General features: G+C 71.4%; 100 protein-coding genes and 5 tRNA genes (2 of these 105 cut by a window edge). 62 read left to right on the forward strand and 43 right to left on the reverse strand.

What is annotated here, in order from left to right:
* The 4 genes from ACQEVI_RS13115 to purM form a co-directional block, all read left to right on the forward strand.
* Positions 1–648 carry the final stretch of an ExeM/NucH family extracellular endonuclease gene (locus tag ACQEVI_RS13115; RefSeq protein WP_432899305.1) on the forward strand. Its footprint begins 3,915 nt before the window's first position, so only the last 648 of its 4,563 coding nucleotides appear in the window; its start codon lies off the left edge, out of view; the stop codon is at positions 646–648.
* Between the two features lie 118 nt (positions 649–766).
* Entirely contained in the window at positions 767–1,066 is a 300-nt protein-coding gene (locus ACQEVI_RS13120; protein WP_432899308.1) for a hypothetical protein, read from the forward strand.
* Positions 1,067–1,155: 89 nt separating this feature from the next.
* The gene (purF, locus tag ACQEVI_RS13125; protein WP_116673277.1) at positions 1,156–2,703 is read left to right on the forward strand and encodes an amidophosphoribosyltransferase; all 1,548 of its coding nucleotides are present in this window, start codon (positions 1,156–1,158) and stop codon (positions 2,701–2,703) included.
* 59 nt (positions 2,704–2,762) lie between these two features.
* Complete coding sequence (gene purM, locus ACQEVI_RS13130) at positions 2,763–3,869, forward strand: phosphoribosylformylglycinamidine cyclo-ligase (protein ID WP_357503867.1); 1,107 nt, start codon at positions 2,763–2,765, stop codon at positions 3,867–3,869.
* Positions 3,870–3,932: 63 nt separating this feature from the next.
* On the opposite strand, the gene ACQEVI_RS13135 is transcribed toward purM, so the two are convergent.
* Positions 3,933–4,145 carry a DUF3073 domain-containing protein gene (locus tag ACQEVI_RS13135; protein WP_377136238.1) on the reverse strand — a complete coding sequence of 71 codons (213 nt, stop codon included), beginning with the start codon at positions 4,143–4,145 and terminating at the stop codon, positions 3,933–3,935.
* Between the two features lie 595 nt (positions 4,146–4,740).
* On the opposite strand from ACQEVI_RS13135, the gene ACQEVI_RS13140 reads away from it, so the two are divergent.
* Positions 4,741–4,950 (forward strand): BldC family transcriptional regulator, encoded by a 210-nt coding sequence (locus tag ACQEVI_RS13140; protein ID WP_108495333.1) that lies wholly within the window; start codon positions 4,741–4,743, stop codon positions 4,948–4,950.
* A gap of 64 nt (positions 4,951–5,014) precedes the next feature.
* Here the strand turns inward: ACQEVI_RS13140 and ACQEVI_RS13145 are convergent, their stop codons facing one another.
* The 5 genes from ACQEVI_RS13145 to ACQEVI_RS13165 all read right to left on the reverse strand — a co-directional run bounded on the left by ACQEVI_RS13145 (position 5,015) and on the right by ACQEVI_RS13165 (position 6,499).
* Positions 5,015–5,341: a DUF3618 domain-containing protein gene (locus ACQEVI_RS13145; protein WP_432899313.1), complete on the reverse strand. Its 327-nt coding sequence runs from the start codon at positions 5,339–5,341 to the stop codon at positions 5,015–5,017.
* The gene (locus ACQEVI_RS13150; RefSeq protein ID WP_377136234.1) at positions 5,338–5,790 is read right to left on the reverse strand and encodes a phage holin family protein; all 453 of its coding nucleotides are present in this window, start codon (positions 5,788–5,790) and stop codon (positions 5,338–5,340) included. The genes ACQEVI_RS13145 and ACQEVI_RS13150 overlap by 4 nt, the downstream gene beginning before the upstream one ends.
* A gap of 293 nt (positions 5,791–6,083) precedes the next feature.
* Positions 6,084–6,156 (reverse strand) — tRNA-Phe (locus tag ACQEVI_RS13155).
* A gap of 51 nt (positions 6,157–6,207) precedes the next feature.
* A tRNA-Asp gene (locus tag ACQEVI_RS13160) sits at positions 6,208–6,281 on the reverse strand.
* Between the two features lie 145 nt (positions 6,282–6,426).
* Positions 6,427–6,499, reverse strand: a tRNA-Glu gene (locus ACQEVI_RS13165).
* A 100-nt stretch (positions 6,500–6,599) separates the two neighbouring features.
* On the opposite strand from ACQEVI_RS13165, the gene ACQEVI_RS13170 reads away from it, so the two are divergent.
* The gene (locus tag ACQEVI_RS13170; RefSeq protein WP_357503921.1) at positions 6,600–6,944 is read left to right on the forward strand and encodes a metallopeptidase family protein; all 345 of its coding nucleotides are present in this window, start codon (positions 6,600–6,602) and stop codon (positions 6,942–6,944) included.
* Positions 6,945–7,042: 98 nt separating this feature from the next.
* Here the strand turns inward: ACQEVI_RS13170 and ACQEVI_RS13175 are convergent, their stop codons facing one another.
* Positions 7,043–8,422 (reverse strand): M15 family metallopeptidase, encoded by a 1,380-nt coding sequence (locus ACQEVI_RS13175; protein ID WP_432899316.1) that lies wholly within the window; start codon positions 8,420–8,422, stop codon positions 7,043–7,045.
* Positions 8,423–8,850: 428 nt separating this feature from the next.
* Between ACQEVI_RS13175 and ACQEVI_RS13180 the strand changes: the two genes are divergently transcribed.
* Positions 8,851–9,462, forward strand: coding sequence for an antibiotic biosynthesis monooxygenase (locus ACQEVI_RS13180; protein ID WP_357444624.1), 612 nt, complete (start codon positions 8,851–8,853; stop codon positions 9,460–9,462).
* Positions 9,463–9,489: 27 nt separating this feature from the next.
* Here the strand turns inward: ACQEVI_RS13180 and ACQEVI_RS13185 are convergent, their stop codons facing one another.
* Positions 9,490–10,350: a glycerophosphodiester phosphodiesterase gene (locus tag ACQEVI_RS13185; RefSeq protein ID WP_432899320.1), complete on the reverse strand. Its 861-nt coding sequence runs from the start codon at positions 10,348–10,350 to the stop codon at positions 9,490–9,492.
* A gap of 190 nt (positions 10,351–10,540) precedes the next feature.
* Between ACQEVI_RS13185 and ACQEVI_RS13190 the strand changes: the two genes are divergently transcribed.
* Positions 10,541–11,035, forward strand: a complete 495-nt coding sequence (locus ACQEVI_RS13190) for a hypothetical protein (RefSeq protein WP_432899323.1) — start codon at positions 10,541–10,543, stop codon at positions 11,033–11,035.
* Here ACQEVI_RS13190 and ACQEVI_RS13195 read toward each other — a convergent pair.
* The 5 genes from ACQEVI_RS13195 to ACQEVI_RS13215 all read right to left on the reverse strand — a co-directional run bounded on the left by ACQEVI_RS13195 (position 11,010) and on the right by ACQEVI_RS13215 (position 14,162).
* The gene (locus ACQEVI_RS13195) at positions 11,010–12,470 is read right to left on the reverse strand and encodes an FAD-binding protein (protein ID WP_432899326.1); all 1,461 of its coding nucleotides are present in this window, start codon (positions 12,468–12,470) and stop codon (positions 11,010–11,012) included. The genes ACQEVI_RS13190 and ACQEVI_RS13195 overlap by 26 nt on opposite strands.
* A 79-nt stretch (positions 12,471–12,549) precedes the next feature.
* A complete protein-coding gene (locus tag ACQEVI_RS13200; protein WP_432899329.1) occupies positions 12,550–13,068 on the reverse strand; it encodes a TrmH family RNA methyltransferase in 519 nt (172 codons plus the stop codon).
* Between the two features lie 106 nt (positions 13,069–13,174).
* Complete coding sequence (locus ACQEVI_RS13205) at positions 13,175–13,651, reverse strand: SRPBCC domain-containing protein (RefSeq protein WP_432899331.1); 477 nt, start codon at positions 13,649–13,651, stop codon at positions 13,175–13,177.
* The gene (locus ACQEVI_RS13210; RefSeq protein WP_432899334.1) at positions 13,648–13,977 is read right to left on the reverse strand and encodes an ArsR/SmtB family transcription factor; all 330 of its coding nucleotides are present in this window, start codon (positions 13,975–13,977) and stop codon (positions 13,648–13,650) included. Before ACQEVI_RS13210 ends, ACQEVI_RS13205 begins: the two co-directional genes overlap by 4 nt.
* 109 nt (positions 13,978–14,086) lie before the next feature.
* Positions 14,087–14,162: transfer RNA gene (locus ACQEVI_RS13215), tRNA-Lys, on the reverse strand.
* 222 nt (positions 14,163–14,384) lie between these two features.
* Between ACQEVI_RS13215 and ACQEVI_RS13220 the strand changes: the two genes are divergently transcribed.
* Entirely contained in the window at positions 14,385–14,669 is a 285-nt protein-coding gene (locus ACQEVI_RS13220) for an iron-sulfur cluster biosynthesis family protein (RefSeq protein WP_116677444.1), read from the forward strand.
* Between the two features lie 135 nt (positions 14,670–14,804).
* Here the strand turns inward: ACQEVI_RS13220 and ACQEVI_RS13225 are convergent, their stop codons facing one another.
* A complete protein-coding gene (locus ACQEVI_RS13225) occupies positions 14,805–15,572 on the reverse strand; it encodes a M50 family metallopeptidase (RefSeq protein WP_432899338.1) in 768 nt (255 codons plus the stop codon).
* Between the two features lie 192 nt (positions 15,573–15,764).
* Between ACQEVI_RS13225 and ACQEVI_RS13230 the strand changes: the two genes are divergently transcribed.
* Together ACQEVI_RS13230 and msrB are read left to right on the forward strand one after the other, a co-directional pair.
* Positions 15,765–17,279 (forward strand): DEAD/DEAH box helicase, encoded by a 1,515-nt coding sequence (locus ACQEVI_RS13230; protein ID WP_432899341.1) that lies wholly within the window; start codon positions 15,765–15,767, stop codon positions 17,277–17,279.
* 144 nt (positions 17,280–17,423) lie between these two features.
* Positions 17,424–17,822 (forward strand): peptide-methionine (R)-S-oxide reductase MsrB, encoded by a 399-nt coding sequence (gene msrB, locus ACQEVI_RS13235; RefSeq protein WP_432899344.1) that lies wholly within the window; start codon positions 17,424–17,426, stop codon positions 17,820–17,822.
* 15 nt (positions 17,823–17,837) lie between these two features.
* On the opposite strand, the gene ACQEVI_RS13240 is transcribed toward msrB, so the two are convergent.
* The 11 genes from ACQEVI_RS13240 to acs form a co-directional block, all read right to left on the reverse strand.
* Positions 17,838–18,395, reverse strand: a complete 558-nt coding sequence (locus tag ACQEVI_RS13240; protein WP_432899347.1) for a MarR family winged helix-turn-helix transcriptional regulator — start codon at positions 18,393–18,395, stop codon at positions 17,838–17,840.
* A 230-nt stretch (positions 18,396–18,625) separates the two neighbouring features.
* Positions 18,626–20,242, reverse strand: a complete 1,617-nt coding sequence (locus ACQEVI_RS13245; protein ID WP_432899350.1) for an MDR family MFS transporter — start codon at positions 20,240–20,242, stop codon at positions 18,626–18,628.
* Positions 20,239–20,742, reverse strand: a complete 504-nt coding sequence (locus ACQEVI_RS13250) for a MarR family winged helix-turn-helix transcriptional regulator (RefSeq protein ID WP_432899353.1) — start codon at positions 20,740–20,742, stop codon at positions 20,239–20,241. The genes ACQEVI_RS13245 and ACQEVI_RS13250 overlap by 4 nt, the downstream gene beginning before the upstream one ends.
* 144 nt (positions 20,743–20,886) lie before the next feature.
* Positions 20,887–22,329, reverse strand: a complete 1,443-nt coding sequence (locus ACQEVI_RS13255) for a sugar porter family MFS transporter (protein WP_432899356.1) — start codon at positions 22,327–22,329, stop codon at positions 20,887–20,889.
* Between the two features lie 62 nt (positions 22,330–22,391).
* A complete protein-coding gene (locus ACQEVI_RS13260) occupies positions 22,392–23,396 on the reverse strand; it encodes an anion permease (protein WP_432899359.1) in 1,005 nt (334 codons plus the stop codon).
* A 1-nt stretch (position 23,397) separates the two neighbouring features.
* On the reverse strand, positions 23,398–24,015 hold the full coding sequence (locus ACQEVI_RS13265) for a DUF47 domain-containing protein (protein WP_432899363.1): 618 nt from the start codon (positions 24,013–24,015) through the stop codon (positions 23,398–23,400).
* Positions 24,016–24,349: 334 nt separating this feature from the next.
* Positions 24,350–24,949, reverse strand: coding sequence for a hypothetical protein (locus ACQEVI_RS13270; RefSeq protein WP_432899366.1), 600 nt, complete (start codon positions 24,947–24,949; stop codon positions 24,350–24,352).
* An 82-nt stretch (positions 24,950–25,031) separates the two neighbouring features.
* Entirely contained in the window at positions 25,032–25,985 is a 954-nt protein-coding gene (locus tag ACQEVI_RS13275) for an NUDIX hydrolase (RefSeq protein WP_432905927.1), read from the reverse strand.
* A gap of 77 nt (positions 25,986–26,062) precedes the next feature.
* The gene (locus ACQEVI_RS13280) at positions 26,063–28,318 is read right to left on the reverse strand and encodes an RNA degradosome polyphosphate kinase (protein ID WP_432905929.1); all 2,256 of its coding nucleotides are present in this window, start codon (positions 28,316–28,318) and stop codon (positions 26,063–26,065) included.
* Positions 28,319–28,618: 300 nt separating this feature from the next.
* Positions 28,619–29,605 carry a mycothiol synthase gene (gene mshD, locus ACQEVI_RS13285; protein WP_432899369.1) on the reverse strand — a complete coding sequence of 329 codons (987 nt, stop codon included), beginning with the start codon at positions 29,603–29,605 and terminating at the stop codon, positions 28,619–28,621.
* A 111-nt stretch (positions 29,606–29,716) separates the two neighbouring features.
* Positions 29,717–31,747, reverse strand: a complete 2,031-nt coding sequence (gene acs, locus ACQEVI_RS13290; RefSeq protein ID WP_432899372.1) for an acetate--CoA ligase — start codon at positions 31,745–31,747, stop codon at positions 29,717–29,719.
* A gap of 181 nt (positions 31,748–31,928) precedes the next feature.
* Here acs and ACQEVI_RS13295 point away from each other — a divergent pair, with 181 nt between their 5' ends.
* Entirely contained in the window at positions 31,929–33,020 is a 1,092-nt protein-coding gene (locus tag ACQEVI_RS13295; RefSeq protein ID WP_432899375.1) for an NADH:flavin oxidoreductase/NADH oxidase, read from the forward strand.
* Between the two features lie 687 nt (positions 33,021–33,707).
* Here ACQEVI_RS13295 and ACQEVI_RS13300 read toward each other — a convergent pair.
* Positions 33,708–34,538 carry an HAD family hydrolase gene (locus ACQEVI_RS13300; RefSeq protein ID WP_432899378.1) on the reverse strand — a complete coding sequence of 277 codons (831 nt, stop codon included), beginning with the start codon at positions 34,536–34,538 and terminating at the stop codon, positions 33,708–33,710.
* 253 nt (positions 34,539–34,791) lie between these two features.
* Between ACQEVI_RS13300 and ACQEVI_RS13305 the strand changes: the two genes are divergently transcribed.
* From ACQEVI_RS13305 to ACQEVI_RS13345, 9 genes are all read left to right on the forward strand, one after another.
* Positions 34,792–35,580 (forward strand): pilus assembly protein FlpE, encoded by a 789-nt coding sequence (locus ACQEVI_RS13305; protein ID WP_432899381.1) that lies wholly within the window; start codon positions 34,792–34,794, stop codon positions 35,578–35,580.
* Positions 35,577–36,737 (forward strand): TadA family conjugal transfer-associated ATPase, encoded by a 1,161-nt coding sequence (locus tag ACQEVI_RS13310; RefSeq protein WP_432899384.1) that lies wholly within the window; start codon positions 35,577–35,579, stop codon positions 36,735–36,737. The genes ACQEVI_RS13305 and ACQEVI_RS13310 overlap by 4 nt, the downstream gene beginning before the upstream one ends.
* Before the next feature lie 5 nt (positions 36,738–36,742).
* Complete coding sequence (locus tag ACQEVI_RS13315; protein ID WP_432899387.1) at positions 36,743–37,879, forward strand: type II secretion system F family protein; 1,137 nt, start codon at positions 36,743–36,745, stop codon at positions 37,877–37,879.
* Positions 37,880–38,055: 176 nt separating this feature from the next.
* Positions 38,056–38,277, forward strand: a complete 222-nt coding sequence (locus ACQEVI_RS13320) for a DUF4244 domain-containing protein (protein WP_432899390.1) — start codon at positions 38,056–38,058, stop codon at positions 38,275–38,277.
* 3 nt (positions 38,278–38,280) lie between these two features.
* On the forward strand, positions 38,281–38,625 hold the full coding sequence (locus ACQEVI_RS13325; RefSeq protein WP_432899393.1) for a TadE family type IV pilus minor pilin: 345 nt from the start codon (positions 38,281–38,283) through the stop codon (positions 38,623–38,625).
* The gene (locus ACQEVI_RS13330) at positions 38,622–39,023 is read left to right on the forward strand and encodes an Rv3654c family TadE-like protein (RefSeq protein WP_432899397.1); all 402 of its coding nucleotides are present in this window, start codon (positions 38,622–38,624) and stop codon (positions 39,021–39,023) included. The genes ACQEVI_RS13325 and ACQEVI_RS13330 overlap by 4 nt, the downstream gene beginning before the upstream one ends.
* 54 nt (positions 39,024–39,077) lie before the next feature.
* Complete coding sequence (locus ACQEVI_RS13335) at positions 39,078–40,040, forward strand: ABC transporter ATP-binding protein (RefSeq protein WP_432899400.1); 963 nt, start codon at positions 39,078–39,080, stop codon at positions 40,038–40,040.
* On the forward strand, positions 40,037–40,909 hold the full coding sequence (locus ACQEVI_RS13340) for an ABC transporter permease (RefSeq protein WP_432899403.1): 873 nt from the start codon (positions 40,037–40,039) through the stop codon (positions 40,907–40,909). The genes ACQEVI_RS13335 and ACQEVI_RS13340 overlap by 4 nt, the downstream gene beginning before the upstream one ends.
* 3 nt (positions 40,910–40,912) lie before the next feature.
* Complete coding sequence (locus tag ACQEVI_RS13345) at positions 40,913–41,146, forward strand: helix-turn-helix transcriptional regulator (RefSeq protein WP_357503166.1); 234 nt, start codon at positions 40,913–40,915, stop codon at positions 41,144–41,146.
* 3 nt (positions 41,147–41,149) lie between these two features.
* On the opposite strand, the gene ACQEVI_RS13350 is transcribed toward ACQEVI_RS13345, so the two are convergent.
* Entirely contained in the window at positions 41,150–43,819 is a 2,670-nt protein-coding gene (locus ACQEVI_RS13350) for a DEAD/DEAH box helicase (RefSeq protein ID WP_432899407.1), read from the reverse strand.
* Between the two features lie 175 nt (positions 43,820–43,994).
* Between ACQEVI_RS13350 and ACQEVI_RS13355 the strand changes: the two genes are divergently transcribed.
* On the forward strand, positions 43,995–46,325 hold the full coding sequence (locus ACQEVI_RS13355; protein WP_432899410.1) for a hypothetical protein: 2,331 nt from the start codon (positions 43,995–43,997) through the stop codon (positions 46,323–46,325).
* 96 nt (positions 46,326–46,421) lie between these two features.
* Here the strand turns inward: ACQEVI_RS13355 and ggt are convergent, their stop codons facing one another.
* The gene (ggt, locus tag ACQEVI_RS13360) at positions 46,422–48,248 is read right to left on the reverse strand and encodes a gamma-glutamyltransferase (protein WP_432899413.1); all 1,827 of its coding nucleotides are present in this window, start codon (positions 48,246–48,248) and stop codon (positions 46,422–46,424) included.
* Between the two features lie 123 nt (positions 48,249–48,371).
* Positions 48,372–48,920, reverse strand: a complete 549-nt coding sequence (locus ACQEVI_RS13365; protein WP_432899416.1) for a methylated-DNA--[protein]-cysteine S-methyltransferase — start codon at positions 48,918–48,920, stop codon at positions 48,372–48,374.
* A 150-nt stretch (positions 48,921–49,070) separates the two neighbouring features.
* Here ACQEVI_RS13365 and ACQEVI_RS13370 point away from each other — a divergent pair, with 150 nt between their 5' ends.
* Entirely contained in the window at positions 49,071–50,048 is a 978-nt protein-coding gene (locus ACQEVI_RS13370; RefSeq protein ID WP_432899419.1) for an SGNH/GDSL hydrolase family protein, read from the forward strand.
* Positions 50,049–50,093: 45 nt separating this feature from the next.
* Here the strand turns inward: ACQEVI_RS13370 and ACQEVI_RS13375 are convergent, their stop codons facing one another.
* Complete coding sequence (locus tag ACQEVI_RS13375; RefSeq protein WP_432899422.1) at positions 50,094–50,915, reverse strand: helix-turn-helix domain-containing protein; 822 nt, start codon at positions 50,913–50,915, stop codon at positions 50,094–50,096.
* Between the two features lie 145 nt (positions 50,916–51,060).
* Here ACQEVI_RS13375 and ACQEVI_RS13380 point away from each other — a divergent pair, with 145 nt between their 5' ends.
* Positions 51,061–52,407, forward strand: coding sequence for an MFS transporter (locus ACQEVI_RS13380; RefSeq protein ID WP_432899426.1), 1,347 nt, complete (start codon positions 51,061–51,063; stop codon positions 52,405–52,407).
* Here the strand turns inward: ACQEVI_RS13380 and ACQEVI_RS13385 are convergent.
* The 3 genes from ACQEVI_RS13385 to ACQEVI_RS13395 are packed head-to-tail and all read right to left on the reverse strand — an operon-like array spanning position 52,376 to position 54,584.
* Positions 52,376–52,636, reverse strand: a complete 261-nt coding sequence (locus tag ACQEVI_RS13385) for a DUF6457 domain-containing protein (protein WP_432899429.1) — start codon at positions 52,634–52,636, stop codon at positions 52,376–52,378. The two genes, ACQEVI_RS13380 and ACQEVI_RS13385, sit on opposite strands and share 32 nt — an antisense overlap.
* Positions 52,633–53,286 (reverse strand): molybdenum cofactor guanylyltransferase, encoded by a 654-nt coding sequence (gene mobA, locus ACQEVI_RS13390; RefSeq protein ID WP_432899431.1) that lies wholly within the window; start codon positions 53,284–53,286, stop codon positions 52,633–52,635. The genes ACQEVI_RS13385 and mobA overlap by 4 nt, the downstream gene beginning before the upstream one ends.
* On the reverse strand, positions 53,283–54,584 hold the full coding sequence (locus tag ACQEVI_RS13395) for a molybdopterin molybdotransferase MoeA (protein ID WP_432899434.1): 1,302 nt from the start codon (positions 54,582–54,584) through the stop codon (positions 53,283–53,285). The genes mobA and ACQEVI_RS13395 overlap by 4 nt, the downstream gene beginning before the upstream one ends.
* Before the next feature lie 89 nt (positions 54,585–54,673).
* Here ACQEVI_RS13395 and ACQEVI_RS13400 point away from each other — a divergent pair, with 89 nt between their 5' ends.
* The 4 genes from ACQEVI_RS13400 (at position 54,674) to ACQEVI_RS13415 (ending at position 60,642) form a co-directional block, all read left to right on the forward strand.
* Positions 54,674–55,063: a VOC family protein gene (locus tag ACQEVI_RS13400; protein ID WP_432899437.1), complete on the forward strand. Its 390-nt coding sequence runs from the start codon at positions 54,674–54,676 to the stop codon at positions 55,061–55,063.
* Positions 55,064–55,274: 211 nt separating this feature from the next.
* Entirely contained in the window at positions 55,275–56,657 is a 1,383-nt protein-coding gene (locus ACQEVI_RS13405) for an MFS transporter (RefSeq protein ID WP_432899440.1), read from the forward strand.
* Between the two features lie 2 nt (positions 56,658–56,659).
* Positions 56,660–58,993, forward strand: coding sequence for a molybdopterin oxidoreductase family protein (locus ACQEVI_RS13410; RefSeq protein WP_432899443.1), 2,334 nt, complete (start codon positions 56,660–56,662; stop codon positions 58,991–58,993).
* On the forward strand, positions 58,990–60,642 hold the full coding sequence (locus tag ACQEVI_RS13415; protein ID WP_432899446.1) for an FAD-dependent oxidoreductase: 1,653 nt from the start codon (positions 58,990–58,992) through the stop codon (positions 60,640–60,642). Before ACQEVI_RS13410 ends, ACQEVI_RS13415 begins: the two co-directional genes overlap by 4 nt.
* A gap of 98 nt (positions 60,643–60,740) precedes the next feature.
* On the opposite strand, the gene ACQEVI_RS13420 is transcribed toward ACQEVI_RS13415, so the two are convergent.
* Positions 60,741–61,418, reverse strand: a complete 678-nt coding sequence (locus tag ACQEVI_RS13420; protein ID WP_432899449.1) for a class I SAM-dependent methyltransferase — start codon at positions 61,416–61,418, stop codon at positions 60,741–60,743.
* Positions 61,419–61,504: 86 nt separating this feature from the next.
* Here ACQEVI_RS13420 and ACQEVI_RS13425 point away from each other — a divergent pair, with 86 nt between their 5' ends.
* From ACQEVI_RS13425 to ACQEVI_RS13470, 10 genes are all read left to right on the forward strand, one after another.
* Entirely contained in the window at positions 61,505–62,710 is a 1,206-nt protein-coding gene (locus ACQEVI_RS13425; RefSeq protein WP_432899452.1) for a Fic family protein, read from the forward strand.
* 104 nt (positions 62,711–62,814) lie between these two features.
* Complete coding sequence (gene nirB, locus ACQEVI_RS13430; RefSeq protein WP_432899455.1) at positions 62,815–65,424, forward strand: nitrite reductase large subunit NirB; 2,610 nt, start codon at positions 62,815–62,817, stop codon at positions 65,422–65,424.
* Positions 65,421–65,861: a nitrite reductase small subunit NirD gene (gene nirD / locus ACQEVI_RS13435; protein WP_432899457.1), complete on the forward strand. Its 441-nt coding sequence runs from the start codon at positions 65,421–65,423 to the stop codon at positions 65,859–65,861. The genes nirB and nirD overlap by 4 nt, the downstream gene beginning before the upstream one ends.
* Before the next feature lie 23 nt (positions 65,862–65,884).
* Positions 65,885–66,664, forward strand: a complete 780-nt coding sequence (cobA, locus tag ACQEVI_RS13440; protein WP_432899460.1) for a uroporphyrinogen-III C-methyltransferase — start codon at positions 65,885–65,887, stop codon at positions 66,662–66,664.
* Positions 66,665–66,716: 52 nt separating this feature from the next.
* Positions 66,717–67,808: a uroporphyrinogen-III synthase gene (locus tag ACQEVI_RS13445; protein ID WP_432905931.1), complete on the forward strand. Its 1,092-nt coding sequence runs from the start codon at positions 66,717–66,719 to the stop codon at positions 67,806–67,808.
* 100 nt (positions 67,809–67,908) lie between these two features.
* A complete protein-coding gene (locus ACQEVI_RS13450; protein WP_432899463.1) occupies positions 67,909–69,681 on the forward strand; it encodes an RNA polymerase sigma factor in 1,773 nt (590 codons plus the stop codon).
* A 104-nt stretch (positions 69,682–69,785) separates the two neighbouring features.
* On the forward strand, positions 69,786–70,364 hold the full coding sequence (locus ACQEVI_RS13455) for a sigma-70 family RNA polymerase sigma factor (protein WP_432899465.1): 579 nt from the start codon (positions 69,786–69,788) through the stop codon (positions 70,362–70,364).
* Entirely contained in the window at positions 70,361–72,118 is a 1,758-nt protein-coding gene (locus tag ACQEVI_RS13460; protein ID WP_432899468.1) for a hypothetical protein, read from the forward strand. Before ACQEVI_RS13455 ends, ACQEVI_RS13460 begins: the two co-directional genes overlap by 4 nt.
* 150 nt (positions 72,119–72,268) lie before the next feature.
* Positions 72,269–72,820: a sigma-70 family RNA polymerase sigma factor gene (locus tag ACQEVI_RS13465; protein ID WP_377224406.1), complete on the forward strand. Its 552-nt coding sequence runs from the start codon at positions 72,269–72,271 to the stop codon at positions 72,818–72,820.
* Positions 72,817–73,815, forward strand: coding sequence for a hypothetical protein (locus ACQEVI_RS13470; RefSeq protein WP_432899471.1), 999 nt, complete (start codon positions 72,817–72,819; stop codon positions 73,813–73,815). Before ACQEVI_RS13465 ends, ACQEVI_RS13470 begins: the two co-directional genes overlap by 4 nt.
* 63 nt (positions 73,816–73,878) lie before the next feature.
* On the opposite strand, the gene ACQEVI_RS13475 is transcribed toward ACQEVI_RS13470, so the two are convergent.
* The gene (locus ACQEVI_RS13475; protein WP_432899474.1) at positions 73,879–75,162 is read right to left on the reverse strand and encodes an oxygenase MpaB family protein; all 1,284 of its coding nucleotides are present in this window, start codon (positions 75,160–75,162) and stop codon (positions 73,879–73,881) included.
* Between the two features lie 169 nt (positions 75,163–75,331).
* Here ACQEVI_RS13475 and ACQEVI_RS13480 point away from each other — a divergent pair, with 169 nt between their 5' ends.
* From ACQEVI_RS13480 to ACQEVI_RS13505, 6 genes are all read left to right on the forward strand, one after another.
* The gene (locus ACQEVI_RS13480; protein ID WP_432899477.1) at positions 75,332–75,916 is read left to right on the forward strand and encodes a sigma-70 family RNA polymerase sigma factor; all 585 of its coding nucleotides are present in this window, start codon (positions 75,332–75,334) and stop codon (positions 75,914–75,916) included.
* Positions 75,913–77,652: a hypothetical protein gene (locus tag ACQEVI_RS13485; RefSeq protein WP_432899480.1), complete on the forward strand. Its 1,740-nt coding sequence runs from the start codon at positions 75,913–75,915 to the stop codon at positions 77,650–77,652. Before ACQEVI_RS13480 ends, ACQEVI_RS13485 begins: the two co-directional genes overlap by 4 nt.
* Before the next feature lie 95 nt (positions 77,653–77,747).
* Complete coding sequence (locus ACQEVI_RS13490; RefSeq protein WP_432899482.1) at positions 77,748–79,097, forward strand: M18 family aminopeptidase; 1,350 nt, start codon at positions 77,748–77,750, stop codon at positions 79,095–79,097.
* Between the two features lie 401 nt (positions 79,098–79,498).
* On the forward strand, positions 79,499–81,016 hold the full coding sequence (locus ACQEVI_RS13495) for a helix-turn-helix domain-containing protein (protein WP_432899485.1): 1,518 nt from the start codon (positions 79,499–79,501) through the stop codon (positions 81,014–81,016).
* Positions 81,013–81,765, forward strand: a complete 753-nt coding sequence (locus ACQEVI_RS13500; protein ID WP_432899488.1) for an HAD family hydrolase — start codon at positions 81,013–81,015, stop codon at positions 81,763–81,765. Before ACQEVI_RS13495 ends, ACQEVI_RS13500 begins: the two co-directional genes overlap by 4 nt.
* A 162-nt stretch (positions 81,766–81,927) precedes the next feature.
* On the forward strand, positions 81,928–84,237 hold the full coding sequence (locus ACQEVI_RS13505; protein ID WP_432899491.1) for a sodium-translocating pyrophosphatase: 2,310 nt from the start codon (positions 81,928–81,930) through the stop codon (positions 84,235–84,237).
* A 98-nt stretch (positions 84,238–84,335) separates the two neighbouring features.
* Here ACQEVI_RS13505 and ACQEVI_RS13510 read toward each other — a convergent pair whose 3' ends face one another.
* Positions 84,336–84,914, reverse strand: coding sequence for a DinB family protein (locus ACQEVI_RS13510; RefSeq protein WP_432899494.1), 579 nt, complete (start codon positions 84,912–84,914; stop codon positions 84,336–84,338).
* Between the two features lie 154 nt (positions 84,915–85,068).
* Between ACQEVI_RS13510 and ACQEVI_RS13515 the strand changes: the two genes are divergently transcribed.
* The 8 genes from ACQEVI_RS13515 (at position 85,069) to ACQEVI_RS13550 (ending at position 96,927) form a co-directional block, all read left to right on the forward strand.
* Positions 85,069–87,729 carry a M14 family zinc carboxypeptidase gene (locus ACQEVI_RS13515; RefSeq protein WP_432899497.1) on the forward strand — a complete coding sequence of 887 codons (2,661 nt, stop codon included), beginning with the start codon at positions 85,069–85,071 and terminating at the stop codon, positions 87,727–87,729.
* A gap of 191 nt (positions 87,730–87,920) precedes the next feature.
* On the forward strand, positions 87,921–89,531 hold the full coding sequence (locus ACQEVI_RS13520) for a M20/M25/M40 family metallo-hydrolase (RefSeq protein WP_432899500.1): 1,611 nt from the start codon (positions 87,921–87,923) through the stop codon (positions 89,529–89,531).
* A gap of 67 nt (positions 89,532–89,598) precedes the next feature.
* Positions 89,599–89,931, forward strand: a complete 333-nt coding sequence (locus tag ACQEVI_RS13525; RefSeq protein ID WP_432899503.1) for a CD225/dispanin family protein — start codon at positions 89,599–89,601, stop codon at positions 89,929–89,931.
* A gap of 79 nt (positions 89,932–90,010) precedes the next feature.
* The gene (locus ACQEVI_RS13530) at positions 90,011–91,297 is read left to right on the forward strand and encodes a hypothetical protein (RefSeq protein ID WP_432899506.1); all 1,287 of its coding nucleotides are present in this window, start codon (positions 90,011–90,013) and stop codon (positions 91,295–91,297) included.
* A gap of 46 nt (positions 91,298–91,343) precedes the next feature.
* Positions 91,344–92,927 (forward strand): DUF7059 domain-containing protein, encoded by a 1,584-nt coding sequence (locus ACQEVI_RS13535; protein ID WP_432899508.1) that lies wholly within the window; start codon positions 91,344–91,346, stop codon positions 92,925–92,927.
* A 143-nt stretch (positions 92,928–93,070) separates the two neighbouring features.
* Positions 93,071–94,012: a LysR family transcriptional regulator gene (locus ACQEVI_RS13540; protein ID WP_432899511.1), complete on the forward strand. Its 942-nt coding sequence runs from the start codon at positions 93,071–93,073 to the stop codon at positions 94,010–94,012.
* 142 nt (positions 94,013–94,154) lie between these two features.
* Complete coding sequence (locus tag ACQEVI_RS13545) at positions 94,155–95,279, forward strand: S1 family peptidase (RefSeq protein ID WP_432899513.1); 1,125 nt, start codon at positions 94,155–94,157, stop codon at positions 95,277–95,279.
* 190 nt (positions 95,280–95,469) lie between these two features.
* Positions 95,470–96,927 (forward strand): S1 family peptidase, encoded by a 1,458-nt coding sequence (locus ACQEVI_RS13550; protein ID WP_432899516.1) that lies wholly within the window; start codon positions 95,470–95,472, stop codon positions 96,925–96,927.
* A 113-nt stretch (positions 96,928–97,040) separates the two neighbouring features.
* Here the strand turns inward: ACQEVI_RS13550 and ACQEVI_RS13555 are convergent, their stop codons facing one another.
* A complete protein-coding gene (locus tag ACQEVI_RS13555; RefSeq protein WP_432899519.1) occupies positions 97,041–97,970 on the reverse strand; it encodes a phosphatase PAP2 family protein in 930 nt (309 codons plus the stop codon).
* 241 nt (positions 97,971–98,211) lie between these two features.
* Here ACQEVI_RS13555 and topA point away from each other — a divergent pair, with 241 nt between their 5' ends.
* From topA to ACQEVI_RS13590, 7 genes are all read left to right on the forward strand, one after another.
* The gene (topA, locus tag ACQEVI_RS13560; protein WP_432899522.1) at positions 98,212–101,028 is read left to right on the forward strand and encodes a type I DNA topoisomerase; all 2,817 of its coding nucleotides are present in this window, start codon (positions 98,212–98,214) and stop codon (positions 101,026–101,028) included.
* Positions 101,029–101,119: 91 nt separating this feature from the next.
* The gene (gene tmk, locus ACQEVI_RS13565; RefSeq protein WP_432899525.1) at positions 101,120–101,848 is read left to right on the forward strand and encodes a dTMP kinase; all 729 of its coding nucleotides are present in this window, start codon (positions 101,120–101,122) and stop codon (positions 101,846–101,848) included.
* Positions 101,845–102,981 (forward strand): DNA polymerase III subunit delta', encoded by a 1,137-nt coding sequence (locus tag ACQEVI_RS13570; protein ID WP_432899528.1) that lies wholly within the window; start codon positions 101,845–101,847, stop codon positions 102,979–102,981. Before tmk ends, ACQEVI_RS13570 begins: the two co-directional genes overlap by 4 nt.
* 155 nt (positions 102,982–103,136) lie before the next feature.
* Positions 103,137–104,807, forward strand: a complete 1,671-nt coding sequence (locus ACQEVI_RS13575) for an enoyl-CoA hydratase-related protein (RefSeq protein WP_432899531.1) — start codon at positions 103,137–103,139, stop codon at positions 104,805–104,807.
* Between the two features lie 212 nt (positions 104,808–105,019).
* On the forward strand, positions 105,020–105,685 hold the full coding sequence (locus tag ACQEVI_RS13580) for a hypothetical protein (RefSeq protein WP_432899533.1): 666 nt from the start codon (positions 105,020–105,022) through the stop codon (positions 105,683–105,685).
* 63 nt (positions 105,686–105,748) lie between these two features.
* A complete protein-coding gene (locus ACQEVI_RS13585) occupies positions 105,749–107,290 on the forward strand; it encodes an alpha/beta hydrolase (RefSeq protein ID WP_432899536.1) in 1,542 nt (513 codons plus the stop codon).
* 124 nt (positions 107,291–107,414) lie between these two features.
* Positions 107,415–107,487, forward strand: a tRNA-Thr gene (locus ACQEVI_RS13590).
* A gap of 80 nt (positions 107,488–107,567) precedes the next feature.
* Here the strand turns inward: ACQEVI_RS13590 and ACQEVI_RS13595 are convergent.
* Together ACQEVI_RS13595 and ACQEVI_RS13600 are read right to left on the reverse strand one after the other, a co-directional pair.
* A complete protein-coding gene (locus ACQEVI_RS13595; RefSeq protein ID WP_432899539.1) occupies positions 107,568–107,954 on the reverse strand; it encodes a DoxX family protein in 387 nt (128 codons plus the stop codon).
* A 73-nt stretch (positions 107,955–108,027) separates the two neighbouring features.
* Positions 108,028–108,873, reverse strand: a complete 846-nt coding sequence (locus tag ACQEVI_RS13600; RefSeq protein WP_432899542.1) for an SDR family NAD(P)-dependent oxidoreductase — start codon at positions 108,871–108,873, stop codon at positions 108,028–108,030.
* Between the two features lie 113 nt (positions 108,874–108,986).
* Between ACQEVI_RS13600 and ACQEVI_RS13605 the strand changes: the two genes are divergently transcribed.
* Positions 108,987–109,592 carry a TetR/AcrR family transcriptional regulator gene (locus tag ACQEVI_RS13605; RefSeq protein WP_432899545.1) on the forward strand — a complete coding sequence of 202 codons (606 nt, stop codon included), beginning with the start codon at positions 108,987–108,989 and terminating at the stop codon, positions 109,590–109,592.
* Here ACQEVI_RS13605 and ACQEVI_RS13610 read toward each other — a convergent pair.
* Positions 109,589–110,047 carry a DUF2809 domain-containing protein gene (locus ACQEVI_RS13610; protein ID WP_432899548.1) on the reverse strand — a complete coding sequence of 153 codons (459 nt, stop codon included), beginning with the start codon at positions 110,045–110,047 and terminating at the stop codon, positions 109,589–109,591. The genes ACQEVI_RS13605 and ACQEVI_RS13610 overlap by 4 nt on opposite strands.
* Before the next feature lie 86 nt (positions 110,048–110,133).
* On the opposite strand from ACQEVI_RS13610, the gene def reads away from it, so the two are divergent.
* Positions 110,134–110,823, forward strand: coding sequence for a peptide deformylase (gene def / locus ACQEVI_RS13615; RefSeq protein ID WP_432899551.1), 690 nt, complete (start codon positions 110,134–110,136; stop codon positions 110,821–110,823).
* A 3-nt stretch (positions 110,824–110,826) separates the two neighbouring features.
* Here the strand turns inward: def and ACQEVI_RS13620 are convergent, their stop codons facing one another.
* The 3 genes from ACQEVI_RS13620 to ACQEVI_RS13630 form a co-directional block, all read right to left on the reverse strand.
* Positions 110,827–111,405, reverse strand: a complete 579-nt coding sequence (locus ACQEVI_RS13620; protein WP_432899554.1) for an alpha/beta hydrolase family protein — start codon at positions 111,403–111,405, stop codon at positions 110,827–110,829.
* Positions 111,406–111,499: 94 nt separating this feature from the next.
* A complete protein-coding gene (locus ACQEVI_RS13625; RefSeq protein WP_432899557.1) occupies positions 111,500–112,348 on the reverse strand; it encodes a hypothetical protein in 849 nt (282 codons plus the stop codon).
* A 49-nt stretch (positions 112,349–112,397) separates the two neighbouring features.
* A complete protein-coding gene (locus ACQEVI_RS13630; protein WP_432899560.1) occupies positions 112,398–113,018 on the reverse strand; it encodes a hypothetical protein in 621 nt (206 codons plus the stop codon).
* A 297-nt stretch (positions 113,019–113,315) separates the two neighbouring features.
* Here ACQEVI_RS13630 and ACQEVI_RS13635 point away from each other — a divergent pair, with 297 nt between their 5' ends.
* Positions 113,316–114,385 carry the start of an ATP-dependent Clp protease ATP-binding subunit gene (locus ACQEVI_RS13635; RefSeq protein WP_432899563.1) on the forward strand. Its footprint extends 1,492 nt past the window's final position, so the window shows 1,070 of its 2,562 coding nt (coding positions 1–1,070); its start codon is at positions 113,316–113,318; its stop codon lies off the right edge, out of view.

The following is a 114,385-nucleotide window of genomic DNA, read 5'->3' on the forward strand; positions in this document are numbered from 1 at the left end:
GGCGTGCCCGTCGACCCCGCCGCGGAGTACCGCATCGCGACGTTCTCGTTCCTGATGTCCGGCGGCGACAACTTCCGGGTCTTCACCGAGGGGTCGGAGAGCCGCGACTCGGGCCTGGTCGACCGCGACGCCTGGATCTCGTACCTGGAGAGCTCCTCGCCGATCACGCCGAGCTTCGCCCGCACCCGCACGGTCACCCCGGCGCTGCCGGGCACGGTCAAGGCCGGTGCCTCGACCGACGTCAGCCTGTCCGGCCTGGACCTGACCTCGCTCGGCTCCCCGCAGAACACCGCCGTCGAGACCTTCCTGGTCCCGTCGGGCGGAGCGGCGGCCGACGGCGTCTCCCTCGGCACCAGCCCGGTCACCGGCGGCGCGACGTCGGCCTCGGTCACCGTCCCGGCAGGCACCGCACCCGGGGCGTACCAGCTCCTGGTGCAGGCGTCGCCGTCCGGCACCACCGCCCGCCTGCCGCTGACCGTCGAGGCAGCGGATCCGGTGGAGCCGGATGCGCCCGCCTGGCGGCCGTTCAAGCTCTACTGGTGGGGCGACCTGGTGACCTACAAGGGCCTGGTCTACGAGGCGACCCGCCCGACGATCCTCCAGATCCCGGGCGTCGGAAAGCGCAGCCCCTGGCAGCTGGTGAACTGACCCGGACAGTCGGGTGCGACCACCCGCTGGTCGAGCTGGTCGAGACTCAGGTCTCGACCAGCTCGACCAGCGGGTACCGCTTTTTCGGGGCGGCCTCGCGGACGCGTACCCTGGTTTCGTGAGTGAAACCCAGGCACCGAGCGACTCCGCCGACGACGTGGAGGTGCGCGACGTCATCGACCCGGCCAGCGTGCGCAGGGCTCCGCGGTACAAGGCGTTCTTCTGGACCGGCGCACTGATCGGGATAGTTCTCGGGCTGGGCCTGTCTCTCTACCTGGTGAACTCGCCCTCCGGTGCCGCCATGATGAAGCCCGGCGTGTACGTCACGGTGCTGACGGCCTTCGTCACGATGGTGACCACGCTGCTGGCCGGCCTGTTCGCCGTGCTCGCCGACCGCCGGAGCCTGCGCGGTCGCTGACGCGGCGGGCCGCTGATCCGGCGTTCGCTGACGCGGAGGTCACAGGTCGTGCTGACGACTTCGATCCGACCGCATGGGATACTCGGGGCATGCCTCTGCGCGGAGATGGCCGACTCAACCACGACCTCATGCCCGGCGAGAAGGGCCCCCAGGACGCATGCGGCGTCTTCGGGGTCTGGGCACCCGGCGAGGAGGTCGCCAAGCTCGCGTACTTCGGTCTGTACGCCCTGCAGCACCGCGGACAGGAGTCCGCGGGCATCGCCACCAGCAACGGTGAGCAGATCCTCGTCTACAAGGACATGGGACTCGTCTCCCAGGTCTTCGACGAGACAGCCCTGAACGCCCTGACCGGCCACATCGCCGTCGGGCACTGCCGATACTCCACCACTGGTGGCGTGACCTGGGAGAACGCCCAGCCCACGCTCGGCGCGACGGCGTCCGGCACGGTGGCCCTCGGCCACAACGGCAACCTGACCAACTCGGCGGACCTCGTCAACCTCGTGGCCGAGCGCTACGGCGCGCAGCGCCGGGGCGAGCTCGCCCGCGGCAACACGACCGACACCGCGCTCATCACGGCACTGTTCGCCGGCGACGCGGACCGCACCCTGGAGGCAACGGCGCTCGAGGTGCTGCCGCGTCTGCGCGGTGCCTTCTCCCTTGTCTTCATGGACGAGAACACCCTGTACGCGGCACGCGACCCGCAGGGTGTGCGCCCGCTCGTCCTCGGTCGCCTCGACCGCGGCTGGGTGGTCGCCAGCGAGACCCCTGCCCTGGACATCGTGGGTGCGTCCTACGTGCGCGATGTCGAGCCGGGCGAGCTGATCTGCATCGACGCCGACGGCATGCGCTCCGAGCGCTTCGCCGAGGTCGAGCGGGCCGCGTGCGTCTTCGAGTACGTCTACCTGGCTCGTCCCGACAACACCATCAACGGCCGTTCGGTGCACGCCGCGCGCGTCGAGATGGGACGCCAGCTGGCGCGCGAGCACCCCGTCGAGGCCGACCTCGTCATCCCGACACCGGAGTCCGGCACGCCTGCCGCCGTCGGCTACGCGGCCGAGTCCGGCATCCCGTTCGGGCAGGGCCTCACGAAGAACGCCTACGTGGGCCGTACGTTCATCCAGCCGTCCGACACGCTGCGGCAGCTCGGCATCCGCCTGAAGCTCAACCCGCTGCGCGAGGTCATCAAGGGCAAACGCCTCGTGGTGGTCGACGACTCGATCGTTCGCGGCAACACCCAGCGCGCCCTGATCCGCATGCTGCGCGAGGCGGGCGCCGCCGAGGTGCACGTCCGCATCTCGTCGCCGCCGGTGAAGTGGCCGTGCTTCTACGGCATCGACTTCGCGTCGCGTGCAGAGCTCATCGCCAACGGGCTGGCCGTCGACGAGATCGGACAGTCGCTCGGTGCCGACAGCCTCGGCTACATCACCACCGAGGGCATGATCGCCGCGACGGAGCAGCCCAGCTCGCAGCTCTGCGCCGCATGCTTCACCGGCAAGTACCCGATCGAGCTGCCCCCGGACGACCAGCTGGGCAAGCACCTCCTCGAGCAGGCGGAGCTGCCGCTCGGTCCGCCCGAGGACGGGCTCAAGCAGCTCGCCGTGAGCCGGGGTGGCTCGACCGCGCTCGAACACCCGTGACCACACCGCTTCACCAGCAACACCGCTTCACCCGCCCCGACCACCCTCATGGAGCACCAGTGACATCCGAAGGCCTGACGTACGCCGCCGCAGGCGTCGACACCGAGGCGGGCGACAAGGCCGTCGAGCTGATGAAGGACGCCGTGCGCCGCACGCAGGGTCCGGCCGTGCTCGGCGGCGTGGGTGGCTTCGCCGGCCTCTATGACCTGTCGGCGTTCAAGGGCTACCGTGCGCCGCTGCTGGCGACGTCCACCGACGGCGTCGGCACCAAGGTCGCGATCGCACAGGCGATGGACAAGCACGACACCATCGGGTTCGACCTGGTGGGCATGGTCGTGGACGACATCGTCGTGATCGGTGCCAAGCCGTTGTTCATGACGGACTACATCGCGACGGGCAAGGTGGTGCCGGAGCGGATCGCGGACATCGTCCGCGGCATCGCGCAGGCCTGCGAGGTGGCCGACACCGCGCTGGTCGGTGGCGAGACCGCCGAGCACCCCGGCCTCCTGAAGCCCGACGAGTACGACGTCGCAGGGGCCGCCACAGGCATCGTGGAGGCCGACAAGGTCCTCGGCCCGGACCGCGTCCAGCCCGGCGACGTGCTGATCGGTATGGCGTCCAGCGGTCTGCACTCCAACGGTTACTCGCTGGTACGCGCGGTGATCAAGCACGCGGGCTGGTCCCTCGACCGGCATGTGGACGACCTCGGCCGAGCACTGGGCGAAGAGCTTCTGGAGCCGACGCGCGTCTACGCGACGGACTGCCTGGCCCTTGCCGCGGACGAGGCGGCACAGGTCCACGCTTTCACGCACGTGACCGGCGGCGGCCTCGCCGCGAACCTCGCGCGCGTGCTGCCCGCAGGGCTGGTCGCCACGGTAGACCGCGCGTCCTGGGACGTCCCGGCGGTGTTCCGCATGGTGCGCGACCTCGGCGGTGTGCCGAACCGCGACCTGGAGAACACGCTCAACCTCGGCGTGGGCATGGTGGCGGTAGTGGGCGCTGACGGCGCCGCCGCGGCCCTCTCCCGCCTGTCCACGTTGGGCGTGCCCGCGTGGACGCTCGGGAGCGTCGAGACCCTGGATGCCTCTGCGGCGCAGGAAGACCTGGTCGCAGGGACAAAGGGTGTGTCCGGCGGCGCTGTCAGGCTCGTGAACGACTACCGCTGATGATGCGGAGCCAGGACCTGATCAAGAGCTGAGCGCGGTGCCGGCGCTAAGGCGCCGGCACCTTTAACGCGTGTTGCCGTCCTGCTCTACCCAGTCGGAGTACCTATTGTCGTACTCCTCGTCCTCCGGGGCGTCCCACCGCGACTGTGTCGCAACATCCGTGCGGGAGCTTCCGCTGAGCTCCTGCTCGAGGGCGTGATAATTGGTGTCCGGGCTGTAGTACTTCAGCTCGCGAGCAACCTTGGTCTGCTTAGCCTTCTGACGGCCGCGGCCCATGGCTCCGACCCCCCTCAACGTAGGAGCGGGGCGGCACCGTGCATGGACGTGCGGCCCCGTAGCGTTTCGTCTGTCCAGGTTCCAACGTTACATGCTGGTACGGCGTTTCTTCCAGTCCGTGGACGTGATTCGTCCGATCGCCTGATGTGACATTCGGATCACCCGGTCGCTCGCGTCCCGCTCGGGCGCGGCCCATCTCTTGGTGGGAGCATGGCCAACGCTAGACCTACTCATTATGAAGGTTGCCAGTTGGTCAGCACCCGTGGCGCGTGCCGACAGATTCCCGCTCGCGGGCCCGGGGAGCCTTTCCCTGATGCTTTGCCCAGTCCTGGTTGACGCACGGATGTCGACGGGCCCCACCCCCGCGAGCGACCGTATGTGGCGGCGACGCGCGGTCGGATAGTGCCATTGGCGTGTCGCACGTGTCCGAGACTCGCCCGAAACGGGCGCGCGTGGCGAGGCCTGGAGAAAGTGAGGAAATAAACCGCTCCCCCAAGTCGCCTAAATCCCGTTTGCTGCTAACAATGGTGCAAGAGCGGGTGTCGTCAACCGCCTGGTACGGCCAGGCCGACACCGTTCCGGAGGAGGTGCGGGGATGTCCATCCACGGAGAATCCGAGGTCCTGCTCACGCCCGCCGAGGTAGCGAGCTTGTTCCGTGTTGACCCCAAGACAGTAACGCGTTGGGCAAAAGCGGGAAAGCTCTCGTCGATCCGGACACTTGGCGGTCACCGCCGCTACAAGGAGTCCGAGGTACGGGCGCTGCTCGGTGCGGCAGCGGACAGCTCGGGCGACTCTGACAACTAGTCAGGCGTCGTTGACGGATTGGTCGGCAAGCAGAACGAAGGCGCGCCGGGTGCTGCCCCCCAGCTCAGCCCCGCGCGCGCCTGAGTACAGCGGTCACGGCAACTGCCGTACCGAGGACCATCAGACCTAGCGTGGCTCCTATCAGGAGCTTGGCGTTGCGGGCCCGGCGCGGATCTTGCGCCGGGCCGTTCTTGTTGCCGAACGCGCCGGTGGCCATCGCGCCGGCGTCACTGGCGGCCTGCTTGGCGTCGCGCGCGATGCGGGAGGCCTGATAGCCGGGGCTCAGGCGGGTGGTCAGCTCGTCGATGGCCGCAGCCAGCTCCGCACGGGTGCGGAGAACCTCGGCCTCGAGCTCACGGCTGCTGGGCGGCGGTGTTGTCGGAGTGCTCATCGGTGCATCCCCTCCTTGATCGACGCGATGTCGTCCTTCACCCGCTGGACGCTCTCCGGCGGGGTGGTGCCCTTCTTCAGGAGCTGCACGCCCGCCAGTGCCAGGACGGCCGTGACGAGCAGCATGAAGCCGCCTATGGCGAGCGCGGACAGCCAGAGCGGCCATACGGTCCCCAGGCCGTACACGGCGGCCAGGAGCAGCACGCCCACGGTGTACACGAGGATCAGCAGCGCGAAGACCAGCAGTCCGATACCGATGCCGGACTTCTTCGCCTTCTCGGCCAGCTCCGCCTTGGCGAGCGCGATCTCCGCGCGTACGAGCCGGGACGCCTGGTCCGAGATCTGTTCGACGAGCTTCCCCAGAGATGCGGGCCGCTCGGGTTCCGGCGTACCTGTCGGGGCGCCGCTTGCTGCCCCCGTGTGGCTGTCGATCTTCACGTTCTCGATCATCTGCCCTCCCGTGCCGCCGTTTCGTAACTGCGCCGCTGAAGACAACTCAACAGGTCAAGTGCGCATGGGGCAATTCCTGGCGCGGCGTGGCTCCAAGGAAAAGGGATGAAGGAAACCGTGCGCGAATGGACATTCGCTGAAAGGAATTGCCTTGGAACTGACTGAAGGCGATCACCGCTTCTGCGGAGCGCCGGTCAGCCCGACGGCCAGGTCAGGCGTGGAAACGCCGATGGGCCGCACTTCCGAAGAAGTGCGGCCCATCGAGATCGCTGGATCCTGCGATCCCTTGGCTGTGGCTCCGACCGGCGTCGATCCGGTGACCTTTCGATTTTCAGTCGAACGCTCTACCAACTGAGCTACAGAGCCCTAGCGCGAACGCCCGGATAGTCGAGACCGACAACCCGGGCGCCTCTCGCGCGACCCTGACGGGACTTGAACCCGCGACCTCCGCCGTGACAGGGCGGCGCGCTAACCAACTGCGCTACAGGGCCTTGGATGCTTACCCGCACCCGGGGGGCTCTTTCCGAACCGTGAGAACCCTAACCCATCCCGGGCCCGAACCTGAAATCAGATTCGGACTCCGACCGGATGACCTGCCTCACAACACTCGAAACCTGGCTCTGACGAGCCCCTTCGTACCCCCAACGGGATTCGAACCCGTGCTACCGCCGTGAAAGGGCGGGGTCCTAGGCCGCTAGACGATGGGGGCTGGGACCTGGCAAGTCTACAGTCGGTCGGCGGTCTCGCTGCACCGTCCACCAAATGGTCGCCGACCGGCTCCGGTCAGGGATGATGGGTGCGTGGTGGAGATGACGCGAGAGGACTTCGAGGCAGCGGTCAGCGAGGGGCTGGACCTCGTTCCGCCGGATCTCGCGGCGCAGATGGACAACGTGGTGGTGCTCGTCGAGGACGACGCGCCCGCTGACGATCCGGACCTGCTGGGGCTCTACGAGGGAGTGCCGCTCACGGAGCGCGATCACATGTGGGCCGCCGGCGCGCTCCCCGACCGCATCACCATCTTCCGCAACCCGACGCTCGCGTTCTGCGAGACGCGTGAGGACGTCGTCGAGGAGGTGGCGGTGACGGTGGTCCACGAGATCGCCCACCACTTCGGGATCGACGACGAACGGCTCCACGAGCTCGGCTGGGCATGACGGAGCCGGCCCTGACGGAGCCCGGCTTCGACAAGAGCTGAGCTTCGCGGGGCCCGCTTCGTCGCACGGGTCAGTGCGGACGGGTCGGCGCGCACCCGTCAGTACGAGGTGCCGTACTCCCAGTGCCAGGCTTCCGGCTTGCTGCCGCCCGCCTGGGCCCAGGCGGGGTGCGTCCAGCCGTACTTCCCGGCGTTGGCGACCATCCAGGCGTGTTCCGCGGTACCGAACGACTCGATGCCGCCGGACAGGTCGACCGCCTGCCCCCAACCGTGGTTGGAGGTGCCGGGCACGGCCGCGAGGCCGCCCTTCGACGCCGCTACCGACAGCTGCTCCGCGTAGGAGCGGTACCCGTCGGTCACGTCCAGGTTCCGGCCGAACTCCGCGCGGAAGGCGTCGTTCAGGTTCTCCAGCTCGACCGCTGCGTCGCACCGCAGCAGCTGGTTCGGCGCCCAGTCCAGGTCGCAGAGCACGCTCGACGGGATCTGCCCGTTGCCGTAGCTCCGCGCGACCTCGGCCATCTCCTTGGCCTCGGCGACCCGGGCGGCGGCTGCCGCCCGCGCCTTGACGGCGGCGCGTTCGGCGGCGCGGTCCGCCCGGGCCTCGCGCCGCTCCTCGGCAGCCTTCTTCGCGGCGGCGATCTCCTCCGGCGTCGGGCCCGCCTTGACGGACACGACCGCGTCTCCGTCGGCCTTCGTGATGAGCCGCTGGAGCGAAGCCGTCACCTTCTCGATGCGGGTGGCCGACGGTGCCGCCGTGTCGGCGGACGTCCCGGTGCTGGCGTCCGCCTGCTGCGCCCTGGCGGTCAGGTCGACCGAGGCCGCGAGCGGGGTCTCGAGGACGGGGCTGCCGGTCGTCCCCTGCTCGCCGAGCGGTGCGACCCCTGTGACGGTGCCGGCCAGATTGGTCGGTTCGGTGGCTGCGGGGCTCGGGGACGCCTCCGCCGCCTCACCAGCGGAGGCATCCGCCGCACGTTCGGCGAGCGAGGCCCGCTCGCCGTCCCGGGAGGCGGCAGAACTCTGCCGGGTGCCGGCGGTGCCGGTACCTGAACCGTCACCGACCTGCTCCAGCATGGACCGCAGCTGCTGAGCGGCCGCCCGGAGCTGCTTGCGCTCCTTGCGGTCGAGGTCGCCCTCGCGGGTCACGTAGTCGGCGTCGGTCAGGACGGCGGTCGCCTTCTCGGAGGCGGACCGTATCGCCGGGTCGGTGACGATCGCACTGCCGACGACGACAGGGCGGGCCTGTGCGGCACGCTCAGCGGCTGCCGCGCTGCCCGGGGAGCCGACGGCGCTGCCGTCGTTCCCCGTGAGGCTGACCGCCGCTGTCGTGGTCAGGGCGACCGAGGTGAGTGCGGCGGCTATCGCGAAGGACGAGCGGCGCACCATGGGATGGCCCGAGGCCACCGCGACTGCGGCATGTGCTCCGCTGGTGCCCGGGCGTCGCGTACGACGGGGAACGAGTGCGTGGTCGCCGTGCGTCAAGGACGATCCTGACACCCGGGGACAGGGACAAGGCGCGCCGTGCGGGGCGCGACGGGGTTCGGCGTCTGGGGCACGCTGAGCTTCCGTTCTGCGGCTGGGCACGCTGGCACCGTGAGGGGCTGATCCCTCTGGCGGACGGTGACGGGTGCGCCTGCTGCTGTCTGGCCACGGCGCGCGACGGGTCGCGGAGGTCATGGCGGTCGCCGCGTGGAACCGGGCCGGGAGGCCCAGGGGGTTGGTTCCATGCGGCGACATTCAATGCTGGACGACCGTCCAAGAGTTATGGAACCCCCTTCGCGGAGGCGTGCCTCACAAAAACTGGGGGCAGATGGTGGCGTGAACGTGAAGGGCCGACAACCTGGGGTGTGCGCGCTCACATCCAAGGGCGCAGGGTTGAAGGGCGCAGAGCCGTGCGTGACACTTCGAGCATGGCCCATCACGACCAGGCCGCGAACGGATCCGTGCCCACCCCCGCCGGACAACCCGTCACCGTGTCCATCCACCGCATCGTCAACCCCGACCACATCCCCGAGGTCACCCGCTGGGTGCAGTCGGGCGTCAACCTCGCCAACCGGTGGGACGGCTTTCTCGGCTCGGGCTGGATCCGTGCCGCCGAGGGTTCCCGCGACTGGCACATGCTCTACCGCTTCGCCGACGCCGACCGGCTCGCCGCCTGGGAGCAGTCGGCCGAGCGCCGGGACTGGCTGGCGCAGGGCACCGGCCTCGTCGAGGAGCTGCGCTACCAGCAGCGGACGGGCATCGAGGGCTGGTTCGAGGACCCGACACGCACCGACGAGCCGGCCGACGTCGCAGCCGTCGTCGTGCCGCCCCGGTGGAAGCAGGCGACGAGCATCTGGCTCGGGTTCTTCCCGGTGAACCTGCTCTTCACCGCCCTGTTCACCTACCTGGTGCCCGGGTGGGACGACGTCGCGCTGGTGCTCAAGGTGCTGATCTCGACCCTGATCCTGACGCCGATCATGGCGTACTGGGTGCTCCCGTGGGTGACCCGCAGCCTGCACGGCTGGCTGCACCGGACGTAGTCCGCACGCCGCCGCATCGGACAGGCGTCAGGCGGTACCCGCCACGACCCGCTGCGCCGGGACACGGCGCCGCCGCAACCGGATCCCGCCTCGGCCCGGCAGCGGGGGCGCAGCCTGCTGGTCGTTCCGGCCCCCCAGCCGACCGGCGAGCCAGCCGGCGAACCGTTCCGGCCGGTCGGTGATGACGGCGTCGACGCCCGCGCCGTCGTCGGTGTCGACGAGAGCGGTCCACGCGGCGGGGTCGTTCGCCGTCCAGGACATGACCCGCAGGCCGGCCGCGTGCAGGCGGGACACCAGGCGCGGGCTGCCCGCGACCGTCGCGACCGACGGGTTGCAGGCGACCACACGAAGGCGCTCGCAGAGGCGCAGCAGCCCGGGCGGGTCGAACGAGACGAGCAGGCCGCCCGGCAGGTGCGGCGCGACGTCGCGCACCGTGGCCACGGTGCCCGGCCAGAAGCTCTGGACGAGGACGCGGTGGTCGAACCCGGCGTCGGCGATCGTGGCGGTGACCCGCTCGACCTGCTCCGTGGTCCACGAGCCCTTGAGCTCCAGCAGCAGGTCGGTGTCCGGGTGCCGTGCGAGCACGCCCAGCACGTCGGCGAGCGTGGGCACGCGCTGTCCCCTGAACGCGGGGGAGAAGCGTGCGCCGGCGTCGAGCCCGAGCACCTCGTGCGAGGTCAGGGCGGAGACCTTGCCCGTGCCGTCGGTGGTGGCGTCGACGGTCTCGTCGTGGATCACGGCGCCCACGCCGTCGGCGGTGGGCTGCAGATCGATCTCGACGGCGTCCGCGCCCGCGCGGCACGCGGCCTCGACCGCGGCGAGCGTGTTCTGCGGCGCTACCGCGGAGTACCCACGGTGGGCGATGACTGCGGGACTGGCGACGGCCATGCTGACCTCCGGGTCTGCGGTTCGCTCACCACGCTAGGCCGCCCTCGCGCGCCTTCCCAGTGGGAGACGGGCGAGTTCCGGGAGTGTTCCGGGACCGTTCACCGCCCGGCCCTGAGGCCGCCGTGTCGGCCACCCGGGCGAAACCCGCCGGATGCGCGAATTCCCAGCGCCTGGTGGTTTCATGTCCGCCATGGTCCGACCTGTCATCACCGCCCCGGCCGGCTCGCGGGCCCGCGGGGCCCTCGTCGCAGCTGCCACGCTCGTCCTGCTCGCCGGCTGCTCGCCCGACGGCGGCGCCGACGCCGGGGCGAGCGCGTCGCCGTCGGGCAGCGCGAGCGCACCGTCGTCCGCACGGCCCGACCCGGACGCGCCGCTGGACGCGAACCAGGCGTGCGCCGCGATGTACGTGGACGACGACAAGACGCTCGAGGAGCGCATCGGCACTGCCCTTGTCGGCGCGAGCGACGGGCTCGACGGCCAGGCCGCCGACCAGATGCACGCGACAGCGGTGGAGCTCGGCCGGCTCGAGACGCGTGTGCCCGAGGACTTCAGGGGCCCGGTCGAGAAGATCCGGGTGCCGTTCCTGCAGCTGCAGGAATCGCTCGACCTGGCTCAGGACGAGCAGGTGGAGCTCGACGTCGCCTCGACGGTCGAGGGCCTCAAGGAGTACCGGGAGCTCTGCTGACGTCCTCACTGATGTTCTCGAAGATGCCCTGACCGGGCGTGAGCACCCCGCGGGGGTCGTACCGCTCCTTGGCGCTGCGCACGGCGGGCCAGCGCTCCCCGTAGTGGGTGCGCCAGTCGGCAGGGGTCAGGTGCAGGGCGTTGACCGGGTAGTTGGTGCCGCCGACGGCGCGGACCTTGGCGTACAGCACGTCGTTCTCGGCGATGAGGCGCTCCGCCTCGGCGTCGTCGGGCGGGCTCACCGCGCGGAGCAGCGCGAGCAGGAAGAACACCGGGCCCTCGGGGACCATCACCTGCGGGCGGGTGATCAGCGACCGGGTGGTCGGGTAGAGCAGGGCGACGCCGCCCGCGTCGGCGGGGGTGAGGGTGGTCAGGAGCTCCGTGACCACGTCGTCCGCCGCCGCGTCCGGGACGAGCACGTTGAGCCACGGCCCGGGCAGCCGGAGCGCCTCGATCTGCTCGACGGTCTCGTAGATCCGGTTCAGCCACTCGAAGTACGGCAGGTCGGCGACGTCGACACCCGAGGGGGTGAGGCCGGCGAGCAGGGCGTCGTCGTCGGGCGGCTCGCTGGTGAACCAGGCCCCGCCCTCCAGGACGAAGGCGAAGCCGTCGTCGTCTGTCGGGACGAGCTGACCCTCCAGGTAGTCGAAGCGGCCGTCGGCCAGAGCTGTGCGCTGGGCGGCCGTCAGGTCGGTGACCTGTGGATACGTCAGCGTGTAGACGCGGGCCGTGGCCGGGGCCGGCACGAGCCGGACGGTCGCGCGCACGATGACGGCGAACTGGCCGAGCCCGCCGAGCACCGCCTCGAACAGGTCGCGCTCGTGATCGGCCGAGCACGTGACGAGCCGGCCGTCGCCCGTGGCCACCTCGAGCTCGAACACGTTGTCCACGAGCAGCCCGAAGTGCTGCGAGGCGCCACCGATCCCGCCGACGCACAGCGTGCCGCCGACCGAGAGGCCGAGGTAGTCCGTGGTGACCGGCGGCGTGACGCCGACGGCGAGGGCCGCGCGGACCAGGTCGAGCCACTGCACACCGGCGTCTACCACCGCCCGGTCGGGCGCGATCTCGTGGATGGTGGCGAGCGTGCGGGAGTCGATAACGATGCCGCAGTCGGCTTGCGCCTGGCCGAACGTCGAGTGGCCCTGCCCGCGCATCGCGACCGTGAGGCCGTGCTCGTTCGCGAAGCGCACCACGGCTACGACGTCGCTGACCGAGCCCGGCCGGAGGACCGCACGCGGGCGGCGGTGGACCAGGTGTCCGTAGTCGGTGGCTGCCTCCGTGAGGGAGGCCTCGTCCGTGACGAGCTCGCCGTCGAGGGCGGGACTCGGGACCGCCCCCGAGCTCTCCGGGAAGCTGGTGAGCCACTGCGACGTCATCGGATCGAACGCGACGACGGCAGTGCCTGCCAGAGTTGTGCGGCGGTCGAGCTGTGTCATGTGAGCCCCTCAGCTTCGGGTGGGCGACCACGGTACCGGTCGCGGAGCGCACGGTGGTGCGCATTCCGTGGACGACCTGTCACGACAGGCCCGCGAGCCGGTAGGCGACGAGGCTGCCCGCGACCGCTACGTTCAGGCTCGCACCCCATCCGGTCATCGGGATCTCGACACACTCGTCGACGTTCGCGAGCACGTCGTCCGGCACACCCTGGTGCTCGTGCCCGAGCAGGAGGACCGTGGGGCTCCGGGCCGGTTCGAGGCGCGGCAGGGGCGTCGCGCCCTCGGCCAGCTCGACGGCGACGAGCCGGAAGCTGTCGTCCCGCTGCTCGTCGAGCCAGCGTTCCTTCGACGGCGCCACCCAGTGGATGCAGGGTCGCCGCCCGCGCAGCGTGTCGCCCCTGGCCAGCGCTTCCTTGTAGTGCGGCGTGCGCGGGACGGCCAGGCAGGCGCCGACGGCGTCGCACGTGCGCAGCAGGGTCCCGAGGTTCGCTTCGTACGCGACCCAGAGCGGCGCGACGACGAGGTGACCCCAGCAGCCGTGCTGCCTGGTCCGTCGTTGTCGGCGGAGCTCGGTCGGCTTCGACTTGGACCCGCTCACCTGATGGTGGCGGTGTCTCCCGGACGAATGAACATGAGGGGGTGCCTTTCAGCGGCGGCACCGGTCCATCGACGGCGGCGAGGAGTTCGCCGCGGGATCGCTGACGCTACACCGCGGGAGCGGCGCTGACCAGGCGCGCGAGCTGGGACGTGGTCGAGCCCCAGCCCTCCGCGAAGCCCAGTTCGGCGTGCCGGGCGCGGTCCGCGGGGTCGCCGTGGCGCACGATGACCCGGTAGTCGGTGCCGTCCGGGTGGTCCCGCAGCACGACCTCCGCCGTCATCGGGACCGGCGCCGGGCTCGTCGGGCGCCACTCGCTGTTGATCGCGTTGGTGAAGACGATGCGCTCGTACTCGTCCACAACGAGGAAGCAGGCGTCCAGGTGCGGGACGAACGCCTCGCCGTCGTCGCTCATCTGCGTGACGAAGCCGCCCCCGGCGCGGACGTCGAGGCGCTCGACGCGGCACCGGGTAGGGGCAGGGATCCACCACTGGGCCAGCTTGGCCGGCTGGGTCCAGGCGTCCCACACCTGCTTGCGGGGCGCGCGGATGATGCGGTCGATGCTGAGGTCGAGCTCGGGGTTCATGCGTTCTCCTCGGTGACGAACTGCTCCAGGCGGTCGGTGCGGCCTGTCCAGATGTCGCGCTGCTCGGCGAGCCAGTCCTCGACGAGCGCGAACTGCTCCTTGTTGAGCTCGCAGGTGCGCACCCGGCCCGACTTCGCGGTGCGGATCAGGCCGTTCGACTCGAGCACCCGCACGTGCTTCATGAACGACGGCAACGTCATCGGGGCGTCCTTGGCGAGATCGCCGACGCTTGCCGGCCCGCGGCCGAGGCGCCGGACCACCGCGCGCCTGGTCGGGTCCGCGAGGGCCACGAAGACGCCGTCGAGCACTGCTGAATGCTGAGCCATGTGGCTAAGTATTGGCGCGGAAAACACTTAGCGCAAGGGTTAAGTGTTTTGTCGGGGGCAGGTGCCTGCTGTGGCGTGCGGGGAGGGGAAGGACTGGTCGAGGTCGCGATGGTGGGCCCCCCGGGGATCGAACCCGGAACCCGCGGATTAAAAGTCCGCTGCTCTGCCAGTTGAGCTAGAGGCCCGCGTGCCCGGCATCCGGGCGGCGCGAGTAGAAAGCCTACCGGTCAGGTGCGGTGAGGTCGTAGACGCCGCCGAGCGGGGCACCGTACGTCTTCGAGTGGCGTCTGTCACGCGCTGTCTCACTCACCGGGAGATTTCGCCCTAAATGCGTCTCACGCTTGCGGTGGCGGTGCGGGCTTGGTTCGGTGGACGGGACCGCGGAGAACCAATCTGAGGAGCTCAACGTGCTCACCGTGACCGACAATGCCCGTACGGCCGTCCAGGACCTCGCTCAGCAGGCTGGTGTGCCGGTCGAAGGCGGACTGCGCATCGCGCAGGCGTCCGGCCAGCCCGGCAACTTCGAGCTCGCCCTGGTTCCGGCCCCGCAGCCCGACGACCAGGTCGTCGACGCCTCCGGCGCCACCAACGTGTTCGTCGAGGCGGAAGCCGCTCCTGCGCTGGACACACTGACCCTGGACACCGACCCAGGTGCTGAGGGCCCGGGATTTGTGCTCACGCCCACGGCGTGACCCCTGGCGCCCCTGACCGGGCGCCAGACCAAGCAAGTTGAAGTCCGCTCGTACCGAGCGATGGGGCCCAGAACTCACGTGAGTTCTGGGCCCCATCGCTCGGTACGAGCGGACCTTCTTGCGGTCGGCGGCTCGTCAGAGCGCGACCCCGAGGATCCACGCGCCGCCGAGCGCCAGCGCACCCAGGGTGACGAGCAGGAACATCGCCACCCAGAACAGCCCGCCGACGCCGGTCAGGCGAGCGAGCATGTCGGCGTCCGACGTCCGGGCCTGACCGCGGGAGCGCTGGATCTGGAGCTCGAACACGGGGCGCACCGCGCCCAGCAGGAGGAACCAGGTCACCGCGTAGGCGACGGCGCTCTGCACCTCGGGCTCCAGGAACCAGGTCACGAACACGAGCGCGGTGCCGCTGACGAGGATCGACCAGAGCCCGAACCAGTTGCGGATCTGCAGGAGCAGCAGCGCGAGGAGCGCCACGAGCAGCCACAGCAGCCCGACGGCGTAGCCGAGCTTGAGGAGCCACGCGGCCCCGAGACCGATGAGGCCGGGCCCCACGTAGCCGGCGAACGCGGTGATGACCATGCCCGGGCCGCGGGGCCTGCCACGCGACACGGTCAGGCCCGAGGTGTCCGAGTGCAGCCGGATGCCTTCGAGCTTGCGGCCCGTGACCAGGGCGCCGAGGCCGTGCGACGCCTCGTGGGCGATGGTGATGACGTGCCGCGTCACGTGCCACAAGGGCCGGTACAGGACGACGATCAGAGCGACCGCGCACATGCCGAGCACCATCAGGTTCGACGGCGGGTCCACCGGGGTGACCGCGTTGGTCCAGATGGTGCCGAGCACGTCACCGATGGCGGCGAACGGTGCGGCCGAGCTGGTCGCTGCGGGAATCATGCGCCACATAGAACCACACGGAACGTGACGTTCGCCGCAGCCATCGGTCACGAGGACGTGAGATAGTTGGTGGTCGTGGGCGGCTTCAGCTGCCCGACGTCGTGGCCCCGGCCCGGGTTAGCACCCCGCCGCCCGGTGTGAGAGCACGGCGGACAACCGGCGCGATCCGCGCCGCCACCGAGCCCGAGAGGCCCATCTCCTTTGACTACGTTTGCCGACCTCGGTCTGCCCGCGCCCGTCCTGCGCGTTCTGACAGACCGCGGCATCACTTCGCCGTTCCCCATCCAGACGGCATCCCTGCCGGACTCCCTCGCCGGCCGCGACGTGCTCGGCCGCGGCCGCACAGGCTCCGGCAAGACCCTGGCGTTCGCACTTCCGGTCGTGACGCGTCTCGCGACGTCCGGCGCTCGTTCGGCGGCTGCGGGACAGTCACGTCGCGCGTCGGGCCGCCCCCGCGCACTGATCCTGGCCCCCACGCGTGAGCTCGCGAACCAGATCGACGAGTCGATCGCGCCGCTGGCGCAGGCCCTGGGTCTGAAGACCACCACGATCTTCGGCGGCGTGGCGCAGTCGCGCCAGGTCACCGCGCTCAACGCCGGCGTCGACATCGTCATCGCCTGCCCCGGCCGGCTCGAGGACCTGCTCGGCCAGCGGCACCTCACGCTCGAGGACGTCGAGATCACCGTGCTCGACGAGGCCGACCACATGGCCGACCTCGGGTTCCTGCCCGGTGTGAAGCGCATCCTGGACCGGACGTCCGCGAAGACCCAGCGCCTGCTGTTCTCGGCCACGCTGGACAACGGCGTCGACGTGCTCGTCAAGCGCTACCTGAACCAGCCGGTCACCCACTCCGTGGACGACGCCGCCGCGCCGCCCCCGCAGATGACGCACCACATCCTCGCCGTGTCCGACAAGGACGCGAAGAAGAACGTGGTGCACCAGCTCGCGCAGGGCACCGGCCGCCGCGTCCTCTTCATGCGGACGAAGCACCAGGCCAAGAAGCTCGCCAAGCAGCTCACCGCCGCGGGCGTGCCCGCCGTCGACCTGCACGGCAACCTCGGTCAGGGCGCGCGTGAGCGCAACCTCGCCGCGTTCTCGTCCGGCGAGGTCCGGGTGCTCGTCGCGACGGACATCGCCGCGCGTGGCATCCACGTGGACGACGTCGAGCTCGTGGTGCACGTGGACCCGCCCGCCGAGCACAAGGCGTACCTCCACCGCTCAGGGCGGACGGCGCGTGCCGGCTCCGGCGGCGACGTCGTGACCATCATGCTGCCCGAGGAGCGCGGCGACGTGCGTGACCTGACCCGCAAGGCGAAGATCACCGCCCGCCCGCAGGACGTCCGTCCTGGCGACGCGACGGTGACCAGCCTGGTCGGCGAGGTCGCGCCGTACGTCGAGTACGTGCCGCCGGCCCCGCAGCCGGTCCGCCAGAGCCAGCCGCGCAAGCAGGGCGGACGCTCACGCTCCGGCGCACAGGGCACCGGTCAGACCGGCGGCCAGGGTGCCGGGCAGGGCGGCGGCCGGCAGGGCCAGCCGCGCAGCCAGGGTGCCGGCCAGTCGACCGGGCAGCGGAGTGCGGGTCGTCCGGCGTCGGGCGGCGGACGGACCGCGGCCGACCACTTCCCGCGGACGGGTGCTGCGGGTGCTCCCCGCAGTCGTCGGCGTGGCGGTCGCGGCCGCGGCGCGGGCAACCCGAACGCCTCGGCCGCGAGCTGACAGCTCGTAGCGCCGGCTCCTAGCGCCGGCTCATAGCATCATCGAGAGCCCCCGGACCCGTCAGGGCCGGGGGCTCTCGCGTGCTCCGGCCCGGACGGGAACACCGCGGGCCGCAGCAAGGTTGGAACCCGCGGAGGTGTCTACATGACGTACAAGGTCTCGAAGTCCGACGAGGAGTGGCGCAAGGAGCTCTCGTCAGAGGAGTACGCGGTGCTGCGGAGGGCGGGCACGGAACGGGCGTGGACGGGCGAGCTGCTCGACGAGAAGCGCACGGGTGTCTACCGGTGTCGCGCGTGTGACGCCGAGCTGTTCCGCTCGGACACCAAGTTCGACTCGCACTGCGGCTGGCCGTCGTTCTACAGCCCCCTCGCGGGGGACTCGGTCGAGCTGATCGAGGACCGTTCGCTCGGCATGGTCCGCACCGAGGTGCGCTGTGCCACGTGCGGCTCCCACCTGGGGCACGTCTTCGACGACGCGCCGCAGACGCCGACCGGCGACCGGTTCTGCATGAACTCGGTGAGCCTCACGTTCGAGGAGAGCTGACCACCGGCGGACCGGTCAGTGGCTCTGCTTCCACGCGACGATGTCCGCCGAGTAGCGGTTGAGGAGCCTGGCCAGCTGGCTGACCTCTTCGGTCTCCCAGGTGGCCAGCGCCCCCTCCAGCATCGCCACCCGGCTGGAGCGCGCCCGGTCCAGCCGGGCGGCGCCGTCGGGCGTGAGGGTGATGCGCTGTCCGCGGCTGTCGTCCGGGTCGACGGTGCGTTCGACGAGGCCGAGCTCGGCCAGGCGGCTGAGCTGCCGCGACACGGTGGCACGACCGACACCGAAGAAGGTGGCGAGGTCCGAGCCCCGGGCGCCTGGTCGTTCGGCGACGTGTGCAAGGAGCGGGTACGCGCTGGCATCCAGCTCGGGATGGACCCTGCGCGCGATCGACGTGCCGGAGGACTGCGCGCGGCGGATCAGCAGCCGGATCTCCCGCTCCAGACCCTCGAACGGTCCCAGGTCGGTCCCGTCGTCAGCGACCGCGTCGTCGACGATCGCGCCGTCGGCACCGTTGCCGTCGGCGACCTGGTCCTCGGGAGTGTCCGGGCTGGACCTGTCTGTACTCGGGAACATGCGCCAATGATGACGCGTCCGGTCCCTGGAGCACAGTCCACGGGCCCGAAATCCCCCGACGAGTCCTCCGTCGGTCGAGCTTGTCGAGACCTGGGTCTCGACAAGCTCGACCGACGGAGGAAGCTCGACCGACGGAGGAAGCTCGACCGACGGAGGAAGCTCGACCGACGGAGGAAGCTCGACCGACGGAGGAAGCTCGACCGACGGAGGAAGCTCGACCGACGGGGGAGTCAGCTCGCGGCCGGTTCGAGGTCCTTCAGCTGGTCGATGCCCGAGCGGTGGCCCAGCGGGACCTCCTTGATGAGGGAGACGCAGAGCAGCGCGATCAGAGCCAGTGGCACGGCGGCGAGGAAGATGTCCGCGATACCGTTCGCGTAGGCCTTCTCGACGACCTCCACCAGGATGTGCGGCAGGGTCGCCAGGTCGGGCAGGGTGCCGCCCCCGGAGGCGAGCGCTGACGGGTCGATGCCCTGCCTCGCCAGCTCCGGGGCGATCTCGGTGATGCCGTCCTGCAGGCTGGTCTTCACGCTGTGCCCCAGGATCGCGCCGAGCGCCGAGACGCCGATGGCGCCGCCGAGCGAACGGAAGAACGTCACGGTGGACGTACCCGAGCCCGAGTCCTTGATGTGCAGCGTGTTCTGCGTGGCCAGCACCATGTTCTGCATGAGCAGGCCGACACCCGAGCCGAGGACGAACAGGTAGATCGAGACCAGCACGAACGACGTGTGGTAGTCGAGCGTCGACAGGAGCAGCAGGCCGACCGTCAGGAGTACGCCGCCGGTCACCATGTACGGCTTGTACCTGCCCGTCTTGGAGATCAGCTGCCCGCCGACCGTCGACGACAGGAACAGGCCGACGACCATCGGGATCGTGTACAGGCCCGACTCGGTGGGCGTCATGCCGCGCGAGAGCTGCATGTACTGGCTGAGGAACACCGACGAGCCGAACATCGCGACACCCACGGCGACCGAGCCGATGACGGCGAGGACCAGCGTGCGGTTCTTGAACAGGTACATCGGGATGAGCGGGTTCTTGACCCGCAGCTCCACGAGCACGGCGATCGCCAGGACCAGCAGGGAACCGCCGACCATGGCCGCCGTCTGCCAGGACATCCAGTCGAACTCGGTGCCCGCGAAGGTGATCCACAGGAGCAGCGTGGCGATGCCGATCGAGATCAGCGTGGCGCCGATGACGTCGATCCGGGCGGAGCCGCGCGGCCGCTTCGGGAGCTTGAGCGTCATCTGGAGCACGATGATCGAGGCCACCGCGAACGGCAGACCCACGAAGAAGTTCCAGCGCCAGCTGATGGCGTCGGTGAGGAAACCACCGAGGATCGGGCCGCCGACCATACCGATACCCATGATCGAGCCCATGAGGCCCATGTACCGGCCGCGCTGACGCGGGCTGATGATGTCCGCGATGAGCACGGCGGACAGGGACTGCAGGCCGCCGGCGCCGATGCCCTGGAAGGCGCGGAAGGTGATGAGCTGGCCGGTGTCCTGCGCGAACCCGGCGGCGGCCGCGGAGAGCACGGAGATGATCAGCGCTATCTGGATCAGCGTCTTGCGGTTCGTGAGGTCGGCGAGCTTGCCCCAGATCGGGGTGGAGATCGTCGAGGTCAGCAGGGTGGCGGTGACCACCCAGGTGAACGCCGACTGGTTGCCCTCGAGGTCGGTGATGATCTTCGGCAGCGACGAGGAGACCACCGACATCGCCAGGACCGAGACGAACATGCCCAGCAGGATCCCGGACAGAGCCCGGAGGACCTCGCTGTGCGTCATGGCGGGTGGTTCGCCCTGGAGGTGGTCGGGCTCGACCACGGTGGACTGGGTGGTGGGGCTGGTCATGCACACTCCTGCTGGTTCTGGGGTGATCTCCGGTGCGCCGTGTCCGCACTGATGGTGTCGACGAGGCGGTGCAGCGTGCGGGTGGCCTCGGCGAGGTCCTCGGGCGACCAGGCGGCGAACGCCCGGTCGATCAGGTTCGTGTACTGCTGGGCGGCCTCGGCCGCCAGGGCTCGTCCGGCGTCGGTCAGCTCCACCGTGCGGACCCGGCGGTCCTCGGTGTCGACCGTTCGGACGACGTATCCGGCGTCGGCCAGCGTGCTGACCTGACGGCTCGCTACGGAGAGGTCGACGCGCAGGTGCGCCGCGAGATCGGTCAGGGAGGTCGGGCCGCACTTGGCGAGCAGGTGCAGCACGGCGACGCCGGACCGGGGCCAGTCGAGCTCGTGAGCGATCCGTGCCGCCGCTTCCCGCTGGGCGCGCGAAAGACTCTGGAGCGCGGAGATCAGGGTGACGGCCGGAACTTCGGTGCCGGACGGCGTCCGGCCGGGTGGGGAAGTCATCGGTGCCTCACAATTGATTGCTTAGAGCAACTATATGAAGAATGGTTGCCCAGCGCAAGTGTTCTGCGGGCATAGTTCGAACGGCGCCGCCCCCACGGTGGTGGGGACGGCGCCGTCGTCGGCAGACCGGACGGTGCGCCCGGGTCAGGCCTTGGTGCGGCCCTGCTCGACCATGTCCTCGAGCTCCATGCCCTTGGTCTCGGGCACCTTGGTGAGCACGAAGAAGAAGCTCAGCGCCGCGAAGGCCGCGTACATGAGGTACGGCACGCTGGCGCCGAAGGCGGCGAGCATCGGCGGGAACGTCAGGGTGATGGCGAAGTTGGCGATCCACTGCATGGCCGCTGCGACGCCCAGGGCGGCGGCCCGGATGCGGTTCGGGAACATCTCGCCGAGCAGCACCCACACGAGCGGGCCCCACGAGGCGCCGAAGAAGACGACGAACGCGTTGGCGCAGATCAGCGCGATGACTCCCCAGGGGCCGCTGAGCGAGATGTCGTCGCCCGATCCGGTCGCCTGGGTGAACGCGATGGCCATGAGGCCCAGCGACACCGCCATGCCGGCCGACCCGCTGAGCAGCAGCGGGCGGCGGCCCACCTTGTCGATGAGGGCGATGGCGATGAACGTGACCGCGACGTTGGTGACCGACGTGATGGTGGAGACCAGGAAGGCCTGGCTCTCGTCGAACCCGACGGCCTGCCACAGCGTGCTCGAGTAGTAGAAGATCACGTTGATGCCGACGAACTGCTGGAACACCGACAGCAGGATGCCCACCCAGACGATCGGCTTGAGGCCCAGGGCGCTGCCTCGGAGCGAGGCCTGGTTGGTGTTGGCCTCGTCGACCGCGATGCTGTGGTGGATCTGGGCGAGGCGGTCGTCGACGTCCTCGTCGGGGCCCAGCACGCTGGCCAGGACGGCTCGCGCGTCGTCGTCGCGCCCCTTGGCGGCGAGGTAGCGCGGCGACTCCGGGATGCGCAGCGCGAGGATGCCGTAGACGGCGGCCGGGACGACCGCCACGATGAACATCCACCGCCAGGCCTCCCAGCCCAGCCACAGCACGTTGGCGGCGCCGCCTGCCGACTCGGCGAGGATCTGGTCCGAGAGCAGCGCGGCGAAGATACCGACGGTGATCGCGAGCTGCTGCAGCGAGCCCAGCCGGCCGCGCATGGCCGCGGGCGCGATCTCCGCGATGTACGCGGGCGCGATCACGGACGCGATGCCGATGCCCACGCCGGCCATGAAGCGCCAGACGGCCAGGTCCCACGCGGAGAACGCGATGGCCGACAGGATCGACGACACGAAGAACAGGATCGCGCCGATCACCATGACGTTGGTGCGGCCCCAGCGGTCGGCCAGCCGTCCACCGGCCCACGCGCCGAGCGCGCAGCCGAGCAGGGCGACGGCGACCACGATCCCGGTGACCGACGGGTCGAGGGCGAACTGGCCCTCGATGGCGTTGACCGCTCCGTTGATCACGGAGCTGTCGAAGCCGAACAAGAAGCCGCCCACCGCTGCTGCGAAGGCGAGGGCCGTTGCTTTGCGATGGGCTGATCTGGCGCCGGCGGTCGGGGCCGGGGAGGTGGTGCTCATACGATCGATGCTAGATCTCACATGGTGCAAGTCGCGCGGGGAGCGTTCCAGCTCGGATCAGGTCAGGTCAGGAACGGGAAGAGCGCCCACGTCGCGAGCGCTGCCACGAGGGCTGCGGCCGGGATGGTGAGGACCCACGCGACGGCGATGTTCTTGGCGACGCCCCAGCGCACGGCGGAGAGCCTGCGGGTGGCGCCGACGCCCATGATCGCCGAGGTGATCGTGTGCGTGGTCGAGACGGGGGCGTGCAGCGCGAACGCGTTGACGTAGAGGACGAGCGCCGAGACCGACTCGGCGACGAAGCCGCGGGCGGGGTCGAGCTCGATGATCCTGCGGCCGAGCGTGCGCATGATCCGCCAGCCGCCCGAGTAGGTGCCCGCGGAGATGGCGGCCGCCGCGGAGAGCTTGACCCACAGGGGGATGCCCTGGTCCACGTTGGCCCAGCCCACGGTCAGCAGGGCCAGGTAGATGACCCCCATCGTCTTCTGCGCGTCCTGCAGGCCGTGGCCGAGGGCCATCGCGGCGGCCGACGCCGTCTGCGCGATCCGGAAGCGGCGGTTCGTCCTGGCCGGTGCCGCGTAGCGGAAGATCCACATGACCGCGACCATCACCGCGAAGGCGAGGCCGAAGCCCACCAGCGGGGAGATGACCATGGGCAGGACCACCTTGTCCACGATCGCGGACCAGTAGACGCTCATGCCGCCCGCGATGCCCGCGCCGACAAGTCCGCCGATGAGGGCGTGCGTGGATGACGACGGCAGCCCGAACCACCACGTGATCAGGTTCCACACGATCGCCCCGAGCAGGGCGCACAGCACGACGGCGAGCTCGGCGTGCGTGCCGGCGCCCTCGAGGTTCACGATCGACGTCGCGATCGTCTCCGCGACCTCGGTACCGAGCAGCGCTCCGGTGAAGTTCATGGCGGCCGCCATGACGAGCGCGACCCGCGGGGTCAGCGCCCGCGTCGAAACCGATGTCGCGATGGCGTTGGCGGCGTCGTGGAAGCCGTTGGTGTAGTCGAAGCTCAGGGCGAGCGCCACCACGAGGACGACGAGAGCGACCTCCAACTCAGGACTCCTTGAGGGCGATGGTCTCGACCATGTTCGCGACCTTCTCGAAGCTGTCCGCGGCGTTCTCGAGAACCTCCACGATCTCCTTCAGCTTCATCAGCAGGACCGGGTCGCCGGCGAAGTCGTCGAAGAGCTGGGCGAGCAGCTTGCGGTGCAGCTTGTCCGCCTGGTTCTCGAGGCGGTTCACCTCTACCCAGTAGTCGGCGAGCTTGTCCATCGAGCGCAGGCGCGGCATGGCCTCCGCCGTGAGCTCCGCGCACCGCTGGAGCACCTGGACCTGTTCGGACACGCGGTCGGGCAGGCCCTCGACCTTGTACAGGACGATGAGCTCCGCGGCCTCGTCCATCTCGTCCATGCAGTCGTCCAGCGCCGAGGCGAGACCGGAGATGTCCTCGCGGTCGAACGGCGTGACGAAGGTCTGGTTGAGGCGACGCATGATCGAGTGCGTGGCGTCGTCGGCGAGATGCTCGACCTCGTGCATCTCGTCGGCGAGCTTCTCCCGTCCGGCCCGGTCCGCACCGAGCAGCTCCGCCAGCAGGGACGAGCCCTGGACCAGATGCTGGGCCAGGTCGGCAAGAAGATCGAAGTACTTGGTGTCGCGCGGAGTAAGGCGCACGAGGGCTCCCGTTCTAAGGGCTCTGGAACAGGTTCAGCGTAGAGCGCTTGCCGACTATCGCCAATTTGCAAGGTTGCGCTTTGGTATCCCGTGACAAAGGGTGCGGGTGCGGGGGCAGGATTCCGTCGACAGCCTTGTCGGCTGTGCAAGGAAGTTGGAGCGACGCCGAACCGGGAGCGCCTCTCGGCGCGGGGCCGCTCGTAGCGGCTTGAGGTGGAGCCCGGGGCATCCGCAGCCCGGCGTCGCTTGCACCATCCTAATCGCGTGCGGGGATCTGCCAAGGGGGTCCGACGTCACAGCGCTCTGGGCGAACGCCACTTGACAGGCTGCCGGCCTATTCCAGAGAGCCCGTGCGCCACAGGCCTCCGGCCCGTTCCAGCTCCTCCGCGGTGCGCAGCAGCGAGCTCGCGCTGCGGGTCATCCGGGTGGCGCCGGTGGGGTCGGCCACCTCGCGGGAGTCCGCGTCGAACGCGGCTCCGGTCGACAGGATGCGGCAGAAGGCGCCGGCCCGTTCGAGGGCGACGGCGAGGTCGCCGGTGAAGACGCCGGAGAGCACCGCGTCGGCGAGGATCTGCAGGTCGCCCGGTTCCGGAGGGCTCGGGACTCCCGCGACGGCCTCCTGGACCGGGGCGGCTTCCACACCGAGTCGATACCGGAGCATGACGGTAGGCATGTCGCGGCGTACCCACTCACGTAGTACGTACAGCCGCCAGAGTGCGCCGGGCAGCGAGACGGCGGCGGCGTCCGCCCACAGGCCTGCCACCGTGTCGAGGCCCTCGTTCTCGACCAGGTGGATGAGCCGTTCCACGACAGCCGGATCCTCGGTGGTGCGTGCCCGGTCCACGAGCGCGCGTGCCGTCGCGTGCGCCACGTCGTCGCGCATCGCGGGGTCCACCTCCCCGGGAAGCGCGTCGGCGTCCCGGGGGTCCAGCATGGCCGGCCGTCTCGGCGGTCGTTGGTCGCTGCTCATGGTGACCGATAGTGCGCCGAAGTAGCGCGTGTGTCTACCACCACGGTCACCAGACCAGCGGACTCACCTTCTCGGTGGCCACCACCAGGGGTCCCGAGGTGGTGTCGGCGACGTGTGCCACCAGCAGCTCTCCGGGCTCGAGGAACGGGTCGGTCGACGGCAGCCCTTCCGCCACCGCGCGCGACGCGTGCCTGCCCAGCACGTCGAGCACCGTCGGCAGGACCGGGCGGTGGGTGCAGATGACCGAGGAGGCGGTGGTCTCCTCGAGGAGGGCGCGCACGGTGGCCGCGACGCGCGACGGCGACCGCTCGTGCTGGGCCTCGGTGAGGTACTCGCTGTAGCTCGGCCGCAGGTTCGCGGCCCGCACGTACGGGTCGATGGTGGTGGCGCACCGCTCCCACCGGGAACTGATCACGTACTCGACGCCGTAGGCCGCCAGCACGGGGACCAGGGCTGCCGCCTGACCGTGCCCGAGCGGGGTGAGCGGGCGGTCGCGCTCCGCGCCGTGCCAGCCGGTGCGCGGCACGGCACGGCCGTGCCGCGCGATGACGAGCGTCCGGGTCTCCAGCACCCCCTCGGACTCGGCGGCCACCAGGGCGTTCAGCGGGCCCCGGTCCGACGTCCGGGTGAGGCGCTGCTCGGCCTTGTCCACGTCGAACCACTCGGTACGGTCGACCTCCTCCCGGTCGACCGGCGCCAGGGGAGCGCGCGCCGTGAGCGCCGCGCTGTCGCGGCCCTTTCGCGCGCGGCGCGCAGCCCAGTAGTGCACACGCTTCACGGTGCCGTCAGGGGTCAGGTACTGCAGCCCCGGCAGGGGTCTGCCGAGCACTATCTCCTTACCCGTCTCCTCGCCGACCTCGCGGATCGCGGCACCCTGGAAGGGCTCCCCGACCTCGAGCTTGCCCTTGGGCCACGACCAGTCGTCGTACCGGGGGCGGTGCACCAGCTGCACCTGGAGCGCGCCGGAGCGACGGCGCCAGACGAGTCCCCCGGCGGTCATGACGACCGGGGTGTGCAGACCCGCGGCGGGGGAGGCCGCCGTCGTCGGACCGGTGCCCACCGCAGACCGCCGTCCCGTCACCGGACGGGCTCGAGCCGGCGGCGCTGCCGCTGGATCAGGACCGCCTGCAGGTCGCGGAGGCCGTTGCTCTCCGGTCCTGCGGTCGGACGCTCCCAGCTGCCGTCGGGCAGGAGGTGCCACGACGCCGTCGTGTCGGCCATCGACTCGTCCAGCAGGCCGAGCAGCTCGCCCACGTGTGTCGGGTCGGAGATCCGGATGAGCGTCTCGACCCGGCGGTCGAGGTTGCGGTGCATCAGGTCGGCCGAGCCGATGAACACCTCGGGTCCTGACTCCGGGCCCTCGGCGAGCGCGGGGCCCACCGAGTTGGCGAACGCGAAGAGGCGTGAGTGCTCCAGGAACCGGCCCAGGATGGAGCGCACCCGGATGTTCTCGCTCAGCCCGGGCACGCCCACGCGGACGGCGCAGATGCCGCGCACGACGAGGTCGACCTGCACCCCCGCCTGGGAGGCGCGGTAGAGGGCGTCGATCACCGTCTCGTCCACCACCGAGTTGATCTTCATCTTGACCCAGGCCTCGTGGCCGGCCCGGGCCGCGGTCGCCTCGCGCTCGATGCGCTCCACCAGGCCCGAGCGGACGGCGCGGGGCGCCACGAGCAGGCGGTGGAACGTCGACTTCGGTGCGTACCCGGAGAGCTGGTTGAAGAGCCGGGTCAGGTCCTGGCCGACGTCGGAGTTGCAGGTCAGCAGTCCGTGGTCGGTGTACAGGCGCGCCGTCTTGGGGTGGTAGTTGCCCGTGCCGACGTGGCAGTAGCGCAGCAGCGAGCCGTCCGGCTCCTGGCGCACGACGAGCGACAGCTTGCAGTGCGTCTTGAGGCCCACGATGCCGTAGACGACGTGCACGCCCGCCTCCTCGAGCTTGCGGGCCCAGGAGATGTTGGCCTCCTCGTCGAACCGGGCCTTGATCTCGACCAGGGCGAGGACCTGCTTGCCGGCCTCGGCGGCGTCGATCAGGGCGTCGACGATCGGCGAGTCGCCCGACGTCCGGTACAGGGTCTGCTTGATCGCCAGCACGTGCGGGTCGGCGGCCGCCTGCTCGAGGAACGTCTGCACACTGGTCGAGAAGCTGTCGTACGGGTGGTGCAGCAGGATGTCCCGACGGCGGATCGCGGCGAACACGTCGGTCGGCTTGGAGCTCTCGACCTCGGCGAGGTGACGGTGCGTGGAGGGCACGAACGGCGGGTAGTGCAGCGACGTCAGGTCGAGGTCGGCGATGAGGTTGAGGCCCGTCAGGTCCAGCAGCGCGGGCAGCTCGTAGACCTCCTCGTCCTTGACCCCCAGCTCGCGGACGATCAGGTCGCGGATGCGCGGGCTGATGTCCTTCGCGATCTCCAGGCGCACGGGCGGGCCGAAGCGGCGCCGGAGCAGCTCCTTCTCCATGGCCTGGAGCAGGTTCTCGGCGTCATCCTCTTCGACGTCCACGTCCTCGTTGCGGGTGACGCGGAAGGTGTGGTTCTCGCGCACCTCCATGCCGGGGAACAGGTAGTCGAGGTGCTGCGCGATGACCTCCTCGAGCGGCACGAACGAGAGCGGCCCGCGCTGCGGGTCGGCCTTCTTGGTGCCGGGACGGCGCGGCTTGCCCGACGCGTCCACCGCGATGAAGCGGGGCAGCAGCGGCGGCACCTTGACACGCGCGAAATGCTCCTTGCCCGTCGCCGGGTTCGCGACCACCACCGCGAGGTTCAGGCTCAGTCCGGAGATGTAGGGGAACGGGTGGGCCGGGTCGACCGCGAGCGGGGTCAGCACCGGGAAGATCTGCTTGCGGAAGAACTTGTGCAGGCGCTCCTGCTCCTTGGTGTCGAGCTCGCCCCAGTGCACCAGGGTGATGCCCTCACCGGCCAGCGCGGGCTGCACGTCGTTCTCGAACACGCGCGCATGCCGCTCCATGAGCGCGTGCGCCTCGTCCGAGATGCGCGACAGCGCCTGGCGCGGGCCGAGCCCGGAAGCGCTCGTGACGGCGATGCCGGTAGCTATGCGGCGCTTCAGGCCGGCCACGCGCACCATGAAGAACTCGTCCAGGTTCGACGCGAAGATCGCCAGGAAGCGGACACGCTCCAGCAGCGGGATGCGGGGATCCTCCGCGAGCTCCAGCACGCGCTGGTTGAAGGCGAGCCAGCTCAGCTCGCGGTCCGCGAACCGGTCGACGGGCAGCGGCCCTCCGAGCACGGGGTCCAGCAGGCTGGTGCCCTCCGGGCTCTCCGCGATGTGCTCGGCGATGTGGGCGGCCAGGCTCGCGTCCAGGGAGTGCGGGTCCATGATGTCGTCCGCAGAGGCACCTTCCGGCGCAGACACCGGCGTGGGCGACGGCCCGGCGGCCTGCTTGGACTTCTCCGCCACCTCGGCGGACGCCGTCCTGTCGGTGGTCTTCCCGGGGCGGTCCCGGTGTCCGTCGGGCCCGCCGTCCATGCTCGCGGTGCTTGTCGTACGAGGGCTCTGCTTCATGAATCGGCCGTTCTTGTCCCTGGTCCTGGCGGAGGCGTTCCCAGCACTGTCCTTCATGTCGTTCATGGTGTCACCGTTCGGTACACAGTGGGTGACACTCTCGCAGAGCGTTCGTCACGGGCGGGCATACTGAACGTGTACTGCGGCCCGGGTGAACCCGGACCGCTCGTACGTCGCGAGAGCCGGCGCGTTGTCCCCCTCGACGTACAGCACGGCGCGCGTCGCGCCGGTACGTGCGAGGTGCGCCAGCCCGACATCCGTCATCAGCCGGCCCAGGCCTTCGCCCTGATGGCTCGGGTCCACACCGAGGACGTAGATCTCGCCGTCGCGTGCGCCGTCCGGCCGGCCCGGCTCGACCTTGGTCCACTGGAACGCAACCGGGTCGGCGTCCTCGCCCTCGGGTACGAGCAGGAAGAAGCCCTCGGGGTCGAACCACTCCTCGGCCTGGCGCGCGCGCAGGTCGTCGAGGGTCATCCGGCCCTGCTCCGGATGGGTAGCGAACGCGCGGGCGTTGACGCGGAGCCAGGCGTCGTCGTCGACCCCGGGGCGGAACGTGCGCAGGCGATAGCCGGCGGGTGCCGCAGGCAGCTCCGGCGCCTCGGGCTGTCCCAGGGGACGCGCTGGGGTGGTTGGGCGGGTCGGGGTGGTTGGGCGGGTGAGGAAGAGAAGCTCACGCACCGGGTGCAGGCCGGCCGCCCGGGCGAAGCCGCGGGCCGCCTCCAGGTCGCCGTGCGCCCAGACCCGCAGCTGCTTGCCGTGCTGGCCGGGCTCGCCGGAGCGGGACGGGAGCGTCGCGTCACGTTCCGCGGTCTTCAGGAGCATGCGGCCTCGGCCGCCCAGACGGTGCTCCGGATGGATCACCAGCTCGGCGCTCGCGGTCTCGCCCGAGCGGTCGACCTGGACGTAGCCGATGGTGCTGCCCGACGTGGTGTGGGCAACGACGTGCGTGATCCACTCCGCGTCCGTCCCCAGGTTGAGCAGCGGCTGCTCGGAGAGCGGCGCTACGCCGTCGTGGGACTCGGCTGCGGCCGCCAGGTCTCGGACGGCCTGCTGGGCGTCGGCGTCGAGCGGGCCGATCTCGATAGGGGCAGCGATACGCATGAACCCATCTTCCTGCATCGGCCGCAGGCCGCCGTTCTCGTTGAGTGCTGGATATTTGTGGGTTCCTGGCCGGATCAGCCACAAATATCCAGCACTCAACGAGAGGGAGGGTCAGTCCTCTGACGTGGCCGACGGCGCCTGCAGGCCCGCCGTGATCAGGTCCATCACCGAGGAGTCGGCGAGGGTGGTGGCGTCGCCCACCGCCCGGTCCTCGGCGACGTCACGCAGCAGGCGGCGCATGATCTTGCCGGACCGGGTCTTGGGCAGCTCCTGCACCACGAGGATCTTCTTCGGCTTCGCGATCGGGCCGATCTCCTTGCCCACGTGGTCGCGCAGCTCCTTCTGCACCTCGGCGGCACCCTCCGGCGTCGCCGCCCGGTTCGCGTGCTCACCGCGCAGGATCACGAACGCGACGACGGCCTGTCCGGTCGTCTCGTCGTTCGCGCCGACGACTGCCGCCTCCGCCACGATCGGGTTCGACACGAGCGCCGACTCGATCTCCGTGGTCGACAAGCGGTGGCCGGACACGTTCATGACGTCGTCCACGCGGCCCAGCAGCCAGATGTCGCCGTCGTCGTCCTTCTTGGCGCCGTCGCCGGCGAAGTACAGGTTCTCGAACCGCGACCAGTACGTCTCCTTGTAGCGCTCCAGGTCGCCCCAGATGCCGCGGAGCATGGACGGCCACGGCTCGGACAGCACGAGGTAGCCCCCACCGCCGTCGGGCACGGGCTTCGCCTCGTCGTCGACGACCGTCGCGACGATGCCGGGCAGCGGGACCTGGGCCGAGCCGGGCTTGGCCGCGGTCACACCCGGGAGCGGGCTGATCATGATGGCGCCGGTCTCGGTCTGCCACCAGGTGTCGACGATCGGGGTCCGGTCGCCGCCGATGACGTGGCGGTACCACATCCACGCCTCGGGGTTGATGGGCTCGCCCACCGAACCGAGGACGCGCAGAGAGGAGAGGTCGAACCCGCCGGGGATGTCGTCGCCCCACTTCATGCAGGTACGGATCGCGGTGGGTGCGGTGTACAGGATCGAGACCTTGTACTTCTCGATGAGCTCCCACCAGCGGCCGCGGTGCGGGGAGTCGGGCGTGCCCTCGTACAGGACCTGCGTCGCGCCGTTCACGAGCGGCCCGTAGACCACGTAGGAGTGGCCGGTGACCCAGCCGACGTCGGCCGTGCACCAGTAGACGTCGGTCTCCGGCTTGAGGTCGAACACGTTCTTGTGGGTGTACGCGGTCTGCGTGAGGTAGCCGCCGGTGGTGTGCAGGATGCCCTTCGGCTTCCCCGTGGTGCCGCTCGTGTACAGGATGAACAGCGGGTGCTCGGCCTCGACGGCCACGGGCTCGTGCACCGGGTCCGCGGCAGCCAGCGCCTCGTGCCACCAGACGTCGCGGCCCTCCACCCAGTCGACGTCCTGCTTGGTGCGCTGGACGACGAGCACATTCTGGACGGTCGTCGCCTCGGCGCCGTCCTTGGGCGCGAGGGCCTCGTCGACGGCCGGCTTGAGGGCCGACGGCGCGCCGCGGCGGAAACCGCCGTCGGCAGTGATCACCAGCGTGGCCTCCGCGTCGGCGATCCGGCTGCGCAGGGCGTCCGCCGAGAAGCCGCCGAAGACCACGGAGTGCGCGGCGCCGATGCGGGCGCAGGCCAGCATGGCCACCACGGACTCGACGAGCATCGGCAGGTAGATGACCACGCGGTCGCCGGTCTGCACGCCGAGCGTGGTCAGGGCGTTCGCCGCGCGGGACACCTCCTCCTGCAGGTCGGCGTACGTGACCGTGCGGGTGTCGCCGGGCTCGCCCTCGAAGTGGATGGCGACGCGGTCGCCGTTGCCCGCCTCGACGTGCCGGTCCACCGCGTTGTACGCGGCGTTCAGCGTGCCGTCCGCGAACCAGCGTGCGACGGGGGCGCCGCTCCAGTCGAGGGTCTCGGTGAACGGCGTCTTCCAGGTCACGAGCTCCCGGGCCTGCTCGGCCCAGAACCCCAGGCGGTCCGCCGACGCCTTCTCGTACAGGTCGGCCTTCGCGTTCGCCTGAGCCGCGAACTCCTCGCTGGGCGGGAAGCTCCGGGTCTCGTGCAGCAGGTTCTCGAGGCTGGGGCTGGCTGCCGAGCCCGACGTCGGGTTGGTGTCTGTCACGGTGACCTCCGGTGCGCGTCTTCGCGTTTGTTTCAGGCAGGTGCTTGGTACTGCCTTGACGTCTCTCTGGTCGGTGAGTGTAGTCCCGGACGGTGACAGTCCTCACAATCCGGTGTCACCACCTGAGACACCGGTCGGGCCACCCGGAATTGCCCGGGGACCGGCCGCGTTGGGGGCTGGCGTGAGCCTTCTCTTCGAACCGATCACCCTGCGCGACCTGTCGGTCGCCAACCGGGTATGGCTGTCGCCGATGTGCGAGTACTCCGCGTCGGACGGGATGCCGAACGACTGGCACCTCGTGCACCTGGGCGCGCGCGCCGTCGGTGGGTTCGGGCTGGTGCTGACCGAGGCGACCGCCGTCGTGCCGGAGGGCCGGATCTCGCCCCAGGACACAGGCATCTGGAACGACGAGCAGGTAGTCGCCTGGAAACGGATAGTCGACTTCGTGCACGAACGTGGTGGCCGCATCGGCATCCAGCTCGCGCACGCGGGACGCAAGGCGTCCACCTTCCGCCCCTGGTCCCCGTTGCAGGGCACCGTCCCGGCGGCCGACGGGGGCTGGCCGACCCTCGGCCCGTCGCCCGTACCGTTCCCCGGGCTCGGCACCCCGGCGGAGATGTCCGCCGAGCAGGTGGCCGACATCCCTGAGCAGTTCGCCGCGGCCGCGCGCCGCGCCCGTGAGGCGGGTTTCGACACGGTAGAGGTGCACGCGGCGCACGGATACCTGCTCCACCAGTTCCTGTCGCCGCTCGCGAACTCCCGTACCGACGAGTACGGCGGGTCGCCGGACGGGCGCTCGCGGCTCGTCGAGGAGACGGTCGGGGCTGTGCGGTCCGTCTGGCCGGACGAGCTGCCGGTGCTGGTGCGGCTGTCCGGTACCGACTGGCGTGACGACGGCCTCGGGGTCGACGACGTCGCGGCGGTCGCCGGTCGCCTGGGCACGCTGGGTGCGGACCTGATCGACGTGTCGACGGGTGGCGTGGCGCCGGCGAAGATCGCTGTCGGGCCGGGTTACCAGGTTCCGTACGCGCGCCGCGTGCGGGAGGCCACCGGGCTGCCGGTGAGCGCCGTGGGGCTCATCAGCGAGCCGGCCCAGGCCGAGCAGATTCTCGTGGAGGGTTCGGCGGACGCCGTCATGCTCGGTCGCGAGGCGCTGCGTGATCCGTACTGGCCGCTGCGGGCGGCGCACACCCTGGGCGAGAAGATCGGGACTCAACCTGTGGAGTCCGGTGCGGGGACGCAGCCGCAGTATGCGCGCGCGCAGTGGCGGTGACCTGCTGCGGGGCTGTGTGCTGAACGCGATTCCTGTGCCTGCGGCGTTTCAACGCCGGGAGGAATGTGAGCGTGGTGATTCTTTTCCAGCGAGCGTGCATTCCGCGAAACGATTCGCCGTGCGGCCGGGCTCCTCGCAATTTTCCGTTCGCGATCCGGAAGTGCGAGGGCCCGGCCACTGCGGTGGCGAGATCTCGGTCTACGAGTACGACGTCCGGGAGCATCCTCAAGCCGGATGTCGCTCTCACCAGCTGGGCGGGGTGACCGTGCACTTCGCTTGCTGTCCGATCGGGTCAACACCCTTTCGGTACCCAGAGCACGGTCCCTTCCGCCCTGAATGCTTGCTGTGAACACAATCACACTGCCTTCAGCTAACAAAAGCAACTGGAGCGGACTGATCTTCACAATTGCCAATTCCTGTCATGTTGGCAATTGGCGGCGAAAATATTTGGCCTTGCCTGGGCTTGACCTGATGGGGTGGTCCGGACGACCTTGCTGCAGGCCCGGGACGGTCGCGAATCGTGCTGGGGTCGCCAAGTCGGCAGTCTGCTTCTTTTGGATCGCCAAGTCGGCAGTTGGCATCGAGATCGGTCCAGCGCTGGACCGATCTCGATGCCGACTACCGACCTCGCAGGAAACCGGACCTCTGGTACCACGGGTGCGCCGGTCGAGCGAATATCGTGCGTCGTCAGCCGCGGCGGGACCGGCGTCGGGCCGCGCGCCAGATCAGCCAGACGGCGACACCCACGACTGCCACGCCGACGACCGCGATGACCGGGACGGGCTCGATGCGCGGGCGCAGCGCGATCGGCCGCGTGAACGCGAGGACACCCCAACCGGACTGGGCCGCTCGCCGCTTCAGGACGCGGTCCGGGTTGACCACGTAGGCGTGGCCGACGGCGGCGAGCATCGGGGCGTCCGTGATGGAGTCGGAGTAGGCGAAGCTACCGGCGAGGTCGTACTGCTCCTGCACGGCGAGCCGGCGGATGCCCACCGCCTTGTTGTCGCCGTAGTTGTAGAAGTCGATCTTGCCGGTGAATCGCCCGTCCGCGACGCTCATCTGGGTGGAGAGCACGTGGTCCGCGCCGAGAGCGGCAGCGATGGGCTCGACCAGCACGGCGGCCGACGCGGACACCACGACCACGTCCCTGCCCGCCGCGTGATGCTCGGCGATGAGCTCGACCGCCTCCGCGTAGACGTAGGGGTCGATGAGCTCGTGCACCGTCTCGGTGACTATCTGCCGGACCTTTTCCACGTCCCAGCCCGTCACGAGCGACGACAGATGTGCGCGCATCCGTTCGGTCTGGTCGGCGTCGGCGTTGCCGATCATGAAGACGAAATGGGCGTAGGCGCTGCGCAGCACGTCGGCGTGCGAGAGCAGCCCGCCCGCCAGGAACGGCTTGGAGAAAGCCGCCGACGAGCTCGTGGCGATGATCGTCTTGTCGAGATCGAAGAACGCGGCCGTACGCGGGGCGTGCGAGGTCGGTCGAGTGGCGATCTGGGGAACCTGCTCGGTCACGCGACGAGCCTAACGGCGCCGTCCGTCCGAGGCGGCCACAAGCGGGGCGTGCCGCCGTTCGGATGAAACTCGTCAGCTCGACCCACAGACCCCGGACACGACAGGACGGGGGAGCGAGCCCGACCACAAGCATCAATACCCACGACCTGTGCACAGCCGAGCCGACCGGGGCATCGCTGCCCGGCGCCGAACGCCCAACCTGGTTCCGGAGCCCGGCAGACAGCCCGGGACGGCCCGGACGAAGGAGGCGGCGATGGTCAGCACAGTGGGTGGCGTGGTTCCGGAGCCGGGGCGGTTGATCGGCGTGGTGGGCGCGTGCGGCGGAGCGGGCGCGTCAGTGGTGGCCGCATGCGTGGCTCACGGCCTGCGCCGGGACGGGGAACGAGCCACACTCGTCGACCTCGACGCGCACGGACCGGGCACGGACCTGCTTCTGGGGGCCGACGGCGGGCGCGGCGCCCGCTGGCCGGACCTCGTCGAGGCACGTGGCGAGGTCGAGGGCGCCGGGGTGGTGGCCGCGCTGCCCCGCTGGGGCATGGTGCCCGTGCTGAGCGGTACGTCCTCGGGCGCGCCGCCCGAGGATGACGTGGTGCTCGACGTCTGCCGCGGGCTGGTGCGGGCGGGCGAGTCCCTGGTGCTCGACCTGCCACGGCCGGGCGCCTGGGGCTCGGTCACCCGACGGGGCAGGGGAGCTGCCGCCGAGGCGCCGGGCAGTGACGGCCTGGCCGTGCGCACCCTGCTGGCCGGCTGCGACACGGCGCTGCTCGTGGTGCCGCTGACGCTGCCCGCGATCATGGGCGCGGGGCGGGTGCGCGACGCGCTGCGGGGTGCGGGCGTACCGGACGTGCGACTGGTGGTGCGGGGCCCGGCGCCTGGCTCGGTCGACGAGGAAGACGTGTCAGCCGCGCTCGGGCTGCCGGTGGTCGCGATGATGGATCGCGACTCGGGGCTGGCCCGGGCGGTCGAACGGGGCGAAGGACCGGCGATGTCGCACCGGGCCACGCTCGGCAGGTTCGCTGCCGACGCGGCGGGTGCGCTGTGAGTGCGCCGGTCGGTGAGATCTCCCTGCTCGACGACGTCCGCGCGCGCCTCGCGACCGGTCGTACCGGCGCGGGGGCTGCCGTCCGCGATGCCGTTCGAGACTCCGGACGGGTGCTGGGGTCCGACGCGCTGCGGGACCTGGAGCATGCCGCCCGCGCCGAGCTCACGGGCGCCGGGCCGCTGCAGGCGCTCCTCGACGCACCCGACGTCACCGACGTGCTCGTCAACGGACCGGACGACGTGTGGGTCGACAGAGGCGCAGGCCTCGAGCAGGTCTCGGTGAACCTCGGTACGGCCACCGCCGTACGAGGGCTGGCGGTCCGGCTCGCCGCGCTCGGCGGACAGCGGCTCGACGACGCCTGCCCGACCGTGGACGCGCGCCTGCCGGACGGCACCCGCCTGCACGCCGTGCTGGAACCGCTCGCCGAGGCCGGTGCGGTGATCTCCTTGCGAGTGCTGCGCACCCGAGCCTTCGCTCTCGACGAGCTGGTGACCGCCGGCGCCCTGCCTGGCCAGTGGGCGGGCCTGCTGCGCGCCCTCGTGCTGCGGCGAGCGAACGTGCTGATCAGCGGCGGCACGGGCACGGGAAAGACCACGCTGCTTGCCGCTCTGCTCTCCCTCGTGCCCGACGACGAGCGCGTGGTGACCGTCGAGGAAGCGCGCGAGCTGCGGCCGACGCACCCGCACGTGGTGCACCTGGCCGCTCGTCGCGCCAACGTCGAGGGGGCGGGCATCGTGGACCTCGCCGACCTCGTGCGCAACGCGCTGCGTATGCGGCCCGACCGCATAGTGCTCGGCGAGTGCCGCGGAGCCGAGGTCCGCGAGGTCCTCATGGCCATGAACACCGGACACGACGGCGGCTTCGCGACCCTGCACGCCAATGCCGTGGCAGTGGTGCCCGCACGGTTGGAGGCGCTCGCGGGCCTGGCAGGGATGACCCGCGAGGCGGTGGCCGCGCAGGCCGCAGGCGCCCTGGACGTGGTGCTGCACCTCCGCCGGTCGAGCGCCGCCCGGTACCTGGCGGAGATCGGGCGAGTGGGTCGCGGGCCGAGCGGCGAGCTTGAGGTCCGCCCGGTGGCCCGGTGGGACGGCAGAGGTGGCTGCGCGGTCGAGCCGGACGCGTGGCGCGAGCTGGTCGGCAGGTACGGGCCGTGGTGAGCCTCGTGGAGTCACTCGGCGTGGGGCTGCTCGTCGCACTCGGTGCCTGGCTGGTGCTGGCACGTGGCGGTCGCCGGTTGCGGGAGGTCCTCGTACCCTCGGCCCCAGGAGCTCAACCGGACACAGGTGGCCCCACCGGCATGCTCGTCGGCGTCGGGCCCGGGCCGGACGTGACGTCCGCGGCGCGACAGGGTCGCCGGTTCCGAGCCGAACGCGGCCCGGGCGGCGACGTCCGGATGGTCGTGATGCAGGTGGTGGCGCTGCTCAGGGCAGGGTCGTCACCGGGTGCGTCGTGGTCGCGTGCGGTAGGCGTGGGCGTGGACCTCACGGGCGTACCCGACGTCGACGGCCTCACGCGCGTGCTCGGGGCGCGGCATGCGGAGGCAGTGGTCGCGGCGACCCGGCTCGCGCTCGACGTCGGCGCACCGCTCGGCCGGGTCCTCGAACAGGTCGCCGGGACGCTCGTCGCGGAGGCCGAGTCGCGAGCTGAGCGGGAAGCCGCCCTCGCCGGCCCCCGGACGACGGGGCGGCTGCTCATGTGGCTGCCGATCGTCGGTGGGTTCCTCGGATGGGCGCTCGGGGCCGACCCCGTGGGTACGGCTACGGACGGGGGCGTCGGCAGCCTGGCCGTGGGGGCGGGGCTGGTGCTGCTCGTCGCCGGCCGGGTCTGGTCGGACCGGCTGGTGGCCGCTGCCTGCGGTGCCGACCGGCCAGGTGTGGACGTCCAGGTGGTGCTGGAGCTGGCGGCCGCCGCCCTGCGGTCCGGGGCCGGCGTGCCACGAGCGTTGAAGGCCACCGGCGCGGCTGTCGGCGGAGCCGACGGGGTGGTGCTCACCAGGGCCGGGCACGCCCTCGTGCTCGGAGCGGCCTGGGAGCGCGCCTGGACCGGCGTCTCCGGGGAGCTGGCCCCGATGGTCCGAGCCCTGCGCGGTGCCTGGCTGGACGGCGCCGCACCGGGCGAGGCACTCCGGGCGGCTGGCGAGGAGGTACGGCACGAGCAGAGGGCCGACGCGCGGACCGCAGCCGCTCGCCTCGGAGTGCGGCTCGTGCTCCCGCTGGGCGCCTGCTACCTCCCCGCGTTCGTGCTGTTGGGCCTCGTTCCCGTGCTGCTGGCACTCGGGATCGACCTGCTCGCCGGCTGAGCCGAGGTCGGGCAGGGATGAACAAGCTTCGGCGCGCTCAGGGGCGCCGACGCCGTCCGCCGCACGGCGGGCGGGACCCGCTGCGCGGGTCATGAGAGATGGCCCGCACGCGAGCCATGGAGAACCGGCCCGCGTGCGGGTCAGACAGCCCGGCAACGGGCGGAGACGGAGAAGACATGACAAGGACAAAGACCGCTGCGGCCTGCCCCGAACCGGACGACCGGCCACAGGCGGAGGCCGACGACCGCGAGTCGGAGCGAGGGCTGGCTACGGCCGAGTACGCGATCGCGACTATCGCGGCCGCCGGGTTCGCGGGTGTCCTGATGGTCATCCTGAAGGGCGGAGACGTGAAGGCGACGCTCACGTCGCTGGTCCAGTCGGCGCTCACGATCGGCTGATCCATGACGGAGCGTGGGTCGGAGCGGGGCACGGTGACGGCCGAGCTGGCCATCGGCCTACCCGTCGTGGTCCTCGTGCTCGTCGCCGTGCTCACCCTCGCGGCCGCGTCCACGGCGCAGATGCGCGCCATGGACGCGGCCCGCGCGGGAGCGCGGGCGCTGGCGATCGGGGAGCAGGGGCCGGCGGTGAGCGCGGCGGTGGCCAGGGTCGGCGGTCCTGAGGCGGAGCTGGCGCTCGCGCACGAGGGCGGATGGGTACGTGTGACAGTGACACGGCCGGTGGCGGGCGGCTGGTTGTCGGGGACGCTGCGGGCCACGGGCGCGGCGACGGCATGGGTGGAGCCGTGAGTACCGAGCGATGCACCGAGCGATGCACCGAACGTGGCGCCGGAACGGTACTGGTGCTCGGAGTCATCGCCGCGATCCTGGTGCTCGCACTCGGTATCGCCGCTCTCGGCGCTGCCCAGAATGCGCGCGGGGCGGCGCAGGCCGCAGCGGATCTCGGCGCGCTCGCCGGCGCGACCGCGCTGCGGGACGGCTTCGATCCGTGCGGGACGGCAAGGACCGCCGTGGCGCGCAACGGGGCGGCGGTCGCCGCCTGCGAGGAACTCGGCGGCGGCGTGGTGCGGGTGGTCGCGACACGTGTCGCGGCAGGCCCGGGCGGTGCCCTCGGCGAGGCACGGGCGAGTGCGAGAGCCGGGCCCCGAGCGGGTGATCCTGGCGAACCCGGTGCGAAAAGGGAGTGACATGCGTTCAATACGACTCGTAGTATTCCTGCTATGAGGAGTACGGAAGATGCGATGAGTGCGCGGAACGTATCTCCGCCGTCGGGCGATGTGGCGCTCGACGTGCGCGACCTACGAATGCGATACGGGACGAAAGACGTGCTCACGGGGGTCTCGTTCGAGGCGTACCGGGGCGAGGTCCTCGCCCTGCTCGGCCCCAACGGCGCCGGCAAGACCACCACCATCGAGATCCTCGAGGGCTTCCGCATGCGGTCGGCCGGCGAGGTGTCGGTGCTCGGACAGGATCCGGCGCACGCTGACGAGGCATGGCGCGCGCGGCTGGGTGTGGTGCTCCAGTCGTGGCGGGACCACGGCCGCTGGCGGGTGCGGGACCTGCTCGGGTATCTCGCGCGGTTCTACGGCCCGTACTCGACCCCCGAGGTCAAGCGGCCGTGGGACGTCGAGGAGCTGATCGGTGTGGTCGGCCTCGCGGAGCACGCCAACGCGAAGGTGCAGAAGCTGTCCGGAGGGCAGCGCCGTCGCCTGGACGTGGCGATCGGCATCGTCGGGCGACCTGAGCTCGTCTTCCTCGACGAGCCGACGGCGGGCTTCGACCCGCACGCCCGCCGGGAGTTCCACGACCTGGTGCACCGCCTTGCCGACTTCGAGAACACGACTGTCCTGCTCACCACGCACGACCTGGACGAGGCCGAGAAGCTGGCCGACCGGATCCTCGTGCTCGACGGGGGCACCATCGTCGCCAACGGGTCCGCGGAGCAGCTCGCCCGCGAGCTGACCACTCAGGCGGAGGTGCGCTGGACGTCCGAAGGACGCCGGCACGTGCACGCCGTGACCGAGGGTGACCCGACCCAGTTCGTCCGTGAGCTCCTGGCGCACGAACCGGGGGCCACCGAGCTCGAGGTCAAGCGAGCGAGCCTCGAGGACACGTACATGTCGCTCGTCCACCGGGCCGAGAGCGGCCCTGCGCGACGGACAGAGACGACAGAGACCGAGCAGACCGAGGAGGCGCAGTCATGACCACACCGACGTCCACCCCGACCGACGTGCGATGGGCGGCCGTGCGGGCAGGGCTCTCCCGCGGCTGGCTCGAGACCAAGTACTCGCTCCAGGAGCCGGGCGACGTCGTCTGGATCGTGGCGTTCCCGGTGATCTACGCGGTGGTGCTGCTGTTCATGCGCGGCAGTACCGTGCCCGGAACCGACTTCGCGCTGGGTGCCATGGTGCTGCCCAGCCTGGTCGGCATGTCGATCGCGTTCGGCGGGCTGACCGGGCCCGCCAGCACCATCGCGGTCGACCGCGAGGACGGGACGCTGCTGCGCGCGAAGGCCACACCCAACGGGATGATCGGCTACCTCGTCGGCAAGATCCTGCTGTTCGCGCTGACCACGCTCGTGAGCCTCGTCGCGCTGGTGATCCCGGCGTTCACAGTCGCGGGTGACCTGCGGCTGGATGCCCGTACCGCGATCCTGCTGGTGCTGATCTTCGTGGTGGGGATGGTCGCGACGGTCCCGATCAGCGTGGCGCTCGGGTCGCTGTTCAAGACGGCGTCCCAGACCGGGCTGCTGTTCCTCGGGTCGATGCTCCTGATCGTGCCGTCAGGGATCTTCTACCCGATCACGGCGCTGCCCGAGTGGTTGCAGTGGGTGGGGCAGGCGTTCCCGTACTACTGGCTGGGGCTCGGTGCCCGGTCGGCGATGCTCCCGGAGGCCATGGTCGCGGCGGAGATCGGGGAGTCGTGGCGCACGGTCGAGATGTTCGCTGTGCTCGGGGTCTGGGCGGTCGTGGGTATGGTGCTCGCGCCGATCGTGCTCCGCAGGATGGCCAGGCGAGAGTCGGGCTCCACGGTCGCGGCGGCGCGAGAGCGCTACATGACCAAGGGGTACTGAGTGGTGGCAGAGCAGTCCGACGTCGTCCACAACCGCATAGCGATGCTGCGTGCCGAGCGGGGCATCTCGCGGCGTGAGCTGGCGGAGGCGCTCGGGGTGCACTACCAGACGGTCGGGTACCTCGAACGGGGTGAGTACAGTCCGTCGCTCTTTCTCGCACTGCGCATCGCCGAGTACTTCGGCGTCGCCGTTGAGGTGGTGTTCTCGACGACCCCGTTCAAGCGCCTGGGCGAGTAGGGCTCAGCGGGCCTCGGCGAGGGTGGCGCGGGGGTCGTGGGACAGCACGGCGTCGAGAAGCCGCACGGCGGCGGCCTTGTCGAGCGGCGCGTTGTACGAGCCGCACTTCGGCGACTGGACGCACGCCGGGCACCCGTCGGCGCAGGGGCAGGCCGCTATCGCGTCACGGGTGGCCCGGAGCCATGTCGCACCCAGGTCGTAGGCCCGCTCCGCGAAGCCGGCACCGCCCGGATAGGCGTCGTAGACGAACACCGTCGCCTCGCCCGTGTCCGGGTGGAGCTCCGTCGACACCCCGCCGAGGTCCCACCGGTCGCACGTCGCGAGCAGCGGCAGCAGGCCGATCGACGCGTGCTCGGCGGCGTGCAGCGCACCCGGCGCCTGCTCCGGCGTGATGTCGGCGGCCCGCAGCACGAACTCGGGCACCGACCACCAGACGGCGACGGTGCCGAGGGTGTGCTCGGGCAGCTCCAGCTGCTCGGTCCCCAGCACCTGCATGTCCGGGACGCGCCGCCGTTGGAAGCTCACCACCTGCGACGTCACCTCGACCGGGCCGAGGCCCCAGGTGATCGGTCCCCACTCCCGGGTGACGAGGTCATGGCCGGGGCCGTCCGCGCGACCGCTCGCGTCCTCGGCACCCGGGTCGCCGGACCCCGGGGTGTCCTCGTCCCAGCCCTCGATGGCCACCGACATCACGGAACGGGACCATGTGCCGTAGTCGAGCCTGCGCCGCTGCACGACGGCGGTGTGGTCGGTCAGGTCGAGGTGCGCCACCACGTAGGTGGTGCCCTGGTGCACGTAGACGGCGCCGTCGTGCACCTGGCCGTCCGCCGACGCCGCGTCGACGGTGCCGAGCATGCGGCCGGTGCCCTGCTCCACCACGCGCACCGGCGTGCCGCCCGCCCCGCGCAGGTCGGTGAGGCCAGCGGCACCCTGGGCATGCGTCCAGTACCACCCGGACGTCCGACGCCGGAGCGCACCCCGGGCGACCAGCACGTCCAGGATCCCGCGGACGTGGTCGGGGTGACCGAAGGTGGCGAGGTCCTCGGACCGGAGCGGTGCCTCCTGAGCCGCCGCGCACAGGTGCGGCGCGAGCACGTGCGGGTTCGCGGGGTCGAACACCGTGGCTTCGAGCGGGGCGTCGAACACCGCCTCGGGATGCGTCACGAGGTAGGTGTCCAGCGGATCCTCCCGCGCGACGAATGCGACAAGGCCGTCCGCGCCCGCCCGCCCGGCGCGCCCCGCCTGCTGCCAGAGCGACATGCGCGTGCCGGGCCAGCCGGCGATCAGCACCGCGTCCAGACCGGAGATGTCCACGCCGAGCTCCAGCGCGTTGGTCGTCGCGAGGCCGAGCAGGTCGCCGGTGCGCAGGGCCTGCTCCAGCTCGCGGCGCTCCTCCGGGAGGTAGCCGCCGCGGTATGCCGCGATCCGGCGGGCGGCGTCCGGGGCCGCGTGCCGCAGGTGGTCGCGGGCCTGCTGGGCGACCGACTCCGCGCCACGCCGGGACCGGGTGAACGCGAGGGTGCGGGCGCCGGCCGCGGACAGGTCGGCGAGCAGGTCGGCGACCTCCGCGGTCGCGGACCGGCGCGGATGCTCCGGCGGTGCCTCGGTCGCTACGGGCTCGGCCTTCGGATCGGGTTCCGAGGTGGGCGCCGTATCGGGCGCATCGGCAGGCAGTGCCCAGGGGTCGGGTTCGGCGACGGCGACCCGGCGCATCGACGTCGGCTCCTCGACGGACAGCTCGCGCTGGGACGAGCGGGCCTCGGGACCGGCGTCCGCCCCCGCACCGTCGTCGGCGGGTGGCCGCCAGCCGACGATCTCCGGAGGCTGCCAGAGCACGACCGTCCGGCGTCCGGAGGGCGAGGCGTCCTCGGTGACGGCGGTGACGTCGTCGGGCGCGACGCCGATGAGGCGGGCCGCGCTGACCGCCGGCTGCGCCGTCGTCGCGGAGGCGACGACGAACGTGGGCGAACCCTCCCCGTACCGCGCCGCGAGGCGCGCGAGCCGCCGCAGCACCAGCGAGACGTGCGCACCGAAGACGCCGCGGTAGGCGTGCCCCTCGTCGACCACCACGTACCGCAGGCCCTTGAGCAGCCGTGACCAGCGGCGATGGTTCGGGAGGAGGGCGTAGTGGAGGAAGTCGGGGTTCGTCAGGACGACGTCGGCGTGGTCCTGCACCCAGGAGCGTTCCTCGCGGGAGGTGTCGCCGTCGCACGTCGCGACGCGGACGTCGCGCGTGCCCGCCGCGTCGAGGATGCGTTCGAGCGCGCTCAGCTGGTCGGCGGCCAGGGCCTTCGTGGGGCTGAGGTAGATCGTCGTGGGTCGGACGCGCGCCGACGCGATGTTCCCGGGATCGAGCGTGGCGGCTGCGGCGGCGGTCCGGACGGCGGACAGCGCGGGGAGCCAGAACGCGAGCGACTTGCCCGACCCCGTCGAGGTGGCCAGGGCGGTGTGCCGGCCCTGGTGGACGAGGTCTGCGGCCAGCGCCTGGTGCGTCCACGGCCGCTCGACGCCCAGCTTCCGGTACCCCTGCACCACCGTGGCGTCGGCCCAGCGCGGCCAGTCGGCATGCTCGGCGGTGCGCTCCGGGAAGATGCGCGACGCCGTCAGCCGCTCGGCGCGCGCGCCACCGGCGAGCAGCACGTCGAGGAGGGGGTGGGTGGGGGCGTCGGACACGGTGGACAGTCTCGCATCGGGGCGTCCCTCAAGAGGCGGTCAGGATGTCCGACGTGACCGGTAGGGACATGTTCAAGTCCGAATAGTTCACCCGTTAAATGGCTAAATCGTGCGCCTTGGCGCAGGTAGGTTCGCGCCGTCACACCGGTCCACGTAATAGCCGCAGGAGGACATGATGAAACGCTCCCTGATTGCCGGAGCAGCAGCGGTCGGGTTGGTGTTCGCGGCGTTTGCCACGCCCGCCACGGTCGCGGCTTCCGCTGAAGTCTCGGCTGCATCTGCGGCCGAGTGCGACGGCACCGCTGAAGACGAGGCGGCGGCTGTGGCGCTCGCCGCCGTGTGTGCCGAAGACGTCAGGGTGCTCGGCGCAAGTGGGGACGGGGCGGCGCTGTTCGCCGAGCCCGAGGGTTCGATGCTGCTTGAGACATCGGCCTCCATCGTGAAGGAGCACACGGAACTCACCGCTCTCAGGCCGACGGGGCCCTCGGGTTACGGCTGGACCGGTACCCAGTGGGTCGGCTACTGCGACCCCGCCGAGTACGCCAAGGGTTGTGCTACCGCAGGTATTCAACGACTCGCCTGGCAGTTCGACGGCATCGAGCTTCTCGCTGGCCTGGAACCAGAGGACATCACGTCGGCCGTGCTCTACGCGCACGGTGCCGACGTGTGGCTCGACGAGGTGAACTGCACTCCGAACCGCCTGGACCTCTACGACATTCCGCGGATCTCGGCCAGCACCGACTGGGCGAGCACCGCGGAGTGGACCGAAGAGCTACGGGTCGGCGGCATCGAGTCTTACGGGGCAGCGTGTGAGCAGTCCCCCGAATACACAGGCCTGTTCGACTTCGACGCTATGCAGCTCGCGGTCAATGCCGCGCGTGCGAATCGCTCGTCAGTGACTGTCGGTGTTCGGGCCGCGGACGAGACGTGCATGACGTGCGGGTGGAACTCGTTCGAGCCGCGCGCGACTCTGGTCATCCGCTTCAACAGGGCGCCGTTCATGCCCACTGACCTCACCGTCGAGACACGAGCCGGTCAGCAGTCGTGCGACGGGGAACCGGTTGTGCGGGACTACCCCTTCCTCACGGCTTCCATCGTCGATCCCGACCCCCGGGCAGACGCAACCGGTGCCGGGGTGGTGTATGCGACGTTCCGCCTTGCTCGCGCGGATGCGCCCGACAAGGTGCTTTGGGAGCAAGAAGGGTGGACTCTTTTCGGCCGACCCACCGTCCATCAGGCCAGCATTCCAATTAACGAGGACCTGGCACTGACCTATGGGCGATACGTGTGGACTGTGTTCGGGACAGATGTCGGTGGCCGGGTAGGACCATCGGCTTCGTGCGTGTTCAACCTCGACTATGTGCGACCAGAACCGCCCGTGGTGACGCCTGTCGTGGGCGGGCAAGCGGTCTACACCAAGGGCATCGGAAGCGGACGAGGCGGCGTGGGCGTTCCGGGTTCGTTTCTGATCGAGAGCCCGTCGAACGATGTCCGGACATATCGATACGGCATCAACTCGCAGGCAGCGTCGTGGGAGATCGCCGCTACTGAGAACACGGTACTGAACTTCACGCCGACTCGATCAGGTCGGAACTACCTGACGGTCGAGGCGATCGACCGGGCAGGCAACCGCAGTCTGCCGGCCACCTACGAGTTCTACGTCGGATCCGGCAGCACTGCGACGACTCCTCCCGCCATCACGGTGACCGGTCCGACGTCGTTCACGCTCGGCGACGTTCCCACGGCCCTGGTCACCCTCAGCGCGGATGCCGTCACCCCGTACGGGACTGTGACGGTCAAGTCCGGCTCGACCACCGTCGGCAGTGCGTCCTTCGACGAGCGCACCGAGGAACTGTCGCTCGACGGGCAGGCTCTGGGCGTGGGAACCAAGACGCTGACGTTCACGTACAGCGCCTTCCCCGATGCCCCGACGTGGAGCACACAGCGGACGGTGACGATCAAGCCTCCGGCGTTCTCGACTCCCGTCTCCCCGTCGGTCTCCGGCACCCCCAGGGTCGGTAGGACCCTGACAGCGACGCGAGGCCCCTGGACACCGGAGCCGACGGCGGTCAAGTACCAGTGGCGCCTGGACGGGCGAGCTGTCTCCGGGGCAACGGCGTACAACTGGAAGCTCCCGGCCACCGCCAAGGGAAAGAAGGTCACGGTCGCGATCACCGGTTCCAAGTCCGGCTACACGACGAAGACCGTGATCAGCCCCGCGACGGCCGCGGTAATGGCGGGCGTGTTCGTCGCCCCGACCCCCACGATCGCGGGTTCCGCCAGGGTCGGTTCGGTGCTCCAGGTGTATCGCGGGACGTGGACGCCGTTGCCGTCGACGGTGACGCACCAGTGGAGGATCGACGGTAGGCCGGTCGCGGGCGCGACACGCTCCAAGTTCAGGGTGCCGACCTCGGCCAGGGGTAAGCGGGTCTCCGTCGTGGTGACGGGATCGCTTGCCGGCTACACGACCAAGTCCGTGTCCAGGTCGACCGGTCTGATCCGCTGAGCGCAGGCGGGGCGGGCGCCCGAGAGCTGGGGCCCGCCCGCTGAGAACGCATCGAACGGCTGGCGCGCCATCGGCGCACCAGCCGCTCGACCTGTGTCAGGACCCCGCCGGCCAGACCACGCGGGCCGATCCACCGCCGAGCCTGGTCGGCTCGGCGACGGCGGTGAGACGGCCGCCCGGGCCGATCTCGATGGCGGTCGCCGCACCGATGGCGTTGGTCGTCGGCCGGAGCGTGTGCCCGTACCCGGTCAGCGCCGTGCCGTAGCTGTCGACGAACGCCTGCTCGGCGATCGTGCGCACCGAGTTCTGCGGCGCGGCCCGCGGGGCGGCGATCGCTTCCTCGATGGTCATGCCCAGGTCGATCCGGTTGATCAGCATCTGCGTGACCGTGTTGATGATCTGGGACCCGCCCGGCGAACCGAGCGCGAGCACCGGGCGCCCGTCTTCCAGGACGATCGTCGGCGCCATGGACGAGCGCGGCCGCTTGCCGGCCTCCAGCCGGTTCGGGTCGGTGGGGCTGTACTCGATGCTGAAGTCCGTGAGCTCGTTGTTCAGGATGAACCCGCGTCCGGGCACGACGATCCCCGAACCGCCGATCTGCTCCAGCGTCAGCGTGTACTCGACCACGTTGCCCCACCGGTCGACCGCCGTCAGGTTCGTGGTCGACGGGCTCTCGGTGTCCTCGGGGACGATGCCCTCCGCGCCGGGCGTGGCGCACACGCCGTCGTACGACCTGGCGTCACCTGCCGTCACGGGCTTGGCCGCAGCGGTCGCGGGGTCGAGCAGGCAGGCCCGCTCCTTGGCGAAGGTGTCGTCCAGCAGCCCGGCCACCGGGACGTCGACGAAGTCGCCGTCGCCCAGGTAGGCGGCGCGGTCCGCGAACGCCAGGGCGCTCGCCTCGATGTAGTGGTGCAGCACCGCTGGGTCGTTCTGCGAGCTCAGGTCGAACTGCTCGAGGATGTTCAGCGTCTCGCCGACTGTGGTCCCGCCGGACGCCGGCGGTGCCATCCCGTAGATGTCGTACCCGCGGTACGAGACGGAGACCGGGTCCCGGTCCACGACCTCGTACGCCGCGAGGTCCTCGGCGGTCATCGATCCCGCCGGCACCGGGAGCGTGGTCCCGGCCGCGACGGGCGGAGCCTGCACCGCGTCCGCGATGTCCTGCGCGAGCGCCCCCTCGTAGAACGCTTCGACACCACCTCTGGCGAGCGTCCGGTAGGTCTCCGCCAGGTCCGGGTTGCGGAACACGGATCCGATTGCCGGAGCCTGTCCGTCCGGCAGGAACAGGTCGCTGGTGGAAGTCAGGGCCTGGAAGCGAGCCTGGTTCAGCAGGGTCTGGTCGTAGAAGAGCTTGTCGACGACGAAGCCCTTCTCCGCCACCTTCGTCGCCGGGCGCAGCGCCTGGCTCAGGGTCGTGGTGCCCCACCGATCCAGCGCGCGCTCCCACGTCGCGGGAGTTCCGGGGACGCCGACGCTGATACCGCTGGTGACCAGGTCCGGGTAGAACGGGTAGGACTTGCCGGTCGCCGGGTCGATGAAGGCGTCGTGCTCGATCGCCGACGGCGCCGTCTCGCGCCCGTCGATGGTCTCGACCTGACCGGAGGCGGCGTCGTAGTGGACGAAGAACCCGCCGCCGCCGATCCCGGCGCTGTACGGGTCGGTCACGCCGATCGCCGCCGCCATCGCGACGGCGGCGTCGGTGGCGTTGCCACCGCGGCGGAGCATCTGCAGACCTATCTCGGAGACGATCGGGTCGAGCGAGCTCACTGCTCCGCCGTACCCGGTAGCGGTCGGTGTCTTCGGCGGCTCGGGCTTCGACTCGGTGGCCGCGGCCTCGAGCGGGCCTGCCGAGATGGCACCGGCGAGCAGCAGGGCGAGGGCGCCCGTAGCTGCCGATGAACGAATGGGGAATCTCTTGCGCATGGGGTTTCCGGGCTCCTGAGGTGTGCGAACAGCGGGATAGCACCGACTAAGACGCACAGTGTGCCCGAAAGGTTGTGGGCCGGTTGAAACTGGGAGGGCCGGATGAGATCCGGTCGAATCCGATCAGAGATCGAAGAGTGTGGGCTGCTCCAGGTAGACGCCTTCCGTCTCCAGCATCCGCACCTTGGTGCGGGCCCCGCCACGTGCCGAGAACCCGCCGACGCGGCGGCCGGCGGCCAGCACGCGATGGCACGGCACGATGGGCGGGAACGGGTTGCGGCCCATGGCCTGCCCGACGGCCTGCGCGGCTCCGGGCGCGCCCAGCTCGGCCGCGACCTCGCCGTACGTGCGGGTCTCGCCCGGAGGGATGGCGCGTACCACCTCGTAGACGCGACGGTCGAAGTCGGGCACGGCGCTCATGTTCAGGGGGACCTCCGCGAGGTCCCCGACGCCGTCGCCGAGCAGCTGGACGAGCGCCGCGGCGGCTGGTGCCACCGCCGCGGGCGAGGCCTCGACGGCGTCCGGGTACCAGCTCCGCACGGCGCCTCGCACCTGCTCGGCGCCGCCGTGGGGCAGCGCCGAGCCGACGATCTCCGCGTCCTCGTTCCAGACGAGCGCGCACTCGCCGATCGCGGTCGGGATCACCGCGAACTCGAGCCTGTTCCGGTCCATGCGCCACACGATAGGCGGGCACACCGACACACGGCCGACGCAGCCCGCCCGGCCTGCGCGGTCACCGCCGTCCCGGACCGGCACACGACGCCGGATACGCGAGCGGAACTGTGATACCCCGCGTCAAGTTCGCCCACCTAATCTCAGCGCATGACGCAGCACAGCGCGGTGTTCCGTGTACTGGCCCTCGCCCTCGCTACCTCGTTCGCCACGACGTGCCTCGCCGTCGGAGCGGCTCCGCCGTCGCAGGCCGAGGAGGCCGGCGCAGCCACCGCACTGCCGGGTTCCGTGCCCCGCTACGAGGAGTACGTCGCCCTTGGTGACTCCTGGACCGCGGACGTCGTCCTGCTCGACGGCCGCGGCACCCCGGACACCCGCTACGCGCCGCTCGGCTGCGCGCAGTCCAAGGTCAACTACCCCAAGCTCGTCGAGCAGACGATCCGGCCCGCGACGTTCCGCGACGCCTCGTGCGGGGCTGCGACCACCGAGCACTTCGCGAACAGCCAGAGCGTGCTGCTCGGCACCAACGAGCCCCAGTTCGCGCGCCTCACGGCCACCACCGACCTGGTCACCGTGGGCATCGGCGGGAACGACGCCGGGATCGCGGCCGCGGGCCTCGACTGCCTCGGTCTCGTGCCGCTCACGCCGATCACCGACATCGGCATCGGCCTGCCGCTGGGCGGCTGCAAGGCCAAGTACACCCGCGGTGGCGTGGACCAGCTCAGCCAGCAGATCAGCGCGTCGGAGGACAAGCTCGTCGCGGCGTTCGAGGGCGTCCGGACGATCTCGCCGAACGCACGCATCCTCGCGGTCAACTACATGGACGTCGTGCCCGACCACGGCTGCTTTCCCCGCCTGGCCGCCTCCGACACCGACATGAAGTACATCTCGGGGAAGTTCCGCGAGCTCAACGCGATGATCGACCGGGCCGCCGCGCGCGCGGCTGTGGAGGTGGTCGACACGTTCGCCTCGACCGGCGGCCATGACCTCTGCACCGGGCCGTTCGACCGGTACGCGGAGGCGTACGGGCTGTCGCTCAACGGGGTGGCAGTCGGCGTTCCCGCGCACCCGAACTCGGCGGGTGCCGAGGCCCAGGCGCGTGCGGTGATCGCCCACCTCGGAGGGTGAGCCGGTCCGGCGTCGGCGCACCCTTGGCGCCGACGCCGGTCCCGGTCAAGCGTTCAGGTCAGGGTTCTGGCCGGCGAACGCACTGCGCAGTCGGGCAGGCGTCGTGCCGAGCGTGACGCGCACGGTCCTGGTCAGGTGCGCCTGATCGGCGAAGCCCAGGTCTCCCGCGATCGCAGCCAGGTCGTCGTCGCCCGCCTCCAGCCGGGCCAGTACCCGGCTCACGCGTAGCCGGTTGCGAAACCTGGTGAGGCTGACGCCGGTCTCGGTCACGAAGACCCGGCTGAGGTGCCCGGGCGACACCTTCAGCGCGCGGGCGAGGCTCACCAGGTCGTGCGACGCGGGCGCGTCGTCCAGGACGGCCTCGCGCGCCTGTACGACGAGCCGCGTCCGCGAAGCGCGGGCGGCGGGCGTCCGGGCGGGCCCGGCGTCGTCCGACCCGGAGGTGCGAGCCGCGGCCGTCACCGTGCGGACCAGGCGTTCGGCGGGATCCGCGGCGTCGTGCGCCGTGCGCAGCAGGAGCCGGTGGGCCAGCTCGGTCACACCGTCGATCCGCACCGTGGTGGACGCGGGCCGGTCGCCGGTGATCTCGTGCCAGAGCGCGGCGCCGACCGAGACGAACGTGCACACGTCACCGCCGGACGGATGCGCGAAACGCTGGTCCAGACCCGGGATCTGCGTGTATCCCTGCGTGACGTCGACTGCCTGCTCGACGCCGCCGTTCACCAGCCGGAAGTGCCCCCGCCGGGCGAGGACGAGGCCGAACGTCTCGACCGGCTCGGCCGGGGACCATCCGCGGTGGTCGTCCGAGCACGCCACGACCCGCACCGAGTACTCAGGTGCGGTGAGGACGGACGTGGCGCGGCGCACGACCCCACCGTAGGCGGGGTCACCGACAGTCCCGACCGACCTCGGGCCTCGAGGCCGGTCGGGCCCCGAGGCCGGTCAGGCCCGAAGACCGGCACCGAACAAGGATCTTCAAGACGGGCGCCGCCCGCCGTCGGACCCTGGGGCCATGCGGAAGCCCTTGCTCCTCGCGGTACTCCTCACCGCCCAGACCATGGCCTCGATGGACGGCTCCATCGCCAACGTCGCCCTGCCCGCGATCCAGCGGGACCTCGGCGCGACGGGCGCTGTGCAGCAGCTCGTGCTCTCGGGATACCTGGTGGTCCTCGCGAGCCTCATCGTCGCCGGGGCGCGGCTGGGGGATCTGGTCGGGCACCGCAGGGTGTTCCAGTGGGGCCTCGCGGTGTTCACCGTCGCGTCGCTGGCCTGCGGCCTCGCACCGGCACCGGCCGTCCTGGTCGCGGCCCGCGTGGTCCAGGGCGGAGGGGCGGCGCTGCTGATCCCGCAGGTGTTCTCCCTGATCCAGCACCATTTCCAGGGACCCGAACGACGGCGCGCCATCGGCATGTACTCCCTGGTGCTCGCCCTGGGCGTCGCACTGGGGCAGCTGCTCGGTGGGCTCCTGGTCTCGGCGGACCTGTTCGGGCTGTCGTGGCGACCCGTGTTCCTCGTCAACGTCCCGGTCGGCCTGCTGCTGCTCGCGGCGGTGGGCCAGGTGCTGCCGCCGACCCGTGCCGGGGAAGGAGCCGGCCGGGTCGGAGCCTGCCGGTTCGACCTGTCCGGGACCGTCGTCCTCGCGCTCGGCATGGCCGCGTTCACGACGTCGCTCACGGTGGGCAGGGAGGCCGGCTGGCCGTGGTGGACGTGGGCTGTCCTCGGTGGTTCGGTAGTGCTGCTCACGTGGTTCGTGCGGCATCAGCTGCGGGCGGCGCATCCCCTGCTCGACCTCGTCGTGCTCCGCCCGCGCGGCATGAAGTCAGGCCTGCTCGCGTGTGCCGTCGTGATGGGCTGCTACGCGGCTCTGCTCTTCACATTCACCCTGCACGTGCAGGACGACCTGGGCTGGACACCGTTCGCCGCAGGCCTCGCGTTCCTTCCGTACACGATCGGCTTCGGTGTCATGAGCCTGACCTGGACCCGGATGCCTGAGCGCGGCATCCGGGCGCTGCCCGTGGCGGGGCCCGTCGTGCTGGCGGTTGTCGTGGCCACGGTCGCGACCGGTGCCTCACCGTGGATCCTCGCGCCGCTCCTCGTCCTGGCAGGGGCAGGCCACGCGAGCGGCTACAGCCCGCTGATCTCGCACCTGTCCGGCATGGTCCCGCCGCACCGGGCGTCCGCGTTCTCCGCGCTCAACACCACTGGCCCGCTCGTGGCGCAGACGGTCGCGATCGCCGCGATCGGCGGGATCTACCTGGCAGCGGGCCTGCCCTGGGCGCTCGGTGCGACGGCGGTGACGCTCCTGGTCGGAGCGGGCTGCGCGGCGGTCAGTCGGCGACCCAGCGCGCAGCGAGGCTGATCGCCTTCTCCGCGGCGTCCGGTCCGCTGCTCGACGTAGCGCCCAGGTCTCCCGCCGCGGCCAGGCCCGCCGCGAAGCCCACCGCATAGGTGGTGACCGGTGCGGCCGGCCGGGCGACGGCGTGCGCCGCGTCGCGGGCGAGGTCGAGCACCGCCCCGACGTCGACCGTCCCCGGCGGGAGCCCGAGCTCCGCCTCCAGCGCCTCCACCCAGCTGTCGAGGTCTGTCATCTCGGGTCCTTCCGGTAGTCGTCGGTCGCGGCGCCGAGGCGCTCCGCGTCCGCGGGGGTGTCGATGTCGTCGCTCCAGCCTGCCGGGTCCGGCACCTCCGCGCAGCGAAGCTCGCCGACCAGGCGTCTCATCGAGCCGCCGGCCGGCTCGGTACCGGCCAGCGCCGAGACCAGGGCAGCGCGGCGGTAGATCCCCACCAGCCACTGGGCCCGGCCCTCGCGCACCAGGTATGCGCCGTCCGTGGGTTCACGTGAGACGGCCTGCTCCAGGAGCGGGATCGCTCCAGCGGCGTGCGGCACGTCCACCGCCAGGACCAGGACCCACGGCGTACCCGCTGTGGGAAGGGTTCGCAGTCCGGCGGCGAGGCCCGCGACCGGTCCGCCGAACGGCGGGTCCTCCTGGGTCAGCACCGGTTGCGGTCGGACGCCGGCCAGTACGTCCGCGAGGTCCGGCGGGCCCACCACCACTGTCGTTCGGGCTCGGCGGCTCGCCGTGAGGGCCCGGTCGAGCAGTCGCTCGCCCTCGACGACCAGTCCGGCTTTGGCGGTCTCGCCCAGCCGGGCGGTGCCGCCCAGCCTGGTAGCCCGTCCGCCGGCCAGCACGACGGCGTCGTACGTGATCCCCGCGGACGTCTCGGCGTGCTCCGTCATCGCAGCATCAGCACCTGGACGATGTCCCCGGGGCGCACCTTCTCGACGGCGGGCGGGACGAAGGCCAGGCCGTCGGCGGTGGCTAGCGCGGACAGCGAGTGGTGGGAACCGGCGGGCACCACGCCGGCGGATCCCGGAGTGGTACCCGCGACGTCGTCGGGCAGCGGAACGAGCCGGACCGGGACGACGAGCAGCCGCCCGGGCGAACCGGACCAGCCCGCAGCGGCGACAAGTGGTACCGCGCGGGGTGTGTGGTGTCGCCCCGAGTCCTCCGCGCCGCGGAGGCGGTCGATCGCCGGGCGTGCGAAGAGCTCGAACGACGCGTACGCGCCCACGGGGTTGCCCGGCAGCGCCAGCCACGGCACACCGCCCCAGCGGGCCAGGGCCTGCGGCTTGCCAGGGGACATGGCGACGGTGGCGACGTCGACGTCGGTCACTCCCGGACCGTTCGGACCGGGAGCCGCGAGGACCTCCCGGACCACGTCCGCCGCGCCCGCCGACACGCCCCCGGCGGTCACGATGAGATCGGCGCCCGCACCGTCGGCGTCGGCGCGTACCGCCTGGTCGAGTACCCGGCGGAGTGCCTCCGGGTCGTCCGTCACCGGCCCGAGCCGGACGACGTCGGCGCCCGCCGCGCGGACCGCCGCCGCGAGCATCGGCCCGTTGGAGTCGGTGATCTGCCCCGGTCCGAGCGCACCACCGAGAGGTACGAGCTCCGACCCGGTGGAGACGACGGCGACCAGCGGCCGACGTCGGACCGCGACACGCACCGTGCCCGACGCCGCGAGCGCACCCACCAGCGCCGCCGTCAGCTCTGTCCCCGCCCGCGCGAGAAGCTCTCCCTGGCGCACGTCCTCACCCGCGCGGCGGACGTGCGGCCGGGGCTGCCTGGCGAGCGTCACCGACTCCTCCGCCCGGGGTGCGCCCGCGACGAACCGGCCGGTCGAGGTGCGCTCCACGGGGATCACGGCGTCCGCACCGGGCGGGAGCGGGGCGCCGGTCATGATCCGGACCGCCTGCCCCGTCCCGACCTCGGTCAGACTGCTCGGCCCGGCCGCGACGTCGCCGGTCACCTGGAGGGTCACCTGGCTCCCGTCGGGCGGCAGGTCGGCCAGCCGCACCGCGTACCCGTCCATCGCGGCGCCGTCGAACGGTGGGACGGACACGAAGGCGTTCAGGTCCTCGGTGAGGACCGAGCCGAGCGCGTCTTCCAGGTCCTGTGCTGCGGCGCGCAACGGCGCGACGAGGGCGAGCACACGCTCGACGTGCTCGGTGACGCTGCGCGCCTGCGGCTCCATGATCCGACCCTAGGACAGCGGGACGCAAAGGTGGTTTCGGCGCCCGCACAGCCTGTCGCCGGCAGGTGTGAGCAGCGATAATCGGGCCCATGCGCCTTCACCACGTCCAGGTTGTCTGCCCGCCCGGCGGCGAGGATGCCGCCCGCCGCTTCTACGGTGAGGGCCTTGGACTCACCGAGGTCCCGCGCCCGCCGGGGCTCGCGGGCCGGGCGCTCTGCTGGTTCCGCGACTTCGACGACGAGGGCCGCACGACCGCCGAGATCCACGTGGGCGTGCAGGACCCGTTCGAGCCCGCGCGCAAGGCCCACCCGGCCCTCGTGGCCGACTCCGTCGCGCACCTCGAGTCCATCGGTGCCCGCCTGGAAGAGCTCGGCTTCGAGCTCACGTGGACGGACCGCCACACCTTCGACGGCTACGAGCGTTTCCACACCTTCGACGGTGCGGGCAACCGCGTGGAGGTCCTGACGCCGGTCATGTGACGCGGCCGTCAGTGCCGCCATGTGGATGCCTCAACACCCTCACACGGCGCGTCGGTACGCTGTGCGTTCTTCCTTACGGTCGATTAACTGCTCTTTGTCGGGCGATGAAACACCGCCTCCCTAGGTTCCTACCTGTCGGTCCGACGTCGGGCCGGCCCCGGATTCGGCGCTTGTCGGTCCGGGCGCGCCCGGCGTCGTCGGGCATACGCCCATGCAGGAGGACAGCGTGTCCACTCCGATCACGCACGACGACCAGACCTCGGCCGCGAACGAGCCCACGAGCTCGACCGCCACCGAGACGGCGCCCAAGTCAGCAGTCCAGCGGTACACCGGACGCTGGATCGACCACTGGGACCCCGAGGACAAGACCCTCTGGGAGGACGGCGGACGCCGGACCGCCCGGCGGAACCTCGTGCTCTCGATCTTCGCGGAGTTCCTCGGCTTCGGCGCCTGGGCCCTGTGGTCCATCGTCGTGCCGCAGCTGCCCGCCGCGGGCTTCGACCTCACCGTCGACCAGATGTTCTGGCTCATCTCCGTGCCCGCCCTCGTCGGCGCGACGCTCCGCATCCCCTACACGTTCGCCGTCCCCGTGTTCGGTGGCCGCAACTGGACCATGGTCTCGGCGCTGCTCCTGCTCCTGCCGATCGGTGCGCTGATGCTCACCGTCAGCGATCCGACCACCCCGTTCCCCCTGCTGCTCGGCGCCGCGGCGCTCGCGGGCCTGGGCGGCGGCAACTTCGCCTCCTCGATGGCGAACATCTCGTTCTTCTTCCCCGAGAAGGAGAAGGGCGCGGCCCTCGGCTGGAACGCGGCCGGCGGCAACATCGGCACGGCGGCCGTGCAGCTCGCCGTCCCGCTCGTCATCGTCACTGCTGCGGGCGTCGCGCTCGACCGGGCCGGGCTCATCTTCATCCCGTTCATCCTGCTCGCCGCGTTCCTCGCCTGGCGCTGGATGGACAACCTCACCGAGGCGAAGGCGGACCCTCGCTCGTTCGGTGTGGCGGTCAAGAACAAGCACACGTGGATCATCAGCTTCATCTACATCGGCACGTTCGGCTCGTTCATCGGGTACGCGGGTGCCTTCCCGACGCTGCTCAAGGGCCAGTTCCCGGAGGTCGCGATCCCGCTGGCGTTCATGGGTGCCCTCGTCGGATCCGTCGCCCGACCGCTCGGCGGCATCCTCGCCGACCGCGTCGGCGGCATGGTCGTGACGATCGCCTCCTTCGCCGTGATGGCGGCCGGTGCGATGGGCGCGATCTGGGCCCTCGGCACGGCGAACTTCCCGGTGTTCTTCGGTTCGTTCCTCATCCTGTTCGTGGCTACGGGTGTCGGCAACGGCTCGGTCTACCGGATGATCCCCGCGGTCTTCCGGGTGAGCGGCGCGACGGCGAAGGCAGCGGCCGGGTGCATCGGTATCGCCGGGGCGATCGGAGCGTTCGGCGGATTCCTCATCCCGCGCGGGTTCGCGTTGTCCACCACGGTGGCCGGGTCGCTCGTGCCCGCACTGTGGCTGTTCATCGGGGTGTACGCCGTGATGGCCTTCGTGTGCTGGTTCGTCTACGGCCGCGGTGCCATGGCAGAGGCTCGGGTCTGAACATGCTTGCTTCCCCCGGAACCGCCGTCGACTCACACTGCCCCTACTGTGCGCTGCAGTGCGGGATGTCGCTGACGCGGCCCCGCGCTGACGTGACGGCCGCACCAGAGGTGCGGCCCCGTGACTTCCCCACGAACCGGGGCGGGCTGTGCCAGAAGGGGTGGACGTCGGCGGCGGTGCTCGGGGTCTCGGACCGGCTCGTCACCCCGCTGGTCCGGGGCGAGTCCGGCGAGCTGGAGCCGGTGAGCTGGGACGCGGCGCTCGACCTGGTCGCGTCCCGGCTCGCCGGCCTGGCCGCCGAGCACGGCCCGGAGTCGGTAGCGGTGTTCGGCGGCGGCGGGCTGACCAACGAGAAGGCGTACGCGCTCGGCAAGTTCGCGCGGACCGTGCTGCGCACGCCGAACATCGACTACAACGGCCGGTTCTGCATGGCCTCGGCGGCGGCCGGGATGAACCGGTCCTTCGGCGTCGACCGTGGGCTGCCGTTCCCGCTCGCCGACCTCGGGGGCGCGCAGGCGGTGCTGCTCCTCGGCTCCAACCTCGCCGAGACCATGCCGCCGGCCGTGCAGCACCTCGCCGGCGCGCGGGCGGCGGGCGGGCTCGTCGTCGTCGACCCGCGGCGGTCCGCGACGGCCCGGCTGACGGGCGACCCCTCGACGGGGCAGCCCGCTGAGGGCGTGCACCTCGCGCCCGTGCCGGGCACTGACCTCGCCGTCCTGCTCGGGCTCCTGCACGTGGTGCTCGCGGAAGGCCTCGCCGACCGCGAGTACCTCGAACAGCGCACCACCGGGTTCGACGACGTCGCCCGGTCGGTCGCCGGCTGGTGGCCGGAGCGGGTCGAGTCGGTCTCCGGTGTACCCGCCGACGAGCTCCGGCGCGTGGCTCGGCTGCTCGCCGCGGCCGCGCCCGTCCACGGCGGCGCCGGCGCGTACGTGCTGACCGGCCGCGGCGTCGAGCAGTCGACGCAGGGCACCGCGACCGTCACGGCGTCGATCAACCTGGCGCTCGCGCTCGGCCTGCCGGGCCGGGTCGGTTCCGGCTACGGCGCCATCACCGGGCAGGGCAACGGGCAGGGCGGCCGTGAGCACGGTCAGAAGGCGGACCAGCTTCCGGGCTACCGCAAGATCGACGACCCGGCGGCGCGCGAGCACGTCGCCGCCGTCTGGGGCGTCGACCCGGAGACGCTGCCCGGACCCGGCCTCCCGGCGGTGCAGCTGCTCAGGTCCCTCGGAACGCCGACCGGCCCGCGCGCGATGCTCGTGCACGGCTCCAACCTCGTGGTCAGCGCCCCCGACGCGAACCGCGTCATCGACCGCCTGAAGAGCCTCGACCTCCTGGTGGTCTGCGACTTCGTGCCGAGCGAGACGGCGCTGCTGGCCGACGTCGTGCTGCCGGTGACGCAGTGGGCCGAGGAGGAGGGCACCATGACGTCGCTCGAGGGCCGGGTCATCCGCCGTCGGGCCGTCGTGGCGCCGCCGGGCGAGGTCCGCTCGGAGCTGTGGATCCTCGCCGAGCTGGCGCGCCGGCTGGGCGCGCCCGAGGACCTTGCCTTCCCGGCCGACCCCGCGGTGGTGTTCGACGAGCTGGCCAGGGCCTCCGCCGGCGGCCCCGCCGACTACTCCGGGCTCTCCCACGCCCGGCTCGACGCCGACGAGGCGTCCGGCGGTTCGGGCCTGTTCTGGCCGGTCCCCGCACCGGCCCCCGGCGATGTGTCAGACCCGCAGGTCACTCCAGTGACCTCAGCGTCTGACATGTCTGGGCATCCCGGGACGCCGCGTATGTTTCTTGAACGGTTCGCCACGCCCGACGGGCGGGCGCGCATGGTCGCCGTCGACCACGTGGGGCCGAGCGACGACGTGCGGCCCGGCGCGCCGTTCTACCTGGTCACGGGCAGGGTGCTGCAGCACTACCAGTCGGGCGCGCAGACGCACCGTGTCGCGGAGCTGGAGCGCCTCGTCGCCGAGCCGTACGTCGAGCTGCACCCGGTGCTGGGCTTCCGCATCGGCGTGCCCGACGGCGCCCGCGTGCGCCTCACCAGCTCCCGCGGCCAGGTCGAGGCGACTGCCCGCTGGACCGACGCCGTCCGCCCCGACACCGTCTTCATGCCGTTCCACTGGAGCGGCATCGGATCCGTCAACCAGGTCACCACCGACGCGACCGACCCGATCTCCGGCATGCCGGAGTTCAAGGTCTGCGCCGTGGACGTCACGCCCGTGCCCGACGCCTCGTTGGTCGCCCTTCGACAGGCTCAGGACCCGCCAGGGACCGGCCTCGACAGGCTCGACCAACGGGGAGACCGGGACGCCGCTCGCCGAAAGAAGGAGCTCTCGACATGAACCTACGTGTCCCCGTGAAGGTCGTGGTGGTGGGTTTCGGGATGGTCGGCTCGCGGCTCGTCGACGAGCTGCTCCGTCGTGAGCCCGAGGCGTTCGACATCACAGTGCTCGGCTCCGAGCCGTACGAGCCGTACAACCGGGTGCTGCTCAGCGACGTGGTGGCCGGCCGCACCGACGTCGCCGCCATCACCATGCCCCTGCCCGACGGCGCCCGGGTCAGCGTCCTGCGGGGCGTCACCGCGACCTCGATCGACCGCGAGTCACGGGTGGTGACCGCCGACGACGGCTCGACGCACCCCTACGACCACGTGGTGCTCGCGACCGGCGCGGCGGCCCGTATCCCGCCGATCCCGGGCCTGCGCACGGCCGACGGCGGCCTGCCCGCCGGCGTGCACGCACTGCGCACCCTCGACGACGCCCGGGAGATCGTCGCGGCCACCGTCAACTCGCCGCGTGCGGTGGTGGTCGGCGGCGGCGTGCTGGGGCTGGAGGCCGCCGTGGGGCTCGCGGGCCGCGGGCTCAGCGTGACCCTTGTCCACAACGTGCAGTCGCTCATGGAGCGTCAGCTCGACCCGGAGGCCGCTGACGTCGTCCGGTCCGGACTGGAGGGGCAGGGCGTCACGGTACTGCCGAACTGCCTGTCCAGCGAGGTGCTCGTCGCGGGCGGGCGGGCGGTGGGGATCCGGGTCAAGGACAACGCGGACCGGGCCGGCGACGGGGGTTCGGGCCAGCGCGACGAGGTGGTCGCCGCCCGGCTCATCATCTTCTCCGTCGGCACCATCCCCGAGACCGGCCTCGCCGCGGCGGCCGGGCTGTCGACGGACCGGGGCATCGTCGTCGGCTACGACCTCGCCAGCCCCGACGACCCGTGCGTGCACGCGATCGGCGACTGCGCACAGCCGCCGAACGGTTCGCGGGGGCTCGTCGCCGAGGGCTGGGACCAGGCGCGTCGGCTGGCGGAGACGCTGGTCTCGCTGGTCGAGCCGGTCACCGCGCCGACGCCGCTGGTCGAGCCTGCCGAGACCGTCCACCTCCGCCTGCCCCACGACGGCGCCCAGCCCAGCATGGCCGTACGCCTCGGCGCCCTGCTGGCGGGCGGCGCCTCCCGTGCGCAGTCGGACCGGGGCATCGACACGAGGGGGACCGACGTCGTGAAGGTCAAGGCCGGGGCGCTCAGCGTCACCACGATGGGCGTCTGTGGTCCGTCGCGCCCGAACGGCCTGACGCAGCGGGCGGTCCGCCTCGCCGACCCGAGGGCAGGCCGGTACATCGAGGTGGTGGTGTCCGACGGGATCCTCGTGGGAGCCACCTGCGTGGGCGATCCACGGGTCGCCGCCGACCTCACCGCCGCCTACACGCGCCGCACGCCGGTCCCGATGGACCCCGCGTTCCTCCTGCTGACGCCGGTGATGCAGACGGCGGCCCCGGCGTCGTCGCCCGAGCACATGCCGGAGGACGCGGTGGTGTGCCGCTGCAACGGCGTGACCAAGGGCGATATCGCGGAGTCGTGCGGGTCGGGTGCGCACACGGTCGAGGAGGTCGTGCGCGAGACCCGGGCGACGACGGGCTGCGGGTCGTGCAAGGACGCGGTGTGCGGGCTGGTCGACTGGCTCAAGGAGAGCAAGGAGGCGGTCCCGGAGCCGGCGTGAGCCGAACCCTGAACCCGCGGATCAAAAGTCCGCTGCTGCCCAGTGATTGGGCCCGGAACTCACTATGGATACGGGCCCGATCGCTGGGTAGACCGCGGCTACACCGGGCGGGTCCACTCCAGCGTGTAGCGGAAGAAGAGGCGACGGCGGATCCGCGCGCCCGGCAGCATCCGGCGCACCACCTCGGAGATCTCGGCGAACGTCTCGGCCGGGTCGCGCATCGGCAGCGGCGGGCCGCCGTCGTCCACAGGCTTCGTGACCGGCTGTGGATGCTTGACCATCCCGACCAGCGGGTTGAGCAGCGACGACGGGACGTCCCAGACGAAGTCCGCCAGGCTCTCCGGCCGCGCCAGGCCGACCACGAGCAGCCGCCCGCCGGGTTCGAGCCGCTCGGACGCGTGCCGCAGGGCCGCCTCCAGCGGCATGTGGTGCAGCACCGCGATCATGGTGATGGTGTCGAACGTGCCGTCGACGTCCTCGAACCGGGCGTGGCGGACGCTCACGACGGGATCACCGGCGAAGCGCTCCGCCGAGACGGCGGCCATGGCCGCGTCGGCGTCCACACCCAGGACCTCGTCGAAACGGCCCCGCAGCCGGCTCAGCAGGAGGCCGGCGCCGCAGCCGACGTCGAGCGCCCGCCGCCGTCGGTCCGGGAGCCGCCGCAGGATCCAACCGTGGAAGTGGTCGTTGTGGCTCCACGGATGCCGCTGGTTGACCCGGTGCAGCCACCGGCCGCCCGCGCGCACCAGCGGGTTCTGTACGATCCGGATGTCCATGCCGCCCCACGGTAGCGGCGCGAAACTTGGAATAGGCAAGGCCCGTTAATCCAAGTTTCGCCGAAACTTGGATTAGCGTGGGGTGCATGCTCCAAGTTCCTGTGTTCCAGCACGAGGACGAATACTGGGTGGCCGAGTCCGACGGCATGACGAGCCGTGCGCGGATGGCGGAGGCTTCCGGACCGTATCGCTCGACGGTCCCGCCTCAGATCGCGGACTGGGCGCCCGACGTCGCCGCTGACCTCGCGGCCGACACGGAGGAAGCTGCTGCCGCGCTGAGCAGGTTCGACGACTACGCCCGCGCGGTCCTCGGGGAGTCGAGCCCGTCTCTCGGGCCGATGAGCTCCATCCTGCTTCGGACCGAGTCCACGTCGTCCTCGCAGATCGAGGACCTGACAGTGGGCGCACGGCAGCTCGCGCTGGCCGAGATCGACCAGCCGACGTCGGACAACGCACGGACCGTGGTCGCGAACGTCCGCGCCATGGAGGCGGCGCTCGACCTGGCGGACAGCCTCGACATCGCCGCCGTGCTGGAGATGCACCGGGCGCTGTTGTCAGGCCAGCGAGGCTGGGAGGAGCACGCCGGCCAGTGGCGCGACCAGCTGGTGTGGATCGGGACGAGTTCCGTGAGTCCCCGCGGAGCGTCCCACGTGGCGCCGCAGGCAGCGCTCGTGCCGGGGGCGATGGAGGACCTGATGGCCTTCGTGCGCAGGGATGACCTTCCTGTCGTCGTTCAGGCTGCCGTGGCGCACGCCCAGTTCGAGAACATCCACCCGTTCTCCGACGGGAACGGCAGGACAGGCCGCGCGCTCGTGCACGCGATGTTGCGCGCCAAGCGGCTGGTGACGAGCACGACGGCGCCCGTGTCGGCGGGTCTGCTGAAGGACACCGATCGGTACTTCCAAGCGCTCACGGCCTACCGCGACGGGGACGCACGGCCGATCGTCGAGCAGTTCTCCGCTGCTTCGCGGTTCGCCGCGACCGCAGGGGCGCGCCTGATCGACGACCTTGCGGCACAGCTCGAGCAGTCCCGTGACCAGATGTCCGGGCTTCGTCCGCAAGCCTCGGCGTGGAAGGTGCTTCCACACCTGCTCTCTCACCCGGTGCTCAACGCGAGCTATCTGTCTGCGCAGGTAGGTATGGGGGCCCAGAGCGCGCAGAATGCGCTCGGTCAGCTGGCCGACGCCGGCGTGCTGGAGGAGCGAACCGGCCTGCGCCGTAACCGGGTCTGGCAGCACCCGGGCATCCTCGGAGTCCTGGACCACTTCGCGCAGAGCCTGATCCGCGCCTGACCCGAACGCACTCACCGGCCCACTCCCGGCCCTGTGAGGAAGATGTTCGGCCCGGGTAACGACCGGCGCACCAGCGCGAAAAACCAGCACTCTACGGTCAAAGCATGGTCAACTCGGGCAATACTCAGCACCTCGTCGTGATCGGCGGCGGCATGGTCGCGCAGCGGCTCGTCGAGGCCCTGCGCGCCCGGGACGACGCCGGTCGCTACCACGTCACCGTCTTCGCGGAAGAGCCCCGCGTGCCCTACGACCGGGTGGGTCTGACCCGCTGGTTCGAGGACGGCGCCGAGGGCGTGGCCCTGGGCGACCCGGCCCTGTGGGCGGACCCGCTCGTCACCCTGCACACCGACCGCAAGATCGACTCCATCGACCGCGAGGCCAGGACGGTCACCGACCGCCTCGGCAACGTCCACGCGTACGACGAGCTGGTTCTCGCCACCGGCTCCAGCGCCGCGATGCCGCCCATCCCGGGCAACGACCTGCCGGGCGTCTTCGTGTACCGCACCATCGACGACGTCGCTGCCCTGCGCGGCTGGGTGGAGCAGAAGCGCGAGAGCTACCCCGAGGGCAAGCCGGTCCGCGGCGCCGTGATCGGCGGCGGCCTGCTCGGCCTGGAGGCCGCCGGCGCGCTCACCGCGCTGGACGCGCAGGCCACCGTCATCGAGTTCGGCACCCACCTGATGGGTGTGCAGGTCGACCTCGGCGGCGGCCAGGCGCTCAAGCGCCTCATCAACGGCAAGGGCATCGGCGTCCGCGCCGAGACCGCGACCAGCCAGATGAAGCCGCACCGCCGCACCGGCCACGTGGGCCGGCTGGACTTCGCCGACGGCGGCCGGCTCGACGTCGACGTCGTGGTGGTCGCCACCGGCGTCCGCCCCCGGGACGAGCTCGCCCGCGCGGCGGGGCTGCCGGTCGGCGAGCGTGGCGGCGCCGTCGTCGATCTGTCGTGCCGTACCGAGGACCCGCACATCTGGGCCGTGGGCGAGGTGGCCTGCATCGAGGGTCGCTGCATCGGCCTGGTGGCGCCCGGCAACACGATGGCCGAGGTCGTCGTGGACCGGCTGCTCGGCGGGCTCGCCGAGTTCCCCGGCGCGGACACCGCGACCAAGCTCAAGCTCTCGGGCGTCGACGTCGCGTCCTTCGGTGACGCGCACGCCCGCACCGAGGACGCCGTCGAAGTGGTCTGGGCCGACCCCGTGGCCGGCGTCTACAAGAAGCTCGTCCTGTCCGACGACGCCCGCACCCTCCTGGGCGGCGTCTTCGTGGGCGACGCCGGACCGTACGCCAGCCTGCGCCCGATGCTCGGCGCCGAGCTGCCCGGAAACGACCCGAGCGCGTTCCTCCTCCCCGAGGGCGGCGGCGCTCCGAACCTCGAGCTGTCGGACGAGGCGAACGTCTGCTCCTGCAACAACGTCTCGGCGGGCGCGATCCGCGGCGCCGTCACCGAGCACCAGTGCACCGACGTCCCGGGCGTGAAGGCCTGCACCCGCGCCGGCACCACCTGCGGCGCGTGCCTGCCGCTGGTGAAGAAGCTCGTCGACACCGAGCTGGAGCGCGCGGGCATCGAGGTCAGCACCGCGCTGTGCGAGCACTTCGACCTGTCCCGCGCCCAGCTGTTCGACGCCGTCCGGGTCGCCGACCTGCACTCGTTCAGCGACATCGTGGCCCGGTTCGGGGTCTCGGCAGGCTCGGCCACCGGGGCCGGCCGCGGCTGCGACATCTGCAAGCCCGTCGTCGCTTCGATCCTGGCGAGCCTGGGCAACGGCCACATCCTGGCGGGCGAGCAGTCGACGCTGCAGGACACCAACGACCACATGCTCGCCAACCTGCAGAAGGACGGCACGTACTCGGTGGTCCCGCGGATGCCCGGCGGTGAGGTGACCCCCGAGGGCCTCATCACGGTGGGCCAGGTCGCCAAGGACTTCGGGCTGTACACGAAGATCACTGGTGGCCAGCGCATCGACATGTTCGGCGCCCGCGTCGAGCAACTGCCGGACATCTGGCGCCGCCTCGTGGACGCCGGCTTCGAGTCCGGGCACGCGTACGGCAAGTCGCTGCGCACGGTGAAGTCGTGCGTCGGGTCGACGTGGTGCCGCTACGGCGTCCAGGACTCGGTGGGCATGGCCGTCGAGCTGGAGCTGCGTTACCGCGGCCTGCGCTCGCCGCACAAGCTCAAGATGGGCGTCTCCGGCTGTGCCCGCGAGTGCGCCGAGGCGCGCGGCAAGGACGTGGGCGTCATCGCCACCGACAAGGGCTGGAACATCTATGTGGGCGGCAACGGCGGTCAGACGCCGCGGCACGCCAAGCTGCTCGCCGAGGACCTGACGTCCGAGGAGCTCCTGCGCACCATCGACCGCTTCCTCATGTACTACGTCCGCACGGCCGACCGGCTGCAGCGCACCGCGCCGTGGATCGAGGAGGTCGAGGGCGGCCTGGAGGGTGTCCGCGAGGTCATCATGGAGGACTCGCTGGGCATCTGCGCCGATCTGGACTCCGCCATGGCCCGCCACGTCGAGAACTACGAGGACGAGTGGAAGGCCGTGCTCGAGGACCCGGAGAAGCTGCGCCGGTTCTCGTCGTTCGTCAACGCCCCCAAGGACGCCGACCCGTCGCTCGCCTACGTCACCGAGCGCGGCCAGCGCCGCCCCGCGACGGCGGAGGAGCGCGCGTCCGGCGTCGTCATCGCGGGCCCGAAGCTGGAGGTACGAGCATGAGCGTCAACGACGTGTCAGAAGTACAGGTCACTGGGGTGACCTGGGAGTCTGACAGCTCGGCGGTCGCCCGGTGGGAGCGGGCCTGCCTGCTCACCGACCTCTTTCCCGAGCGCGGCGCGGCAGCGCTCTTCGGCGACGTGCAGGTGGCGCTCTTCCGCCTCGCGGAGGATCCGGCGGACCCGGTGCAGGGCGGGCGGGTGTACGCCGTCCAGAACCTCGACCCGTTCTCCGCGGCGCACGTGATGTCGCGCGGGATCGTCGGTACGCGGGCCGGCGTGCCCACCGTGGCCGCCCCGGTCTACAAGCAGGTGTTCTCCCTGGTCACCGGCGAGTGCCTGGTCGCGGCGGACAAGACTCCCCAGGGAGACCTGTCGCCGGACCTCACGACCTACCCGGTAGAGGTCCGCGACGGCGTGGTCCACGTGGGCCTCCCGTGACAGCCGCTTCGACGAGGGGCCGGGTGACGCTCGTCGGGGGCGGGCCCGGGGCCGTGGATCTCCTGACCCTGCGGGCGTGGCGTGCGCTGCAGGCGGCGGACGTCGTCGTCGCGGACCGGCTGGGCCCCGTCGAGATCCTCGCCGAGCTCCCGCCGCACGTCCGCGTGGTCGACGTCGGCAAGGAGCCCGGCCGGCACCCCGTGCCGCAGGAACGCATCAACGAGATCCTCGTGGAGCATGCGCTGGCGGGCGCACACGTGGTGCGCCTCAAGGGCGGCGACCCGTTCGTGCTGGGGCGCGGCGGCGAGGAGGTCATCGCGTGCGTGGCCGCCGGCGTGCCGGTCGAGGTGGTGCCCGGCGTGACGTCCGCCGTCGCCGTGCCCGGCCTGGCCGGTATCCCGCTCACGCACCGTGGCGTCACCACGGGCTTTCACGTGGTCTCCGGCCACTGCGCCGCCGGGACCGACGGGTCGTCCGAGAAGTCCGGACCGCTCGACGCCGCGGCCATGGCCTGCGTGCGGGATGCCACCGCTACCCTTGTCGTACTGATGGGGGTGCGGTCCCTCGGCGCGATAGTGGCGCAGTCCCTGGCCGCAGGCGCAGATCCCGCAACCCCGGTGGCGATCGTGGAGAACGGTTCCACCGCGGAGCAGCGTGTCACCCGGGCGCGTCTCGACGAGGCGGCCGGTGTGGCAGCGGTTCGCGGGGTGCGGTCACCCGCGGTCGTCGTCATAGGCCTCGTGGCAGCAGAAGGTCTCCTGGAGGGTACGAGTGAGCGACGTCTGGCAGGTGCCGGTGTCTGATGTCGTAGCGCCTGCGCACGCCCAGGCGACCCACCCGACGCTGGGCCAGGTCATGGCCGGCGCGACGGTGCTCGTCACCGCCGAACGCCGGGCCGCCGAGCTCGCGGCGGCGCTGGAGCGGCGCGGCGCCACGATCCGGCACGCGCCGGCGCTGAGCATGATCCCGCACGTCGACGACGAGACCCTGATCGCGGCGACCCGGGCGATCCTCGACGCCCCGCCGGACGTCCTGGTGGTCACCACCGGGATCGGTTTCCGTGCCTGGACCGAGGCCGCCGACGCACACGGTCTCGCGGAGCCGCTGCTCGCGCTGCTCGCCCGGACCCGGATCGTCGCGCGCGGCCCCAAGGCCCGCGGCGCCATCCAGGCCGCCGGCCTGCAGGCGGACTGGGTCGCCGAGTCAGAGACGTCCGCCGAGGTGGCGGAGGTGCTGCTCAGCGAGGGTGTGCACGGTCTGCGCATCGCGATCCAGCACCACGGCGCGGGCGCCGACGGCCTGGACGAGGTGTTCGAGAAGGCGGGCGCGCAGGTCGCCAGCCTCGTGGTCTACCGATGGGGACCGGCGCCCGACCCGGCGGCGCTGCGCGCCTCGGTGCACGCGCTGGCCGACGGCGAGATCGACGCCGTCGTCTTCACCTCCGCCCCCGGCGCAGAGGCCTGGCTCCGGACCGTCGAGGAGGAGCGGCTGCTCGATCGCGTACGCGCCCGGTTCGTCGACGGCGGGACCGTGGCGGCCGCCGTCGGACCGATCACGGCGCAGCCGCTGGAACACCGGGGGATCGTGCCCTTGCAGCCTGAGCGCGGGCGGCTCGGGGCGCTCGTCCGCGCGCTGGTCGGGCACTACGAGCACATCGACTCCGTGGCGCTGAACACGGTCGCCGGATCGCTGGTGATCCGGGCACGCGTCGCGGTGCTGGACGGAAAGGTGCTGCCCCTGTCCCCGACGGGCGTGGCGGTGCTCCGACTGCTCGCCGCGGCCGAGGGCGACGTCGTGCCTCGCGAGCAGGTGCTCGCCGCGCTACCGGGTGACTCGCAGGACACGCACGCCGCCGAGGTCGCGATAGCGCGCCTCCGGGAGGCGGCGGGCCGCCGCGACCTCATCCGCACGGTGGTCAAGCGCGGCTACCGCATCGAGCTGGCCTGACCTTCCCCTGCAATGCCCGACGAGATTTCTCGTCCTCGGCATCATCGTTCGCCTCTCCCCACCCGTCAGGGAGCATGAAGAGGGAGAGGGGGCGTCTGACATGGCGCAGTGGGAGACAGAGCTCGAGGAGCTCATGGCGCGGCGCAGCCGCGCACTGGTCGGTTACGCGTACACGTTGACGCGCGACCTGCCGCGGGCCGAGGACCTGGTGCAGGACGCGCTGGTCAAGGTGTTCTCGCGCCTGCGGCGTCCGGCCGAGAGCGGCGACGGCGGCAAGAGTATGCGACTGGACCAGGACGAGCCCCGGCTGACCAACGCGGAGGCGTACGTCCGCCGGGCGATCCTGACCATCTACCTGGACGGCTACCGGCGCCAGAGCAGCTGGACGGGCATCAAGCACCTGCTCGCCGACGACGCCTTCGCACCCGCGGCGGAGCGCGCCGCGACCGTACGGGTCGACGTCGGTGTGGCGCTCGCGCGCCTGTCCCCGCGCCAGCGCGAGTCGGTGGTGCTGCGGTTCTTCGAGGACATGACGGTGCCCCAGATCGCGCAGACGCTCGGGACGAGCCCTGGCACGATCAAGCGGCACCTGTCCAACGCGATGGAGCTGCTGCGCGCGTCGCTCGCGGAGATGAACGTGCCGGAGATGGAGACCGCGTTCGAGGACCGGCTCGGCGCCGTGTCGGGTTCGGTCCGCCGCCGTCGGGCCGCGAAGGTCGGCGCCCTCGGTGGGGCCACGCTGGTGATCGCGGGTCTGCTGGCCGTCGCCGCGCTGTGGGGCCCCGACCGTCTCCTGTCGGAGCCGGTGCCGCCGGCCACCCCGAGCCCCGGGGTGTCGGGCGCGCCGGTCGCCGGCTGGGTACCCACCGGCTGGCAGACACGGGGGGAGCAGTTCCACTGCGGTATGGAGGTGACCGACCTGACGTCGACGTCGGACGCCGTGCGCCTGGAGCTCACCGGCGACATCGAGCTCGTGGAAGGTGTGGAAGACGGCAGCGGGCACCCGGACGACCATCTGTCGGCGCCCATCAGGATCTCTCGACTCGACGCCGAAGGTCCGGATCTCGACGGTGGTGACCCTCAGCTCGTCTTCGCACAGAACGGCCTGGTGACCGACATCGGCAGAGGCTGGAACGAGGGTGGGTACGGACTGCCCGGTGACCGCGCGTCCCTGGACCGTGTCGCCGAGGCGGACGGCACCACCGCGTGCGGTGCGTGGACGACGGACGGTGTGACCCCGTGGGAGGAGTACCTGGACGCGCGCCCGGCCGGCACGTACGACGTGTACGTCGTGCTGCCGTGGAGTGACCTCGACGGCACCAGCGGCGTGGCTGTCAGCGATCCCGTCACCATGGAGGTTCCAGCCGTCGAGGTGCGGGAAGAGGCACCGTTGGACGTCGAGATCCGCGACGGCTACCAGCCGCCGTGGCTCGAGGGCACGAGCCTGGCTTGCGGCGTCCATGCGTCCGATATCCCGGGCGGCTCCTGGACGCGCGGGGTGCTGTCGGGCCTGGACCTGAACATCGATCCCTCCGACGCCGAAGTGACTCTCCGGCTCACCGAGACCGAGGGGGAGTCCATCGACACGACCCGTACGCCGTTCACCCTGGTATGGCTCAGCGACGGGCGCGTGGTCGGGGTCGGCAGCGACGTGTGGTCCGATCCGGTGGAGCGCTTTCAGGTGGACGCCAACGGCGAGTGGTCCGCCGTCGTACCGATCACCGAGCCGGGCCGGACCTGTCTCACGGACCCGGACGCCGGGATGCCGGACGGGGACTACGAGGTGTACGCCCTCACGGAGCTCGACCCCGGCTCGGGTGGCGAGCGGCAGTTCATGTCCACGAGCGTCGGCAGCCATACCGTCCAGGAGTGACCCTGCGTAGGCGGCGGAACCGCTGACCAACGAAACCCTCGCGTGGCGCGTCATGGTGGGTGTGGAGACGATGACGGCACATACGCACCTGGGGGGTGGGGGCCATGGCGGTGTGGGAGAACGAGCTCGATGAGCTCATGCGAGCGCGCGGCAGCGCGCTCGTCCGCTACGCCTACATGCTCTCGGGTGACCGCGCGCTTGCCGAGGACCTGGTCCAGGACGCGCTGGTCAAGGTCTACTCGCGGCTGCGCGGCACGCCCGCTGTCTCCGGGGCCGTGGGCGTGCCCCAGGGCAGCCAGGCGCACGACCTCGACTCCCCGTTCACGAACGCCGAGGGCTACGTGCGACGGGCGGTGCTCACCATCTACCTGGACGGCTACCGCAAGCGGCAGCGCTGGTCGGGGATCAAGCACCTCCTGGCCGACGACCTCAGCACCCGCGGTGCCGACCAGGCAGCCTCGGCGCGCATCGACGTGATGGCGGCGCTCGCGCGCCTCGGCGCCCGCGAACGGGCCTGCGTGGTGCTCCGCTACTTCGAGGACATGACGGTGCCGCAGATCGCGGACGCCCTGGGCACCGCCCAGGGAACTGTCAAGCGGTACCTGTCTGATGCCACCAAGAACATGCAGGAGTACCTGCGCCCCGACGACTTCCGACCCGCCGAAGGGAGGGCTGCCCGATGAACATCGACCGTGACGACAGCTGGAACGAAGACAACGACTTCCTGAGCGGCGCGCTCCGTGACGCCGCCGACAAGATTCCCGGTGGGGAGGTGGACGACCTGCACGTCTCATTCGGAGTGGTGCGTGACCGCGTGCGGCGCCGTCGCGCCGCCAAGATCGGCAGCCTCGCCGGCGTCAGCCTCGTGTTGGTGGGCGGGATCGCCTTCGGCGCTACCCAGACGCCGCTGCTGCGGAGCGATGAACCGGTGCTTCCGGGCGAGTCCCAGGGCGCTTTCATGACGCCTGGCCCGGACGGCTCCGCGCGGGACTCCGCGACCCCGGCGCCGGAGCCCAGCCCTGGCCGGTCGTCCGCCCAGGACGACATCGAGTTCGGCTACACGCCCTCGTGGCTCGCGGATCTCGGGCTCGGTCTGGAGTGCGGTATGCCAGTGTCTGATCTGACGACGACGGCTGCGGGCTGGTCCGTGGCAGCGGCCGGCGACATGTACGCCAAGGTCTCGAACTACGGGGGCGTCTCGTCACCGACCTGGAGCATGGCGGCGACCGTCCAGCGAGGGAACGGGTCGCTCGACGTGGCTCCGACCGTCGTGTGGAGCCAGGACGGCGTGGTGGTGGACCTGGGGGTGAACGTCTTCGGCGCGCCGGGCGCGCAGGTCGAGCCGCTGCTCGCCTCCGGGGACGGAGCCGTCGAGGCCCAGGTCCGTGTGGCGTCGACGTGCATACCGACCGAGAGCGAGAACCGCGACATCTTCGAGACGTCGCTCCCGGACGGCGACTACCAGGTGCAGGTCGTCGCCTTCCCGGAGGTGGCCTCGGGCCAGTGGGCGATGACGGTGAGCGAGCCGGTAGCGGTCCAGCTCGACGCCACCGGCGCGCACAGCGCGACCGGGACACGTGGCGGCGCGGCGACGATCGAGCCCCTGGCGCCCGACGAGAACGAGCTGACCCGGTTCGTGCTCGACCGCACCACCAACTGGGTCCTGGCGCAGCAGGAGCAGAGCAACTACAGCACTACCGAACCCACGCGGGTCACCGCTCAGTGCGAGAGCGTGAGCGCCGGAGACGCGGTGCCGTTCGAGGTGGTGGTGCCGTCGAGCCAGGACGTGGTCGGCTCCGGCTCCGTCCAGTGCGACGCCACCCAGCACGTCACCACCATCGAGGTGCCGGACGTCGGCGGCGAGGTCCTCGACCTCCGGCTGGGCGATGTGCCCGACGGCGTCGCGCGGTTCGAGGCCGTCCTGGCCCCGAGCGGTGGTGACGGGGGTGATCCCGGAGCCGAGTGCTCAGCCGGCGACCTGACCGAGGAGTACGACCCGAGCCGTTCACCGAGCGAGGGCGCGAGCGCGACCGCGGCCGCCATCGTGGTGGCGGCCCTGGACTGCGACTCCGACCGGATGGTCCAGCTGGCGACGCAGTACCCCACGGAGCTGCTCATTCCCGCCGAACCCGCCGAGGACGTCTTCGCGTTGCCGGAGGGCGACGCGCAGCACTACCGGACCCTGGTCGAGCTGCTGGCCGGGACCGGGGGCGCATTCGCCGGCGGGGACGCCGGAAACCGGACCGTGGTGTGGCCCCGGGTCGTCGCCGAGGAGTTCCGCGACTCCGACGAGGCGTGGCAGGAGGTGGTGACCGCGGGCCTGCTCACCCAGGAGGAGGCGGATGCCCAGCGGGCCGACGAGACGTTCGGCTACACCGGGATGCGGATCGCCATCGACGAGTCCGGTGCCTGGAGGTACTACTCCGCCACGCCATGATGTGAACGTCCGATCCGGACGGCTGGGTTCGTGTCCCAACGCTTTCTGTGCCCCGCTCGTATCAGTGTGTGAGCGGGGCACAGGGCCCGTCGCGGCGAGATGGGACGAACACATGACCGGTGAGGCGTTTGGACAGAGGGCGGGGGCATCATGAGCACCCGCTGGGACGACGAGCTCACGGACCTCGTCACGAGCAGAGGGCGCGCCCTCGTGGGATACGGGTACGCGCTGACGGGTGACGTGCGGCGGGCAGAGGACCTGGTCCAGGACGCCCTGGTGCGCGTCTTCCGGCGGTTCCGCCGCCCCGAGGCCGCGGGCACGTCCGGTCGCACGGAGTTTCCCCTGAACGACGGCGGGAGCCACGCGGGCATCGAGGCCTACGTGCGCCGGACGATGCTCAACCTCTATGTCGACGAGAGCCGCCGGTTCGCGCTGTGGCGCAAGGCCGAGCCCAAGCTGGCGGTGCCGGACCAGATCAAGGCACCGGCGTCGGACATCACTGCCCGCGCGGACGTGACGGCAGCGTTGCGGGGCCTGACCCCGCGCCAGCGTGCGTGCGTGGTGCTCCGCTTCTACGACGACCTGACCGTGCCCCAGATCGCCACGACCCTCGGCATCTCGCAGGGCACCATCAAGCGATACCTGGCCGACGGGATCCACGCGCTGCGTGGGGTGCTGGTACCGGAAGGAGAGCTCACATGAGCGGGCACGACGATCTTGGGTTCGACGCCGACCTCGGCCACGGCCGCGACGTCCTGAAGCAGACCATCGGCGCGCTGGTCGACGGGGCCACCCCCGCCGGCGTGCCCAGTACACCGGAGGAGAACCTCGGCCTCCTGCGCCGCCGGGTGCGCACCTGGCGTATCGCCAAGGCAGGGGCGGTAGGGCTGACCGGCGCCGTCGTGGTGGGGGCGCTCGCCTTCAGCACCGCGCAGGCCTCGACCTGGACCCGGTCGGAGCCGCTGCCCGGCCGGCCCACCATCGAGAGCACCGAGAGGGGCCCCGTGCCGTCGGAGATCCCGACGTCGCGCATGTCGCCGAGCCCGTCGGCGTCCGCGAGCCCGTCGCCGTCGTCGTCGCCGTCCAGCACGCCCGAGGCGACGCCGTCGGGAGGCGCGGACGTCGACCCGGACCCGGAGCCGAGCGCGTCGTCGGTGAAGACGGATCCGGCCGACGTGATCACTGCGCCGTTCGACGACGGGTACCGGCCCTGGGGCGTCGACGATGACCCCACGTGGTGCGGTATGCCGGACACGGACCTTGTGTCGACGAGCCCGTCGGTGTCGATCGAGATCACCGGGGACCTGACCTATGCGCGCGGGGAGGGAGGATCCATCCCGGTTCGGCTCACTGGGGAGATGCCGGGCTACAACTGGCCTGAAGGCTCCGAAGGCATCGGGAACGGGGCGATCCTGATCTGGTCGCAGGGTGGGCGTGTGGTCGACCTGGGCGAGTACTGGCGAGAGGCCAACTACGAGATCCCGCCGGCGCTCAACGAGACAGGGGCGTGGACCGGCGTGGCGGAGGCGAACTCCTACAGCTCCTGTATCGAGGCGGACCGGGAGGAGGGTCTGCACGGCTACGACAACGTCCGCGCGGCCGGGACGTACCAGGTGCGGGCGGCGCAGGTGCACACGGTCGGCGACGGCAAGAGGGAGCTGCTCTTCAGCGAACCGGTCACCGTGACGATTCCCTGACCCCTCCCTAGATCCCATGAGTCAGACGCCCAGGTCGCCCGAGCGGCCTGGGCGTCTGACTCGTCAGGGGCGATCCGGCTGGTAGCTCGCCAATATCGCTTCGCTCCGGCGGCGGCCCCAGCGGTCGAGACGTTCCCTGCCCCGGCGGGTGCGGCCCAGCACGCGGTACCGCCACGTGTTGAGCGGCAGGACGTACGCGTGCGCCCACGGCGGACGCAGCGGCAGGCCGAGCTCGCGCATGCTGCGCACGCCGAGGAACGCCGTCAGCATCGACAGCAGCCGTTCCCGCTCGAACCCCGCCCGGAACGGCTGCCACCAGGACGGCCCGCGGTACGTCCGCTCGGCCTGCGCGGCCACCACCGCCCGGGCGAGGCGCGGCCCCGCCTCGGAGATCCCCGCCTGAGCGAGGAGCACGTGGTGGTTGAGGCGGTGCCGCTCCCGCTCGTCGTCGACCAGGAAGTCCGGGTGCACGCCCAGCAGGTGCCCCACCCACCGCCACAGGTGCATCAGTGCCCGGCTGTCCGACGGCGGGATGCGGACCCCGAGCGTCCGGCACCCGAGGATCAGGGTGCCGTCGAACAGCCCGAGCGTCGCCGCCTGGTCCGCCTGGTTGATCGGCAGGCCCCAGCGCGCGGTGTCCCAGCGGTCTCGCCGGTCCTGCCGGTCCGGCTCCGCGAATGACGCGTTCACCAGAGCGTGCATGACGCGGACGTGCACGGTGGCCCGCCAGGCGGGGGCGTACGGCCGCAGCGCTCCGGGTTCGGACAGGCCGATCGCCCACTCCTGCGTCTCCTCAAGCCGGCGCAGCGCCCCGCCGGTCAGTGCGCCGGTCGCCGCGAGCAGGTCGGTGGGGCCACCGAACCGGTACCCGCCGACGAGGGAGAGCTGGAGCAACACGTCGGACGAGTTCTGCCCGAGCCGCCGCTGTACGGCTGCGCCCTCCTCGATCAGGTCCCAGTCGACCCAGTCGGGCACGGTGGTGACCTCGTCGAGGAGCCGGCGCAGGGCTGTGGGAGTGCCGACCTCGGCACCTGCAGCGTCGTCCGCCAGCGCCTCCCGGAGCTGCCGGTGGGTCACGCGTCCGGGAGTACCCGCGGGGAGCCGCATCGCCGCGGCGAGCTCAGCCCCGGCGTCGTCCTGCTCGAAGAAGGCCCGGCCGATCCGGTCCAGGAGTGCCTCGTCGACGCCGCGCACACCCCCGAACCAGCGCAGCGGGCGCCCGATCCGGGCTCCACGCGCCTCGGCGGCGCGGAACCGTGCGGGGTACGGCGACCCGGCGGCCGAACCGGAAGAGGCCCCGGCGTTGTCCACCGGGTTATCCACAGGGCTGTCCACCGCATCGGCCATGCCCCCATCCTGACCCGTGCGCCGTCCTCCCGAACACAGGTCCTTGGTTGTGTGCGCGATCGTTGCGCCCGTACGCCCGGTCTGGGCGCAACGATCAGACCTGCAACCCGTACAACCTTTTGGCGGGGTGGTTCGTCGGTACGTTCAAGTTGGCTGGAAGGAGCCGGTTATGGGCTGGCACGAAGACCTGGAGACGCTCGCCGCGCAGCGCGGTAGTGCTCTGGTCGGCTACGCGTACACGCTCTGTGGCGACGTTCGGCAGGCCGAGGACCTGGTGCAGGAGTCGCTCGTCAAGTACTGCTCGCGCCTGATGCGGCCGGGCGGGCGACGTCGTCCGGCGGCCTTGGGCATGCGCACGGTCCCGCTGGACGGGACCGACGACGGGCACACCTCCGTGGAGTTCGCGGAGGCCTATGTGCGCCGCACCATCTTGAACCTGTACCTGGACGGATGGCGCCGCACGAAGCGCTGGGCCGAGATCGTGCCGAGGGTCGCGACGGACGACCGGGTGCGGTTCCCGGACTCGGGCATCACCGCCCGGGCGGACGTGGTGCACGCGCTCGCCCGGCTCGGGCCAAGGCATCGGGCCTGTGTGGTGCTGCGCTACCTGGAGGACATGACCATCGAACAGGTGGCGGACGCGCTCGGGATCGCACCAGGGACCGTCAAGCGCTACCTGCATGACGCACTGCACACCCTGCGTGACGTGCTCGAACCGGCCGGGGTGGCCGTGACGGAAGGAGAGCCCCGATGAACCAGCACGACAACGCCCGGGACCCGGACCACGGGTGGGTAGACCCTGCCGAGACCGGACTTCTGGCTGACACGCTCGGCGCCATGGCCGGTGGGGTGGACGCCGAGTCGCCCACCGGTCCCGCGGCGACGATGACGGCCATCAGCAGGCGGGTGCGCCGGCGCCGGACCGCGAAGCTGGGCGGGCTCGGCGGGGGCGCGCTCGCACTCGTCGCCGTGCTGGCCCTGGGGGCGACGCAGCTCGCGCCACCGGACCGGTCAGACACGCTGCCGGCCGCACCCTCGCCCAGCTTTCGGGTAAAGGCCGGCCACCAACCGTTGTGGCTCGAGAAGCGGTCCTATCTGAAGTGCGGCATGCCGGTGGCCGACCTGGAGTCCACGGCGCCGGGCTGGTCGGTGGCGCCGGCCGGCGACATCTACGCCCGGACGGCAGCGTATGAGGGCAGACCTTCGACGTCGTGGGGCATGGCGGCGACGGTCCAGGAGGGACCGGAGGGCGAGCTCAACTCCGGGCCCGCACTGGTGTGGAGCCAGGGCGGCAGCGTCGTGGACCTGGGGCCCGACGTGTTCGGTCCTGAGGGTGGACCCGGGGAGCTGCCACTGATCGGTTCCGACCCGGAGGGCATCCACGAGGCCCGTGGCTCTGCGGCGTCGACCTGCTTGCCGGTAGGGAACGGCTTCAACCCGGACTACGAGTCGCCCCTGCCTGAGGGGGACTACGAGGTGCGGGTGGTCGCCTTCCCGGAGATCGGGCGGAAGAAGTGGGCGACGGTGGTGAGCGAGCCGGTAGCGGTCCACATCGACGCCGACGGCGCGCACAGCGCCACCGGGACCCGGGGCGGCGAGTCGACCATCGAGCCTCCGAAGCCGGTGGGCGGAGAGCTCTCCCGGTTCGAGCTGGACCGCACCACTGACTGGGTCTCGGCGGCCATGACGCAACGGGGTCAAATGCCCGCGCCCGCGGTGTCGGTCACGGCGCAGTGCGAGAGCTCGAACCCGGCAGACACCGTGCCGTTCGAGGTGGTGCTGCAGTTCACCGGCCAGGTGTACAGGTCGGGTGAGGTCGCCTGCGACGGCACGGAGACCGTGCTGCCCTTCGGCGCACTCGGTATCAGCGTGGACCTGCTCGAGATCCGGGTGCCGTACGACCAGGGTGTGCCTGACGGCGTGGCTCGGTTCTGGGCGGTCCTCGAGCCATCGGCTGGTGGATTTGCCGAGAGTGGTGGAGACGGAGGCTGCTCGGCAAGCGGGCTCGGCGTCGCCAACAACCCGCCGAGCTCGCCGAACGAGGCCGCTGGGGCCACCGCCCAGGCCATCCTGGAGGCCGCTCTCGCCTGCGACTACGGCGAGCTGGTCAACCTGGCGGCCACAGCCGGGACGGAGCTGATGTACCCCGCGTACGTCCCGGAGGTGATCTTCGCGCTTCCCGAGACCGACGCGCTGCCGTATGGCACGCTGGCCGCGCTGCTGGGCGGCACCACGGGCGGCATCAGGGTCGAGCAGGAGGAGGACGGGCCGGAGCGCGAGACCGTCGTCTGGCCCCGGGTCGCGCTGGACGAGTTCGCCGACTCCGACGAGGCCTGGCAGGAGGTCGTGGACGCGGGGCTGCTCACGGCCCAGGACGCGGAGACCCAGCGGGCCAACGAGGTCTTCGGGTACCAGGGATCGATCGTGAGCATCGACGAGGACGGCACCTGGACGGCCTTGGGCGCGGTCGGGGCATTCCCACCCGAGTAGCTCACGCCCCCGCACATGTCAGACGCCTAGGTCACCCGGGTGACCTAGGCGTCTGACACGTCTGGGTCGTGCGGGCAGGGCGACATAATGGCCAGGTGACTGCCCAGACATCTCCCGCCCGGTCCGTCGACCCCGTCCAGCCCTCCGCCGTCCCGGACGCAGCCCGCGCCCACGCCGAGGACCTCGGCACCTTCGTGGCCGCGTCGCCGTCGTCCTACCACGCGGCACAGGAGGTGGCCCGGCGCGCGGAGGCGGCGGGCTTCACCCGCCTGGCGGAGGACGCCGCCTGGGGAGTGACCAACGGCGGACGCTATGTAGTGGTCCGTGACGGCTCGGTCATCGCCTTCACCGTGCCCGACGGCGCCGGCCCCACCACCCCGTTCACCATCGTGGGCGCCCACACCGACTCCACGGGCTTCAAGCTCAAGCCCAAGCCGACGACGCACGGCGCCGGCGGCTGGTGGCAGGTAGGCGTCGAGGTGTACGGCGGGCCCCTGCTCAACTCGTGGCTCGACCGCGAGCTCGAGCTGGCCGGGCGGATCGTCACCCACGACGGCACCGAGCACCTCGTACGCACCGGCCCGATGCTGCGCATCCCGCAGCTCGCCATCCACCTGGACCGCGGCGTCAACGACAACGGCCTCACGCTCGACAAGCAGCGCCACACACAGCCCGTCTGGGGTCTGGGGGACGCGGAGAGCGCGGACGTCCTCGCGGCGCTCGCTGCGGACGCCGGCGTCGACCCGGCGGACATCGGCGGCTACGACGTGGTGCTGGCCGACACCCAGCCGGCCCGTGCGTTCGGTGCGGGCGGGGTCCTGTTCGCGTCGGCGCGGCTCGACAACCTGCTCTCCACCCACGCGGGGCTGACGGCGCTGCTCGGCCGGGTCTCGAGCTCGACCGGCGATGCAGAACGCTCGATCCAGGTGTTCGCGGCGTTCGACCACGAGGAGATAGGCAGCGAGTCGCGCTCCGGCGCCGCGGGCCCGTTCCTCGAGGACGTGCTGGACCGTGTCTCGGCAGCCCTGGGCGCCACGGCGGAGGACCGGGCCCGGGCGTTCGCGGCGTCGCTGCACGTGTCGTCCGACGTCGGGCACGCGGTGCACCCGAACTACGCCGAACGGCACGACCCGGCCAACCGCCCGGTGGCGGGCGGCGGCCCGATCCTCAAGATCAACGCGAACCAGCGTTATGCCACCGACGCGCACGGCGCGGCGGCATGGAGCGTGGCCTGCGCGACGGCGGGGGTGCCCACCCAGGAGTTCGTCTCCAACAACGTGCTGCCGTGCGGATCGACCATCGGACCGATCTCCGCGACGCGTCTGGGCATCCGCACTGTGGACATCGGGGTAGCGATCTTGTCGATGCACTCCGCGCGCGAGCTCACCGCCGTCGTCGATCCGTGGTACCTGACCCGTGCGATGGAGGCTGTTCTCGCACGCTGAAACGTCGAATCCTCCCGGAACGGGCCGCTAGGGCGGTTAATCGGAGTGACCTGGGCTTATGCATGTTTCGTTGGTTCTGTCCCGGTCTACAATTGACGCAATTCGGGCGCTAGTTGGACGTTTGTCCAAAAAAGATCCCAACTGACCTGCGAAAACGTACGCTCTAAGTTGGCCGTTGGTGTGGAAGAAAATACCTAGTACCGTCCGGATGCAGTGACCTCAGGGGGGTGATACCACTGTGGTCATCCGAGCCGTAACCTCGGCAAAAGAGAAATGCCGGACCCCAGGAGCCCCCGTTGCCTCGTGCCACCGTTCGCACTTGCGCCCGATGTGGTTGTGTACTCAGCCGCTACAACTCCGAAGCTCGCTGCGCCGCGTGCAGGCGCACCGAGTCAGTGCCCGTGGTCTCACTGCCCAGCGTGCCGACGCGGGTCTGGCAGGACGAAGCCGTCCGGTCAGCGCTCGCGGACTGGGACTTCGGGCAGGTCAGCCGCATGGTGCGGCAGCTCGTCCCGCTTCGTCAGGAGGACGTGGCCGCCCTGACGGGGTTGAGCCAGTCCTACCTGTCGATGCTCGAGTGCGGTGACCGCCGCCTCACCGACGTCTCCCGCGTCGTCCAGTTCCTCACGGGCCTGGGCACGCCACCGGACCTGGTCCGGCTCCCCCTCCCGGGGATCAGCCCGCTGCCCGACGCCGCCGCTACCGCACGCACCGCAGCGTCCGGCCAGGCCGCGGTGGTGCCGGAGCCGGTGACGCCCACGGCCCCCGACCCGGTGCTGCCGTGGACGGCGGACCGCATGCTCACCGCACTCCGCCTGGCGCACGTCGCCGACAACACGGCGGACTGGCTGCCCACGGACGCCAACGGCCCCGTCTCGGCCACGGCGATGAGCGACGCGGCCGGGACCGACTCGCCGCGTCCGGCGTCCGGCATCGCGCTGAACTCGATGATCCAGAGCTGGGACGCCGAGCAGGCCGAGCCGCTGCGCCGTGCGACCGCGGGTACCCGCGTCTCGCTCGAGCTCTGCGGCCACCTGCAGGGCACGCTCGACGAGCTGCGCGTCATGGACAAGGGCTCGGGCAGCGGGGCGGTGGCCGACCTGGCGCGCGCCCACCTCGCCCTGGTGGTCCGCGTCCTGGAGCGCAGCACGTACGACGACGTGACGGGCCGCAAGCTCGCCGCCGTCGCCGCGGACACCGCCACGCAGGCGGGCTGGTTCGCGTTCGACGCCGGCCGCACGGACACGGCCCGCGCCTACATGCTGGCCGGTCTGCGCGCCGCGCACGCCGCTGCCGACGACCGGCTCGGCGCGGGTGCGCTGTCGTACCTCGCGATCCACGGCTACTCCAGCGGCGACCCGCGCGACGCGGTCCGCGCCGCGGAGGCCGGCCGACGTCGGATCGCCCGCCTCGACGCACCCCACCTGGCGGCCACGCTGCTCACGCGCCAGGCCCGCGGTCACGCCGCAGCCGGCGAGGGCGAGGCGGCGCGCCGTGCCCTCGGTGAGGCCTCGGAGCTGTGCGCCCGCGGGCGCGGCGAGGACGACCCGCACTGGCTGTACTGGATGAACGAGGGCGAGATCCACGGACAGTCCGGCTCGGCGCACCTGGCGCTCGGCAACACGGCGCGCGCCGTCGAGAGCTTCGGGCACGCGATCCAGGCCGAGCGTGCGGGGGAGCGCCGCACGCACGGGCTGTTCCTGAGCCGGGCGGCTCAGGCGCACGCCAGGGCGGGCGACCTCGACGCCGCGTGCGCCACGGGCGAGGAGGCGGTCAACATCGCTGAGACCGTGCAGTCCGTGCGGCTCCGGGAGCATCTTCGTGACCTGTCGGCGGACCTCCGACGCGGTGGCTCGACGAGGCGCACCGGGGTCGGGGCGCGGGTGCTGACCGAGCGGATCGCGGCCCTTTCGTCGTGACCGCGCCGGTCACCTCCCGCAGTGATGCCAGGGCTCTCGTGCTCTGGGACATCGACCGCACGCTGGTCTACGTCGGGGAGGTGGACCGTACCGCATACCGGGAGGCGTTCGCCGAGGTCGTAGGTCGACCCGCCGAACGCCTCCCTGCGAAGGGCACCGGCGTGACGATGCCGCTGGCGATCCGCGGGCTCCTGGAGGACAACGGGGTCAGCGCACATGAGGCCGCGGCCCTGCTGCCGCGGATGCTCGAGGTGGTGCCGCTGCGCTTCGCGGCGCACACCGAGGACGTGCGGAACACCGGCCATGTCCTGCCCGGGGCCATGCAGGCGCTGAAGGCGGTCGCGGCCGAGCCCGACCTGGTATCCACGGTCCTGACGGGCAACCTCGAGGCCAACGCCCTGATCAAGCTGCGGGTGTTCGGCATGGACCGGTACGTGGACGCCGCGGTGGGCGGCTTCTCGTCCGACGACGCGCACCGGCCGGCCCTCGTGGCGGTGGCGCAGGGCCGCGCGGGAGAGCGGTACGGCACCGTGTTCGACGTCGGCAACACGGTGATCGTCGGGGACTCGCTGGAGGACGTGCGCACGGGGCTCGAGGGTGGCGCGCGCGTGATCGCCGTGGCGTCCGGCACGACGTCGGCGGACCGGCTCGTCCAGGCAGGCGCCGACGTCGTGCTGCCGGACCTCACGGACGCCGCGCGGCTGCTCCAGGAGATCCGCGAGCTCACCACGGGTTCCGCGCTCCGTTAGACGGCTCTGTCGACATAGTGACTGGCGTCACATGTGGGTAGACTCTGGCTTCTTCCCGCCATCGACGTTGCCGGCGGGACGCATTAGGCCTTGCACGGGTCAACCCCGTGCAGGGCAACACACTTTCTGGGGTACATCCCCGGAGCTCGTCGAGGAGGACGAATGCTCGAAGACGGCATTGTTTTCGGCGCAGGCAGCTACACCACGGTCGCGGTGATCGCCCTCATCGCGGTCCTCGCACTCGGGTGTGCGTTCGTGCTGCGTCGCCAGGTGCTCGCCGCACCTGATGGAACCGCGAAGATGCAGGACATCGGCCAGGCCGTACAGGAGGGCGCATCCGCCTACCTGAAGAGGCAGTTCCGCACCCTCGTGCTGTTCGCGGTGGTCGTGTTCGGACTGCTCTTCCTGCTGCCCGGGGACAGTGGCATCCGGATCGGGCGCTCCGTCGCGTTCGTGTTCGGCGCCGGTTTCTCCGCCGCGATCGGCTATCTGGGCATGTGGCTGGCGGTGCGGGCGAACGTCCGCGTCGCCGCGGCCGCCACCCGTCCGGGCGGCCGGGCCGAGGGCGCCCGCATCGCCTTCCGTACCGGTGGCGTCGTCGGCATGTCCGTGGTGGGCCTCGGCCTGCTCGGCGCCGCGCTCGTCGTGCTCGTCTACGACGTGGACGCCCCGGCCGTGCTCGAGGGTTTCGGCTTCGGCGCCGCGCTGCTTGCCATGTTCATGCGCGTGGGCGGCGGCATCTTCACCAAGGCGGCCGACGTCGGCGCCGACCTGGTCGGCAAGGTCGAGCAGGGCATCCCCGAGGACGATCCCCGCAACGCCGCCACCATCGCGGACAACGTGGGCGACAACGTCGGCGACTGCGCCGGCATGGCGGCTGACCTCTTCGAGTCCTACGCCGTGACGCTCGTGGCCGCCCTCATCCTGGGCAAGGCCGCGATGGGCGAGCAGGGCCTCGTGTTCCCCCTGATCGTCACGGCGATCGGCGCGTTCGTCGCGCTGCTCGGCGTCTTCATCACCCGGGTCCGCGGGTCCGAGAGCGGGCTCGCCGCGATCAACCGCGGGTTCTACATCTCCGCGGTCGTCGGCGCCGTGCTGGCCGGCATCGCCGCCTTCGCCTACCTGCCGTCGTCGTTCGCCCAGGTGCCCGGCACCGCGGACCTCTCCGGCGTGACTGCCGACCCGCGGATCGTGTCCGCGCTCGCCGTGCTCATCGGGGTCGTGCTCGCCGGCGTCATCCTCTGGGTGACCGGCTACTTCACCGGTACCGACAAGAAGCCGACGCTGCACGTGGCAGCGACCTCCAGGACGGGCGCGGCGACCGTCGTCCTCTCCGGTATCGGCGTGGGCTTCGAGTCCGCCGTCTACACCGCGGGCATCATCGCCGCCGCGATCTGCGGCGTGTTCCTGCTGGCCGGCGGCTCGGTGCCGCTCGCGCTGTTCCTGGTCGCCCTGGCGGGTTGCGGCCTGCTCACCACCGTCGGCGTCATCGTCGCGATGGACACGTTCGGCCCGGTCAGCGACAACGCGCAGGGCATCGCCGAGATGTCCGGCGACGTCGACGAGGAGGGCGCGCAGATCCTCACCGACCTGGACGCCGTCGGCAACACCACCAAGGCGATCACCAAGGGCATCGCGATCGCCACGGCGGTGCTCGCCGCCACCGCGCTGTTCGGGTCCTACGCCGACGCCGTGTCCCACGCGCTCGCGCAGGTCGGGAACGTCGGCACCGGGCTGGTGACCTCGATGCTCAGCTACGACATCATCTCGCCGGTCACCCTCGTGGGCGTGATCCTCGGCGGGGCCACCGTGTTCCTGTTCTCGGGGCTCGCCGTCGACGCCGTCACGCGCGCCGCCGGCGCCATCGTGTTCGAGGTGCGCCGCCAGTTCCGCGACCACCCGGGCATCATGACGTACGAGGAGCGCCCCGACTACGCCAGGGTCGTCGACATCTGCACCCGGGACTCGCTGCGCGAGCTCATCACGCCGGGTCTGCTGGCGGCGTTCGCGCCCATCGCCGTCGGCTTCGGCCTCGGTGTCGGCCCGCTGGCCGGGTTCCTTGCCGGTGCGATCGGCACGGGCGTCCTCATGGCGATCTTCCTGGCCAACTCGGGCGGCGCCTGGGACAACGCGAAGAAGATCGTCGAGGACGGCAAGTACGGCGGCAAGGGCTCCGACGCCCACGCCGCGACGGTCATCGGCGACACCGTCGGCGACCCGTTCAAGGACACCGCCGGCCCGGCGATCAACCCGCTGATCAAGGTGATGAACCTGGTCGCCCTGCTGATCGCCCCGGCGGTCGTGGCGATGAGCGTCCCCGCGGACGCCAACCACGTGCTCCGGATCGGCATCGCCCTCGTGGCGGCGGCCGTGGCGTTCGGTGCGGTCATCTGGTCCCGCATGCGGGCCAGCCGGGTGGACGCCGCACAGCAGGCGGAGCAGGACCGCGCGGAAGCGGAAGCGGTCGTCTGACGCCGAGGTAGAGCGAGGTTCGCGAAGTAGAGCGCCTGTCCGCGTCTCCCCGGGTGAAGCCGGGAGACGCGGACAGGCGCTCTACTTCGCGAACCTCGCTACTGGCCCACCCGGCCGTCGATGCACTCGCGCAGCAGGTCGGCGTGGCCCACGTGGCGGGCGTACTCCTCGACCATGTGGACCAGCACGTCGCGCACCGGGAGCACGTCGTCGCCGCGCGGCACCGTGCGGCCCAGGTCGTCCTCGGGCAGCGCGGCCAGCCAGGCGTCGGCTGCCTGCACCTCACGCCGCCAGGCGGCCCACGCCTCCTCGACCATCGCGGGGTCCGCAACGACGTCGTCGAAGTCCGCGTCCGGGTTCTCCGGCGACTTGCCGAACAGCTTCGGCAGGTCCGGCTGGTCCTGCAGGACCCGCTGGAACCAGCTCTGCTCGACGTGCGCCAGGTGTCGCACGAGCCCGAGGAGCGAGAGGGTCGACGGCGGTACGGAGCGCCGCGCGAGCTGTTCAGCGGAGAGCCCCTCGCACTTCATCTCCAGCGTGATCCGGTAGTGCTTGAGATAGTTCCAGAGGGTGTCCTTCTCCCCGACCGGGTTCGCCAGCGCTTCGCGCGGGTCGTCGTCCGGGTCCGTCCACATGTCGGGGTAGACGGTCGCGGAGGTCCATCGCTCGGTGCTCATCGCCACAGTGCACCGCCGGGCGGCCGCCAGGTCAACGGCATTCTGGGCGGTGTCAGCCGCAGGGCCGGGAGCCGCGTAGTGGACACTGTGTCTCGTTCCGGTTTGCCCGGGCCGTGGGTCAGACTTGGCCGACTTGCCGCTGGGGAGGCACCTCTTGCTCGTTCGTACTCGTTCGCTCGCCGTCCTGACGGGCGTCGCGCTGACCGGAGCCGCACTGGTGGCCGGCTCGCTGACCGCACCCGCCGCCGCTCAGCCCTCCGGCGTGCTCGTGGAGGGGCGCGCGGCCACAGGGGTGGCGACGGCAGGGCTCGGCCGGGGCATCGAGGCCAACGTCCTGGCCGGTCCGACGGCGCGCGACGAGGATCGTCCGGCTGATCCGCCGGCGCCGCTGCCGGCGCTGGGCGGCGATCCGCTGCGCATGCCGGCGTCCTACCCGTACCAGCCGGAGCTGCGCGTCTTCCCGTCGGACGCAGCGGACGCCACCGAGCTGAACGGCACAGTCAGCCATGCGGACCTCTCGCCCCACCTGACCAGGTTGATGGAGCGGAGCGACCGGGTCTCCACCCAGGTGGTGGGCAGGTCGACGGAGGGGCGTGACCTCTACCTCGTCACCGTGACTGCGCCCGAGCGCCGGGCGGAGACGGCCCGGCAGACCGCGTGGCGCGAGGAGATCAGGGAGCGGCCGGACGAGGCCCTGCGGAACCGCGAGCTGCGCGCGGACTACAAGACGCCCATCTGGATCAGCGCGAACATCCACGGCGACGAGTGGGAGGGCACCGACGCCGCGCTGCGGGTCGTCGAACGCCTCGCCACGGCGGACGACGCCGGCACGAGGAGCATGCTGGAGCACCACCGGATCGTGTTCAGCCTCACGCTCAACCCCGACGGTCGTTCGCACGCGACGCGCTCGACGTCCCTCGGCCTCGACGCCAACCGCGACATGGTCACGCTCGCCACGCCCGAGGCGCGCTCGTACGTGCGCACCGTGCAAGCGGTGCAGCCGCTGTTCGCCGGTGACTTCCACGGCTACACCGACGTGCTCCAGGTCGAGCCGGCCGGCCCGCCGCACGGCGAGAACTACGAGTACGACCTCTTCCTCCCGCATGCCTACGCGATAGCCCGCCAGGTGGAGGACGACGTCGTCGCGGCCGAGATCGAGGGCAACACCTACTACGACCGGGACACGGGCGAGGTCGTGGCCGGGAACACGGGATCCGTCAAGATCCCCTACCGGGACACGCCGTCGGGCTGGGACGACTACCCGCCGGTCTTCACCGCGCAGTACGCGCTCTTCCACGGCGCCGTGGCCAGCACGGTCGAGCTGCCGCTCAAGCCGACGGGTGCCACCGCGCGCGCGGACGCGACGGTGAACACCGAGGTGGCGGCCACCGTCATGCGATCGATGATCGACTACGTCCACACCAGCTCGGACTCGATGCTCGCCGACCAGGCAGAGATGTTCCGCCGCGGGCTGGCCGGGGCGCCCAAGGTCGCGCTGACAGCCGAGAACATCGGCGCGGTCCCCGGACCGGACGAGTGGAAGCAGCTCTGGGACGAGGCCGACGACCAGGGCGCGGTACGCCTCCCGCGCGCCTACGTGATCCCGGTCGGCTCCGGCCAGCGGTCTGCGTCGGACGCCGAGGACCTGGTGGACGCGTTGCTGTTCCACGGCGTCGAGGTGGAGCGGCTGGCCGCACCCACGCGCGTCGCGGGCACCACCTATCCGTCCGGTTCCTACGTGGTGGACCTGCACCAGCCCCTGCGCGGGCTGGCGAACACGCTGCTCGCGCTCGGCTCGGACATCTCAGAGGATGTCCCGGCCATGTACGACGTCTCCGCGTGGTCGCCGGCCTACCTCTGGGGAGCGACGGTGGAACGCGTGGGCGGCACCGCCGACGGCCCGATCGGACCGACCGCGCCGGTCCGCCGTGGTGCTCCGCGCGGGAGCGTCCCGGACGGCGCCAGGTACGTCGCCTTCGACGTGGCAGGAGTGGGGGACCACCGCGCCCTGAACGACCTCCTGGGGCAGGGCGTGACCGTGCGGCTGACGGCGGACGGGCGAGCCGCCGTCGGCCCGCGTGGGCTGCGCGCGGCACGCGACGTCGCGGACCGGTACGACATCTCCTTCGAGACCGTCTCGCGGGCCGAGTACGCCGCGGGCGAGCTCGGCGAGGACCTGACCGTCGCGTACGCGGGCAACCAGGACGACCGGCTGTCGCTCCTCGCGCTCGGGTTCGACGACCTGGTGCCGGTCTCGGCGGCTCAGATCGAGGCGGGCGCGGCGAACGGCACCCCTACGGGGCTCGAGGACGCCGATGTGCTGTGGGTCGGTTCGTCGCTGGACCTGCGCGTGGGTTCGGCGGGTCACGAACACGTCCTCTCCTGGCTGCACGACGACGGCGCCATCGTCGGGCGCGGAGCGGGCGCGTTCGCGGCCGCGGAGTCGTACGGGCTGGTCAGCGGCACCGCGCTGACCGGTGACCCGGCGAGCAACGGCATCATCGCCACCAGCACCCCCGGCGAGGTGCTGGACGACCACGCGCAGGACCACGGCTTCGTCTACCCCGCCGTCTGGTTCACCGACCTGGGCGAGGAGACGACCACGGAGCTGACGTACGGCGGTTTCCGGGCCGGGTACTGGCGCCTGACCAGGGAACCGGACGGGCGGGGCTCCGTCATCGGGCAGGCTGCCGCGGTATCCGGCAAAGTGGGGCATGCGCGGGCGTTCGTGTTCGGCACCTCGGTCTTCTTCCGTACCCATCCCCGGGGCGGCCTGAGCCAGGCGGCGACGGCGATCCACTGGGCCGCACGGTGACTGCCGCGGAGTGACCACCGCGGAGGTCGGCCGCTACGCCGTCCAGCATTACCGGAGGTATGGGGAAAACCGGGTGCTACCGCTATCGTCTGCGGTGTTGTGTTCCTGAAGGCTCCGCGGTCCGCGGGTGCCGACGAGAGCCCCGACGCAGGAGCCCCCCTCGTGGGAGACCCGGAGCAGGAGAAGGTCCCGTGAGTGCCGACATCGACCCGACCGAGGCCATCCCTCAGGTCACGGCCGAAATGATCGCCAAGGCGGCAGTCCAACCGGCTGCGGCACCGTCCGCCGAACCCGCCGCCGAGCCGGCGCCCCGGTCGAGGCCCGGGTCCGCCGCCAAACCGACGGTGCAGCCGGTCGCGGAGCAACCGGCGGCTCCGGACGCCGTGCTCGGCGACCGGAAGGGCTCGTCAGCCTTCGCCTCCTCGGAGCCGTACGGCGATCGGCACGCTTCGGCGGGCCACATCGCGGCAGGGCACCTGTCCTCGCTCGTGCAGATCCCCACTGTCTCGTCGTGGGACCCGCAGCACGCCGACCACGAGTCGTTCGCCAGGCACCGGGCGGCGCTGGCCGCGTTCTATCCCCGCGTGCACGCCCTGCAGAGCGAGCCGGCGGGCGATCACGGCCTGCTCTACCGGTGGCCGGGCCGCGGGCGGCAGGACGTGCTGCACCCGTTCCCCGTGGTCCTCATGGCCCACCAGGATGTCGCGCCGGTGCGGGCCGCGGACTGGCCGACCAACCCGTTCTCCGGCGAGATCCGCGACGGGTTGGTGCACGGCCGCGGCACGCTCGCCGACAAGGGCGGGCTCGTGGCGCTGCTCGACGCGGTCGAGTCGCTGCTCGGCGAAGGCTTCGTGCCCGAGAGGGACATCTGGCTGTTCTTCGGCGCGGACCAGGAGGCGGCGGGCGAGACCGCGCAGATCGCCGTCCGGCGGTTGTACGAGCTCGGTGTGCGCCCCTGGCTCGTGGTCGACGAGGGCGGCGGCGTCGTGACGGACGCCTTCCCGGGGCTGAGCCGGCAGGCGGCGATGGTGGGTGTCGCGGAGAAGGGCCTCGTCGGCGTCAACCTGCACACCTCCGACGTCGGTGGGCACGCCGCGGTGCCCGGCAAGCAGTCGGCCACGACGCGTCTCGCCCGTGCGATCACGCGGGTCACCCGACGTCGTTTCACTGCGAGGATGAACGCGCCGACGGCGGAGATGCTGGCCCGCGTCGCGCCCGGCGTGAGCGGCGGGAAGGGGCTGGGCCTCAAGATCGCGACCAGGCTGGCCTCCGGGCCCCTGCGCAAGGTCGCCGCCTGGCTGCTCGCCGGAGGAGGCCCGGAGGCCGCGGCCCTGGTCCGCACGACCGTCGCGGTCACCGAGCTCCAGGGGAGCGCGGGGGCGAACGTGGCGGCGTCGTCGGCTCGTGCTCGCCTGGACGTGCGGGTGGCACTCGGCGAGACCGTGGACCGGACGGTTGCGCGGCTGCGTCGGATCATCGGGGACAAGAAGGTCGTGCTCGAGGTGGTGCAGAGCAGCGAGCCCAGCGAGGTATCGCCGACGGACAGCCAGCAGTTCGCACTGCTCAGCGAGGCGATCGGCGCGTCGTATCCCGACGCGGTGGTGGTGCCCCACGTGCTGCTCGCGGCCTCCGACTCACGCACCTTCACCCCCATCAGCGACCACGTCTACCGGTTCAGCCCGTTCGTTCTGTCGCGCGCTCAGCGGCAGTCGATTCACGGGGTAGGTGAGCATCTGAGCGTTGATTCCCTGGGTCGCGGCGTGCATTTCTATCGTGAGGTACTGCGCAAAATACCCGGCTGACCAGCACATTCAACAAATCGCCGAAACTGGACTAAGTTCTCCCTTTACACGGAAGAGGGAGACGTCCATGAGCAGCTCCGCCCTGCCGCCCGCGGTCCCGGGTGGGTCGCGTTCGCCGGTGTACGTCAACGTCCACACATACCCCGCGCAGCTGCAGTATCCGCCGCGGTCGTATCTGGTGTTCGCCGTGCTGGTGACAATCTTCTGCTTCCCGCCGACGGGTTTGGTCGCACTGGTGAGTGCGCTGCGCGTGAATGCCCTGTGGAAGGCGCAGGAGCACGACAAGTCCAGGAAAGCGTCGCGCCGTGCCCGCAACTGGGGACTCCTGTCGCTCGCGATCGGAATCGTCATGGTCGTCGTCGTGGTGTTCTGGTCGAGCATCAACTACCTCAACCTGTAGCAACTTCACCCCCAGTTCGCCACGTATCACACGATTGCCCCTCCTGCGCCGGCGGGACGAGCGGGTAAAGTGCGCGGCTATGAGTGCGACACGGCGCAAGGGCTCGCGGGGTGGTCGTGCTGCGTCTCGTGCTGGTGGTCCCCCCGCATCGAATGCGCTCACGTGGGCGGAGAGCCTCGCGGCCGGCGAGGCCGCGCCCGGGGCCAGCGCCCTCGAGTGGGCCGAGAGTCTCGCGCAGAGCGAGCCCGCACCGAGCCCCTGGGGCAGTGCCTCGGGTGCCGGTGCCTCGGGTGCTGGTGCCCCCGTGGATCCGCCGCCTGCCGACGAGACGACAGGCTCCCCGTGGGGACACGTGCCCGCGCCCGTCATCGCGGACGGCGAGAGCGACGGCGACGCCAACCCGTGGGGTTCTGTGGCGGCCGCAGAGCCCGCCGTGACGCGGGGCCGGGGCAAGAACGCGGGTGGCAAGAGCGCCGGTGCCAAGAGCGGCAAGGCCGTGAAGTCGCGGTCGAAGGGCAAGGGCGCGAAGTCCGGCACGAAGGGCGCGCCGAAGTCCGAGTCCGCGCCCACCCCGGCCGGCGGCTTCCCGCTGAGCCCTGCTCCGTTGAACCAAGGCCCGCTGAACCAAGGCTCGGTGGCGGAGGACGACTACCAGGTCGAGGCGCTGCCGGACGAGGCCGGTACGGTGCACCGCCCCGACCTGCCCGAGCCCGACGACGCCCTGCCTGCCGGGCCGAGCGAGCCGGAGCCGCGCAAGGCCGGGTCCCGGAAGCTCGAGTCCCGGAAGCCCGAGTCGCGCAAGTCAGAGTCCCGCAAGGCAGGCAAGCAGCGCCCCAAGGGCCGCTTGTCGGCCCCCGACACCGCGCAGCAGAAGCGGATCAAGCGAACCCTGAGCCGGGGTCTGCCCAAGCTGCTGGACAAGACGCTCGTGCTGGTGCTCGCCGGCGTGACCGCCGCCGCGCTGGGCCTCGGCACCGGCTGGGGGATGACTCAGTTCCAGGGTGACGACAAGGTTCTCTCCACCGCGGACGCCGCATCGTGCGCCCAGACGCAGATGGCGTGGACGCAGGCCGCCAACGCCCAGTCGGCGATGGTCGAGGACCAGCCCGACACCCTGCGCAAGGGATTCATCAACGCCCGCAACGCCCTGCAGGGCGTGACCCCGCCCGAGGCGATCGCGGGGGACTGGGCGGTCGCCTTCACGTACTACTCGACGGTCGCCAACAACATCGAGAAGGTGAACGCCACCGACGGCCCCGCGGTGAGCGACGCGGTCGGCGGTGCGCAGCAGGAGCTCGACACCGAGGCGATGGTCGCGGCGTCCCAGCGCGTGCAGGAGTTCGTGGCCTCCAACTGCCGCGGGTAGGCCTCCCGCGTGGTGGCGGGCGGGCGTCTGCGGGCAGGATAGGTCCGTGCTGCCTCCTGTGACCGACCGTGCCCTCGTCGACTCCCTCCATGACGACCTGGTCGCCTCCGACTACGACGTCGACGGCGTCGAGCGTCTGCTGGGCCCGGTGGCCGCGGCGGCGCTGCACCGCGAGCAGTCCCTGCCGGCCCGCCGGGCGCTGGCCGCCGCACTGGGCGCCCCGTCGTCGTCACGGCCCAGCCCGCCGGCGACCCTCGCCGGCCTGTTCCTCCTGGGCGGGGTCGTGCCGCGCGCGGCACTCGACCGGGCGCTGCCACGCACGGGGACCGCGGGTGCGGAGCGCCTCGGCCTGGTCGCCGCTCAGGGCACGGGGGACGACGACGACGTGCGCGCCGTGGTGGACCTGAGCCCCTACTCCTCGGTGGACGCCGTCGGCGACGCGAGCTGGTGGCTCGCCTCGGACCTCGGCGAGCTCGTCAGCGGGGGACGCCTGGCCACCGACCACGTGCTGGGCGCGGGCGGCGCCTCCCTCACGCTGGCGCAGGTGACCGTGCGTGGCTCGACGGGCAGGGTGCTCGACCTGGGCACCGGCTGCGGCATCCAGGCCCTGCACGCGGCGCGGCACGCGCAGCACGTGGTGGCGACGGACATCTCGCGGCGGGCGCTGGCCTTCGCGGCGTTCAACGCCGCGCTGAACACCCGGGCCGGGACGGAGCTGGAGCTGCGGCACGGGTCGATGCTGGAGCCGGTGGCGGGAGAGCGGTTCGACCTCGTCGTGTCCAACCCGCCGTTCGTGATCACGCCGCACGCCGGGGCGGCGGGGCGGGCGGTCGCCGACGCGCTCGGCGACTACGAGTACCGCGACGGCGGCAGGGCGGGCGACGACCTGGTGCGGGACCTGATCCTCGGCGTGGGCGACGTGCTCGCGCCGGGCGGCACCGCCCAGCTCCTCGGCAACTGGGAGCACCGCCGGGGAGAGCCGTGGACCGAACGGGTCGGCGCCTGGCTCGACGAGGCAGGCCTGGACGGCTGGATCATCCAGCGTGAGGTCCTCGACCCCGCCGAGTACGCCGAGACGTGGATCCGGGACGGCGGCACCACCGCCGACCGTGAGCCGGACGCCTGGGCGGCGGCCTACGGCGCATGGCTCGACGACTTCGAGTCCCGGGACGTCGAGGCGGTCGGCTTCGGGCTGGTGACCCTGCGCCGGCCGCTGTCCGGGCCGCCCACGCTACGGCGCCTGGAGGAGCACACGGGCTCGGTCCGGCAGCCGCTCGGCGCGCACATCGCCCGCAGCCTCGCGGGCCACGACTGGCTCGCCGCGCGGGACGACGCGGCGCTCGCGGCGTCGCGCCTCGTCACGGCCGCCGACATCACCGAGGAGCGCTACCTGACGCCCGGCGCCGCCGACCCGAACATCGTCATCCTGCGGCAGGGGGACGGCCTCGGGCGTGGCGTGCAGGCGTCTAGCCCGCTCGCCGCGCTGGTGGGCGCGTGCGACGGGGAGCTGTCGGTGGGGCAGATCGTCGGTGCGCTCGCGTCGCTGTTCGACGTCCCCGCCGACGACCTTGCCGGAGAGCTTCTCCCGGCCGTCCGTCGCCTGGTTCGTGACGGTTTCCTTGCAGAATGACGCAAGAACGCCATCACCCGCTCTGCCACCGGTGCTCCATCCGTTTCGCGGACGTAACTTTCGGTAGCGCGCACCGATAAATCTTGTTCAGAACAGAGACATCTGGTGCTATGACAGATATTTTCCACCGTGTGGAACTCGACATGCGGCACTTGAGGATGGTCGTCGCTGTTGCCGAGTCGGGCAGCGTCACAAAGGCGGCCGCTGCTCTCGGCATCGCGCAGCCGGCGTTGACTGCGCAGCTCAACCGCATCGACCGGTCGCTCGGCGGGAACGTGTTCGTCCGCGACCGCTTCGGTGCGCGCGCGACCGAGCTCGGTGAGCTGATACTGCGGCACGCCCGCGTGCTGCTCCCGGCGATGTCGGCCCTCGCCGACGACGCCGAGCGCCTCGTCAACGGCGACGTGGCAAAGGGTGAGACGGTCCGGGTGGCCATCACCGGCACCGCGCTGGGCGGCCTTTTCGTCAATCAGCTGCACATCGCGATACCCGGCGTCCAGGTCACCACAGCGATGCCCCATCTCGCGGACGACGTGGCGTCCCGGCTCGCGCGGGGCACCATCGACGTCGGGCTGGTCGGGATGTGCTCGGACGGGTCGCCGCCGTCCGCCGGCGAGGTCGCATGGACCCGGGTCTGCACCGACCCGATGTTCGTCCTCATCGACGAGCACCACCCGTACGCGGGCAAGCCCGAGGTCTCGCTCGCCGAGCTGTCCGAGGAGCAGTGGCTCTGCGTGCCCTCGCACGGCTGCTTCGAGGAGTGCTTCGTGTCGGCGTGCGTGCGCGCGGGGTTCACCCCGCAGGGCATGGGCGAGGCGGAGTGGACCACCGCCGTCGACCAGGTGCGGGCAGGGCGCGCCGTCGCGCTCGTGGAGCCCGGGCAGCTGGATCCGCCGGGCGTGGTGACGGTGCCGCTCGCCGGGGCGCCCCTGCGCCGTACCCACTACCTGGGCTGGCGCCACGACGCCGACCTGCGAGTGGACCTGGAGGCCGTCGAGGGTGCCGCGCACCGCGCGCACCGGGACGCAGTGCGGCGCAGTCCGCAGTACGAACAGTGGCTGGCGATGTACGGGATGCTCGGCTGACCAGTTTGCGCTCCATATGAAATTTGTATGACCTGAGTGTGATCTGTACGTGAGGTCCAACTGCTCCTAGGTTGAGCGCACGGGTGAATAGTCACCCCCAGGTGGTGTTTTCACCTGCTCTCCGACACAAGGAGTCGCTGAGATGAGTCGTACCTCCCTCCGGGGTCTCGCCGTGGCAACCGCCACCGTGGGCCTCTTTGCCGGCACCATCAACGCCGTCGCCGCCGCCCAGCCCGACACCGAGGCCGCCGCGGCGCAGTACGCCCCGGGCATGGTCGCGGCCATGGAGCGCGACCTCGACCTGAGCGCGGCCGAGGCCGTGGCTCAGCTCAAGGCGCAGGAGGCCCTGGCGGGAACGCAGCGGAGCCTGGAGAGGGCGCTGGGCGCGTCGTCCTACGCAGGCGCGTGGGTCGAAGGCGTCGACGAGCTGCACGTCGCGGTGACCGACACCGCCGACGCCGCGGCGGTACGGGCGGCCGGGGCGACCCCGGTGACCGTGAAGAACTCGCTCGCGGCGCTCGACTCATGGACGGCGGACCTGGACGGTGCGCTGTCCGAGTCCGACGTGACCTCGTACCACGTGGACGTGGAGACCAACGAGATCGTCATCTCTGTCGTAGACGGCGCCAAGGCGGACGTCGCTGCCGCGGTCGCCGAGGCGGGCGTGCCCGCCTCCGCCGTCTCGCTGGCGACCGCAGCGGAGCGGCCCAAGACGCTGATCAACGTGGTCGGCGGCAACGCCTACTTCATCGGCGGCTCCCGCTGCTCGGTCGGCTTCGCGGCCACCGGCGGCTTCGTCACCGCCGGCCACTGCGGTTCGCGTGGTGCGACCACCAGCCAGCCGAGCGGCACCTTCCAGGTGTCCTCGTTCCCGGGCAACGACTACGCCTACGTGAACACCGGTTCGGACGACACCCCGGTCGGCGCCGTCAACAACTACAACGGCGGCACCGTGAACGTCTCGGGCTCGTCGGCGGCCGCCGTCGGCGCCACCGTCTGCCGCTCGGGCTCCACGACCGGCTGGCACTGCGGCACCATCCAGGCCCTCAACGCGACCGTGAACTACTCCCAGGGCAGCGTCACCGGACTGATCCGCACGAACGTGTGCGCCGAGCCGGGTGATTCGGGCGGCTCGCTGCTGGCCGGCTCGCAGGCCCAGGGCATGACCTCGGGCGGCAACGGCAACTGCTCCTCCGGCGGCACGACGTACTTCAACCCCGTGGGTGAGGCGCTGAGCGCGGCGGGTGTCTCGCTCGTGACCCGTTGACCCGGATGCGCTAGGCGCACCTCGGTCGGTGGCCCGGGGGGCGGGTAGGGGAATGTTCCTACCCGCCCCCCGGCATGCCCGCATATTGCTGCGATATGTCCCAATCGGTATCTGGGAGTTTCCTGGACACGACCCTACGCTTTGCCGCACTGGGTGAATTCATTGCCCCGACGACAAGGAGTCGCTGGACATGAGACGCACATCCTTCAGAGCGATCACCGTGGCTACAGCCGCTGCGACGCTCCTCGCCGCCAGCATCACCGCTGCTACCGCAGGCACTGCCGCCGGTTCCGACAAGTCCGACGTGGCCGGCTACGCGCCGGGCATGGTCGCCGCGATGGAGCGCGACCTCGGGCTCACCACGGCACAGGCAGTGACCCGCCTCAAGACCGACGAGTCGCTGTCCGCGAAGCAGCACACCATCGTCAAGGCCCTCGACAAGGGCTACGCGGGGGCGTGGGTGGACGGCAGCGAGCTGTTCGTCGCCGTCACCGACAAGGCGGGAGCCGCCGAGGTCCGTGCCGCCGGTGCCAACGCAGTCACCGTCGACAAGTCGCTGAGCCAGCTCGAGCGGCTGGCCACCAAGGCCTACCGGGCGGCTCCGGACGCCAAGGTCGCCGCCGCCTACGTGGACGTCGAGTCCAACTCCGTGGTCATGGAGGTGGCGAAGGGCTCGAAGGCCGCCGTCGCCGCCGCCGTCGCGCGGGCAGGCCTCTCCGCGGGCTCCGTCTCCGTGGTCGAGGTCGCCGAGCTGCCTCGCACCCTCATCAACGTGATCGGCGGCAACGCCTACTACATCGGTGGCGGACGCTGCTCGGTCGGCTTCTCGGTCACCGGTGGCTTCGTCACCGCCGGCCACTGCGGTTCGCGTGGTGCGACGACCAGCCAGCCGAGCGGCACCTTCCAGGTGTCCTCGTTCCCGGGCAACGACTACGCCTACGTGAACACCGGTTCGGACGACACCCCGATCGGTGCGGTCAACAACTACAACGGCGGCACGGTCAACGTCTCGGGCTCGTCCCAGGCCGCCGTCGGCGCGTCCGTCTGCCGCTCGGGCTCCACGACCGGTTGGCACTGCGGCACGATCCAGGCGTTCAACGCCACGGTGAACTACGCCGAGGGCAGCGTCTCCGGCCTCATCCGGACCAACGTGTGCGCCGAGCCGGGTGACTCGGGCGGCTCGCTGCTGGCCGGTTCGCAGGCCCAGGGCATGACGTCGGGCGGCAACGGCAACTGCTCCTCCGGCGGCACCACGTACTTCCAGCCGGTGAACGAGGCGCTCAGCGCCGCGAGCGTGACGCTGATCACCGGCGGCGGTGGCACCACGCCGCCTCCCGGCTGTGCCAGCCAGGAGACAGCGTTCAGCGGTTCGCTGAGCAGCGGCGCCTTCACCTACAAGCCGAGCAGCAGCGGCTTCTCGTCCGGGTCCGGCACCATCACGGGCTGCCTCGACGGCCCCAGTGGTGTCGACTTCGACCTCTACCTGCAGAAGCGCTCGGGCAGCGGCTCCTGGTCCACCGTCGCGCAGGGCATCACCGCCGCACCCGACGAGAGCGTGAGCTACTCGGGTACGTCCGGCACGTACCGCTGGGTCGTGGACTCGTACTCCGGCTCGGGTTCCTACACGGGCGGGTACTCGACGCCTTGATGGCGGGACGCAGGGCTTCCTGACGCCCGACTGTCGGAGTAGAGCGCCTGTCCGAGTCTCCCGGGCATCACCGGGGAGACTCGGGCAGGCGCTCTACTTCGGCCAGTCGGCGTCTACGGGCGCGCCGTCGACTGCCGGACCAGGAGCAGGAGCGCGAACGCGCCGAGCGTCACGGCCACCACGCCGAGCATCCCGCCCATGTAGGCGGTCAGGTCGCCGCCCAGCGGCAGGCCCCATCCGTCGCCCCGCACGCTGCCCAGGGCGCCGACCGCGAGCGCTCCGGTGCCGACCGCGCCGAGCAGCAGCAGTGCGGCCGCGCCGGACGTCCCGTGCTGCGGCCCGTCCTGCGGCGCGTCCAGGGACGACGGCGAGCTCAGCGCGCACACCCCGGCGCCCCAGGCGAGCACCACGAGGATGGCGGCGACGACGTCGGAGGGCCGGTGCCACTGGCCGATCAGCGTCGACATCCCGGTGGCCGCCGTGTAGGCCGCGCCGGCCACCGCCACCACGGGCCGCCAGCGCCGGGGGACCGCGATGAGCAGCCCCACCGCGATGGACGCCGCCACCGTCGTGTGCCCGCTGGGCAGGGTGTTGATGTCCGCTCGCGGTACGTCGAGCAGCGCGGGCCGGTCGAGCACCGCGTGCTTGAGCACCTGCGTGGTGAGGTTCGAGCCGCCCACCAGGATCGCGACCTGCACGGCGAGCCACCAGCGGCCGCGGGCCAGCGCGAGGATCACGGCGGCCGCCAGGCCCAGGCCGATGAACGAGTTCGACACCACTCCGAGCACCGGTTCGGCGAGCTCCCAGAGGGTGTTCTGGCCGCGGGCGGCCCCCTCGAGCGCGAGCTGGTCCGCGCGCTGGCCGAGGGGTGACGCGACGAACGTGTCCCATGTCGCCCACACCGCCCAGAGCGCGAGCACCGCCACGACCACGGCGGTGATACGGGGTACCAGCCGGGGCCGGCGCCTGGGTATCCGGGGACCCGCGTAGCTGGTGCTGCTCTCGTCCCGATGATCGGGCAGCGGGAGGGTCTGGTCCGTCATGGCCCCCACCGTAGAGGAGTCTGCTGAAGAGACGGTGTGTCCGGTGTAACGCTCTGTTGTTCATCACATCTCGGCACGCCGCTGATCACGCCACGGGTGAAAATCACCACGGTCATGCGGGACCGCCGGGCAAGCGGCTGTCGGCCCGGATAGGGTGCGAGCCGTTGTGTCTGGCGTACCGTGAACTCTCCGACGGCGCCAGTCGCCCTCCCCAGACCCCGCAGGAAGCAGGCAGGACCGGATGTCCCAGGCACGCAAGCTCGTGATCGTGGAGTCGCCCACGAAGGCTCGAAAGATCCAGAGCTACCTCGGCGACGACTACGAGGTCGAAGCCAGCGTCGGGCATATTCGCGACCTCCCGCAGCCCAAGGACCTGCCGGCGGAGATGAAGAAGGGCCCGTACGGCAAGTTCTCGGTCGACGTGGACAACGGGTTCGACCCGTACTACGTGGTCCACGCGGACAAGAAGAAGAAGGTCAGCGAGCTCAAGAAGGCTCTGAAGGACGCCGACGAGCTCTTTCTCGCGACCGATGAGGACCGCGAGGGCGAGGCCATCGCCTGGCACCTGATCCAGGAGCTCAAGCCCAAGGTCCCGGTCAAGCGCATGGTGTTCCACGAGATCACCCGCGACGCGATCCTCCGCGCCCTGGAGAACACCCGGGAGCTGGACCAGGACCTCGTGGACGCCCAGGAGACCCGGCGCATCCTCGACCGCCTGTACGGCTACGAGGTGTCGCCGGTGCTGTGGCGCAAGGTGCGTCAGGGACTGTCGGCCGGTCGTGTGCAGTCGGTGGCGACGCGTCTGGTGGTCGAGCGGGAACGCGAGCGTATGGCGTTCGTCTCAGCGGACTACTGGGACGTCGCGGGTACCTTCGCGGTCTCGGACGACGACGGCGCAGCCTCCGGACAGCCCTCCTTCCGCGCCCGGCTCACCCAGCTGGCAGGCGCCAAGGTCGCCTCGGGCCGTGACTTCGACGACCGCGGGCGGCTCAAGGTCCGCACGGGCGTGGTGCAGCTCGACGAGGCCACCGCGACCGCCGTCGTCTCCGGGCTCCAGGCCGCCGACTTCTCCGTCCGCAGCCTGGAGACCAAGCCGTACACGCGCCGTCCCGCGGCGCCGTTCACCACCTCCACCATGCAGCAGGAGGCGGGCCGCAAGCTGCGGATGTCGTCGCGTCAGGCGATGCGCACCGCGCAGGGTCTGTACGAGAACGGCTACATCACGTACATGCGTACCGACAGCCCGTCGCTGTCGTCGGAGGCCACGAACGCCGCGCGCCGTCAGGCGGCCGAGCTGTACGGCCCCGAGTACGTGCCGGGCGCGCCCCGTCTCTACCAGTCCAAGTCGAAGGGCGCCCAGGAGGCGCACGAGGCGATCCGCCCCGCCGGCGACTCGTTCCGCACCCCCGCACAGGTCGCGGGCGAGCTGAGCGGGGACCAGTTCCGGCTCTACGAGCTGATCTGGAAGCGCACCGTCGCGTCGCAGATGGCCGACGCGAAGGGCTCGACGGCGTCCGTCCGGCTCGGCGCGACGATCGTCGGCGGCGAGCAGGACGGCAACGAGGCGGTGTTCTCGGCCTCGGGCACGGTGATCTCGTTCCGCGGGTTCCTCGCGGCCTACGAGGAGAGCGCGGACGCCGACACCGAGGCGGCCGAGGGCGCCGCGGCGGCGAAGGAGACGCGCCTGCCGACGATGTCCGAGGGCGACGCGCTGGTCGGCACCGACCTCGCCGCCGACGGGCACTCCACGGCGCCGCCCGCACGCTACACGGAGGCGTCGCTGGTCAAGGCGCTGGAGGAGCGCGGGATCGGCCGCCCCTCCACCTACGCCGCGACCATCTCGACCATCCAGGACCGCGGCTACGTGATCACGCGCGGCCAGGCACTGGTGCCGACGTGGCTCGCGTTCGCCGTGATCCGCCTGCTGGAGGAGCACTTCGACCGGCTGGTCGACTACGACTTCACGGCCACCATGGAGGCCGACCTCGACCAGATCGCCGCCGGGTCGCGGGAGCGGGTCGCGTGGCTCAAGGAGTTCTACTTCGGCGAGGCCCCCGGCAACCTCGGCACCTCCGACGAGCTCGGTGTGGACAGCGACGGCGGCGGTCTGCGCGCGCTCGTGGCGAACCTCGGCGAGATCGACGCCGCCGCGATCAACTCCGTGGACATCGGCGAGGGCATCCGTGTGCGGGTGGGCCGCTACGGCCCGTACATCGAGGACCTCGCGGCCGAGGTCGAGGAGGGCAAGACCCCGCCCCGCGCCTCGGTGCCCGACGACGTCGCGCCCGACGAGCTGACCGTCGCCAAGGCGCGCGAGCTGCTCGCGGCGGGGGCCGACGACGGCCGCGTCCTCGGCATCCACCCCGAGACCGGCAACCCGGTCATCGCCAAGAACGGCCGCTACGGCCCGTACGTCACGGAGCAGATGCCGGAGCCGGACCTCGACCCCGGCCTGTCGGCCGCGGCGAAGAAGCGCGCTCTGGCCGCCCTGCCCAAGCCGAAGACCGCGTCGCTGCTCAAGACGCAAGCTCTCGACTCGGTGACGCTCGAGGACGCCCTGCAGCTCATGTCGCTGCCGCGCGTGGTCGGCACCGACCCGGAGTCGGGCGACGAGATCACCGCGCAGAACGGCCGCTACGGCCCGTACCTGAAGAAGGGCACGGACTCGCGCACCCTGCCGTCCGAGGAGGCCATGTTCACGGTCACCCTCGAGGAGGCGCTGGAGATCTACAAGCAGCCCAAGCGGGGGCGCGGGCGCACGGCCACCCCGCCGCTGCGCGAGCTCGGGGACGACCCCACCAGCGGCAAGCCGATCCAGGTCAAGGACGGCCGCTTCGGTCCGTACGTGACCGACGGCGAGACCAACCGCACCCTGCCGCGTGACGTCACCCCGGAGTCGGTCACCGCGGAGCGCGCGATCGAGCTGCTCGCGGAGAAGCGTGCCCAGGGCCCGGCCAAGAAGCGCACCACGCGGGCGACGGCGGCCAAGAAGCCGGCGGCGAAGAAGGCCCCGGCCAAGAAGCCCGCCGCCAAGAAGGCGTCGAGCTCGAACAAGTAGCCGTGCCGGGCGCGCGGGTCGCTCCGGCGGCGTGCACGCCCGACACGTTTCTCGGCCGGTGGGTGTCGGTGGGCGCGGTTAGGGTTGCCGCGTGAACGAACCGGGCTACTTCATCTCCTTCGAGGGCGGCGAGGGCGTCGGCAAGTCGACCCAGTCCCGCCTCCTCGGCGACTGGCTGGCCGACCTGACCGGCCGCGAGGTCGTGCTCACGTTCGAGCCCGGTGGCACCGAGCTCGGCAAGGAGCTGCGGGCGGCGGTCATGCACGGCCTGGACATGGGCCCGCGCGCCGAGGCGCTGATCTACGCGGCGGACCGCGCCCACCACGTGGAGACGGTGGTACGGCCGGCACTGGACCGCGGCGCGGTGGTGATCACCGACCGCTACCTCGACTCGTCCGTCGCCTACCAGTCCGGTGGCCGCGACCTGCCGGGCCACGAGGTGGAGCATCTCTCCCTGTGGGCGGCGAAGGGCCTGCGGCCGGACATCACGATCCTGCTCGACCTCGAGCCCGGGGCAGCGGCGGTCAGACGCGCCGGGGCCGACGGCAAGGGCGCCCTGGACCGGCTGGAGCGTGCGGGCCTCGAGTTCCACACCCGGGTCCGGGACACGTTCCTCCAGCGCGCCGCGGCGGATCCGGAGCGCTGGGTGATCCTTGACGCGGCCCTGCCGATCGACGACATCCAGGCACAGATCAGGGTGGACATCTCTGCCCGGCTGGGTTTCACACCGGTCGTCGCCGAGGCGGGTGCCCTCGCCGAGGCAGCCGCCGTCGCAGAGGCCGATGCCGCCGCCGAGTCCCTCGGCGAGGACCGCTCATGACCGTGTGGGACGACGTCGTCGGGCAGGAGCATGCCGTCGCCGCGCTCCAGAGCGCCGTGGCGAACCCGGTGGCGATGACGCACGCGTGGCTGGTGACCGGCCCGCCGGGCTCCGGACGGTCGGTGGCCGCCCGCGCCTTCGCGGCGGCGCTGCAGTGCCCCCAGGGCGGCTGTGGCGTGTGCCAGGCGTGCACCACGACCATGGCGGGCACCCACCCGGACGTGACGTTGCTGGCCACGGAGAAGGTGGTCATCGCGATCGACGAGGTGCGGGACCTGATCATGACCGCGTCCCGGTCGCCGTCCGGCGGGCGCTGGCGTGTGATCGTGATCGAGGACGCCGACCGCATGGCGGAGCGCACCACGAACGTCCTGCTCAAGACGATCGAGGAGCCCCCGCCGCACACGGTATGGGTGCTGTGCGCGCCGTCGGTCCAGGACGTGCTGCCGACGATCCGGTCGCGCTGCCGTGCGGTGGTGCTGCGCGTGCCCCCGCCGCAGGCGGTCGCCGACCTGCTGGTGCGGCGCGACGGAGCCGACCCGGCGATCGCGCTGAGCGCCGCCCGTGCGGCGCAGAGCCACGTCGGCCTCGCGAAGCGGCTGGCGCGCGACGCCGGGGCGCGCGAGCGGCGTACCGCCGTGCTGAGCATCGCCCGGCGCATCCGCGGGGTCGGGGACGCGGTGCTCGCCGCCGGTGAGCTCGTGGACGTGGCCAAGGCGGAGGCCGTGTCCGCCACCCAGGAACGGGATGCGGCCGAGAAGGCCGAGCTCATGCGTGGCCTGGGTGTGGCGGACGGCGAGACGCTGCCGCCGCGCCTGCGGTCGCAGCTCAAACAGCTGGAGGACGACCAGAAGCGGCGCGCGACGCGGCATCAGCGCGACGTGCTCGACCGCGCCATGGTGGACCTGCTCTCCCTGTACCGGGACGTGCTCGTGGTTCAGCTCGGCGCGGAGGTCGACCTCGTGAACGCCGAGCTGGCGGAGACGGTGCGCCTCCTGGCCGCCGACTCCACCCCGGAGCAGACGGTGCGCCGGATGGACTCGATAGGCGTGGCCCGTACCCGCCTGGACGGCAACGTCGCCCCGCTGCTCGCGCTCGAGGCGATGGCGATAGCCCTGCGCCCGCAAGGCTGACCGCCGGGTGGTCCAATCACCTGTGCGGACCTGACCTGTGAAGATTTGGCGCGGGTGAAGTTGAACCACCCAGGCAGATTGTCCCTATTGGCGTCCGTGGTTAGGCTGCGTGGCGCCCCCAGAGCTTTTCCGTGCGACAAGGAGTCCACCGCCCGATGAGGATCCTCCTGCTGGTCTCAGCCTTCAACGGTCTCACCCAGCGGGTCTGGTGTTCCCTGAGGGAACAGGGGCATGACGTCGGAGTCGAGCTTGCCCCGACGTTCGAGTCCGCCGCCGCCATGACGCGGGCCGTCGAGCGTGCGGACCCCGACCTGATCCTGTGCCCGTTCCTCAAGCACCGCGTGCCGGACACGATCTACGACCGCTGGCCGACGGTCATCGTGCACCCCGGCCCTGTGGGCGACCGCGGGCCCTCGTCGCTCGATCACGCGATCCGCGACGGCCGCGACCGCTGGGGCGTCACCGCGCTGTCCGCCGTCGAGGAGCTGGACGCCGGCCCGGTCTGGGCCACTGCAGTCTTCGACATGCCGGACCAGCCGATCTCGAAGAGCGCGCTCTACAACAGCCGCGTCGCGGATGCCGCGATGGCCTGTATCGGTGAGGTCGTCCGCAAGGTGGCCGACGGCGAGCGGCCGATCCCCGCGGAGGCCTGCCTGCGGATCGTTCCGGTCGACGGTGAGCTGCCGCTGCTGCGCCGTGAGGACTTCCGCATCGACTGGAGCCGTCCCGCGAACGAGCTCGAGCGCCTCGTCGCGGCGGCCGACGGCGCGCCCGGTGCCCCCGCGACCATCAACGGCCGGTCGGTCTGCGTGTTCGACGCCGTCGCCTCGCCCGAGCACACCGGTGCCGCCCCCGGCACCGTCGTGGGCCGCAACCTCGACGCGGTGGCGATCGCCTGCGGCGTCGGCACGCTCTGGGTCGGCTACGCCGCCGAGCTCAGCGGCCGCCGTGGCGCGAAGCTTCCAGCCGCCCAGGTGATCGACACGAGCGGCGCACCGTTCCGCCGTGTCCCGGACGCCCTGGCGGAGTCCACGTACGTGCGGGACGGCGCGGTCGGGTACCTGACGTTCCGCTCGTACAGCGGCGCGATGTACACGGAGCAGTGCCGCCGCCTGACGAGCGCTGTCGAGAAGGCTCTCACCGAGGACACCCGGGTGCTGGTCATCAAGGGCACCGAGCACGCGTTCTCCAACGGGATTCACCTCGGCACCGTCGACGCGTCGCCGGACCCGGCGGCCGAGGCGTGGGACAACATCTGCGCCATCGACGAGCTCTGCCTCGCCATCGCGACCGCCGAGCAGCTCACCGTCGCCGCGTTCACCGCGAACGCCGGCGCGGGCGGCGTCATGGCCGGCCTGTGCGCCGACGTGACCCTCGCCCGTGAGGGCGTCGTCCTCAACCCGTACTACGACATGGGGATCCACGGCTCCGAGCTGCACTCCTGGAGCGTCCCGGCCCGCGTGGGCGAGCACCGCGCGTCGTTGCTCCTGAACCGCAAGCTGCCGATCTCGGTCGCCGAGGCGGCCCGCATCGGGCTGATCAGCGCCGTCGGGCCGCGTGAGTGGGGCGAGTTCAACACCTGGCTGTCCTCCGCCGCCCAGGGGTACGAGGAGCCCGCCACGCTCGGCTGGATGCTCGCCGCGCGCGCGGAGCGCCGGGCGACGGACAAGCCGCTGTCGTACTACCAGACCATCGAGCTCGCCGAGATGGCGCGCGACTTCTTCGACGACCGGAACGCCTTCTCGGTGCACCGCCGGGCCTTCCTGCGCAAGACCGCGGCGGACGCCACCCCGGAAAAGCTGCGCTTCTCGACGGCCCGCGTATGAGCCGCCGACGCGCGTGATGCGGCGCGAGCGCGCATGATCGACGACAGGCGATGACAGGTGATGACAGGTAGCTCGGACTGCCGGTCACCTGACCTGTGAGGGATCATGGGGTGGGGTGCAAGACACGTGGCGCCCGCCACATGACCAGGGTGGAGGCGTCGCAACTCTGCGACAAACACCTGGTGGTGTCAGGCGAGCGGAAGGAACTGGGCATGAAGATCAAGCAGACGGACCGGTCCGGTGCAGCTGTACGGCCCCTGGCCCGTGCGGGCGTGGTGGCCCTCGGCCTCGGGATGACGGCGGCGCTCGCGCTGTCGGGATGCGCCCAGTCCGACGTCGGCGGGTCCGAGGCGGGCGACTCGAACGCCTCCGCGTCCCAGGCACCGGAGGAGAGCGACATGACCAGCCCCAGCCCCAGCCCGACGGACGGCGAAGGCGGCCAGGACGGCGAGCTGCCCCAGGCCGCCGACATGGAGCTCGTGGCCGGGAACTCCGGGCGCGGTCTGCCGCCGGGCCTGGAGGGGAGCACCGACTCGCCGGTCGGCGTCGCGTGGGCACCGGAGGAGGGTCTGCTGTACGTGGTGACCAACGGGTCCAGCTCCTGCCCCTTGTTCGCGAAGCCGGAGGCGACCCTCGGTTCGGGCGGCAAGTCCGCGAAGGTCGGCGCCGCGGACGGTGTGCTCACGGTGCAGTTCATGCCGGCGAGCGACGGCATCTGCACCATGGACTTCGTGCCGACGACCACTGTGGTCGAGGTGCCGGCGGAGGTCGACACCGGTGATCCCGTACCGGTGGTCCTGGGTGACAAGGGCGACGTCGAGCTCCTGCCCCGTCCCGCGGAGGGCGAGCCCGGACCGGTGGCCTGGCTCGACTCGTGAGGGTCGCGTGTCGGTTCGCCAACAGGTAAGAAATCTAACCAGCACAACCGATAGGTTGTCCGGGTGATTCGCCCCGCCCGCCGTCGTCAGCCTGCGGCCGTCGTCGCCACGCTGCTCACCTCTGTTCTCCTGCTCGCCGCCTGCGGTGCACCGCCCAAGGTGCAGACGGCACTGGAAGACGTGGGCAAGTCGGACGGCTCGGCGACGGTGGGCGCGCCGAAGGGTTTCGAGGACTACTACGGCCAGTCGCTGGAGTGGACCGACTGCGGTGAGGGCTTCCAGTGCGCGACGGCGTCCGCGCCGCTCTCCTGGCACGATGCCGACGCCGGCAGCATCGAGATCGCGCTCAAGCGCATCCCCGCCTCGGGGCAGAAGGTGGGTTCGCTGCTGGTCAACCCGGGCGGGCCGGGCGGGTCGGGCGTGGACTTCGTGGGTGACCCCGCCCGCTTCGGGCCGTCGCTGCGCTCGTCGTTCGACATCGTGGGCTTCGACCCCCGCGGGGTCGGCAGGTCGACACCGGTGAAGTGCTACGACGACGCGGGCAAGGACGGGTTCCTGAGCACCGACTACCCGTACACGGAACAGGGCCTGGCTGCCAGGCAGGACGCCGTCCGGGACTGGGGCAAGGCCTGCGCCGAGAACACGGGCCCGCTCCTCGGGAACGTGGACACGCAGTCCGCCGCACGCGACATGGACATGCTCCGGGGCGCGCTCGGCGACGACAAGCTCAACTTCCTCGGCTTCTCCTACGGCACCCAGCTCGGTGCCACCTACGCGGGCCTGTTCCCGAAGCGGACCGGGCGCCTGGTGCTCGACGGGGCCCTCGACACGACGCTGGCCTCCGACGAGGTGGCCCTGCAGCAGGCGGAGGGCTTCGAGAGTGCCCTGCGCGCGTACGTGACGGACTGCCAGACCAGCAGCGACTGCCCGCTCACCGGCGACGTCACCAGCGGCCTGCAGCAGATCCAGGCGATCGTCGAGGACGCGGAGCCCAACCCGATCCCGACGTCCTCCGGCCGTGACGTGACCAAGAAGCTCGCGTTCTACGGCGTGGCAGTGACGATGTACGACGAGGGCTCCTGGTCGTTCCTCACCCAGGCGCTGCAGGAGGTCCTCTGGGAGGGCAAGGGCGACGATCTGCTGTACCTGGCTGACGTCTACAACGACCGCAACGAGGACGGCACGTTCAAGTCCAACAGCGAGGAGGCGTTCCGCGCGATCAACTGCGCCGACTCCCGCGCCGAGGAGAACATGGCGACCATGCAGCAGATCGCCGCCGACATCGAGGCTGCGGCGCCCACGCTCGGCGAGTCGTTCGGGTACTCGGGCATCGAGTGCACCGACTGGCCGTACCCGGCGGCGGAGCAGGAGTTCGACCCGGCCGCGAAGGGCGCGCCACCGATCGTCGTCATCGGTACCACCAACGACCCCGCCACCCCGTACCGGTGGGCCGAGTCGCTCGCGAAGACGCTGTCGTCGGGCACGCTCGTCACCTACGAGGGCGAGGGCCACACGGCGTACGGGCGGTCGAACACGTGCATCAGCACGGCTGTGGAGGACTACCTGGTGGAGGGCACAGTCCCCGAGGACGGCCTCACCTGCTGACCGTCCGAGGCTCGAATCCGGCGGGTTGAGGACGTCACACCGTTTCACTTTGAAACCTGGGCCATCCATTGGGTACAGTGAGGCCCGCTCACCCTTCCGGTTCTGCTCGGATCGTGGTGCGTGCGCCGCCTTAGCTCAGTCGGTAGAGCATCTCACTCGTAATGAGAAGGTCGTGAGTTCGATTCTCACAGGCGGCTCAGTGTGCAGAAAGCTCGGAACCTCAACGGTTCCGGGCTTCTTTGTTGTCCGACGCCGGAGGCGGCGCCACCCGGCTTGATCAGCCCGCGAACGCTTCCGGGCCGAACCGTCCCCAGGCCACGAAGCCGATCAGGACCAGGTAGGTCAGGTCCACCAGTGCGAGCCGGTACTCGCGCCGGCTGATGCGGGTGGCCGCCGCGCCCACCATGATCACCGCCAGGCCCAGGGCGGCCAGCGGCACCAGCTCGGGGGCGATGCCGAGCGCGGCGGGCAGGACCAGACCGAGCCCGCCAAGGACCTCCAGGACACCGATCATCTTGACGGCGCCCGGGCTGAAGTCCTCGACCCACTCGGCCGCGGGTCCGGATGCTGCGATCTTCTGCTTGCTCATGATGACCTTGAGCCCGCCGCCGCCCACGTAGGCGACGGCGAGCAGTCCGGCAACTATCCACAGGGCGATGTTCATGCGGTTCTCCTTGGAGTGGGCGCCGTCTGCCCCGTCGACGACACCGCGGCCCCGCGTGTGACAACACCGTCGGCTACCCCTGTGGCGCCGGGATCGGCTCCTCGGCGGCGCGGCTCACGGCCTCCCATTCCTTCCAGGTCCGGCGCCGTTCCTCGGTGACCTCGAACGCGATGTCGTACGCGGTGCCGCCGAGGAGCAGCCGGCGCGGCGGACGAGGGCTGGCGACCAGCTCGAGGATCGCCTCGGCGGCCCGCCGTGGGTCGCTGTCGACGCTGTTCTCGGCGAACTGCGCGGCCAGGCGGTCGCGCAGCCCGTCGTACTCGGGCAGCGGCGTCGCGGTGTCCATGGCGGTGTAGAGATCGGTCCAGTAGCCGCCCGGCTGGACGATCGTCACGTCGACGCCGAACTCGGCGAGCTCGTGCGCCACCGCCTCGCTCAGGCCCTCCAGCGCGAACTTGCTCGCGCTGTACAGGCCGGTGCCCGCGAAGCCTGCGAGGCCGCCGATGCTGGAGATCTGGATGAGGTGACCGGAGCGCTGGCGGCGCAGTACCGGCGCCACGGCCTGGGTCACCCAGACGGCGCCGAAGAAGTTGGTCTCCAGCTGCGCTCCGACCTGCGCCTCTGTGAACTCCTCGACGAATCCGTACGACATGGTCCCGGCATTGTTGATGACCACGTCGAGGCGTCCGAAGGTATCGACGGCCCGCCGGACCGCGTCGCCCACCGACGCGGGGTCGCGGACGTCGGCGACGATCTGGAGCAGGCCGTCGCGGTCGTCGTCCTCCCGGATCGTGCGAGAGACAGCGGCGACCTGATCGCCTGCGGCCAGTGCCGCCTCGGTGAAGGCGCGGCCCAGACCGCGGCTGGCTCCGGTGATGAACCAGGTGCGGCGCTGAGGGGTGCTGATCGGTTCGGTCATGGTGCTTCCTCCACAGTTTGTCGAGACGGAACGTCTCGACAAGAACGATGGCAGGCCTCTCTCGCATTTGTCAATACGCAACGTCTCGTCTCTGCATGCGATACGGTGCCCGGATGCCCACCGCACAGCAGCCGTCCACCGGGCGGCGCCGCAACCCCGCCACCCGCGCGGCGATCCTCGCCACGGCCTTCGACGTCGTGGCCGAGCTCGGGTACGCGCGGTTGACCATCGAGAAGGTGGCCGCCCAGGCGGGTGTCGGCAAGCAGACGATCTACCGGTGGTGGCCGAACAAGGGCGCCCTGGTGCTGGACGCCGTCCTGGAGCGCTCGCTCGGCCCGGGGGAGCCGGGCGACCTGCCCGACAGCGGTGACCTCGAGGACGACCTGACCGCAGTGCTGGTCGCCACCGTCGAGGAGTTCGCCGACCCTGCGTTCGACCGTGCCCTGCGGGGCCTCACCGCGGCCGTCATCGAGGACCCGGAGCTGAGCCAGGCCTACCGCGAGCGGCTGGACGAGCCGATGCGCGACCTCAAGCGGCGTCGGCTCCGCCGGGCGCAGGAGGCGGGCCAGCTCGCCGCCGACGTCGACCTGGACCTCGCGGTGGACCTGATCTTCGCGCCGGTCACGCGGCGCTGGACGGAGCGGTCCGGCGACCTCTCACCGGACGGCGTGCGAGCGATCGTCCGGGGCGTGCTGCGCGGGCTGGCAGGTTCCGCCTAGCGGTCCTGCGGTGCGGGCCGACGTCGTCGCGCGGCCCCGGTGCTCCGGAGGGCCAGGAGCAGGGCCCAGCCGAGCGCGGCGCCCACGGCGTAGAAGGGCAGGTCCGGCGCGTTGAAGGTGGTGCCGAGCACCAGCCGGGCGAGCGCGCTCTGCGCGCCGAGCTCCGCGGGGACGCCCGTGAGCTGGAAGAGCTCGACCGCCACGCTCACCGCGAACGCCACGACCGCGGCGACCCAGGCTCGCGTACGGGGTGCCACGACGAGCACGAGCCAGAAGATCAGCAGTGCGTAGAGCGCGTCGCCCGCGTACTTCGCGAGGTCGCCACCGAGCACGGACCGCACGGACAGGCCGGCTGCCACGGTCGACACCGCCGCGGCAGCGGGTACCAGGCGATGCTGGAGCCGGTCCCTGGGCTGGTCCCGCGCCGTCGTCCCGTCGTCCGGTGCGCCACTCATGTGCGCAGTCTGCCGTAGCCGCCGGAGCGCACGGGCACAGCACGGACGAAGCGTGGACCGCAGGTGTCGCAGGTACCCTCTGTGCCATGGCATGGACCCGCCCCCGACGGCGCAAACCCGTCACCTACCTGCTCGGAGAGCCGGTCGAGGAGTACCCCGCGACAGCCCCTGAGGTGGACCGCGGCCGCGTGCTGCGCATCACCGAGATCGGTGAGCCGGTGCTGCACGACCCGGCCCGGACGGTCGCGACGTTCTCGACCCCGGAGCTCGCCCGGCTCGTCGACGACCTGTTCGCCACCATGGAGTCGGCGCAGGGTGTCGGCCTGGCGGCCCCGCAGGTGGGTGTCGATCTCCGGGTGTTCGTGTACGACCTGACGGACTCGTCGGGCGACCGTCACGTGGGGCACGTCGTGAACCCCGTGCTCGAGATGGACACCGAGGCGGAGCGCGAGACCGAGGAGGAGGGCTGCCTCTCCGTGCCGGGCGCCTACGAGCCGCTGGTACGCCCCGGCCGGGCGACCGTGCGCGGCGTGGACCAGCACGGGGGGCCGGTGCAGCTGACGGGCAGCGGGTACCTGGCACGCTGCTTCATCCACGAGTCGCAGCACCTCGACGGCATCCTCTACTGGGACCACCTGGATGCGGACCTGCAGGCGGACGCGCTGGAGCAGCGCGACGAGGAGCGCCCGCACATCATCGCGGAGCGCCGCGAGATCGCCATCGAGCTGGACAAGACCCCGCCGGAGTACCCGGAGAAGCCGGCCGGCGGCCGCTGACGCCTACAGCGAGGCGACCCAGGCGGCGACGGCGTCCGCCACCGCCTCCTGCCGGGCGGCGCCGCGCATGTCGTGCGCCCCGGACAGCGTCACCGTCGTGACGGGTCCGGGGATCGCGGCGACGTGCTCCGCGAGCTCGTCAGGGGTGCCGAAGGCGTCCTTGTCGCCGGACACGAACAGCGTGGGGACCGTGATCTGCCCGAAGTGCTCCACGCGGAGCTTCTCCGGCCGTCCCGGCGGGTGCAGCGGGTAGCTGAGGAGGACCAGGCCCGCGGCGGGCAGGCCCTCGGCGACGGCCATCGAGCACATCCGGCCGCCGTACGATCTTCCGCCGAGGAGCAGCCGGTCCGTCGGGACGGCGAGCTCGTCGGCCCACGCGGCGGCTTCCGCCCGCAGGTGCGCGACGGCGACGGGCGCACGGTCCGGCATCCGCCGGCCCTCGAGGCGGTACGGGAAGTCGGCACGTCGCACCGGCAGCGCCGGTTCGGCGGCGGCCAGCGCGTGCTCGACGGCGACGAGCGCCGGGCTCTCCCGGTTCGCGCCCGCGCCAGGGGTCAGCAAGAGGCCTGCGGGAGTGCTCACGCACCCAGTCTGCACCGGGTGCGGCGTGCGAGCCCGGGCGCGGGACGTCGGACGATCGAGGTCCGCCCCGGCCGCCCCGCTCCGTCAGGTCAGGTCAGGTCAGGCGACGCCAGAGCATCAGCACGCCGCCCGCGGTGAGCACCGCGCCGCTGCCGAGCACCGCCACCCAGCCGAGGGGGGAGATGATCTCGTCCTCCCGCATGGCGACGGCCTGGGTCCGGGGCCCTTGGTGGTCGTAAAGGCCCTGCAGGGCGTCCGTGTCGGCCGGCGTGGGGGTCGGCGAAGGGCTCGGTGAGCTCGAGACGGACGGCGACGGCGTGGCGCTGGGCGTGGGTGTCGGGGTCGGCGTGGGGGTCGGGGTGGGCGTCGAGGAGGGCGTCGGTGTCGGCTCCTCCGTCTCCGGGGCTGCCGGCCGCGCGGGCTCCGGCGTCGGCCGCTGTCCCTGTCCCTGTGCCGGCTGCTCGGCCTGGGTAGGCGTGGGAGTCGGCGTGGGCGTCTCGGTGGCGGGCGGCTGGTCGTCGCCGCGGCACGCCGTGCGGCTCTTCGACTCGTGCCAGTTGCTCGCGTCCTCGACCTCTACCCACACCACGCAGTAGCCGTCCGGGTAGTTGTACCGGGCCTCCCAGAACATCGCCCAGCCGTTGTTCCGCTCGTCCCGGGTGAGATCGCGGGAGTAGGCCTGGCCGCCGTTGCGCTGACCGAGGGGCCGGACCACGTAGGCGAGCTCGTCGCTCTCGCCGTCCCGCCCGAAGGCGACGCCGTCGGCGTTGACCCAGATGTCGTCGCGATAGCTCTCGGCGGCCGCTGCGCGCTGTTCGACGACGTCCGTGCCCACCAGGGTCAGCACTGTCAGCAGGAGCAGGATCAGCAGGGCCGGGCGTCGGGCCGCGGCGGCACGCGCCCTCGGCCGCGGCGTCGCGTCGGAGGCGGTGGCACGGATCACAGCGGTGATCGTACCGCCGTGCGGCGCGCCGCTGGGGGTGAGTTCCGGGTCAGAACCGCGGACCGTCCTCGCCGTGGAGGAGGTTGCGGATGGGGCGCGTGACCACATCCACGCGATCCACCAGGTCAGACGGCCCGGTCACGACTACCGCGCGGTCCGCCGCAGGGGAGTAGACGGCGGTCACATTGCGTACGGTGACGCGCATGCAGCGCTTGACCGTGCCGTCCACCCGGAACTGACGGGTCTCGCACGGCACGTCGTCGACCTCGGCGACTATCGCCCGCATCGCGCTGCGGTAGTCCTGGTAGGACTCGGCCAGCTCCGTGACGTCGGTGATCTCCGGCGGCGCGGCCGGGTCGACGTCGGCGTGCAGCGGCGCGACGAGTGCTCCGCTGCAGGCGGCGCGGACGATGTCCTCGATCTGCGCCGGGGTCGCCGGGACGCGGAGGGTCTCCACCTCGACGGTCTCGCCGGAGAACGTGCGATAGGAGCGCAGGAAGCGCTCCTCGGTGGGGTCCGTGCTGTTGGAGATGCCCGTGACCTCCTCCTCGACCAGGTCGAGTCCCCAGGTCAGCGGGTCGTCCACCTCGCCGACGACGCCGGAGAACCGTGCGAAGCGCGCGACGATCTGCTCCCAGGACTCGGGGGTCGGGCTCGGTTCGTCCGCCATGTGGCCTCCCCGGGACGGGTACGGGTCTGACACCGAGACTGCCGGGTACGGGGGAAGGCGTCAATTACCTCCGTGGGAATCAGCTCGGAAACAGCCGGGACTCGCCGTCGAGAGCCTGCGCCCGGGCGTGTCGCCCCGCACCGGTGTGTCCGAGGCCGTTCGAGGGCCGGACATCGTCACGCCCCTGGCGAACATGGGCATCGATCGGCCCATGGGCGCGTTGTGAGCGCATAGAGTCGTTGCGGTCAGGCCTGGTACCGCCGGTGCAGGTGTACGCCGCTCGTGAGGGAGCAGCACATGTTCGAGAGATTTACGGATCGCGCCCGTCGCGTCGTCGTCCTCGCCCAAGAAGAGGCGCGGATGCTGAACCACAACTACATCGGCACGGAGCACATTCTGCTCGGCCTCATCCACGAGGGTGAGGGCGTAGCCGCCAAGGCGCTCGAGTCGCTCGGGATCTCGCTCGACGGCGTCCGCACCCAGGTCACCGAGATCATCGGTGAGGGTCAGCAGGCGCCGAGCGGGCACATCCCGTTCACGCCGCGTGCCAAGAAGGTGCTTGAGCTGTCGCTCCGCGAGGCGCTGCAGCTCGGCCACAACTACATCGGCACCGAGCACATCCTGCTGGGTCTCATCCGCGAGGGTGAGGGCGTCGCAGCACAGGTGCTCACCAAGATGGGTGCCGACCTGAACAAGGTGCGCCAGCAGGTCATCCAGCTGCTGAGCGGCTACCAGGGTAAGGAGCCCGTCTCCGCGGGCGGTCCCCAGGAGGGCCAGCCCGCGGGCTCGGCAGTGCTCGACCAGTTCGGCCGCAACCTCACCCAGGCCGCGCGCGAGGGCAAGCTGGACCCGGTCATCGGTCGTACGCAGGAGATCGAGCGGGTCATGCAGGTTCTGTCCCGCCGCACCAAGAACAACCCGGTGCTGATCGGCGAGCCCGGCGTCGGCAAGACGGCGGTCGTCGAGGGCCTCGCGCAGGACATCGTCAAGGGCGATGTCCCGGAGACGCTCAAGGACAAGCAGCTGTACACGCTGGACCTCGGCGCGCTGGTCGCCGGTTCGCGTTACCGCGGTGACTTCGAGGAGCGCCTCAAGAAGGTGCTCAAGGAGATCCGCACGCGTGGCGACATCATCCTGTTCATCGACGAGATCCACACCCTGGTGGGTGCGGGTGCCGCCGAGGGCGCGATCGACGCCGCCTCCATCCTGAAGCCGATGCTGGCTCGCGGTGAGCTGCAGACCATCGGTGCCACCACGCTCGACGAGTACCGCAAGTACGTCGAGAAGGACCCGGCCCTGGAGCGTCGTTTCCAGCCGATCCAGGTGTCCGAGCCGTCGCTCGAGCACGCCATCGAGATCCTCAAGGG

It is taken from the genome of Promicromonospora sp. CA-289599, from assembly GCF_050936155.1.
GTDB lineage: Bacteria > Actinomycetota > Actinomycetes > Actinomycetales > Cellulomonadaceae > Promicromonospora.

Excerpts from the sequence above, each read along its gene's own strand:
- purF (WP_116673277.1), top strand. The coding sequence starts at position 1,156 with ATGCCTCTGCGCGGAGATGGCCGACTCAACCACGACCTCATGCCCGGC.
- ACQEVI_RS13135 (WP_377136238.1), bottom strand. The coding sequence starts at position 4,145 with ATGGGCCGCGGCCGTCAGAAGGCTAAGCAGACCAAGGTTGCTCGCGAG.
- ACQEVI_RS13140 (WP_108495333.1), top strand. The coding sequence starts at position 4,741 with ATGTCCATCCACGGAGAATCCGAGGTCCTGCTCACGCCCGCCGAGGTA.
- ACQEVI_RS13145 (WP_432899313.1), bottom strand. The coding sequence starts at position 5,341 with ATGAGCACTCCGACAACACCGCCGCCCAGCAGCCGTGAGCTCGAGGCC.
- ACQEVI_RS13150 (WP_377136234.1), bottom strand. The coding sequence starts at position 5,790 with ATGATCGAGAACGTGAAGATCGACAGCCACACGGGGGCAGCAAGCGGC.
- ACQEVI_RS13170 (WP_357503921.1), top strand. The coding sequence starts at position 6,600 with ATGACGCGAGAGGACTTCGAGGCAGCGGTCAGCGAGGGGCTGGACCTC.
- ACQEVI_RS13180 (WP_357444624.1), top strand. The coding sequence starts at position 8,851 with ATGGCCCATCACGACCAGGCCGCGAACGGATCCGTGCCCACCCCCGCC.
- ACQEVI_RS13185 (WP_432899320.1), bottom strand. The coding sequence starts at position 10,350 with ATGGCCGTCGCCAGTCCCGCAGTCATCGCCCACCGTGGGTACTCCGCG.
- ACQEVI_RS13190 (WP_432899323.1), top strand. The coding sequence starts at position 10,541 with ATGGTCCGACCTGTCATCACCGCCCCGGCCGGCTCGCGGGCCCGCGGG.
- ACQEVI_RS13195 (WP_432899326.1), bottom strand. The coding sequence starts at position 12,470 with ATGACACAGCTCGACCGCCGCACAACTCTGGCAGGCACTGCCGTCGTC.
- ACQEVI_RS13205 (WP_432899331.1), bottom strand. The coding sequence starts at position 13,651 with ATGAACCCCGAGCTCGACCTCAGCATCGACCGCATCATCCGCGCGCCC.
- ACQEVI_RS13210 (WP_432899334.1), bottom strand. The coding sequence starts at position 13,977 with ATGGCTCAGCATTCAGCAGTGCTCGACGGCGTCTTCGTGGCCCTCGCG.
- ACQEVI_RS13225 (WP_432899338.1), bottom strand. The coding sequence starts at position 15,572 with ATGTGGCGCATGATTCCCGCAGCGACCAGCTCGGCCGCACCGTTCGCC.
- msrB (WP_432899344.1), top strand. The coding sequence starts at position 17,424 with ATGACGTACAAGGTCTCGAAGTCCGACGAGGAGTGGCGCAAGGAGCTC.
- ACQEVI_RS13240 (WP_432899347.1), bottom strand. The coding sequence starts at position 18,395 with ATGTTCCCGAGTACAGACAGGTCCAGCCCGGACACTCCCGAGGACCAG.
- ACQEVI_RS13245 (WP_432899350.1), bottom strand. The coding sequence starts at position 20,242 with ATGACCAGCCCCACCACCCAGTCCACCGTGGTCGAGCCCGACCACCTC.
- ACQEVI_RS13250 (WP_432899353.1), bottom strand. The coding sequence starts at position 20,742 with ATGACTTCCCCACCCGGCCGGACGCCGTCCGGCACCGAAGTTCCGGCC.
- ACQEVI_RS13255 (WP_432899356.1), bottom strand. The coding sequence starts at position 22,329 with ATGAGCACCACCTCCCCGGCCCCGACCGCCGGCGCCAGATCAGCCCAT.
- ACQEVI_RS13270 (WP_432899366.1), bottom strand. The coding sequence starts at position 24,949 with ATGCTGGACCCCCGGGACGCCGACGCGCTTCCCGGGGAGGTGGACCCC.
- ACQEVI_RS13275 (WP_432905927.1), bottom strand. The coding sequence starts at position 25,985 with ATGACCGCCGGGGGACTCGTCTGGCGCCGTCGCTCCGGCGCGCTCCAG.
- ACQEVI_RS13280 (WP_432905929.1), bottom strand. The coding sequence starts at position 28,318 with ATGGACCCGCACTCCCTGGACGCGAGCCTGGCCGCCCACATCGCCGAG.
- mshD (WP_432899369.1), bottom strand. The coding sequence starts at position 29,605 with ATGCGTATCGCTGCCCCTATCGAGATCGGCCCGCTCGACGCCGACGCC.
- ACQEVI_RS13305 (WP_432899381.1), top strand. The coding sequence starts at position 34,792 with ATGGTCAGCACAGTGGGTGGCGTGGTTCCGGAGCCGGGGCGGTTGATC.
- ACQEVI_RS13320 (WP_432899390.1), top strand. The coding sequence starts at position 38,056 with ATGACAAGGACAAAGACCGCTGCGGCCTGCCCCGAACCGGACGACCGG.
- ACQEVI_RS13325 (WP_432899393.1), top strand. The coding sequence starts at position 38,281 with ATGACGGAGCGTGGGTCGGAGCGGGGCACGGTGACGGCCGAGCTGGCC.
- ACQEVI_RS13335 (WP_432899400.1), top strand. The coding sequence starts at position 39,078 with ATGAGTGCGCGGAACGTATCTCCGCCGTCGGGCGATGTGGCGCTCGAC.
- ACQEVI_RS13340 (WP_432899403.1), top strand. The coding sequence starts at position 40,037 with ATGACCACACCGACGTCCACCCCGACCGACGTGCGATGGGCGGCCGTG.
- ACQEVI_RS13355 (WP_432899410.1), top strand. The coding sequence starts at position 43,995 with ATGAAACGCTCCCTGATTGCCGGAGCAGCAGCGGTCGGGTTGGTGTTC.
- ggt (WP_432899413.1), bottom strand. The coding sequence starts at position 48,248 with ATGCGCAAGAGATTCCCCATTCGTTCATCGGCAGCTACGGGCGCCCTC.
- ACQEVI_RS13365 (WP_432899416.1), bottom strand. The coding sequence starts at position 48,920 with ATGGACCGGAACAGGCTCGAGTTCGCGGTGATCCCGACCGCGATCGGC.
- ACQEVI_RS13370 (WP_432899419.1), top strand. The coding sequence starts at position 49,071 with ATGACGCAGCACAGCGCGGTGTTCCGTGTACTGGCCCTCGCCCTCGCT.
- ACQEVI_RS13380 (WP_432899426.1), top strand. The coding sequence starts at position 51,061 with ATGCGGAAGCCCTTGCTCCTCGCGGTACTCCTCACCGCCCAGACCATG.
- ACQEVI_RS13385 (WP_432899429.1), bottom strand. The coding sequence starts at position 52,636 with ATGACAGACCTCGACAGCTGGGTGGAGGCGCTGGAGGCGGAGCTCGGG.
- mobA (WP_432899431.1), bottom strand. The coding sequence starts at position 53,286 with ATGACGGAGCACGCCGAGACGTCCGCGGGGATCACGTACGACGCCGTC.
- ACQEVI_RS13395 (WP_432899434.1), bottom strand. The coding sequence starts at position 54,584 with ATGGAGCCGCAGGCGCGCAGCGTCACCGAGCACGTCGAGCGTGTGCTC.
- ACQEVI_RS13400 (WP_432899437.1), top strand. The coding sequence starts at position 54,674 with ATGCGCCTTCACCACGTCCAGGTTGTCTGCCCGCCCGGCGGCGAGGAT.
- ACQEVI_RS13405 (WP_432899440.1), top strand. The coding sequence starts at position 55,275 with ATGCAGGAGGACAGCGTGTCCACTCCGATCACGCACGACGACCAGACC.
- ACQEVI_RS13410 (WP_432899443.1), top strand. The coding sequence starts at position 56,660 with ATGCTTGCTTCCCCCGGAACCGCCGTCGACTCACACTGCCCCTACTGT.
- ACQEVI_RS13415 (WP_432899446.1), top strand. The coding sequence starts at position 58,990 with ATGAACCTACGTGTCCCCGTGAAGGTCGTGGTGGTGGGTTTCGGGATG.
- ACQEVI_RS13420 (WP_432899449.1), bottom strand. The coding sequence starts at position 61,418 with ATGGACATCCGGATCGTACAGAACCCGCTGGTGCGCGCGGGCGGCCGG.
- ACQEVI_RS13425 (WP_432899452.1), top strand. The coding sequence starts at position 61,505 with ATGCTCCAAGTTCCTGTGTTCCAGCACGAGGACGAATACTGGGTGGCC.
- nirB (WP_432899455.1), top strand. The coding sequence starts at position 62,815 with ATGGTCAACTCGGGCAATACTCAGCACCTCGTCGTGATCGGCGGCGGC.
- nirD (WP_432899457.1), top strand. The coding sequence starts at position 65,421 with ATGAGCGTCAACGACGTGTCAGAAGTACAGGTCACTGGGGTGACCTGG.
- ACQEVI_RS13445 (WP_432905931.1), top strand. The coding sequence starts at position 66,717 with ATGGCCGGCGCGACGGTGCTCGTCACCGCCGAACGCCGGGCCGCCGAG.
- ACQEVI_RS13450 (WP_432899463.1), top strand. The coding sequence starts at position 67,909 with ATGGCGCAGTGGGAGACAGAGCTCGAGGAGCTCATGGCGCGGCGCAGC.
- ACQEVI_RS13455 (WP_432899465.1), top strand. The coding sequence starts at position 69,786 with ATGGCGGTGTGGGAGAACGAGCTCGATGAGCTCATGCGAGCGCGCGGC.
- ACQEVI_RS13460 (WP_432899468.1), top strand. The coding sequence starts at position 70,361 with ATGAACATCGACCGTGACGACAGCTGGAACGAAGACAACGACTTCCTG.
- ACQEVI_RS13465 (WP_377224406.1), top strand. The coding sequence starts at position 72,269 with ATGAGCACCCGCTGGGACGACGAGCTCACGGACCTCGTCACGAGCAGA.
- ACQEVI_RS13470 (WP_432899471.1), top strand. The coding sequence starts at position 72,817 with ATGAGCGGGCACGACGATCTTGGGTTCGACGCCGACCTCGGCCACGGC.
- ACQEVI_RS13475 (WP_432899474.1), bottom strand. The coding sequence starts at position 75,162 with ATGGCCGATGCGGTGGACAGCCCTGTGGATAACCCGGTGGACAACGCC.
- ACQEVI_RS13480 (WP_432899477.1), top strand. The coding sequence starts at position 75,332 with ATGGGCTGGCACGAAGACCTGGAGACGCTCGCCGCGCAGCGCGGTAGT.
- ACQEVI_RS13485 (WP_432899480.1), top strand. The coding sequence starts at position 75,913 with ATGAACCAGCACGACAACGCCCGGGACCCGGACCACGGGTGGGTAGAC.
- ACQEVI_RS13505 (WP_432899491.1), top strand. The coding sequence starts at position 81,928 with ATGCTCGAAGACGGCATTGTTTTCGGCGCAGGCAGCTACACCACGGTC.
- ACQEVI_RS13510 (WP_432899494.1), bottom strand. The coding sequence starts at position 84,914 with ATGAGCACCGAGCGATGGACCTCCGCGACCGTCTACCCCGACATGTGG.
- ACQEVI_RS13525 (WP_432899503.1), top strand. The coding sequence starts at position 89,599 with ATGAGCAGCTCCGCCCTGCCGCCCGCGGTCCCGGGTGGGTCGCGTTCG.
- ACQEVI_RS13530 (WP_432899506.1), top strand. The coding sequence starts at position 90,011 with ATGAGTGCGACACGGCGCAAGGGCTCGCGGGGTGGTCGTGCTGCGTCT.
- ACQEVI_RS13540 (WP_432899511.1), top strand. The coding sequence starts at position 93,071 with ATGCGGCACTTGAGGATGGTCGTCGCTGTTGCCGAGTCGGGCAGCGTC.
- ACQEVI_RS13545 (WP_432899513.1), top strand. The coding sequence starts at position 94,155 with ATGAGTCGTACCTCCCTCCGGGGTCTCGCCGTGGCAACCGCCACCGTG.
- ACQEVI_RS13550 (WP_432899516.1), top strand. The coding sequence starts at position 95,470 with ATGAGACGCACATCCTTCAGAGCGATCACCGTGGCTACAGCCGCTGCG.
- ACQEVI_RS13555 (WP_432899519.1), bottom strand. The coding sequence starts at position 97,970 with ATGACGGACCAGACCCTCCCGCTGCCCGATCATCGGGACGAGAGCAGC.
- topA (WP_432899522.1), top strand. The coding sequence starts at position 98,212 with ATGTCCCAGGCACGCAAGCTCGTGATCGTGGAGTCGCCCACGAAGGCT.
- ACQEVI_RS13570 (WP_432899528.1), top strand. The coding sequence starts at position 101,845 with ATGACCGTGTGGGACGACGTCGTCGGGCAGGAGCATGCCGTCGCCGCG.
- ACQEVI_RS13575 (WP_432899531.1), top strand. The coding sequence starts at position 103,137 with ATGAGGATCCTCCTGCTGGTCTCAGCCTTCAACGGTCTCACCCAGCGG.
- ACQEVI_RS13580 (WP_432899533.1), top strand. The coding sequence starts at position 105,020 with ATGAAGATCAAGCAGACGGACCGGTCCGGTGCAGCTGTACGGCCCCTG.
- ACQEVI_RS13595 (WP_432899539.1), bottom strand. The coding sequence starts at position 107,954 with ATGAACATCGCCCTGTGGATAGTTGCCGGACTGCTCGCCGTCGCCTAC.
- ACQEVI_RS13600 (WP_432899542.1), bottom strand. The coding sequence starts at position 108,873 with ATGACCGAACCGATCAGCACCCCTCAGCGCCGCACCTGGTTCATCACC.
- ACQEVI_RS13605 (WP_432899545.1), top strand. The coding sequence starts at position 108,987 with ATGCCCACCGCACAGCAGCCGTCCACCGGGCGGCGCCGCAACCCCGCC.
- ACQEVI_RS13610 (WP_432899548.1), bottom strand. The coding sequence starts at position 110,047 with ATGAGTGGCGCACCGGACGACGGGACGACGGCGCGGGACCAGCCCAGG.
- def (WP_432899551.1), top strand. The coding sequence starts at position 110,134 with ATGGCATGGACCCGCCCCCGACGGCGCAAACCCGTCACCTACCTGCTC.
- ACQEVI_RS13630 (WP_432899560.1), bottom strand. The coding sequence starts at position 113,018 with ATGGCGGACGAACCGAGCCCGACCCCCGAGTCCTGGGAGCAGATCGTC.